Origin of the sequence: Mycobacterium sp. NPDC006124, from assembly GCF_040614235.1 — a bacterium.
GTDB lineage: Bacteria > Actinomycetota > Actinomycetes > Mycobacteriales > Mycobacteriaceae > Mycobacterium.
In genome coordinates this window covers 1-113,292 of the sequence record NZ_JBEXUA010000015.1, presented here as the reverse complement: position 1 = coordinate 113,292, position 113,292 = coordinate 1, and the positions used below count along the sequence as shown (strand labels likewise).

114 protein-coding genes, 2 tRNA genes, 1 other RNA gene and 2 pseudogenes are annotated in these 113,292 nt (G+C 67.8%); 62 read left to right on the top strand and 57 right to left on the bottom strand.

Annotated elements, in window-relative coordinates:
* Positions 1-39: 39 nt before the first annotated feature.
* Together ABZ195_RS24360 and ABZ195_RS24355 are read right to left on the bottom strand one after the other, a co-directional pair.
* Positions 40-714 carry a DUF305 domain-containing protein gene (locus tag ABZ195_RS24360; protein ID WP_355222302.1) on the bottom strand — a complete coding sequence of 225 codons (675 nt, stop codon included), beginning with the start codon at positions 712-714 and terminating at the stop codon, positions 40-42.
* A 99-nt stretch (positions 715-813) separates the two neighbouring features.
* Positions 814-1,146, bottom strand: coding sequence for a DUF6153 family protein (locus tag ABZ195_RS24355; RefSeq protein WP_355222300.1), 333 nt, complete (start codon positions 1,144-1,146; stop codon positions 814-816).
* Here ABZ195_RS24355 and ABZ195_RS24350 point away from each other — a divergent pair.
* On the top strand, positions 1,127-2,212 hold the full coding sequence (locus ABZ195_RS24350) for a F510_1955 family glycosylhydrolase (RefSeq protein WP_355222298.1): 1,086 nt from the start codon (positions 1,127-1,129) through the stop codon (positions 2,210-2,212). The genes ABZ195_RS24355 and ABZ195_RS24350 overlap by 20 nt on opposite strands.
* Positions 2,213-2,322: 110 nt before the next feature.
* On the opposite strand, the gene ABZ195_RS24345 is transcribed toward ABZ195_RS24350, so the two are convergent.
* Positions 2,323-3,006: a thioredoxin domain-containing protein gene (locus ABZ195_RS24345; RefSeq protein WP_355222296.1), complete on the bottom strand. Its 684-nt coding sequence runs from the start codon at positions 3,004-3,006 to the stop codon at positions 2,323-2,325.
* 24 nt (positions 3,007-3,030) lie between these two features.
* Here ABZ195_RS24345 and ABZ195_RS24340 point away from each other — a divergent pair, with 24 nt between their 5' ends.
* From ABZ195_RS24340 to ABZ195_RS24330, 3 genes are all read left to right on the top strand, one after another.
* Positions 3,031-3,414, top strand: coding sequence for a metalloregulator ArsR/SmtB family transcription factor (locus ABZ195_RS24340; RefSeq protein ID WP_355222294.1), 384 nt, complete (start codon positions 3,031-3,033; stop codon positions 3,412-3,414).
* On the top strand, positions 3,407-5,512 hold the full coding sequence (locus ABZ195_RS24335; RefSeq protein WP_355222292.1) for a cation-translocating P-type ATPase: 2,106 nt from the start codon (positions 3,407-3,409) through the stop codon (positions 5,510-5,512). The genes ABZ195_RS24340 and ABZ195_RS24335 overlap by 8 nt, the downstream gene beginning before the upstream one ends.
* A gap of 68 nt (positions 5,513-5,580) precedes the next feature.
* Positions 5,581-5,922 (top strand): DUF3703 domain-containing protein, encoded by a 342-nt coding sequence (locus ABZ195_RS24330; RefSeq protein ID WP_355222291.1) that lies wholly within the window; start codon positions 5,581-5,583, stop codon positions 5,920-5,922.
* Positions 5,923-5,968: 46 nt separating this feature from the next.
* Here the strand turns inward: ABZ195_RS24330 and ABZ195_RS24325 are convergent, their stop codons facing one another.
* Positions 5,969-6,898 carry a M56 family metallopeptidase gene (locus ABZ195_RS24325; RefSeq protein WP_355222289.1) on the bottom strand — a complete coding sequence of 310 codons (930 nt, stop codon included), beginning with the start codon at positions 6,896-6,898 and terminating at the stop codon, positions 5,969-5,971.
* Positions 6,895-7,272 carry a BlaI/MecI/CopY family transcriptional regulator gene (locus ABZ195_RS24320; protein WP_355222287.1) on the bottom strand — a complete coding sequence of 126 codons (378 nt, stop codon included), beginning with the start codon at positions 7,270-7,272 and terminating at the stop codon, positions 6,895-6,897. Before ABZ195_RS24320 ends, ABZ195_RS24325 begins: the two co-directional genes overlap by 4 nt.
* 302 nt (positions 7,273-7,574) lie before the next feature.
* Here ABZ195_RS24320 and ripA point away from each other — a divergent pair, with 302 nt between their 5' ends.
* From ripA to ABZ195_RS24290, 6 genes are all read left to right on the top strand, one after another.
* Complete coding sequence (gene ripA, locus ABZ195_RS24315; protein WP_355222285.1) at positions 7,575-9,023, top strand: NlpC/P60 family peptidoglycan endopeptidase RipA; 1,449 nt, start codon at positions 7,575-7,577, stop codon at positions 9,021-9,023.
* A gap of 82 nt (positions 9,024-9,105) precedes the next feature.
* Positions 9,106-10,617 carry a multicopper oxidase family protein gene (locus tag ABZ195_RS24310; protein ID WP_355222283.1) on the top strand — a complete coding sequence of 504 codons (1,512 nt, stop codon included), beginning with the start codon at positions 9,106-9,108 and terminating at the stop codon, positions 10,615-10,617.
* Between the two features lie 115 nt (positions 10,618-10,732).
* Entirely contained in the window at positions 10,733-11,623 is an 891-nt protein-coding gene (locus ABZ195_RS24305) for a polysaccharide deacetylase family protein (RefSeq protein ID WP_355222281.1), read from the top strand.
* A gap of 40 nt (positions 11,624-11,663) precedes the next feature.
* Positions 11,664-12,446, top strand: coding sequence for a response regulator transcription factor (locus ABZ195_RS24300; RefSeq protein WP_355222279.1), 783 nt, complete (start codon positions 11,664-11,666; stop codon positions 12,444-12,446).
* Between the two features lie 484 nt (positions 12,447-12,930).
* Entirely contained in the window at positions 12,931-14,037 is a 1,107-nt protein-coding gene (gene ripC / locus ABZ195_RS24295; RefSeq protein ID WP_355222277.1) for a peptidoglycan hydrolase RipC, read from the top strand.
* A 9-nt stretch (positions 14,038-14,046) separates the two neighbouring features.
* The gene (locus ABZ195_RS24290; protein ID WP_355222275.1) at positions 14,047-14,796 is read left to right on the top strand and encodes a methyltransferase domain-containing protein; all 750 of its coding nucleotides are present in this window, start codon (positions 14,047-14,049) and stop codon (positions 14,794-14,796) included.
* 3 nt (positions 14,797-14,799) lie between these two features.
* On the opposite strand, the gene ABZ195_RS24285 is transcribed toward ABZ195_RS24290, so the two are convergent.
* Positions 14,800-15,978, bottom strand: coding sequence for an Ig-like domain-containing protein (locus ABZ195_RS24285; protein ID WP_355222273.1), 1,179 nt, complete (start codon positions 15,976-15,978; stop codon positions 14,800-14,802).
* Between the two features lie 572 nt (positions 15,979-16,550).
* On the opposite strand from ABZ195_RS24285, the gene ABZ195_RS24280 reads away from it, so the two are divergent.
* Together ABZ195_RS24280 and ABZ195_RS24275 are read left to right on the top strand one after the other, a co-directional pair.
* Positions 16,551-18,962: a heavy metal translocating P-type ATPase gene (locus ABZ195_RS24280; protein WP_355222271.1), complete on the top strand. Its 2,412-nt coding sequence runs from the start codon at positions 16,551-16,553 to the stop codon at positions 18,960-18,962.
* A 137-nt stretch (positions 18,963-19,099) separates the two neighbouring features.
* Entirely contained in the window at positions 19,100-19,807 is a 708-nt protein-coding gene (locus ABZ195_RS24275; protein ID WP_355222269.1) for a hypothetical protein, read from the top strand.
* Between the two features lie 36 nt (positions 19,808-19,843).
* On the opposite strand, the gene ABZ195_RS24270 is transcribed toward ABZ195_RS24275, so the two are convergent.
* Complete coding sequence (locus ABZ195_RS24270) at positions 19,844-20,923, bottom strand: ATP-dependent DNA ligase (protein ID WP_355222267.1); 1,080 nt, start codon at positions 20,921-20,923, stop codon at positions 19,844-19,846.
* 275 nt (positions 20,924-21,198) lie between these two features.
* Positions 21,199-21,453, bottom strand: a complete 255-nt coding sequence (locus tag ABZ195_RS24265) for a helix-turn-helix transcriptional regulator (protein WP_355222264.1) — start codon at positions 21,451-21,453, stop codon at positions 21,199-21,201.
* A gap of 480 nt (positions 21,454-21,933) precedes the next feature.
* On the opposite strand from ABZ195_RS24265, the gene ABZ195_RS24260 reads away from it, so the two are divergent.
* The 5 genes and pseudogenes from ABZ195_RS24260 to ABZ195_RS24240 form a co-directional block, all read left to right on the top strand.
* On the top strand, positions 21,934-23,331 hold the full coding sequence (locus ABZ195_RS24260) for an ATP-binding protein (protein ID WP_355222262.1): 1,398 nt from the start codon (positions 21,934-21,936) through the stop codon (positions 23,329-23,331).
* Complete coding sequence (locus tag ABZ195_RS24255) at positions 23,331-23,933, top strand: hypothetical protein (RefSeq protein ID WP_355222260.1); 603 nt, start codon at positions 23,331-23,333, stop codon at positions 23,931-23,933. The genes ABZ195_RS24260 and ABZ195_RS24255 overlap by 1 nt, the downstream gene beginning before the upstream one ends.
* A gap of 136 nt (positions 23,934-24,069) precedes the next feature.
* Positions 24,070-24,753 (top strand): hypothetical protein, encoded by a 684-nt coding sequence (locus ABZ195_RS24250; protein ID WP_355222258.1) that lies wholly within the window; start codon positions 24,070-24,072, stop codon positions 24,751-24,753.
* 244 nt (positions 24,754-24,997) lie between these two features.
* The gene (locus ABZ195_RS24245; RefSeq protein ID WP_355222256.1) at positions 24,998-27,754 is read left to right on the top strand and encodes a hypothetical protein; all 2,757 of its coding nucleotides are present in this window, start codon (positions 24,998-25,000) and stop codon (positions 27,752-27,754) included.
* Positions 27,755-28,040: 286 nt separating this feature from the next.
* Positions 28,041-28,148, top strand: a pseudogene (locus ABZ195_RS24240) (ATP-dependent DNA ligase); the annotation flags it as partial.
* Here the strand turns inward: ABZ195_RS24240 and ABZ195_RS24235 are convergent.
* The 5 genes from ABZ195_RS24235 to ABZ195_RS24215 form a co-directional block, all read right to left on the bottom strand.
* Positions 28,145-28,942 carry a dienelactone hydrolase family protein gene (locus ABZ195_RS24235; RefSeq protein WP_355222255.1) on the bottom strand — a complete coding sequence of 266 codons (798 nt, stop codon included), beginning with the start codon at positions 28,940-28,942 and terminating at the stop codon, positions 28,145-28,147. The pseudogene ABZ195_RS24240 and the gene ABZ195_RS24235 overlap by 4 nt on opposite strands.
* Before the next feature lie 89 nt (positions 28,943-29,031).
* Positions 29,032-29,325: a hypothetical protein gene (locus ABZ195_RS24230; RefSeq protein WP_355222254.1), complete on the bottom strand. Its 294-nt coding sequence runs from the start codon at positions 29,323-29,325 to the stop codon at positions 29,032-29,034.
* A 19-nt stretch (positions 29,326-29,344) separates the two neighbouring features.
* Positions 29,345-30,364, bottom strand: a complete 1,020-nt coding sequence (locus ABZ195_RS24225) for a trypsin-like peptidase domain-containing protein (protein WP_355222252.1) — start codon at positions 30,362-30,364, stop codon at positions 29,345-29,347.
* An 89-nt stretch (positions 30,365-30,453) separates the two neighbouring features.
* Complete coding sequence (locus ABZ195_RS24220; RefSeq protein WP_355222250.1) at positions 30,454-31,248, bottom strand: hypothetical protein; 795 nt, start codon at positions 31,246-31,248, stop codon at positions 30,454-30,456.
* Between the two features lie 80 nt (positions 31,249-31,328).
* Positions 31,329-31,414: transfer RNA gene (locus ABZ195_RS24215), tRNA-Ser, on the bottom strand.
* Positions 31,415-31,567: 153 nt separating this feature from the next.
* On the opposite strand from ABZ195_RS24215, the gene ffs reads away from it, so the two are divergent.
* From ffs to ABZ195_RS24200, 3 genes are all read left to right on the top strand, one after another.
* Positions 31,568-31,662: signal recognition particle sRNA small type (gene ffs, locus ABZ195_RS24210), an RNA gene on the top strand.
* 25 nt (positions 31,663-31,687) lie between these two features.
* A complete protein-coding gene (locus ABZ195_RS24205) occupies positions 31,688-32,965 on the top strand; it encodes an aminotransferase class I/II-fold pyridoxal phosphate-dependent enzyme (protein ID WP_355222248.1) in 1,278 nt (425 codons plus the stop codon).
* A gap of 94 nt (positions 32,966-33,059) precedes the next feature.
* Positions 33,060-34,958, top strand: coding sequence for a DNA polymerase III subunits gamma/tau (locus ABZ195_RS24200; RefSeq protein ID WP_355222246.1), 1,899 nt, complete (start codon positions 33,060-33,062; stop codon positions 34,956-34,958).
* 33 nt (positions 34,959-34,991) lie between these two features.
* Here ABZ195_RS24200 and ABZ195_RS24195 read toward each other — a convergent pair whose 3' ends face one another.
* Positions 34,992-36,305 carry a class I SAM-dependent methyltransferase gene (locus ABZ195_RS24195; RefSeq protein ID WP_355222244.1) on the bottom strand — a complete coding sequence of 438 codons (1,314 nt, stop codon included), beginning with the start codon at positions 36,303-36,305 and terminating at the stop codon, positions 34,992-34,994.
* 45 nt (positions 36,306-36,350) lie between these two features.
* Positions 36,351-37,730 carry an FAD-binding oxidoreductase gene (locus ABZ195_RS24190; RefSeq protein WP_355222242.1) on the bottom strand — a complete coding sequence of 460 codons (1,380 nt, stop codon included), beginning with the start codon at positions 37,728-37,730 and terminating at the stop codon, positions 36,351-36,353.
* 89 nt (positions 37,731-37,819) lie between these two features.
* Between ABZ195_RS24190 and ABZ195_RS24185 the strand changes: the two genes are divergently transcribed.
* The gene (locus ABZ195_RS24185; protein WP_355222240.1) at positions 37,820-38,260 is read left to right on the top strand and encodes an SRPBCC family protein; all 441 of its coding nucleotides are present in this window, start codon (positions 37,820-37,822) and stop codon (positions 38,258-38,260) included.
* Positions 38,261-38,266: 6 nt separating this feature from the next.
* Here the strand turns inward: ABZ195_RS24185 and ABZ195_RS24180 are convergent, their stop codons facing one another.
* Positions 38,267-39,028, bottom strand: coding sequence for an Rv3717 family N-acetylmuramoyl-L-alanine amidase (locus ABZ195_RS24180; RefSeq protein ID WP_355222239.1), 762 nt, complete (start codon positions 39,026-39,028; stop codon positions 38,267-38,269).
* 121 nt (positions 39,029-39,149) lie between these two features.
* Here ABZ195_RS24180 and ABZ195_RS24175 point away from each other — a divergent pair, with 121 nt between their 5' ends.
* From ABZ195_RS24175 to ABZ195_RS24160, 4 genes are all read left to right on the top strand, one after another.
* On the top strand, positions 39,150-39,482 hold the full coding sequence (locus ABZ195_RS24175) for a YbaB/EbfC family nucleoid-associated protein (protein ID WP_355222238.1): 333 nt from the start codon (positions 39,150-39,152) through the stop codon (positions 39,480-39,482).
* Positions 39,483-39,493: 11 nt separating this feature from the next.
* Positions 39,494-40,105 (top strand): recombination mediator RecR, encoded by a 612-nt coding sequence (recR, locus tag ABZ195_RS24170; protein ID WP_263997258.1) that lies wholly within the window; start codon positions 39,494-39,496, stop codon positions 40,103-40,105.
* A 10-nt stretch (positions 40,106-40,115) separates the two neighbouring features.
* On the top strand, positions 40,116-40,514 hold the full coding sequence (locus ABZ195_RS24165) for a hypothetical protein (RefSeq protein WP_355222237.1): 399 nt from the start codon (positions 40,116-40,118) through the stop codon (positions 40,512-40,514).
* A 103-nt stretch (positions 40,515-40,617) separates the two neighbouring features.
* Entirely contained in the window at positions 40,618-41,466 is an 849-nt protein-coding gene (locus tag ABZ195_RS24160; RefSeq protein ID WP_355222235.1) for a hypothetical protein, read from the top strand.
* 10 nt (positions 41,467-41,476) lie between these two features.
* Here the strand turns inward: ABZ195_RS24160 and ABZ195_RS24155 are convergent, their stop codons facing one another.
* A complete protein-coding gene (locus ABZ195_RS24155; RefSeq protein ID WP_355222233.1) occupies positions 41,477-42,193 on the bottom strand; it encodes a glutamine amidotransferase in 717 nt (238 codons plus the stop codon).
* Positions 42,190-43,497: a Mur ligase family protein gene (locus ABZ195_RS24150; protein WP_355222231.1), complete on the bottom strand. Its 1,308-nt coding sequence runs from the start codon at positions 43,495-43,497 to the stop codon at positions 42,190-42,192. Before ABZ195_RS24150 ends, ABZ195_RS24155 begins: the two co-directional genes overlap by 4 nt.
* An 87-nt stretch (positions 43,498-43,584) precedes the next feature.
* Here ABZ195_RS24150 and ABZ195_RS24145 point away from each other — a divergent pair, with 87 nt between their 5' ends.
* A complete protein-coding gene (locus ABZ195_RS24145; RefSeq protein ID WP_355222229.1) occupies positions 43,585-44,574 on the top strand; it encodes a DEDDh family exonuclease in 990 nt (329 codons plus the stop codon).
* Positions 44,575-44,579: 5 nt separating this feature from the next.
* On the opposite strand, the gene ABZ195_RS24140 is transcribed toward ABZ195_RS24145, so the two are convergent.
* The 3 genes from ABZ195_RS24140 to ABZ195_RS24130 form a co-directional block, all read right to left on the bottom strand.
* Entirely contained in the window at positions 44,580-44,966 is a 387-nt protein-coding gene (locus ABZ195_RS24140; RefSeq protein ID WP_355222346.1) for an SHOCT domain-containing protein, read from the bottom strand.
* A 46-nt stretch (positions 44,967-45,012) separates the two neighbouring features.
* Positions 45,013-46,824 carry a 2-isopropylmalate synthase gene (gene leuA / locus ABZ195_RS24135; protein WP_355222344.1) on the bottom strand — a complete coding sequence of 604 codons (1,812 nt, stop codon included), beginning with the start codon at positions 46,822-46,824 and terminating at the stop codon, positions 45,013-45,015.
* Positions 46,825-47,099: 275 nt separating this feature from the next.
* Entirely contained in the window at positions 47,100-48,362 is a 1,263-nt protein-coding gene (locus ABZ195_RS24130; RefSeq protein WP_355222227.1) for an ammonium transporter, read from the bottom strand.
* Between the two features lie 213 nt (positions 48,363-48,575).
* Between ABZ195_RS24130 and ABZ195_RS24125 the strand changes: the two genes are divergently transcribed.
* Positions 48,576-49,043, top strand: coding sequence for a hypothetical protein (locus ABZ195_RS24125; RefSeq protein ID WP_355222225.1), 468 nt, complete (start codon positions 48,576-48,578; stop codon positions 49,041-49,043).
* Here ABZ195_RS24125 and ABZ195_RS24120 read toward each other — a convergent pair.
* Positions 49,012-49,623 (bottom strand): nitroreductase family protein, encoded by a 612-nt coding sequence (locus tag ABZ195_RS24120; RefSeq protein WP_355222224.1) that lies wholly within the window; start codon positions 49,621-49,623, stop codon positions 49,012-49,014. The genes ABZ195_RS24125 and ABZ195_RS24120 overlap by 32 nt on opposite strands.
* A 104-nt stretch (positions 49,624-49,727) precedes the next feature.
* On the opposite strand from ABZ195_RS24120, the gene ABZ195_RS24115 reads away from it, so the two are divergent.
* From ABZ195_RS24115 to ABZ195_RS24105, 3 genes are all read left to right on the top strand, one after another.
* Complete coding sequence (locus ABZ195_RS24115) at positions 49,728-50,993, top strand: aspartate kinase (RefSeq protein ID WP_355222222.1); 1,266 nt, start codon at positions 49,728-49,730, stop codon at positions 50,991-50,993.
* The gene (locus ABZ195_RS24110; RefSeq protein WP_355222221.1) at positions 50,994-52,064 is read left to right on the top strand and encodes an aspartate-semialdehyde dehydrogenase; all 1,071 of its coding nucleotides are present in this window, start codon (positions 50,994-50,996) and stop codon (positions 52,062-52,064) included.
* Between the two features lie 72 nt (positions 52,065-52,136).
* Positions 52,137-53,231 carry a DUF4185 domain-containing protein gene (locus ABZ195_RS24105; RefSeq protein WP_355222342.1) on the top strand — a complete coding sequence of 365 codons (1,095 nt, stop codon included), beginning with the start codon at positions 52,137-52,139 and terminating at the stop codon, positions 53,229-53,231.
* Positions 53,232-53,234: 3 nt separating this feature from the next.
* Here ABZ195_RS24105 and ABZ195_RS24100 read toward each other — a convergent pair whose 3' ends face one another.
* Entirely contained in the window at positions 53,235-53,393 is a 159-nt protein-coding gene (locus ABZ195_RS24100) for a hypothetical protein (protein WP_355222219.1), read from the bottom strand.
* A gap of 112 nt (positions 53,394-53,505) precedes the next feature.
* On the opposite strand from ABZ195_RS24100, the gene ABZ195_RS24095 reads away from it, so the two are divergent.
* The 11 genes from ABZ195_RS24095 (at position 53,506) to egtE (ending at position 63,357) form a co-directional block, all read left to right on the top strand.
* The gene (locus ABZ195_RS24095; RefSeq protein ID WP_355222217.1) at positions 53,506-53,961 is read left to right on the top strand and encodes a hypothetical protein; all 456 of its coding nucleotides are present in this window, start codon (positions 53,506-53,508) and stop codon (positions 53,959-53,961) included.
* A gap of 74 nt (positions 53,962-54,035) precedes the next feature.
* Complete coding sequence (locus ABZ195_RS24090; RefSeq protein ID WP_355222216.1) at positions 54,036-54,476, top strand: hypothetical protein; 441 nt, start codon at positions 54,036-54,038, stop codon at positions 54,474-54,476.
* A gap of 120 nt (positions 54,477-54,596) precedes the next feature.
* The gene (locus tag ABZ195_RS24085) at positions 54,597-56,045 is read left to right on the top strand and encodes a catalase (protein ID WP_355222214.1); all 1,449 of its coding nucleotides are present in this window, start codon (positions 54,597-54,599) and stop codon (positions 56,043-56,045) included.
* A gap of 199 nt (positions 56,046-56,244) precedes the next feature.
* The gene (locus tag ABZ195_RS24080; protein WP_355222212.1) at positions 56,245-56,775 is read left to right on the top strand and encodes a hypothetical protein; all 531 of its coding nucleotides are present in this window, start codon (positions 56,245-56,247) and stop codon (positions 56,773-56,775) included.
* Positions 56,776-56,814: 39 nt separating this feature from the next.
* Positions 56,815-57,246, top strand: a complete 432-nt coding sequence (locus ABZ195_RS24075) for an organic hydroperoxide resistance protein (RefSeq protein WP_355222210.1) — start codon at positions 56,815-56,817, stop codon at positions 57,244-57,246.
* Positions 57,247-57,249: 3 nt separating this feature from the next.
* Positions 57,250-57,894 carry a sensor domain-containing protein gene (locus ABZ195_RS24070; protein ID WP_355222208.1) on the top strand — a complete coding sequence of 215 codons (645 nt, stop codon included), beginning with the start codon at positions 57,250-57,252 and terminating at the stop codon, positions 57,892-57,894.
* 149 nt (positions 57,895-58,043) lie between these two features.
* Positions 58,044-59,300 carry an ergothioneine biosynthesis glutamate--cysteine ligase EgtA gene (gene egtA, locus ABZ195_RS24065; RefSeq protein ID WP_355222206.1) on the top strand — a complete coding sequence of 419 codons (1,257 nt, stop codon included), beginning with the start codon at positions 58,044-58,046 and terminating at the stop codon, positions 59,298-59,300.
* A gap of 14 nt (positions 59,301-59,314) precedes the next feature.
* Positions 59,315-60,622 carry an ergothioneine biosynthesis protein EgtB gene (gene egtB / locus ABZ195_RS24060; protein WP_355222340.1) on the top strand — a complete coding sequence of 436 codons (1,308 nt, stop codon included), beginning with the start codon at positions 59,315-59,317 and terminating at the stop codon, positions 60,620-60,622.
* 1 nt (position 60,623) lies between these two features.
* Positions 60,624-61,316: an ergothioneine biosynthesis protein EgtC gene (gene egtC / locus ABZ195_RS24055; protein ID WP_355222204.1), complete on the top strand. Its 693-nt coding sequence runs from the start codon at positions 60,624-60,626 to the stop codon at positions 61,314-61,316.
* Positions 61,313-62,278, top strand: a complete 966-nt coding sequence (gene egtD / locus ABZ195_RS24050) for an L-histidine N(alpha)-methyltransferase (RefSeq protein WP_355222202.1) — start codon at positions 61,313-61,315, stop codon at positions 62,276-62,278. The genes egtC and egtD overlap by 4 nt, the downstream gene beginning before the upstream one ends.
* Positions 62,275-63,357, top strand: a complete 1,083-nt coding sequence (egtE, locus tag ABZ195_RS24045; RefSeq protein WP_355222200.1) for an ergothioneine biosynthesis PLP-dependent enzyme EgtE — start codon at positions 62,275-62,277, stop codon at positions 63,355-63,357. The genes egtD and egtE overlap by 4 nt, the downstream gene beginning before the upstream one ends.
* A gap of 4 nt (positions 63,358-63,361) precedes the next feature.
* Here egtE and ABZ195_RS24040 read toward each other — a convergent pair whose 3' ends face one another.
* From ABZ195_RS24040 to ABZ195_RS23995, 10 genes are all read right to left on the bottom strand, one after another.
* Positions 63,362-64,021: a class I SAM-dependent methyltransferase gene (locus ABZ195_RS24040; protein ID WP_355222338.1), complete on the bottom strand. Its 660-nt coding sequence runs from the start codon at positions 64,019-64,021 to the stop codon at positions 63,362-63,364.
* 69 nt (positions 64,022-64,090) lie between these two features.
* Positions 64,091-65,569, bottom strand: a complete 1,479-nt coding sequence (locus tag ABZ195_RS24035; RefSeq protein ID WP_355222198.1) for a glutamate--cysteine ligase — start codon at positions 65,567-65,569, stop codon at positions 64,091-64,093.
* Positions 65,570-65,604: 35 nt separating this feature from the next.
* Positions 65,605-65,739, bottom strand: a complete 135-nt coding sequence (locus ABZ195_RS24030) for a DUF2256 domain-containing protein (RefSeq protein ID WP_355222196.1) — start codon at positions 65,737-65,739, stop codon at positions 65,605-65,607.
* 4 nt (positions 65,740-65,743) lie between these two features.
* A complete protein-coding gene (locus ABZ195_RS24025) occupies positions 65,744-66,511 on the bottom strand; it encodes a class I SAM-dependent methyltransferase (RefSeq protein WP_355222194.1) in 768 nt (255 codons plus the stop codon).
* A gap of 16 nt (positions 66,512-66,527) precedes the next feature.
* Positions 66,528-66,929 (bottom strand): hypothetical protein, encoded by a 402-nt coding sequence (locus tag ABZ195_RS24020; protein WP_355222192.1) that lies wholly within the window; start codon positions 66,927-66,929, stop codon positions 66,528-66,530.
* A gap of 73 nt (positions 66,930-67,002) precedes the next feature.
* Positions 67,003-67,857 (bottom strand): oxidoreductase, encoded by an 855-nt coding sequence (locus ABZ195_RS24015; RefSeq protein ID WP_355222190.1) that lies wholly within the window; start codon positions 67,855-67,857, stop codon positions 67,003-67,005.
* A 65-nt stretch (positions 67,858-67,922) separates the two neighbouring features.
* Entirely contained in the window at positions 67,923-68,657 is a 735-nt protein-coding gene (locus ABZ195_RS24010; protein ID WP_355222188.1) for a PadR family transcriptional regulator, read from the bottom strand.
* A gap of 107 nt (positions 68,658-68,764) precedes the next feature.
* Positions 68,765-69,295, bottom strand: coding sequence for a PadR family transcriptional regulator (locus ABZ195_RS24005; RefSeq protein ID WP_355222186.1), 531 nt, complete (start codon positions 69,293-69,295; stop codon positions 68,765-68,767).
* Positions 69,296-69,361: 66 nt separating this feature from the next.
* Positions 69,362-70,930: an NCS1 family nucleobase:cation symporter-1 gene (locus ABZ195_RS24000; RefSeq protein WP_355222184.1), complete on the bottom strand. Its 1,569-nt coding sequence runs from the start codon at positions 70,928-70,930 to the stop codon at positions 69,362-69,364.
* A gap of 127 nt (positions 70,931-71,057) precedes the next feature.
* The gene (locus tag ABZ195_RS23995) at positions 71,058-71,768 is read right to left on the bottom strand and encodes a GntR family transcriptional regulator (protein ID WP_355222182.1); all 711 of its coding nucleotides are present in this window, start codon (positions 71,766-71,768) and stop codon (positions 71,058-71,060) included.
* A gap of 120 nt (positions 71,769-71,888) precedes the next feature.
* On the opposite strand from ABZ195_RS23995, the gene ABZ195_RS23990 reads away from it, so the two are divergent.
* Positions 71,889-73,214: a carotenoid oxygenase family protein gene (locus ABZ195_RS23990; protein WP_355222180.1), complete on the top strand. Its 1,326-nt coding sequence runs from the start codon at positions 71,889-71,891 to the stop codon at positions 73,212-73,214.
* On the opposite strand, the gene ABZ195_RS23985 is transcribed toward ABZ195_RS23990, so the two are convergent.
* The gene (locus ABZ195_RS23985) at positions 73,215-73,652 is read right to left on the bottom strand and encodes an SEC-C domain-containing protein (RefSeq protein WP_355222178.1); all 438 of its coding nucleotides are present in this window, start codon (positions 73,650-73,652) and stop codon (positions 73,215-73,217) included. It lies immediately after the preceding gene.
* Between the two features lie 135 nt (positions 73,653-73,787).
* Here ABZ195_RS23985 and ABZ195_RS23980 point away from each other — a divergent pair, with 135 nt between their 5' ends.
* Positions 73,788-74,171 (top strand): hypothetical protein, encoded by a 384-nt coding sequence (locus tag ABZ195_RS23980; RefSeq protein ID WP_355222176.1) that lies wholly within the window; start codon positions 73,788-73,790, stop codon positions 74,169-74,171.
* Position 74,172: 1 nt separating this feature from the next.
* Entirely contained in the window at positions 74,173-75,321 is a 1,149-nt protein-coding gene (locus ABZ195_RS23975; RefSeq protein WP_355222174.1) for a cation:proton antiporter, read from the top strand.
* Here ABZ195_RS23975 and ABZ195_RS23970 read toward each other — a convergent pair.
* On the bottom strand, positions 75,300-76,232 hold the full coding sequence (locus tag ABZ195_RS23970; protein ID WP_355222172.1) for an AraC family transcriptional regulator: 933 nt from the start codon (positions 76,230-76,232) through the stop codon (positions 75,300-75,302). The genes ABZ195_RS23975 and ABZ195_RS23970 overlap by 22 nt on opposite strands.
* A gap of 24 nt (positions 76,233-76,256) precedes the next feature.
* Between ABZ195_RS23970 and ABZ195_RS23965 the strand changes: the two are divergent.
* A pseudogene (locus tag ABZ195_RS23965) lies at positions 76,257-76,721 on the top strand (anthrone oxygenase family protein); the annotation flags it as partial.
* On the opposite strand, the gene lfrA reads toward ABZ195_RS23965, so the two are convergent.
* Genes lfrA through ABZ195_RS23950 form a run of 3 tightly spaced genes read right to left on the bottom strand, consistent with a single transcriptional unit; the run spans position 76,645 to position 79,843 of the window.
* Positions 76,645-78,321, bottom strand: coding sequence for an efflux MFS transporter LfrA (gene lfrA / locus ABZ195_RS23960; RefSeq protein ID WP_355222170.1), 1,677 nt, complete (start codon positions 78,319-78,321; stop codon positions 76,645-76,647). The pseudogene ABZ195_RS23965 and the gene lfrA overlap by 77 nt on opposite strands.
* A gap of 52 nt (positions 78,322-78,373) precedes the next feature.
* A complete protein-coding gene (locus tag ABZ195_RS23955; protein ID WP_355222168.1) occupies positions 78,374-78,946 on the bottom strand; it encodes a helix-turn-helix domain-containing protein in 573 nt (190 codons plus the stop codon).
* A gap of 48 nt (positions 78,947-78,994) precedes the next feature.
* Positions 78,995-79,843 (bottom strand): RDD family protein, encoded by an 849-nt coding sequence (locus ABZ195_RS23950; RefSeq protein WP_355222166.1) that lies wholly within the window; start codon positions 79,841-79,843, stop codon positions 78,995-78,997.
* Positions 79,844-79,871: 28 nt separating this feature from the next.
* Between ABZ195_RS23950 and ABZ195_RS23945 the strand changes: the two genes are divergently transcribed.
* Positions 79,872-80,864, top strand: a complete 993-nt coding sequence (locus ABZ195_RS23945) for a stage II sporulation protein M (RefSeq protein ID WP_355222164.1) — start codon at positions 79,872-79,874, stop codon at positions 80,862-80,864.
* 4 nt (positions 80,865-80,868) lie between these two features.
* On the opposite strand, the gene ABZ195_RS23940 is transcribed toward ABZ195_RS23945, so the two are convergent.
* From ABZ195_RS23940 to ABZ195_RS23920, 5 genes are read right to left on the bottom strand one after another with little or no spacing between them, the layout of a single operon-like run.
* Positions 80,869-82,191, bottom strand: a complete 1,323-nt coding sequence (locus ABZ195_RS23940) for a DUF58 domain-containing protein (protein WP_355222162.1) — start codon at positions 82,189-82,191, stop codon at positions 80,869-80,871.
* Complete coding sequence (locus tag ABZ195_RS23935; RefSeq protein ID WP_355222160.1) at positions 82,191-83,165, bottom strand: MoxR family ATPase; 975 nt, start codon at positions 83,163-83,165, stop codon at positions 82,191-82,193. The genes ABZ195_RS23940 and ABZ195_RS23935 overlap by 1 nt, the downstream gene beginning before the upstream one ends.
* Entirely contained in the window at positions 83,162-84,307 is a 1,146-nt protein-coding gene (locus tag ABZ195_RS23930; protein WP_355222158.1) for a DUF4350 domain-containing protein, read from the bottom strand. The genes ABZ195_RS23935 and ABZ195_RS23930 overlap by 4 nt, the downstream gene beginning before the upstream one ends.
* The gene (locus tag ABZ195_RS23925) at positions 84,304-84,957 is read right to left on the bottom strand and encodes a DUF4129 domain-containing protein (protein WP_355222156.1); all 654 of its coding nucleotides are present in this window, start codon (positions 84,955-84,957) and stop codon (positions 84,304-84,306) included. The genes ABZ195_RS23930 and ABZ195_RS23925 overlap by 4 nt, the downstream gene beginning before the upstream one ends.
* A gap of 1 nt (position 84,958) precedes the next feature.
* On the bottom strand, positions 84,959-86,185 hold the full coding sequence (locus tag ABZ195_RS23920) for a hypothetical protein (protein ID WP_355222154.1): 1,227 nt from the start codon (positions 86,183-86,185) through the stop codon (positions 84,959-84,961).
* Positions 86,186-86,256: 71 nt separating this feature from the next.
* Here ABZ195_RS23920 and ABZ195_RS23915 point away from each other — a divergent pair, with 71 nt between their 5' ends.
* The 4 genes from ABZ195_RS23915 (at position 86,257) to ABZ195_RS23900 (ending at position 88,738) form a co-directional block, all read left to right on the top strand.
* Positions 86,257-86,721 carry a GatB/YqeY domain-containing protein gene (locus ABZ195_RS23915; RefSeq protein WP_355222337.1) on the top strand — a complete coding sequence of 155 codons (465 nt, stop codon included), beginning with the start codon at positions 86,257-86,259 and terminating at the stop codon, positions 86,719-86,721.
* 37 nt (positions 86,722-86,758) lie between these two features.
* The gene (locus ABZ195_RS23910; RefSeq protein WP_355222152.1) at positions 86,759-87,745 is read left to right on the top strand and encodes an LLM class F420-dependent oxidoreductase; all 987 of its coding nucleotides are present in this window, start codon (positions 86,759-86,761) and stop codon (positions 87,743-87,745) included.
* Positions 87,746-87,815: 70 nt separating this feature from the next.
* A complete protein-coding gene (locus tag ABZ195_RS23905; RefSeq protein WP_355222150.1) occupies positions 87,816-88,061 on the top strand; it encodes a hypothetical protein in 246 nt (81 codons plus the stop codon).
* Positions 88,062-88,183: 122 nt separating this feature from the next.
* Entirely contained in the window at positions 88,184-88,738 is a 555-nt protein-coding gene (locus tag ABZ195_RS23900) for a CHAP domain-containing protein (RefSeq protein WP_355222148.1), read from the top strand.
* Positions 88,739-88,804: 66 nt separating this feature from the next.
* Here the strand turns inward: ABZ195_RS23900 and ABZ195_RS23895 are convergent.
* From ABZ195_RS23895 to ponA2, 4 genes are all read right to left on the bottom strand, one after another.
* Positions 88,805-88,878, bottom strand: a tRNA-Pro gene (locus ABZ195_RS23895).
* 284 nt (positions 88,879-89,162) lie between these two features.
* On the bottom strand, positions 89,163-90,266 hold the full coding sequence (locus ABZ195_RS23890; protein ID WP_355222146.1) for a PLP-dependent cysteine synthase family protein: 1,104 nt from the start codon (positions 90,264-90,266) through the stop codon (positions 89,163-89,165).
* Complete coding sequence (locus tag ABZ195_RS23885; protein WP_355222145.1) at positions 90,263-91,234, bottom strand: metallophosphoesterase; 972 nt, start codon at positions 91,232-91,234, stop codon at positions 90,263-90,265. Before ABZ195_RS23885 ends, ABZ195_RS23890 begins: the two co-directional genes overlap by 4 nt.
* A 72-nt stretch (positions 91,235-91,306) precedes the next feature.
* Positions 91,307-93,775, bottom strand: coding sequence for a transglycosylase/D,D-transpeptidase PonA2 (gene ponA2 / locus ABZ195_RS23880; protein WP_355222143.1), 2,469 nt, complete (start codon positions 93,773-93,775; stop codon positions 91,307-91,309).
* A gap of 291 nt (positions 93,776-94,066) precedes the next feature.
* On the opposite strand from ponA2, the gene ABZ195_RS23875 reads away from it, so the two are divergent.
* Positions 94,067-94,426 (top strand): WhiB family transcriptional regulator, encoded by a 360-nt coding sequence (locus ABZ195_RS23875; RefSeq protein WP_355222335.1) that lies wholly within the window; start codon positions 94,067-94,069, stop codon positions 94,424-94,426.
* Positions 94,427-94,436: 10 nt separating this feature from the next.
* Here ABZ195_RS23875 and ABZ195_RS23870 read toward each other — a convergent pair whose 3' ends face one another.
* Both ABZ195_RS23870 and ABZ195_RS23865 read right to left on the bottom strand, forming a co-directional pair.
* Positions 94,437-95,564: an ArsA family ATPase gene (locus tag ABZ195_RS23870; RefSeq protein ID WP_355222141.1), complete on the bottom strand. Its 1,128-nt coding sequence runs from the start codon at positions 95,562-95,564 to the stop codon at positions 94,437-94,439.
* Positions 95,561-96,607, bottom strand: a complete 1,047-nt coding sequence (locus tag ABZ195_RS23865) for an ArsA family ATPase (protein ID WP_355222139.1) — start codon at positions 96,605-96,607, stop codon at positions 95,561-95,563. Before ABZ195_RS23865 ends, ABZ195_RS23870 begins: the two co-directional genes overlap by 4 nt.
* Positions 96,608-96,655: 48 nt before the next feature.
* Here ABZ195_RS23865 and ABZ195_RS23860 point away from each other — a divergent pair, with 48 nt between their 5' ends.
* The 3 genes from ABZ195_RS23860 to ABZ195_RS23850 are packed head-to-tail and all read left to right on the top strand — an operon-like array spanning position 96,656 to position 98,078.
* Positions 96,656-96,817: a DUF4177 domain-containing protein gene (locus tag ABZ195_RS23860; RefSeq protein WP_263997194.1), complete on the top strand. Its 162-nt coding sequence runs from the start codon at positions 96,656-96,658 to the stop codon at positions 96,815-96,817.
* 23 nt (positions 96,818-96,840) lie between these two features.
* Positions 96,841-97,296, top strand: coding sequence for a RidA family protein (locus tag ABZ195_RS23855; protein ID WP_355222333.1), 456 nt, complete (start codon positions 96,841-96,843; stop codon positions 97,294-97,296).
* Positions 97,297-97,328: 32 nt separating this feature from the next.
* Positions 97,329-98,078, top strand: a complete 750-nt coding sequence (locus ABZ195_RS23850) for an MBL fold metallo-hydrolase (RefSeq protein WP_355222331.1) — start codon at positions 97,329-97,331, stop codon at positions 98,076-98,078.
* A gap of 32 nt (positions 98,079-98,110) precedes the next feature.
* Here ABZ195_RS23850 and crp read toward each other — a convergent pair whose 3' ends face one another.
* On the bottom strand, positions 98,111-98,785 hold the full coding sequence (gene crp, locus ABZ195_RS23845; protein ID WP_263997190.1) for a cAMP-activated global transcriptional regulator CRP: 675 nt from the start codon (positions 98,783-98,785) through the stop codon (positions 98,111-98,113).
* A gap of 99 nt (positions 98,786-98,884) precedes the next feature.
* Positions 98,885-99,208 (bottom strand): hypothetical protein, encoded by a 324-nt coding sequence (locus ABZ195_RS23840; protein WP_355222137.1) that lies wholly within the window; start codon positions 99,206-99,208, stop codon positions 98,885-98,887.
* Positions 99,209-99,386: 178 nt separating this feature from the next.
* Here ABZ195_RS23840 and nth point away from each other — a divergent pair, with 178 nt between their 5' ends.
* The 4 genes from nth to marP are packed head-to-tail and all read left to right on the top strand — an operon-like array spanning position 99,387 to position 102,706.
* A complete protein-coding gene (gene nth / locus ABZ195_RS23835; RefSeq protein WP_355222329.1) occupies positions 99,387-100,067 on the top strand; it encodes an endonuclease III in 681 nt (226 codons plus the stop codon).
* 13 nt (positions 100,068-100,080) lie between these two features.
* Positions 100,081-100,734 carry a TlpA disulfide reductase family protein gene (locus ABZ195_RS23830; RefSeq protein ID WP_355222135.1) on the top strand — a complete coding sequence of 218 codons (654 nt, stop codon included), beginning with the start codon at positions 100,081-100,083 and terminating at the stop codon, positions 100,732-100,734.
* Complete coding sequence (locus ABZ195_RS23825) at positions 100,731-101,522, top strand: CoA pyrophosphatase (protein ID WP_355222133.1); 792 nt, start codon at positions 100,731-100,733, stop codon at positions 101,520-101,522. The genes ABZ195_RS23830 and ABZ195_RS23825 overlap by 4 nt, the downstream gene beginning before the upstream one ends.
* Entirely contained in the window at positions 101,519-102,706 is a 1,188-nt protein-coding gene (marP, locus tag ABZ195_RS23820) for an acid resistance serine protease MarP (protein WP_355222131.1), read from the top strand. The genes ABZ195_RS23825 and marP overlap by 4 nt, the downstream gene beginning before the upstream one ends.
* Positions 102,707-102,708: 2 nt before the next feature.
* Here the strand turns inward: marP and ABZ195_RS23815 are convergent, their stop codons facing one another.
* Together ABZ195_RS23815 and ABZ195_RS23810 are read right to left on the bottom strand one after the other, a co-directional pair.
* Complete coding sequence (locus ABZ195_RS23815) at positions 102,709-103,593, bottom strand: alpha/beta hydrolase (RefSeq protein ID WP_355222327.1); 885 nt, start codon at positions 103,591-103,593, stop codon at positions 102,709-102,711.
* Between the two features lie 77 nt (positions 103,594-103,670).
* On the bottom strand, positions 103,671-104,171 hold the full coding sequence (locus tag ABZ195_RS23810; RefSeq protein ID WP_355222129.1) for a phage holin family protein: 501 nt from the start codon (positions 104,169-104,171) through the stop codon (positions 103,671-103,673).
* A gap of 204 nt (positions 104,172-104,375) precedes the next feature.
* On the opposite strand from ABZ195_RS23810, the gene ABZ195_RS23805 reads away from it, so the two are divergent.
* The gene (locus ABZ195_RS23805) at positions 104,376-105,041 is read left to right on the top strand and encodes a S1 family peptidase (RefSeq protein WP_355222325.1); all 666 of its coding nucleotides are present in this window, start codon (positions 104,376-104,378) and stop codon (positions 105,039-105,041) included.
* A 22-nt stretch (positions 105,042-105,063) separates the two neighbouring features.
* Here ABZ195_RS23805 and ABZ195_RS23800 read toward each other — a convergent pair whose 3' ends face one another.
* The gene (locus ABZ195_RS23800; protein WP_355222127.1) at positions 105,064-106,899 is read right to left on the bottom strand and encodes an NAD(P)/FAD-dependent oxidoreductase; all 1,836 of its coding nucleotides are present in this window, start codon (positions 106,897-106,899) and stop codon (positions 105,064-105,066) included.
* A 117-nt stretch (positions 106,900-107,016) separates the two neighbouring features.
* Between ABZ195_RS23800 and ABZ195_RS23795 the strand changes: the two genes are divergently transcribed.
* The 3 genes from ABZ195_RS23795 to ABZ195_RS23785 all read left to right on the top strand — a co-directional run bounded on the left by ABZ195_RS23795 (position 107,017) and on the right by ABZ195_RS23785 (position 110,222).
* Complete coding sequence (locus tag ABZ195_RS23795; RefSeq protein ID WP_355222126.1) at positions 107,017-108,078, top strand: 2,3-butanediol dehydrogenase; 1,062 nt, start codon at positions 107,017-107,019, stop codon at positions 108,076-108,078.
* Positions 108,075-108,860 (top strand): acetoin reductase, encoded by a 786-nt coding sequence (locus ABZ195_RS23790; protein WP_355222124.1) that lies wholly within the window; start codon positions 108,075-108,077, stop codon positions 108,858-108,860. Before ABZ195_RS23795 ends, ABZ195_RS23790 begins: the two co-directional genes overlap by 4 nt.
* Before the next feature lie 69 nt (positions 108,861-108,929).
* Positions 108,930-110,222: a GAF domain-containing protein gene (locus tag ABZ195_RS23785; RefSeq protein WP_355222122.1), complete on the top strand. Its 1,293-nt coding sequence runs from the start codon at positions 108,930-108,932 to the stop codon at positions 110,220-110,222.
* Between the two features lie 54 nt (positions 110,223-110,276).
* On the opposite strand, the gene adh is transcribed toward ABZ195_RS23785, so the two are convergent.
* From adh to ABZ195_RS23770, 3 genes are all read right to left on the bottom strand, one after another.
* Positions 110,277-111,800 (bottom strand): aldehyde dehydrogenase, encoded by a 1,524-nt coding sequence (gene adh, locus ABZ195_RS23780; RefSeq protein ID WP_355222120.1) that lies wholly within the window; start codon positions 111,798-111,800, stop codon positions 110,277-110,279.
* A gap of 54 nt (positions 111,801-111,854) precedes the next feature.
* On the bottom strand, positions 111,855-113,099 hold the full coding sequence (locus ABZ195_RS23775) for a transcriptional regulator (protein ID WP_355222119.1): 1,245 nt from the start codon (positions 113,097-113,099) through the stop codon (positions 111,855-111,857).
* 78 nt (positions 113,100-113,177) lie between these two features.
* The coding region (locus tag ABZ195_RS23770) for a hypothetical protein (protein WP_355222324.1) at positions 113,178-113,292 on the bottom strand (115 nt) is incomplete at its 5' end.

The following is a 113,292-nucleotide window of genomic DNA, read 5'->3' as shown; positions in this document are numbered from 1 at the left end:
ACGGTTGTCCGCCGAGCACCCCTGCTCGGTGGCCGAGCGTTAGCTTCCGAGCATGCCCCGCATTTGGGTGATCTCCGCCTGCTGATTGGCGATGATGGCCTGGGCCAGCTTCTTGGCATCCGGGTTGGTGCCGTCCCGCAGCTCGGTGTTGGACATGTCGATGGCGCCGGTGTGATGGTCGATCATCATCTGCAGCCACACCTGGTCGAACGCCTTGCCCGACAGCCCGGTGAGGTTGTTCATCTGCTCGGCGGACATCATCCCCGGCATGCCTCCCATCCCGGGCATGTCATGTCCGGACATCTCAGCCGACGGCGCGGGCTTGCCGAAACTCGTGAGCAGACCGGTCATCTGCGTCATTTCGGGCCCTTGAGCCTTCTCGATGTTCTGAGCCAGCGTAAGGACCTGCTGGTTCTGGGATCGACTCGGCACGAGCTTGGCCATGTCGACGGCCTGCGCGTGATGCGGGTACATCATCTGCAGGAACATGACGTCGGCGTCGTTGAAGTCGGTACGGGTAGCGGTCGGCGCCGCTGCGGCCGACGAGCCACCGTGATCCATGCCGGGCATCGATCCGCTCATCCCGGTGGAACTGGAGACGGTCGGCGATGCCGCCGTGTCGGATGCGGTGTCGGTACAGCCGCTGACGGTCAGGGCTGCCGCAACGGCGGCGGCGAGCACGGTGGACTTCACGGCAATGGTGGAACTGAACATGACTGGTTTCCTTCATGCGAAGTGTCGATGACTGGGGTGAATCAGGAAAGGGGTCGATGCGTGCGCTGCTCGTCGTGAGCGGCCACGCGTGACGACCTGTCAGACCCGCAGAATCGACAGTTGGTGAAGGGTGAGCACGGTCCAGGGCGGTGCACGCTGACGGCGGCGGGGGCCGCGCCAGATCTTCGGCCCGACGAGCACTGCGTTGCGGGTGCCGATCCAGCACAGCATGGCTAGACCGGCGATAATCGCGATGGCAGTCATGATGAACACGCAGCCGTGCAGCCCTGTGTGTTGCTGGCCGCAGTCGTCGCCGTCGCAGGGCGCGGACGCCGGGGCGGCGTGCCCACCGGTGGTGTGATGCTGGCTCGTCGCTGTCATCGCGGGCTGCGCGTCGTGGTCGTGGCCGAGAGTGAACGTCACCGCGTGCATGGTGACGATTCCACCCAGCAGCACCACCAAGAGGAGAAGTCGCGCAAGGGCGGGCAACGGTGCCACACCACGCGCGTTCATCACGGCAGCCATCATAGTCGGCTTCGGAGCTAATACCCCGCAGGGGTATAGAGTCATGGTTGTGAATCGCCGATTGCAGGCCCGATCAGACGTGCTGAACTCCTCCGCCCCGCGGACGGCCGGCGATGGGCGAGGTGTCAAGCCGAAGGTGCCTGTACGGATCGCCGCGACGCTCGCGGCGTGCGCATTGAGTGCGGTCGTCGCGGCCTGCTCGAATCCGCAATCCCCTTCTGCCGAAACGGGTTTCACCACCTTGGTGTCGGTGCCTCTGGATGGTCCGCTCAGCCATCTCCACGGCTTGCACGTCAACAGGAGTGGAACGTTGCTGGCCGGAACGCACAGCGGATTGTTCTCGATCGACGTTGCGACGGGCGCGACCGTGCGGGTCGGTGATTCCGACGACGACTTCATGGGATTGGGCGGCGCCTCGGGCACTGACGACCTGGTGTCGTCCGGGCACCCCGGTCCGTCCAGTGATGGGCCGAATCCGCTGGGGCTGCGAGCCAGTATGGATGGTGGCCAGACGTGGACGACCCGGTCTCGGTCCGGGTCGACTGACTTCCACGTCCTGGCCACCGACGGCACGTCGTTGGTGGGCTCCGATGGTCGTGGGCTGCAGACGTCGAACGATGGTGGGGTCACGTGGACCCCAGGCGCCGAGGTCGCGGTGGGCGCGCTGACCATTACGCCGTCGGGGGTGTGGGCGGTGACCCCCAATGGTGTGGCACGAAGCACCGATGGCGGGCGGTCGTTCACCGCGGTGCCCGCTGCGCCGCCGCTGGCTCTGATCAGCGGCACTAGTCGTGGGCTGTGGGGCGTCGATGGCGCTGGGTATGTCTGGTCGAGTGCGGACGGCGCCGAGTGGGACAGGGGTGGCCGTGTCGGCGCGGTGCAGGCATTGACCTCGGGGCCGGACGGCACGGGGTACGCCGCGTCGAGTGATGCGGTGTACGTACTGGACCGCTCCGCCTCCTCAGGTGGCTGACGGTTGGCCGGCTTCGCTATGTGTAGTGATCGGTTGTCTGCGTTTTTCGTCGAACGCAGCAGCACTCATGTGAGCCGAAGCAAACCGCTGCATGCTTGCCGCCGGGTCCGTCATTTCTGAAGCGCCGTATCGAGTGCCGTGGCCAAGTCTTCGTAACTGCGCGGCTGAATCCGTTCGCCGTTGAGGAAGAAGGTCGGGGTTCCTTGCACCCCTAGAGCGGTGCCGTCGGCTATGTCGAGTCGGACGCGTTCCAACGTCGCTGGATCCTCGTAGGTGGCATCGAAGGCTTTCATGTCCAGCCCGAGTTGTTGAGCGAACCCGCGGAATACCTGGTCGGCGGGAACCCGTTGCTCCCCCCACTCCGCTTGTGTCTCATACATTTTCCGGTACATGGCTTCGAGCTGGCCTTGCTGCGCTGCGGCCTCTACCGCGCGGGCGGCGCGTTCGGCGTTGAAGTGGGAGCGCAGCGGGAAGTAGCGCAGCACGAAGTTCACCCGGTCGCCGTACTCGACGCGGAGCTGCTCGACGGCCGGATAGACCGCTCGGCAGCCCTCGCATTCGAAGTCGAGGAACTCGACGAAGTAGACGCTGCTGTCGGGTACTGAGTTGAGTCGATGACTGTTCTCTCGCACCGCCTGACCAGCTGGCATCCCGTCGAGTTCGATGTCGGGCGCGGAGCCGGTGTCTCGAACGGAGAGGAACACCGCGGTCGCCACGGTCGCTACTGCGATGACGAAGATCGTGAGAAGCGCGCGAGCGTTGCCCAGGATCGCGCCGATCTCTTTCATGTTCATATCAACGTACATTAGTATATCGATATGACTGAGCCGGTGGATACCTGCGATCTTCTCTGCTTGGACCTGCCCCACGCCGAGTCGATCCGCGCCACGGTGCCCGACAGTGCCACCGTGCAGGCCGCCGCTACCGCGGCGCGCGGCTTGGGGGATGCCACTCGGTTGTCCATTGCTGCTGCGCTGGCCGCTGGTGGGGAGCTGTGTGTGTGCGACATGGCCTGGGTGGTCGGGTTGTCTCAGGGTTTGGTGTCGCACCATTTGCGCCAGCTCAAGAATGCAGCGCTGGTGTCTTCCCGTCGCCAGGGCAAGTTGGTGATGTACCGGCTGACCGAACGCGGGCACCAGTTGACGGCCGCGGTACTGACGGGCGTGAGCGCAGCTGCTGAAAAGGAGACCGACCGTGTCTGATGCATGCTGCGGGTCCCAGGACGTCGAAGAACCCCAAGCGGGGCCCGAGAGGCTGTGGCAGGTCAGGGAATTGCAGCTGGCTCTGCTGGCTGCTGCCCTTTTGGCGGTGGGGTGGATTGTCGGACGACTCGGCCACGAGGGAATCGCGGTCGCCGTCGAGTTGGCTGCCGTGGTTGCGGCGGGGATTACGTTCGCGCCGGATGCGGCGCGTAATCTGCGCCATGGTCGTATCGGTGTGGGCACGTTGATGATGATCGCCGCGATCGGCGCGGTAGCACTGGGTCAGTTCGCCGAGGCGGCCCTGCTGGGCGTCTTGTTCTCGATCGCCGAGGGCTTGGAACACTACGCCGTGAGCCGGACCCGCCGCGGCCTTCGCTCCCTGCTGTCACTGGTGCCGCCGAAGTCCTCGGTGCTACGCGACGGCGCCGAAATCAGCGTTCCGCCAGACGATCTCGTAGTGGGTGACGTCATGGTGATCCGCCCCGGTGAGCGGGCCGCCACCGATGGAACGATCCGGTCCGGTCAGACGAGCCTGGATCTGTCGGCGATCACGGGCGAATCAATGCCGGTTGAAGCCGGCCCGGGCAGCGAGGTGTATGCCGGGGCGATCAACGGTGGCGGGGCCATCGAAGTCGAGGTCACCGCCGTAGCCGCAGATAGCTCGCTGGCGCGGATCGTCCACATCGTCGCGGAAGCCCAGGAACGCAAAGGCGCCGGCCAACGACTGGCCGATCGGATCGCCCGCCCACTGGTGCCGGCGATCATGGCTCTGTCCGCGCTCATCGCTGCGGTGGGCGTGGTGCTCGGCGACCCAATGCTGTGGCTGGAGCGGGCACTAGTGGTGCTCGTGGCCGCCTCGCCGTGCGCGCTCGCGATCGCGGTCCCGCTGACGGTGGTGGCGGCCATCGGCGCCGCCAGCCGCCAAGGCGCCCTCATCAAAGGCGGCGCAGCGGTCGAAGAACTGGGTCGCATCAAGGTCATCGCGCTGGACAAGACCGGCACGCTCACCCGCAATCAACCGCAAGTCGTCGAGGTCGTCACCATCGACGACGTAAGCCAGGCCGACGCCTTGGCACTGGCCGGGGCACTCGAAGCCCGCAGCGAACACCCACTGGCACAAGCGATTCTGGCTGCCGCCGGTGATGCACCGACAGCCACCGACGTGACCGCGGTGCCCGGCCACGGCCTGCACGGCCACCTCGACGGACGCCAGCTGCGCCTCGGTAAACCCTCCTGGGTGGCGCCCGGCGTTCTCGCCCACGACGTGGAGCGGTTGCAAGCTGCAGGTTCAACTGTGGTGGTCCTCGCCCGCGATGACGTGCCGCTCGCCGCCATCGCGGTGCGCGATGAACTTCGGCCCGAGGCCGCCGAGGCAGTCGGCATGCTGAACCGCCTAGGCATCACCGTGGCGATGCTGACCGGCGACAACGCCCGCGCCGCTGACGCGGTGGCCGCCGAAGCCGGCATCAGCGCGGTGCATTCAGAACTGCTGCCCGAGGACAAGGCCGCCCTGCTGCCGACCATCGCGAAGGGCCGCCCCATCGCCATGGTGGGCGACGGCGTCAACGACGCTCCCGCACTGGCCACCGCCGACATTGGCATCGCCATGGGCGCCATGGGCACCGACGTCGCCATCGAAACCGCCGACGTGGCCCTCATGGGAGAAGACCTTCGGCACCTCCCTCAGGTGCTGGCGCACACCCGGCGCGCCCGACGAATAATGGTGCAGAACATCGCATTCTCGCTAGCGATCATCGCCATCCTGATACCGCTGGCCGCGTTCGGCCTACTGGGTCTGGCGACCGTAGTCCTCATTCACGAATCTGCTGAGGTCCTGGTCATCCTCAACGCCATCCGCGCGGCACGCCTACGCAGCCTGGACAGCGAGGCACCTGCATCACTGCGCCCGACGGCGCACTTCGTTGACATCGGCCCGGCCCCCGCCCATCTCGACGACCCATGCTGCGGGCCTATCAGTTCCGCGCCGAGGCCGGCGACCGGGACCGACCTGGCCCTCACCGCGCCCACCGCATCGCCGGGACACCACGGATGTGACTGCTGCGCCCCCACAGAGTCGAACCACACGTCAACGACGTGACCGCTTCCGCGACTCAGCAGACCAACCTTCTCTGACCCGAGTGCCCGGCCAGGACAGGAGTGAATGCGATGACCTCGATCAGTGCGCACGACCGAGGGGTGTATCGAGCCGAGATGGACGCCGCAAGGGAAGCCGAGAATCTGCAGATACGGTGGCGACACCTGGAGCGGGCTCATATCGTGTCGCAGCCGGATCCGTGGCTGCATACGTGTAATCACGCCGCGATGCTGGTGTTGGCGTTGCGCCAGCACGACCGCCGGGAAGCGCTCGGGCAGGTATTGCGCCTGGTCGTTGCCGCTCCCGGCTCGATGACCGGGCGTTATCCCGTCGGCAACACCGGCCGCGTCGCGGCGGGGCTAACGACGCCGATGCCCATCCCCGACGACCTTGCCGCAGCCCTCACCGGCTGACGGGCACCTGCCGACCGCGCCTAAGCGAATGCCTGCGGGGCTTCGGTCAGTGGTGGCAGAGCGCGCCGGTGAAGAGCGGGACCGCGATCGTCAAACTGATGGCCGTCCATAGCGTGACCCGATCGCGCCACCGCACACCGGCAGGCGCGGGCGCAGCCAGGCGGGTCGCGCGGTCGAGCACGGCGGTGTGGGCTGCGCCGAGGGCCGCCGCCGGAACCGTGGGCCGGCCGACGAGCGCTGCCATGCCGCACAGCAGGGGATGTCGGCCATGGCGGCGGGCCGCGTTGTCGTCGGCGTTCATCTCCAGAAGCCGAGAGACCGCGTCGGGCCCGGCGGCCAGCAGCGGCAGCGAGGGTAATCCGGCGGCGGCGGCACGCAACACCATCAACAGTTGGTGGTGGCGACCGGTCAGGTGCGCGTATTCGTGGGCCAGCACTGCGGCCAGTTGGTCGTCTTCGAGGCTTGCCAGCGCCGCGCTGGTGACGACGATGGCGCGCGGACGCCCGGATACGCAGTAGGCGGCGGCCTGATCGGCGGTCACGACGAACACGTCGGGCCATGGGGTGGGTCGACCGACGACGCGGGCTGCCATGGCGTGCTCGTGGCTGGCCGTTCGGAGCGCGCGGAGTGTCCTGACGATGCGCAGGCCGAACAGGATCGACAGCGCCAGGGACGTTGCGATGAGGGTGACGGCGATGGACACGGCGACGGGGCGGGCCATGTCGATCTGGCCGAGGTGGCCGAGGATCTCCAGACACATCGTCCCAACGACGCTGTTGGTGAGGGCGTCCACGGCGTCGAGTGCCAACACGATCATCGCTGCCGCCCAGGCGCCCAGGACGCCGATGATCGCGGTGAGCCAGGCGGTCACGCCGAGAAGCGGGTTGATACCGCTGGTGGTGATCTTGGCCAGCACGCGGGGCCCCCACCAACTCATGACCGCCGCGTACAGCAGGAGGCCCGCCGCGACGCTCACGATCCGGCCCGACGGTTGATGAAGCGGCGAAGCGTCGACTTCACTTGCGCCGATTCGGCGTCGTTCATCTGGTCGAGGAAGTGCGACAGCACCAGGTTGGTGTCCCCGCCGGATTCGAAGGCATTGCGCATCAACTTGGCGGAATGCTCTTCGCGGGTCATCGCGGGACGGTAGTGGTATGCCTTGCCGACCCGCTCGCGTTCCAGCCAACCCTTGCGGTGAAGGTTGTCCATCGTCGAGAGCACGGTGGTGTAGGCGATCACCCGGTCCGTGGCGAGTTCGTCGAAGATGTCGCGGACCGTGCACACGTCGTCGCGGTCCCACACCCGGTCCATCACCACGGCCTCGAGTTCTCCGAAACCCCGAACTCGCACGGCACGCTCCTGCGGTTTGACTGCGACGTCTCGCACTGGCTGCGAGGTCGGACAGATGCAGCTCAACTTAGGCCGCCAACGGCGTCGCGCCAATTCGCGGCGCGCCAATGTCTCGAAACCGTTACAGCTCTGCACATCGCCTGTGACGAGAGTTACTGCCGCGGCCAAAGTGATATACGGTCCAGCAACGTACGGCCCTACTACGTACTACCAACATGCGTAGAACGACGAGTCATACGAAACACACCGGCACATCGCGCAGGACGTGGGCGCGGTCCGAGTCGTAGGGAGACCACAGGCGGATGGCAATCAGTCGGCAACTGGGCCGCACCCTGTCGCTGGTCGCTGCCACCGCGCTCGTGGTGACGTCGATGAGCACGCCCGCCCCTGCGAACGGGGAACCGGGACCCGTCGCCGGGGGTGCCGACACGGTGACGGCCCTGATCGTCCGGGTAGCCGAGGCGGATCAACGGTTGCAGCAACTCGGCGCCCAGATCCAGGATCGCCAGGAAGGCGTGAACAAGGCGATCGCCGAAGTCCAGACCGCGCGCGACGCGGCCGACATGGCCCGCCGCGACTTAGAGACCAGCCAGCTGGCCGTGCGCGAGGCCAACACTGCCATCGCCGCGGCACAGCAGCGGTTCGACACCTTCGCTGTCGCGGCCTACGTCAACGGTCCGTCCGAGTCCTATCTCACAGCGGCCAGTCCCGAGGACGTCATCGGTGCTGCCGGCGCGGGCCAGACGCTGCAGATCAGCTTCGAGAAGACCAGGGCGGGCCTCGCGCGGGCGCGCACCGCGGCGGTGAACGAGGAGTCCTCGGCTCGGGCGGCTCGACAGCGAGCAGACGAGGCTGCGGCCCGGGCCCGCACCAGCATGGACGCCGCGGTCATGACGTTGTCGGAGACGCAGCGGCAGTTCGGCGCCCAGCAGGCCGACGTGGATCGTGTCGCCGAGCAGCGTCGAACGGCGCAGGCCCGGCTAGAGGCCGCCCGAACGCGGTCGACGTCGAGCGGGACGGTGACCTCAAGCGGCACCGGGACGGCGATGGTGGCGCCCACTGTGCCCACTGCCGCCGCCGACTGGGACCGGGCGACCCCACACGATCCCGCGGCTCCGACGCCCTCCGGCACCGGCCAGTGGGACACCACACTGCCCATGGTGCCCAGCGCGAACGTCGCCGGTGATCCCGTGGCCATCATCAACATGGTGCTTCAGATCTCCTCCACATCAGCACAACTCACCGCCGATCTAGGCCGCAAGTTCCTGACGACGATCGGAATCCTGCCCGCGGCCAGCGCGGCCGTCGATCCCGGGATCACCAACGGACGCATCCCGCGGGTGTACGGACGCCAAGCATCCGAATACGTCATCCGTCGCGCGATGTCCCAGCTCGGCGTGCCGTACTCATGGGGCGGCGGGAACGCCAACGGCCCGTCCAACGGCATCGACCAGGGCGCGGGAACGGTGGGCTTCGACTGCTCCGGGCTCTACCTGTACGCCTTCGCAGGAGTCGGCATCAAGCTCGACCACTACTCGGGATCGCAATACGATGCCGGCCGCAAGATCCCGTCCTCCCAGATGCGACGCGGCGACCTCATCTTCTACGGACCCAACGCCAGCCAGCACGAAGCCATGTACCTGGGCAACGGCCAGATGCTGGAGGCGCCCTACACCGGGTCCACGGTCAAGATCTCCCCCGTGCGGACCAGCGGAATGACCCCGTACGTCACCAGGCTCATCGAATACTGATGGCACACAGGAACACGACGCAGAATGGCCCGATGCCCCGCGGCCGACACGTCGCCAGCACACATCCGAAACGGCACCGGCCATGACCCGACGCACCCCGAATCGGCTCCAGCTGAGCCGACGGGAACTCCTCGCCGCCGGCGCCACCATCGCCGGAAACATCGTCCTGTCCGGCTGCGCCAGGACGCCTGATTCCTCGGCCACCGGGCAGGCCGACATCGATTCCGTCGAGGCCGCGCGGCCGCACACTGGACGCATCGTGCCGACGACACTCACCGCGCAGCCCGCGATCCTCGACCTGGGCGGCACCCGCGCCAGCACGCTGGCCTACGGCACCGACCTTCCCGGCCCACTCATCCGCGCCAACGTCGGTGACGAACTCGCCATCACGCTAATCAACCGGCTCACCCACGCCACGTCGCTGCACTGTCATGGCGTCGCTCTGCGCAACGACATGGACGGCGCCACCCCTGCCACCCCCAACGTCGAGCCCGGGCGTGACTTCACCTACCGCTTCTCGGTGCCCCATCCGGGAACCTACTGGGCGCACCCCCACACCGGCCTCGACGCCGACTGCGGCTTGTACCTACCGCTCATCGTCGACGACCCCGCCGAGCCGGGTGACTACGACGTCGAGTGGATCGTCGTGCTCGACGACTGGACCGACGGGATCGGCAAGACACCCGAGCAGATCTGGCGCGATCTGTCCGGCAGCGGATCTGGTGCGCACGACGACATGCCCGGCATGGGTGCCATGCCCGCGATGGAGGGCGTGGGCACCAGCACGTTGCTCGGCGGCGACGCCGGGGACGTGAACTATCCGTACTACTTGGTCAACGGCCGAATCCCCGCTGCGCCGACGGTGTTCACTGCCACACCTGGGCAGCGAATCCGGCTCCGGATCATCAACGCCGGGTCGGACACGGCGTTTCGCGTCGCACTGACAGGTCACTCCATGACGGTCACGCACACCGACGGATATCCGGTCGTCCCGGCCGAGGTCGATGCGGTGCTGCTGGGGATGGGTGAGCGCTACGACGCGATCGTCACCGCCGGCGACGGTGTCTTCGCGCTCGTGGCCATGCCCGAGGGGAAGAACGGGGTCGCGCGGGCCCTGCTGTCCACCGGTGCGGGCGCCGGACCCGACGCCGGATATCAGCCACCGGAGATGGCTGGCCGCGTCGGCACAGCTTCGATGTTCGCCGCCACGGAAGCCGCATCGTTGCCCGCCGGTGCGGCCGACACGTCCCTGACCGCGGAACTGACCGGGTCCATGATGACCTACGACTGGTCGATCAACGGGGTCACCTTCCCAAACGCCCAACCCATGACGGTTCAGCAGGGTCAACGGGTCAGCCTGACCTTCCGCAATTCCACGACGATGTGGCATCCAATGCACCTGCACGGGCACACGTTTCAGATCGTGCGGCCCGACGGCAGCCTGGGTGCCCGCAAGGACACCGCGATCGTGCTGCCGAGGCAAACGGTGAGCACGACGTTCATCGCGGACAACCCTGGCGTCTGGATGATGCACTGCCACAACACGTATCACCAAGAGGCCGGCATGATGACCAGCGTCGACTACGCGACGTGACCACGACGCCAGTAGGTCTCGGTCATGACGAGGCGAGCAGACCCACCCCGGGTGTCACCCCCCACGCCAACACATTCGAATGCCTCGCAGCGATCCACGGACAGGAAGGCATCCGATGACACGGCGTTACGACGGGCTCTGGTACATCGGGTCGCATCGAATTCGGTGGCTCCCATTGGCCGCTGTGGTCGCGGTCGTCGCGCTGACCGGGACGCTGATGGTCGTGGCCTTCAAGAACCGATCCGCAGATCCGGACACGGTCGACTGCACCCGCGCCAAGTGCGTGGCCCTGACCTTCGACGACGGACCCACCCCGTTCACCGACCGGCTCCTTCGGATCCTGACAGCCGACGACGCGAAGGCCACCTTCTTCCTCGTCGGCAACAAGGTCGCCGCCGACCCGGCGAGCGCGCGACGCATCGCCGATGCCGGGATGGAGATCGGCAACCACACCTGGGAACACGCCAACATGTCCACCGTCCCGGTCCAAGACATCCCCGATCAGCTCGCCAAGGGCACCGCAGCCATTGCCGCCGCCACCGGTCGGGCGCCCGTCCTGTTGCGGACCGCAGGCGGTTTGATCAATGACGCGGTGCTCGCCGAGGCGAAACGGCAAGGCCTGGCCGACATCAACTGGGACGTCATCCCCTTCGACTGGATCAACGACGCCAACACCGATGCCACGCGCTATATGCTGATGACTCAGATCACTCCCGGCTCGGTGGTGTTGTTGCACGACACCTACTCGAGCACCGTGGATCTCGTCGAGCAGTTCATCCCGGTGCTCAAGGCCAACGGCTATCACTTGGTCACCGTCGGCCATCTGCTCGGCCCCCGTGAGCCTGGGAGCAGCTACGGCAGCCGGGTCAACGGCCCGCCGGCCCACGACCTGACTGACATCCCCGCCGACCAGATCCCCGCCCTCCCGCCAACGCCGTCACCGGCGCCTGCTCGCAACCTGCCGATCACCGACATTCCGAACCAGAACCCGGGCGGTCCCCAGTGAGCCCGACGGCTGCGCCGCCGTCGTCGCGCTGGCTGCCGAAATGTGTTGGGTCGGAATCGGATTGGCGGGCGGTGTGACTCAGGTGGCGCAGTGTCCATCGGCGGAGCCGATTTCGGAATCGGGTCGTCTTCGGGCCTTGGTCGTCGACGACCGCCGGCCCGTGGTGGGAAGCCTCGCTTACTTCATGCAGCGGGAGCAGTTCGTCGTACACGTGACCAGCAGCGTCGATGACACAGTCCAGTCGGCTCTCGACCACGACCCCGACGTCGTCGTGGTCGATCTGGCGGTCCCTGGACTCGACGCGTTCGAGGTGTGTCGCCAGCTGCGTTCGGTGACCACTGCCCATGTCGTGGTGCTCTCGGCGCGTCAGCGCATCCTCGATGCCATCGGAGAACCGGTTGCGGCGGACGCATTCATCGCCGACTCCATCAGTCCACGGGAACTCGTATCACGTCTGCGCGCCATGATGCGCCCGACGCGTTCGGTGCCGGATACGCCGCCCGAGGCGGTGGTAAGGCGTTCGTCGCGGGCATCGAGCGGTCTGCGCATCGACGTTCCGCGCCGCCGCGCACATTCCGATGGGATTCCGTTGGCGCTCACTAGGATCGAGTTCGACGTGCTGGCGGCACTGGCGGCACGGCCCGGTGTCGTTCTGACCCGGCGGCAGCTGGTGGCGGCGGTGTGGGGCGACTCGCGTCCGATCAGTCGGGCGCTCGTCGAGGCGCATATCGGTGGGCTGCGCCGCAAGCTCGGTGATGACCCGGCGGCCCCGCGCTATGTGTCGACGGTGCGGGGCAGCGGCTACCGACTTGCCATGACGTGAACACCCCCGGGCTAAGGCGGCTTAGCGCAGTTCTCCGCGCGATTTGTTGCCGGATCACATCTACTGTGTTGCAACGTACTGGTTTAGTACGTAGGTTAAACGTCACGGTTCGGCAACGGAGGTCATGACCATGGATCCTGCAATGTGCGCGTGTTGTGACGCGATGGCTGCCGCCGCTGCCACGGGCTGCTGCCCGCCGATGGCGATGCCGATGCCACCACCCCCGCCACCGCCGCCGATGTAGGACGAAGCCTTTCGCAGGCAGTGAGTCTGGGTCGACGGGCCTCGGCGTCGGTCGACGTTGTCAACTGGAGGTCATCAGGATGCCGCGGTTCATGCGCGCGTTGATCGCTGCCGCGACAGAAGTAGCCGCGATCTCGATCGGGCCCTACAACCAGAACGACGTCACCCAGGACTGGCAGATCTGATGCAGAGCAACGCACGACGAGGTACTGGCTGGTGTGCCCTCGCCATGTTCAATGGCGTGACCGCGACATCCCGTCGTCTCATTGCCGCCCTGCTGGCGATACTCATTCTTTCCACCGGTGTCATCGCTGCCGACGTACGAGCCGACCCCGCCTCCGACGCGCTGGCCCAGCTCAACGAACTGTCGCGGGAGGCCGAGCAGACCACCGAGGCCATGCATTCGGCACAACTCAGCCTCGACGCAGCGGCGGCGGCGCAGGACGTCGCCGAACGAAGGAATGTCGACGACCTCGCCGTCGTTACGGTCGCGCGGGCTGAACTCGCCACCTATCAGGGGGCCGTCGACGAGGTTGCGGCGGCCGAGTACATGGGTGGACCCACCGACGGACTTACGGGCATTCTGACCGCGAATTCGCCGCAGCAGCTGATCGACCAACTTGCCGTGAAGAACGCGATGGGCACCGAGATGGCCACGACGATGCGCCGCTTCCGGGAGGCCCGCGCCCGAGCCGACACCGCGGAAAGGGCTTCGGCCACTTCGGCTTCCGAGGCGCGCACCGCTGCCGAGCAGGCCGGCGCCGTCCGTGCCGAACTGCAGGCCAAGCAAAGTCGACTCCGGTCGCAGATCGCGGCGGTCAAGGCCCGATACGACGCCCTGAGCCCCGACCAGCAGGCCGCGCTGGCAGCCCTCCCACCGCCAGTCGATGCACCGGCACCAGGGTCTGACGTCCTGGCCGGCGGCGAGGTCGTGCCCCCCATCGACGGTGGACCGCCGAGTGAGGTCACCGCCCCCGATGCGGTCCCCCCGTTGGGTGGGGGATCTGGGAACGGGGCGGTCGTCCAAGCGGCCCTGACCAGGATCGGCTCCCCCTACTCGTGGGGTGCTTCCGGGCCGAACGCGTTCGACTGCTCGGGTCTGATCATGTGGGCGTTCCAGCAGACCGGCAAATCGCTGCCGCATTCGAGTCAGTCGCTCGCCACCGGTGGTCAGCCCGTTTCACGAGACGACCTGCAACCCGGCGACATCGTGACCTTCTACTCCGATGTGTCGCATGCGGGGATCTACATCGGGGACGGAATGATGGTGCACGCCTCGACTTACGGCACCCCGGTTCGCGTAGCGCCGGTGGATTCGTCGCCGTTCCACAACGCTCGCCGGTACTAGGCGCCAGCCGTGCGCGCAGTGTTGAAGGCCGCCGGTCGAGCCGTGCCCGCGCACGGGATCTCCCGCAGGATCGCCGACGCACGCAACTACTGGTCCGCATCGTCGGGCGAGGCGTGGCCGTCGGACTCCCACTGGCGCAACGGTCTTGGCGACGAGGCGTGGCTGGAGGTTGGACGCGATCACCTAGGCATCTTCGAACGGTTCGCCAAGGGACTCGACCTCCCGACCCGTCCCGGTCGGGTGATTGAATGGGGCTGCGGCGGCGGAGCGAACGCCGTCGCGTTCGCGCCCATCGCCTCGACGTTCCTCGCCGCCGACGTCGCACCCGAGAGTGTCACCGAGTGTGTACTTCAGGCCCGGGAGGTCTGCCAGACCCCCGTCGAACCGGTCCACATCGACATCGAGCACCCCGAACGGGCCGTGGAGGGTCGCGAAGAATCCTGTGACACGTTCCTTTGCCTCTACGTCATCGAACTCACCGCAAGCGCCGAAGAGGCACTCCGAATAGTTCGGATCGCCGAGCAATTGTTGGTCAGCGGCGGAATGGCGATCATTCAGGTGAAGTACCGGACAGCGGATCGGCGTACGCGCGGTCATCGGCGCGACTACCGTCGAAACCTGGCCAACATGAACACATTCGGGATCGATGAGTTCTGGCTACGGGCGATCGACTGCGGGCTGACGCCGAATCTCATCACGCTTGTGCCGCGGAACCGATTGGACGCCCGCTACGCCTATTACGCCCTGATCAAGCCCTGACGTTCAACCCCTACTCGTGGGGGTAACCGCGTTCCCGGTCTTCCACTGGTCCCAGGGGATGTTCCAATCGCCCAGGCCATCGGTGCCCGGCAACGTCGGGCCCACCGTGTTCATGACCTGGACGATGTCGCCGCGCTTGGTGTTGTCGTAGAACCACTGAGCATTGCTGGTGCTGACGTTGAGGCAGCCGTGGCTGACGTTGCTTCGGCCCTGGCTGTTCACCGACCAGGGTGCGGCGTGAACGTAGATGCCGCTGTAGGACATCTGGGTGGCGTACTCGACTTCGAGGCGGTAGCCCTCCGCCGAATTCACCGGGACACCGTAGGTGGAGGAATCCATGACGAGGTCGCGGTAGCGGTCACCGATGAGGTAGGTGCCGTTGTCGGTCGGCGCGCTGTTCTTGCCCATCGAGATGGGCATCGTCTTGACCACTGCACCGTTGACTCGGACGGTCAACGTCTTGGTGGTGTCGTCGGCGGTGGCGATGACCTCGTCGCCGACGGTGAAGCGCGTGGTGACATCGTCCTGGCCGAAGAGGCCGTCTCCGAGATCGACCCCGTAGGTGTTGACCTCGACGGCCACTGTGGTGCCTGGCTTCCAGTAGTCCTTTGGCCGCCACCGGACTTCGCGGTCACTGAGCCAGTAGAACGCGCCGTCGACGGCAGGTTGGCTGGTGACGCTGATGGCCTTCTCGGCTGCTGTTCGGTCGAGAATGTCCTCGTCGAACCGGATCGCCACTGGCTGTCCAACTCCCACCACCTCGCCGTCGTTGGGCAGCACGTAGGGCATCGTCAGGTTCTCCGGCGAGCTGGTCCGAAACGTCATCGTGTCGTGGGTGACGCCGCCCAACCCGAGTGCTTCGGCTTGAAGTGTGTACCGCTTGTTGTAGCCCAGCGGCTCGGCCGTCGCCCAGGTCAGCCCGTCGGGGCTTAGTTGGCCGGCGATCGCCTTGCCGGTGTCGTTGGTCAGGCTCACCGCGCCCAACACCCCGGTGCTGGCACTGACGGTGATCGGAGAGTCCACCTCGACGCCGACGGCTCCGTCTGTCGTCGACGTCGAGAGCATGGGCACCAAGAGGTTCGAGAATGGGTCACCCTTCTCGGAGATGACCTGCGCAGCCGGTGGTGGCGGCGACGGAGCGTTGCCGGTGCACGCAGTGAGCGCCAAGACGAGCCCGGTCATCGCGGCGACTGCCTTGAGCCAGAGGCCACGCCGTCCGCGGGGCAGAGGAACACCGGTCCGTGGAGAGCCGTGGGATTCGTAGGTCGAGCGAGAGGGGGTTCTCGACGACCACTGATTTCCGGTGGGTGTCTCCACGGCCGACGCGCGGACGAAGCTGTCGGCTGATGGCATTGTGGTCCTCCGCGTGCTGGCTGTGCTGTGGTGTTGCAGCCCGTGGACATTCGCAGGCTCGGGCACCTCCATCCTACGGCCTTAGTACGTAGATCGTGATTCGATCTTCCCTGGGTTCCGGTGACGACGGACGGCCCCTGGGGCGTCGTCGTGCGATGTGCCGCCGATGGTCGGTTCGTTACAGCAACCGCGTGCCCGCGGACAGTGTGGAGCTTGTCGGCGGGTGTCGACGGACCGGCCGACGACGATCGCGGGATTCAGCACCTCGCAGCCGACCTTCTACTACGTTGGTACGTAGATCCACAGTCGAGACGCTGCCCCGACGGCTTTGTAGACGTCGAGGTCGGCGGCGTCGATTGAATGAACGACACGGTGGATGGAGGTCTGAGCAGGTGAACGACATGAAGACAGGTGATCCTGTCGCGGGTACGCGCACCGTGGTGCTGGAACTCGACGGCGTGCAATGGGCGACTCAGAAGATCGTGGTGGAGACAGTCCTCGGTCGACGACCGGGAGTCGTTGGCGCAGAGGCCAATCCGGTTGCTCAGACCGTGACGGTGCGATACGACCCGGCAAGCACCACGGTGGAGCACCTCGCCGGCTGGGTTCGAGAATGCCGATATCACTGCCGGGGTGAATCCGTCCCGGATCACCTGTGTGCCGTGCCAGCGCCGGCCACCGACGCGAAGCGGGCATCCGGCACCGCCGATGAACCTGCCGACCACGCGGGCCACCCAGCCCACGACGGCAGCGCCGTGGCGGCTGCGGGAACGGCTCGGACGGGGACGCCGGCCGAGGTGATGGGCCACGGCGGGCACGGTGAGATGTCGATGGCCGCGATGATCCGCGACATGCGGGACCGTTTCCTGGTCGCGGTGGTGTTCGGGGTGGTGATCACGTTGTGGTCCCGAATCGGGCGCGACGTGCTCGGCTTCTCCGTGGCGGCGCCGTTCGGGCTGCGCGACGACGTATTCCAGCTGATCTTGAGCGTGCCGGTGATCTTCTACTCGGCGCAGGTGTTCTTCACCGGGGCAGTCCTGGCGCTCCGCGCCCGCACGTTGGACATGATGGTGCTCGTCGCGGTCGCCGTCGGTGCCGGCTGGGTGTACTCGGTCGGGGTCACGCTGACTGGGGGCGGGGACGTCTTCTACGAGGCGGCAACCATCCTGACCGCCTTCGTGCTGCTCGGGCACTACTTCGAGATGCGGGCGCGGGGCGGCGCCAACGACGCGGTCCGCGCACTTCTCAAGCTGGCGCCCCCCATGGCGACCGTGCTCCGCGACAACGAGCCAGTCGAAATCCCCACCGACCAAGTGGTGGTGGGTGACCTGCTGCTGATTCGGCCCGGTTCCAAGATCGCCGTCGACGGGGTGGTGGAGGACGGAGACGGCGACGTCGACGAGTCCACGGTGACCGGTGAGAGCCTGCCGGTGCACAAGGGCCCTGGCGACGAGGTGGTGGGGGCCACCATCAACACCACCGGGACCTTGCGGGTCCGGGCCACCAAGGTCGGCGCGGACACCGCGTTGGCCCAGATCGTGAAGCTGGTGCAGGAGGCGCAGAACTCCAAGGCCCCCGGTCAGCGACTGGCGGACAGGGCCGCGTTCTGGCTGGTTCTGGTAGCGCTGCTCGGCGGGGTCGGCACCTTCGTGGTGTGGCTCTTGGTGGGCCGCTCGGTCAGCGAGGCACTGTTGTTCGCGATCACGGTGGTGGTGGTGACCTGCCCGGACGCGTTGGGGCTCGCCACACCTACCGCGATCATGGTGGGAACGGGTCTGGGCGCTGCCCGTGGAGTGTTGTTCAAGAACGCGACCGCGATCGAGACGTCGAAGAAGATCGACGTGGTGGTGATGGACAAGACCGGGACTTTGACATTGGGTGCCCCGGAGGTGACCGACCTGCTGGTGGAGGGGCCGCCCGAGACGGAGGCGCTGGCGCTGATCGCCGCGGTCGAACGCGACTCCGAGCATCCGCTGGCGGCCGCGGTGGTCCGGCACGCCGATGCCGCGGGAGCACGCCGCCTCGACGCGCATGACTTCGCCAACGTGGCGGGGCAGGGTGCGATCGCGGTCGTGGATGGTCACCGGGTGGTGGTGGGCAACACCCGACTGATGACGGCCGAGGGCATCGAACTTGGTGTCCTGGGTCCCCGGCAGCAGGAGCTTGCCGCTGGGGGGCGAACGGCAGTTCTCGCCGCGGTCGACGGGCGGGCGGTGGCGGTGATCGGCATTGCCGATGCGGTGCGACCCACGTCGGCTGCTGCCGTCGCGGAGCTGCGATCCATGGGCGTCGAGGTGGTCATGCTCACCGGAGACAACGCGGCCACCGCGCAAAGGATCGCGGCACAGATCGGGGTAACCGAGGTGATCGCCGACGTGTTGCCCGGAGACAAGGCCGCGAAGGTCACCGAACTCATGAACGCTGGGCATCGGGTGGCGATGGTCGGTGACGGTGTGAACGATGCTCCGGCGTTGGCTCAGGCCGACCTCGGGATCGCGATCGGCGCGGGTACCGATGTCGCGGTGGAAACCGCCGATGTGGTCCTGATGCGTTCGGACCCGCTCGACGTGGCGGTGGCGCTGCGGATCGGGCGAGGCACGGTCCGCAAGATGAAGCAGAACCTCGTTTGGGCGATCGGCTACAACTCCGTTGCGCTACCGATTGCCGCAGGCGTCTTCGAACCGGCGTTCGGCCTGGTGTTGCGCCCGGAGATCGCCGCGATCACGATGGCAGGTTCCAGCATCCTCGTTGCGGTAAATGCGTTGACCCTCAAACGTCTTCGATTGCCCACACCGGTCGCGGCCGGAGCGTAGTGATCGTCGGGCGGCCTGCAGAGCGGTGCACCCACTCCGATATCGCGAAGGTGGACAGGTGACGGAGGTATCTCGGTCAGGTTGAGATACGGTGTCGCACAGTTGATGTTCGAGCAAAGGCTGCCATCATCGGACGTGTGGCACCCAGAGCAGCGGCGACGAGGACGGACAGCAGGCTGGCTGTGAAGCTTGCAGCGTTGGCTTCGTTCGGCGCGGCGATCATCCACTTCGCGGTGGTGCCGACGCACTGGCAAGAGTGGATGCCAGCGGGCTTGTTCTTCCTTACGATCGCACTGTTCCAACTGATTTGGGCGCGACTGGTCCTTGCTCGGATGACGACGTCGGTGCTCGCCGCCGGGATCATGCTCAACGTCGGGGCCATCGCGCTATGGGCTCTATCGCGAACGGCGGGCGCACCGTTCGGCCCTCACGCCGGAGAACCTGAACTCGTCAAGGCCGCCGACCTCTGTGCTCTGCTGCTTCAAATCTATGTCGTGATGGCGGCCGGCTGGGTGGTCTATCGAGGCCAGCACGGCGAACCGATACCAGCGTTCGGTAACGCGATCGTGCTCCTCGGTGCATTTGCTGTCGTCGCTCTGGCGTCGACGGTCGGTGTAGCCTCGGGTCTCCAGCACGGCCATCCCGAGCAGGCCGGCGCCGCAACCGATCACCACGGACCTAATGTTGGACCTGCAGAGGCCCATCACGGTCATGCAGAGCCGGCCAGTCCGCCGCCGAGCGTCGAGTCTGTCGACATGCCCGCGGCACCGGCACCTGCCGAACCTCCGACCCCGTCAGGGGAACAGTCGGAGGACACTCACGGGGACCATCCCCATGACGAGTGACATCTGATCGTGAGTGCCCCGACAACTTGACGTATGTCAATCTTCCCAGTTGGCAGCGACTTTCCGGCTCGGTTGCACCCGCGGGGGCTCGCCAGGCATTTTTGGGTAGTCGGGCGGGAAGTTCATTTCGACTGGATTTGAGTTCCACAAATCGAGCAGCTGTTCGAGCGAGTGATGCTCTTCGTCAAGACCCTGCCAGGGATCGCCACCTTCGGTGAGACGTTTCGGCACAGTGGACACGTTGAGTTCACGGGGATCAGAGATGCGCTCAAGCTCGGTCCAAGTCACCGGTGTTGAGACCGGCGCCCCTGGGCGCGCTCGAGGAGACCAAGCCGAGGCGATCGTTCTGTCCCGGCAGTTTTGGTTGTAGTCAACGAAGACCCTGTCGCCGCGCAACTCCTTCCACCACTCGGTGGTTACGCCCTTGTCGCGCCGCGCCAACTCCCTGCCAAAGGCGATGGCAGCGTGACGTACTTCGTCGAATCCCCAGTCAGGCTTTATCCGCAAGAACACGTGCACGCCACGGCCGCCGGATGTCTTGCAGTAGCTAGTCATTCCGAACTCGCTCAGCAGATCCCGAGCTGCAAGCGCCACTCTGGTCACTTCGTGGAAGGCGATTCCCGGCTCGGGATCGAGATCAATCCGCAGCTCATTCGGTCTATCGACAGAACTTGGATCCTCTGTTCGCCGGACTGGCCATGGATGGAAGGTGATGGTCCCCATCTGGGCGCACCAGGCAAGCACCGCCGGTTCGGTCGGGCAGACTTCGGTGGCGGTTCTGCCAGACGGGAATGTGATGTCGACCCCATCGACGTAATCCGGCGCATGTCGGATCATGCGCTTTTGGTAGAAGCCCCCGTCGTCTGCGCCTCGCCCTAAGTGCATCCCGGGATGTACGCCGTTGGGCCACCGCTCCAAAGTGGTTGGACGGTCGTGCAATACGCGGAGTAGGGGCTGGCCTGCTGCAATCATGTACTCGACTAGTTGGAGCTTCGTGATCGCTGGTGTGATGTCGGTCGCAGGGAAGACGATGCGGCTTGCGCTGGAGACGCGCACAGTTCGCGCGGGTGCGTCTGGAGATTCAACCTCCAGCTCGACATCGTCTTTCTTCGCCATCTACCGGTCCTCGCATCCCTCGTAGATAAGTCTGCTGGCGGGGTCGCGCGCAATCTGCGCCCTCAGGACTCTGGGGCTTGCCGATGAGCCGCATGGTGGAGGTACCCGCGCAAACTGTTGATCATCATCGTGATCAGTGTTCCACGCCCACAGGCTGCGACCTGCGGTTCTAGTGCAATCGACTCAGGTGTCAAATGCGGCCGGCCGCGCAGTGTCGCGATCCAGCTCTCGACGCCTGCGACGCGTTATGTCCGGACTCCACTACAGGGGCCGAATTACTCCGCCATGAGCTCACTCGCCTGCACGTCAAGTGCCTCGGCGATGTCGTACAGCCGCTCGAAGAGCAGCCCGCGCTTGCCGTTCTCGACTTCATTGAGGATCGGCCGCGTGACGCCAGATTTCAGGGCCAACTGCTCCTGAGTGAGACCGCGCTTCTGCCGCAACTCGCGGATTCGTCTGCCGACGGCCGCCCGCCGACGTTCCCATGCGGCCACGCGCTCCGGACTGTTCTGACTAGGTCGCGTAGGCACGCCCACCAGTAAGGCTGTGCGCGCCTCGAATGTCTGTACTACTAGTATTACACTGCGCCTGTGGGTGATGCGTCACTTCGTGCATCTGAAAGGTTTGGACAGAACGTTGCTATGAGTCCCCAGGACCCCTGCAAAAACTGGCTGATGACCCCAGGTCTCGTTTGCTGTCATGGATTTGACCACGATGTGACCTCAGGTGCAGCGACCAGACCCATCGCCAAACTCGGTGCAGCCGCGTCGCGCCGGTGGAGGCGATGGATCGACGTCGCCGGGCTGTTCTCAGGCCCCGGGGACCCCTTGGCGGAGAGGGCTGAGTTCACGTACGACGTTCGCGACCCATGGAATCCCTAGTCATGAACCAGGCGGCACCATTCAAGTCAGCCTGCGGCTGCGGACACGCGGGTAAAGGGATCGCCGATTACAGGGCGGAGTGCGGTTCTGCGCGGCTTGCCCATAACCGACCATCACCCTTCTGAAGCGATGACTATCACCGGCAACGAATCGATCACCCCGCCCGCCGACAAAGTCGGCGGTGCTGGTTTGCGTCGCCAGCCTGTCGACGACGTGGAGGCATACCTCGACTCCCTACCCGACCACGCCCGCTTGGGGTTGCGCGCTCTGGGGGAACTGCTGGTCGGGGTGACGCATCGGCCGCTGCGGGCGGAGACTGCCGACCGGTTCACCGCCCGCGCCCTGGGCGTCGCCCACGCCGGGCAGCTGATCGACGAGGAGCGCGAGCTGGATCCGGTATCGCGGTTGACCACCGCGCTCGCCTTGGCGGAGTGGATCACGTCCCACGTAGGCGTCATCGAGGTGGGCGCGGGTGAATACTCGCTTCCCCCCGCGTGGACCCAAACCGAGATCGGCGGACGCACCTACCGTCATCCCCAGTGCTTGCGGGTGCACTTCCCGGCGGGAACAGTTCTCGCCGACACCGGGTGCGTGATCGCCATCGACGCCCGCCGGGCAGCGATGGGATCCCCACAGCTCAGCGCCTACGTCACCCCCGGCCATCAGGACGGCGCCCGCGCCGCCCTGGACCGGCTCGTCGGCCGCGCCAACGACCTCAACCCGTATCGCGGTCGGGCCGTGCGCGCCACCAGCGCCGGCGGCCTGCATCTGTCGGTGATCGACCTTCCCGCCACGCTGACTCGCGACACGGTCATCGTCGATGACGAGGTCTGGCGGGAGATCGACCTCGGCCTGACCGCGGTACGCGATCGCCATGAGTTGCTCAACGCCCACGGTTTGGGCGCCCGGCGTGGGGTGCTGCTCTGCGGGCCTCCGGGTACTGGGAAGTCCGCGGTGTCGGCGGTGATCGCCGCCGAGGTGGTCGGCGCGTTCACGGTCGTCTACGTCGAAGCCAAGGCCGGTGAGCACCTGTTGACCGCGGTCGTGGAGGAAGCTCAACGTCTCGGTGGGCCCGTCCTGCTCGTCCTGGAGGACGTCGATCTGTGGTGCCGGAGCCGCCTCGGTGGATACGGTGGTGGGCTCTCGGAGTTGTTGGCGGCCATGGACATCGCCGCTGAGGCCCGCATCCTCACCCTGGCCTCGACCAACGACGCGGCCACCCTGGACGAGGCGGCGATCCGCACCGGCCGCTTCGACGCCATCGTCGGGGTCGGCTACCCCACCCCCACCGACGCCGCCCGCATCCTGACCGCCCTGATCACCGGGCTCCCTGGCGCAGACACCGTGGACACGCACGCCGTGGCCGCCGCCGTGCCGGAGCACACCAGCGGAAGCGACCTGCGCGAGATCGTCCGTCGAGCAGTCCTGTCCGCCGACGACACCGGGAGACTCACCACCGCGGCGCTGCTCGCCGAGGTGGGCAGCGGACGCTACCGCGCCACCATTCCGAACGGTATGTACCTCTAATGAACGACGGCGACGACGGCATTCCCGAACTGACCGAATCAGAGCGAATCCGCATTCAGGCAACGGAATCAGACTTCACCGCGATGGGAGATGCGCTGCGAAACGGCACCGCCACACCCGAGGACGTCGAAGGCGCGTTCGCCCGATTCATGTCCCTGGACATCGACCCCCAGAAACATCGCAACGCCTTGCACATCCCCGCTGATGCCGGGCCACATGCGGCGGCGATCGAGACAATCCTGCGGCGGATCCCTGACGGCTGGGGACGCTGGATCAGCGTCGACGCCGGCTGGTACCCCCTTGTGATCGCCACCGACGCTCAGCTTGCAGCGCTTGATCCTGCCCACCGGGTTCATCAGATCAAGGAGAAATTTGGCACGCTGCGCTACTACTACTGGCCCAGCAGCGAGGACGCCAGCCCCGAGTTGCTTGACGCCATGGACGCCATCACCGACGACGCCCAACGTGCCTCCGCGATCACCTGCGAACGCTGCGGCGAACCCGGAGTGCTGCAGCGAACCCGGTACTGGGCAAAGACGCTATGCCATTCCTGCGCCCACCCGCTCGGATACGCGCCCGTGCTGCCGCAGGACCTCGCGTAACGGGTCGTCGGCGCACCGACTCGACGACGCCACCGCAGCCGCGATCTGGGCGGCAAGCAGACTCGCGGCGAACTTCGCGAACGGCGCTCCGGCGACTCGTTGAGTGCCCGTGTCTTACTAGTAGTACATTGCTGACGTGGTTCCGACGACGCGCAGTGGGGCATCGGAGAATGTGTCCGGCTTTGCATTAGAGATACTCGACGAGCTACGAATCCGATTGATGGAGAGTCGCTTAGCGCTGCAAGCGTTGGCTGGGGAAGCAGAGCTGAACTTCGATGAGCTGGACGAGGACCTGCAGGCAGTTCAGGATGCCGCCCGTGAGGCGTTTGAGGCCGCCAGCTTGGTGCATCAGGGCGCGCCTCTAGATTCGCCATGGGCCGACGGGCCATCGCGCCCCCGAGCGATCTTTGCGCGCCACAGTGCCGCCGTGCGCCAGGGTGCTCACAGGGTCGATCCGTTGATGACGATGGCGGGCGATCTTGAGCGAACCCTCTGGCAGCTGCGAATGGAGGATGAAGCCGTAGCGGCGGCAAGACGGCCTAGGTGCGCCGGAACAGTCCGCACCACGGGTGAAAAGTGCGTCAGCGCTGTCATACATCTTGGGGGCGGTTTGGTTGGTACGCAATGTTATTCACACGCCACCCCGGCCGAAAGAAACCAGTACAAAGTTAATCAAGAGGTGCTCAACGCTCAGCGCTCACAGGCGCTCGGAGCACTCCTGAACCGGCGTCGCGATGCTGGTGTCACCGTCATGGAGAACTGGATTCAATATCGCGCAGCCAGGCGCCAACGGCTGGCTGATGGCTCCCTGCCCGTTTAGCAGGCAACAGCTACAGGAAACCATCTGAGACACAGTGCGATACGGCGAGGGTCGGTGGGATGGCGCGGCTATCACACGCCAGACCGCCTCGTTCGGGATCAGTGGGCCAAGTCGAGGCCACAAAGGGCACGAACTAACCGCACTTCAACCGATCCGCAACCAAGTAGACCAGCAGAACTGTCCGAACGTGCTGCTAATTTCACACCTGTAGCTCCAGCAGCGCGGCGAAGGATGGACGAGCATTGTGACAACGACCGACGGCGGTACAAACGCCGCTTACGGTTTCAACTTCCAGTTCGTGACCACCGCCGAGTTCTTCTTACGCCATCTTCGCGAGAACCTCGACAGGGTCGGCACGTTGGCCCTCCACATCGAGTCAGCCTCTCTTACGGAGTCCGCGGAGCACGATGACATCGTCGACTTCGCCATCGAAGAGGACCAGGCGATCACCATCAAGGCGCAGGTAAAGGCGTCTAGGACAAAGCGCACGCTTGGCGCACCTGAAGCGGAGCGGGTCTTATCAAATCTCAACGACGGTACGACTCCAGATATTCGGCTGATGACGAATCGCCCTCTCACCCAACCTCTTCAAGACCTGTGCGTGGTCGATGACTCAAGCACGAAGCCCGTCGAGTATGCGCTGAAGAGAGACGAAGGGCATGCAACCAAAGAGATCATTGCGCTGGACTCGAGGACCATCGGTGAACTGACCGAATCGCTGGTTGATTTGATCACCATGTTCCGAGCGGAGAACCGGAAGAGTCAGGGTCGCGTCAGCTGCCGGATCGTGGCGGTAGTTCTTCTTCACGAGATTTTCAGTGCGGCGGCTGGTGAAGCCAAGCGTCGGCTCACTGCTCTTGAGATCATCGCTGCGCTGTCGATGCCGGATCGAGAGGTCGCCGAAGCGGCAGGCGCATTTGACTGGGGTGTCCCTGTGGCAGGGATACCTACGTTCCAGGCGACAGTCCCCCGGCTCACGCTCCTGGAACAACTCGACACGGTTGTTCAGCGGAGGTTGCTTGATCCGGATGGCCGCGCTCCGTCCGTCGCGATCCTGGCGGGACGGACCGGCAACGGAAAATCCGCTCTAGCAGCCGACTTTTGCCACATCGAACACAACGCATTCAGCGAAATCATGTGGATTGATTCGCGGGATCCATCGATCACGGCCGCACGTGTCCGCGCGATTACGCACGACCTCACTGGAAAGGACTTCGGGGAAGGCGTAGATGCCTCAACGGACTTTGTCGGGGCACTCGCGTCACACCCTGGTCCCTGGTTGGTGGTGTTCGACAATGCTCCGTCCATGCTGGCGTTGCAGAAGTACATGCCAACGATGGGTAACGGCGCGGTCGTCATAACTACGACCAACAGCACAGGCAGCTGGTTCCCGCGCGCACAAATGCTCCCTGTCGAGGAGTTTTCCGAAGAAGAAGCGGTCCTCTGCTTCGCGAGCTATGCGGATCTGCGCGAGGGGTACGACGACAGTACTGTCGCAGAAATTGTCTCGCGGCTGGGTCTCGTCCCACTGGCGGTGAGCATGGCTGGGGTGTATTTCAGGAATGCGGAGGGGACTCTAGACGATCTATCGAGCAACTACTTCGAGAGACTTGAAGCACTTGACGATATGCGGGCTATTCCGGCCGGATTCGATCGAACGGCATTTCAAGCCATCAAGTTGGCCGTTGAACACCTCGGGCAGGGGCTGGTCTCGGAGGCGGAGCGACGTCGCGCGACGGCAATCCTCGAACACGCTGCTCTTCTCGCTCCAGAATTGCTACCGCTCAATTTCATTATTTCGGCCTCGCCAGAGGAAGGTAATGTAGATCTCGCCGATCGACCGCGTCCTGCTTTTGTCGACCGAAGCCTCTCGCGTAGCTTGATTTCGACATTTCGCACGCAAAGCATCGCTCAAAGGGTCATGAACGTCGATGACGCCGGGGCGCAAAACGCGGCCAGCGAAACGATCGCAATCCATCCGCTCGTTCAAGAAATACTGCAGATCTCCTACCTCGATCGCTTGCGCCCTGGCGAGCTTCAGGGCCATGCCCTCATGCTCATGCATCAGCTTCACGGCTGGATCGAAGGCATGCGGTCGGATCTTGAGTTCTTTGCTGTCGAACAGTTGTTGCTGCACGCTGAGGCTCTACTCGGCCTCTTGGCGAAACACGAACCTTTGTCGAGTGCGAGCGAGCAGCACAATCGAGTCTTCGGATACTGCAAAGCTATGTTGCAGCTGGAATTGGGAAAGTGTTACTGGGCGCGCGGCGACGCGACAGGGTCTGTTCAGATGTCAAAAGCAGCCTTTGAGACTTTGCAGACGTTGCCAACCAATCCGCTAACCACGATGCTTGCCTTAGAGGCGGTCTCATCTGCAGTAGTCGACCTCTCGAACGCCGGCGAATCGGTCGAATACATAGTTCCATTCGCCACTATGGCACTGGCTCTAATCGTTTCCATTGATGTCGCCGCCGCAACCGACCAACTTCGCTCATTCGTGTTTGAAAGAGCTAAATCAATTCGCGCCTTTCTGAGAAAGCGAACCGAATACATGGCGGTTCAAGCTGTCCAACAACTGGTGGAAGCCTTCGAGAACGTTATAGCGCTCGACACCAGTGGCGCCGTCAGCGACCACGACCTACTAGAAACGGTGAACGATCTGATGGAGGCGGACAACTACGCCGCTGTCATGGAGATGATCCCGGGCCTGTTGGAAAACGCCAACGACTACGACCGCATTCTTGTGCAGTCCGTAGCAGTAATCGCGCAACTTCACACAGGCTCATATGATGCCGCCGATGCAGGCATTAACGATCTCTTAGCCATCCAGATGCACCAGGACTACATGGTGACGCCGATCATGCAGGGGTTGGGCAAGATTCATCAAACCCTGACGGCACTGAGTGCCAGTCTTCCGCCCGCCCTGTCCGCGCAGATCGTGCCAGTTCGGGATCGAGCGACGCAGCTGTACGAGGTGGCGCAGCGTCGGTCCAGCCGCTAATTAGTGCGCCAGTTCGCGTCCCGACACAGGTCAGTCGGCGGGTCGTGTGCATCTGGTCGGTGGAGGACGCGTTGCAGCGAGCCGCCGTTGTTGTGGGACCGCAATGTCTTTGTCGGGTCTGAACGACCACGCCCCTTGACTCACATCTTTGAGCTGGCCGACTAGAGAATGGTTGAGCGCACGCGTACGACTGCGGCCGGGCCTGATGGCAAACGCAGATCGCTCGCAAACGTCAGCGGCGATCACTCGAGGAACCGCGGGTGTAAAGGTCGAACCGCACAGCCCTGAACTACCCGGAGAACCGAGCTATCCCAAGATGCCGGGCGAACCACCGCGCGTGCAGCCGAGCAAGAAGGTCGCCGCGCACTGGGACGACGACGGCAACCCGGTCTAGTCGACGGCCCCGTAAGACCCCGCGGGCCGGTCACCGTCGCCGGCAGGCGGCACCTCGTCGCGGAGGAAGTCGAGCACCGCGTCCCAGGCCCGTCGAGCTTGGACGGGGTGATGACTCACCCCGGGAACGGTGGCCACCGGGCCGGTGGAGTCATGTGCATTCCCAGGTGAGGCCTCCACGGCCCAGAAGGCATGCTCGGCCCCGCCGAAGACGGCCACGCGCCAGTCCACCCCGGCCTCGTGCAGTGTGGTGCCGAAGGTGAGCAGTTGCGCCGGGGTGCACAGGGGATCCTCGGAGCCGGTGCACAGCAAGAAAGCCCCTCCGGCCCTCGACCAGTCCTCGGCGCGGGCATTCGCGGGCAGGGCGGGATGGACCACCGCTACGGCGGTGAAAGACGTTCCCGCACATGCGAGTTCGAGTACGATTTGGCCGCCCGCACCATATCCCAGCGCCGCCAACCGCGCCGTGTCGACACCCGGAACGGCCACGAGGATCTCGAGTGCCGCCCGGCCGATGGCGAGCATGCGTCCGGTGTCGTCCAACAAGGGCATGGTCCGGTCGAGCATCTCCTGCGGTTGCCCGAAGTACGTGCGCCCACCGTGATAGTCCATCGCGAAGGCGACGAACCCGTGGTCGGCGAGGATGTCGGCGCGACGGCGCTGATAGGCGTCCAGCCCCACTCCGTCGTGGCCAATCAGCACGGCCGGCCAGGGACCGGCGCCATCTGGTCGAGCCAGGTGGCCGACCATCGTCATCCCGTCGACGGTGTAGGTGACGTCCTGAGTGACACTCATGGGCTCAACACTAGGAACCGGGTGGCGCGCCGGAGTCGAGTTTCGCGCAGGGCTCAGCGGCCGACGTCCGTGACGGACGGGCCAGGCGGTCAGCCCGCCAGCCACCTGACGACGCCGCCGTTCTCCGAGCACGTCGACCGATAATTCGGTTGCTGGGTGAAGTCCAGCGCTCCGTCCTGGCACTGGGCCACCGTCACACCCGGCGGCGGCGGGACCGGGTCGGGCGTCTTCTCCCACCCGCACCGGTTGATGACGGGGGGATCGGTGACCGGGCAGCCGGGTTCTGGCTGCGAGGGAGCGGCGGTGGCGGTCCACGGGCTCGTCAGCGACATCGTCGTCGCGGCAATGACCAGCGTGCCCGCTGCCAGGATTCGGAGAGTCATCGTCGTCAATGCTACGAGCTCACGACGCAAGCGTCGCCTTGCCGGTGACCTGTTGACCGGCCCGGTCGATCCAGGTCAGGTCGACCACGTCGCCCGGATAGTGGCGGTCCAGCACGTTGGTCAACGCCGTGGCGGAGTCGAGTTGCTCCCCGTCGATGGTGAGCAGCACGTCGCCGTCATGCAGACCGGCCCGCTCGGCGGGGCCACCGCGAAGCACCTCGAAGAGGACGACGCCGGGCAGGTTCTCCGGCTGGTTGCGCGAGTTCACCCCGACGCCGAGCAGCGTCGGCGGTCCGATGTGAACCGTGCCGGACGGCGTTCCCGACCGGATCTGATTCGCCGTCGCCAGGGCGTCGTTGATCGGGATGGCGAAGCCGGAGCCACCGGGATCCATCCGAAAGTTGACAGTCGCGGCGGTGGTCACGCCGACCACCTGGCCGGCCGCGTTGACTACGGGCCCGCCCGAGTCTCCGGCGCGCACCGGAGCGGCGAACTCGATCAAGCCGGTGGCCTGGTTCGAACTGCCCGTCAACTCGTCCTTGGCGTTGATGGTGCGGCCGAAGCCGACGACCTCGCCCGCCTCCTGGGTCAGCGGACTTCCCGACCCCCTGGCGTTGCCGAGCGCGACGACGGGATCACCCGGTGCGAGCTGCGCGGAGTCCCCCAACACGGCGACCGGCAGACCGCCGGCGCCGCGCAACTGCAGCACGGCGATGTCGCGGTTGCGGTCGTAGCCCACCAAATCGGCGGGATAGGACCGGCCCACGACGGTGGCGACGATGCTGTCGGCGCCCTGGACCACGTGATAGTTCGTCAGCAACGTGCCGCCGCCGTCGAGGACGATGCCGGTGCCCGCACCGATGGCGTGCTGGTAGTTGATCGTGGTGTCGATGCGGGCCACCGCGGGCTCGACCTGAGCGGCGACGCTCGACAGGTCGGCGGGGACGGCGGACGCCGGTGACGCCACGACCACCGACGCGGAGGCGACCGTGGCCGCGACTGCGACGACGTAGCGCCACCTGCTGTGGGACCTGCGCATGGGGCACCTTCCGCCGTGTGTAGCCGGTGTTCTACCCACGATTCTGACGTCGTCGACGTGGGCTGTCGACGCAACCTGGCCCGGGAGGGTCAGTCGTCGAGGGCTACTCCGCGGCGCGCGCGCCCGAACAGCCGCGAATTCGACTTGCCGCTCGGGCGTCGGTTGCGCAACTTGCTATCGGACTCATCGGCGGTGGGCTCGTCGGCGTTACCGGCAGGGATGTCCTCGCTGGTCGCGGGAACCGGCTCGTCGACGGGCTCGGCCGTCTCCTCGGGTTCGGATTCCGGGGCGTCCACGGCCTCCGTGACATCCGACGCGGGTTCGTCGACCACGTCGGTGGGTTCGGCGGTGACGTCGTCGGTCGTGTCGGTGACGTCCACGTCGGTGGCGTCTTCGTCCTCGGCGCCCCGGCCGCGACGCCGGGTCTGGGTCTTCGGGCGCAGCGGTTTCGGCGGAGGCGGGGGAAGTTCGGCGGCGTAGGCGAGGTAGAAGCTCGACGCGCCGAGGACGGCGATTGCCGCTGCTGCCCCGTAGAGCGCGAACAGCGTCGTTCCCGCGGAGTCAAGGCTGACCCAGATCTCGCTGAGCGCCGCGCCGACGATGAGCGCGCCCGCGAGAACGTGCAGGACGATCGCCCAAAACCGCAGGTTGAGAGCTAGCTGGGGAGTTCCGAATTCGGGCCGCTTGGTCTTCAGATACGTCAACAGCACGGGCAGGGCGGCGAGGCCGATCAACGCTCCGCAGACCAGGCGCATCGCGAGTCCGAGGCCCGTCGGCCAGGCCCCGGTCAGTTCGAACCACCGAGGGAGGACGAAGAAGAAGTAGAGAGCTCCGGCGATGACGAAGAACGATGCGTGCCACAGGACCGCGATCCAGCGCCGCATACTCCTCCTCGAGTCGGTCGGGCCATTCGATGAGTCGGGGCACGACCAGGCGCGAAAGCCTGGTCGTACCCGGACCAGCGCGGAGGATAGGGGATTTGAACCCCTGAGGGCTATTAACCCAACCCGCGTTCCAGGCGAGCGCCATAGGCCACTAGGCGAATCCTCCGCGGGCCATGGTAGCCGACGGGGACACCCGTTCTTCACGAGCTGTGTGCGCCACCGCCGGGACACCTCCCCAAGTCGCTCCGCTCCCGCCCGCCGGGACACCTCCCCAAGTCGCTCCGCTCCCGCCCGCCGGGACAGGGGTATTACACTCAGCAGCGGACCCCGCGCGGCGTCCATCCTGTGAACTCCCCCAGGGCCGGAAGGCAGCAAGGGTCAATGGGCTCTGGCGGGTGCGCGGGGTCCCCTTTCATTTCGGCCCAGCGGAAGGCCTGCCTTGTCGTTTCTGTCCCTCGGTCGTGACGAGCTGACCACGCAGCACGAACTGCAGCGTGGGAACTACGCCGAGCTGCAGGCCAAGAAGCTCAGCCTCGACCTCACCCGGGGCAAGCCGTCCCCCGAGCAACTCGACCTCGCCAACGCCCTGCTGACCCTTCCAGGTGCCGACTACCGCGACGGCGAGGGCACCGACACCCGCAACTACGGCGGTCTGCACGGGTTGCCGGAACTGCGCGCCATCTTCGGGGAACTGCTGGGCATCCCGGTCCAGAACCTGATCGCGGGCAACAACGCGAGCCTGGAGCTGATGCACGACCTGGTCGTGTTCTCCCTGCTACACGGCGCGGTCGACTCACCGCGGCCGTGGAAGGAGGAACCCGTCGTCAAGTTCCTCTGTCCGTCACCCGGTTACGATCGGCACTTCGCCATCACCGAGGCGTTCGGCATCGAGATGATCCCGGTCCCGATGCTCGAGGACGGCCCCGACGTCGACCTCATCGAGGAACTCGTCGCCGGCGATCCCGCCATCAAGGGCATGTGGTGCGTCCCGGTGTTCTCCAACCCCACCGGCACGACCTACTCCTGGGAGAACGTTCGTCGACTGGTTCAAATGCGCACCGCGGCAAGTGATTTCCGACTCTTCTGGGACAACGCCTACGTCGTGCACACCCTCACCCACGACTTCGTCAAGCAGGTCGACGTCCTCGGGCTCGCCGCCAAGGCGGGCAACCCGAACCGGCCCTATGTCTTCGCCTCCACCTCGAAGATCACGTTCGCCGGAGCTGGCGTCAGCTTCTTCGGCGGGTCGCTGGGCAACATCGCCTGGTACCTGCAGCACGCCGGCAAGAAGTCGATCGGACCCGACAAGGTCAACCAGTTGCGTCATCTGCGGTTCTTCGGCGACGCCGACGGAGTGCGACTGCAGATGCAGAAGCACCAGCAGCTGCTCGCCCCGAAGTTCGCGCTGGTCGGCGAGATCCTCGAGGACCGCCTCGGCGAGTCCAAGATCGCGTCGTGGACCGACCCCAAGGGCGGCTACTTCGTCAGCCTCGACGTGTGGCCCGGAACGGCACGGCGGACCATCGCACTGGCCAAGGATGCGGGTATCGCGGTGACCGAGGCGGGTGCGGCGTTCCCATACCGAAAAGACCCGGAGGACAAGAACGTTCGCATCGCACCGTCCTTCCCGTCGGTGCCCGACCTGGAGGCGGCGGTCGACGGTCTGGCGACCTGTGCGCTGCTGGCCGCGACCGAGTCCCTGCTCGCGGGTGACTAGGGCGTCGCGCGTCGGAGAGTCGGTCTCGATCAACGCCCTCCTCCTCGCCCGCTGGGGCGGTCGCATCGTCGGAGCGAGTGGGTAGCCTGCTTCCGTGGCTCTCTACCGCAAGTACCGTCCAGCGTCCTTCGCCGAGGTGGTCGGGCAAGAGCACGTCACCGAGCCGCTGTCGGTGGCACTGACCTCCGGACGCATCAACCACGCCTATCTGTTCTCCGGTCCGCGCGGCTGCGGCAAGACCTCGTCGGCTCGCATCATGGCCCGATCGCTGAACTGTGAGCAGGGGCCCACGCCGACCCCGTGCGGCGTCTGCGACTCCTGCGTCGCGCTGGCTCCCAACGGGCCCGGCAGCGTCGACGTGGTCGAACTCGACGCGGCAAGCCACGGCGGCGTCGACGACACGCGTGAACTCCGCGACCGCGCCTTCTATGCACCCGCCCAGTCGCGCTACCGCATCTTCATCATCGACGAGGCGCACATGGTCACCACGGCGGGCTTCAACGCCCTGCTGAAGATCGTGGAGGAGCCGCCGGAGCACCTGATCTTCGTCTTCGCCACGACCGAACCGGAGAAGGTGCTGCCCACCATCCGATCGCGCACCCATCACTACCCGTTCCGGCTGCTGGCCCCCAAGACCATGCGTGGCCTGCTGGAACGCATCTGCCGCCAGGAGGACGTCGCCGTCGACGACGCGGTCTACCCGTTGGTGATCCGTGCGGGCGGCGGATCTCCGCGCGACACCCTGTCGGTGCTCGACCAGCTGCTGGCGGGTTCCGACGGCCAGCAGGTGGTCTACTCGCGGGCGCTGGCCCTGCTGGGCGCCACCGACCTGGCGCTCATCGACGCCTCGGTCGACGCGCTCGCCGCCGGGGACGCCGCGGCGTTGTTCGGCGCCGTCGAGGCGCTGGTCGACGCGGGCCACGATCCCCGCCGGTTCGCCACCGATCTGCTGGAGCGGTTCCGGGACCTGATCGTGCTGCAAGCCGTGCCCGACGCCGCGGCGCGTGGCGTCGTCGACGCACCGGACGACGTCGTCGAGCGGATGCGGGAACAGGCCGCGACGCTCGGGACGGCCACTCTAACCCGCTATGCGGAGGTGGTGCACGCCGGACTGGGCGAGATGCGCGGGGCCACCGCGCCGCGGTTGCTGCTCGAGGTCGTCTGCGCCCGACTGCTGCTGCCGTCGGCCAGTGACACCGAAGCTGCTCTGCTGCAACGCATCGAGCGGCTCGAGACCCGGATGAACGTGTCCATCCCGGCGGGCGAGGCCGCCCAGGCTGCCGCCGTCGTCGAGGCGGCACCGGTCAAGCAGTTCGTGCGCAGGAGCAACGCCGCGCCCGAGACGGCGCCACCACCCACGCAGCCCGCCCAGGAGCCACCCGCGCCGCCGCCCGTCGCGCCACCACCCGTCCCGCCACGGACGGTGACGCCGCCGGCCGAGACGCCCGCCCCCGTGACGCCTCCGCCCGCCCCGCCCAAGCCGGCGCCCGTCGAGACCCAGCCGCCCGCCCCGCCGCCGGCCCCGGTTCAGGCGGCGGCCGCCCCGGGTCAGCCGGATGCGGCTGCGGTGCGCAGCATGTGGTCGACGGTTCGGGACAAGGTGCGCGAACGCCGCCGGCCCACCGACGTGATGCTCGACGGTGCCGTCGTGCTCGCCGTCGACGGTGACACCCTGGTGCTGAGCCACGTGTCGGCCCCGCTCGCGGCGCGGCTCAACGAGGCGCGCAACGTCGAGATCATCAGGGATGCCCTCAAGGACGCGCTCGGGGTCAACTGGGCCATCCGGTGCGAGGCCGGCTCGCCGACCGCGCCCGCTCCGGCCGCGCGACCACGTCCGGTGGTGGAGACTCCGCCGCCGGTCGAGGAGGACGACGAGGAGAGCATGCTCGCCCAGGCCGTCCACGAAGAGGCAGGACCGCGCCGCGACCCGGAGGAGGTCGCCTTGGAGCTATTGCAGAGCGAACTGGGCGCCCGGCGGATCGACGGAGCCTGACCACTCCCCGGGTCGCTCCGCTGTAACCTGCCGCTAGGCCGACCACCACGGGCGCAGCGGCAGTCCGCCGTCCCCGCCCTTGTTGTCCAGCTTGACGGCCAGAACCTGGTGTAGCTGAACGACGTTCGTCTCGAACCCGAGACGCGAGCCAGCCATGTACAGACCCCACACCTTGGCGGTCGGCAGACCAACCTCGGCCACTGCCTCGTCCCAATGCTCGACGAGGTTGGCGCACCAGTCGCGCAACGTCAACGCGTAGTGGTGGCGCAGATTCTCCTCGTGCAGCACCTCCAGGCCGACGTCCTGCGCCTCGGTGATGATGCGTCCCGATCCGGTCAGTTCACCGTCGGGGAAGACGTACCGGTCGATGAAGCCGCCTGCGCCCGCCCCGGAGCGATTGTCGGGCCGGGTGATGCAGTGGTTCAGCAGCAGGGCGCCGGTGCGCATCTTCGACTTGAGGAAACGGAAGTACGACGGGTAGTTCTGCACGCCGATGTGCTCGGTCAGTCCGATCGACGACACGGCGTCGAACCCGGACTCGCGCACGTCGCGGTAGTCGCCGTGGCGGACCTCGGCGAGGTCCGCGAGGCCTTCGTCGGCGATCGCCTTCTGCGCCCACGCCGCCTGCTCCTTGGACAGCGTCACGCCGACCGCCTTGACGCCGTGGCGAGCGGCGTAGCGCACCATGCTGCCCCAGCCGCAGCCGACGTCGAGCAACCGGTCGCCGGGCTGCAGGCGCAGCTTCTCGAACACCAGCCGGTACTTGTTGTCCTGGGCCCGTTCGAGGGTCGCGTCGGCGTCTGGGTAGGCCGCGCAGGTGTAGGTCATCGACGGCCCGAGCACCCACTCGTAGAACGTGTTCGATACGTCGTAGTGGTGGTGAATCGCCTCGGCGTCGCGAGTCTTGCTGTGCCGCAATCCCTCTGCGATGCGTCGCCAGCGGGGCAGCGCCTCTTGGGGAGGTGGCGCGATGGGCCGCAAGTGCTCGATGCCGATGGACCGGACGATGTTGGCGAGCAGCCGAGCCGACGGCCGCTTGAAGTCCATCGTGTCGCCCAGAGCGCGCAGCAGATCGTACGGGTCGCCCGGATGCACGCCGGTGGGCACCACGTCGCCGGAGACGTACGCGCGAGCCAGTCCCAGCTCGCCCGGAGCGGTGGCCAAGTACGTGGTGCCGCGGGGGGTGCGCAGGTCGAGCCCGACGCGAGCGTCGGCCGGACCGGCCGAACTGCCGTCGTAGGCGGTGAACTTCATCGCGAGATCGTCACCGGCGGTGAGTGCCTCGAGAACTTCGGCAAGGGTCAGCTTGCCGGTCGCCGAAGCGGAGTCCTCTTTATAGGTCGTCATTGGTGCTCTCCGCTCGTCGTGCCAACGCTCATCGGTGCTCTCTGCTCATCGCCGCTGGACCGCCTTGGCATAGAGGTCGAGCAGACGTGAGTCTGGGTCGTAGGTCTTCTTGACCGTGTCGTAGGTTTCCCCGCCGTAGAGCTCGTCGAACTCCTCGGGTGAGTAATAGGCGTCGGAGTACAGCGACTTGTGGCCGTCCAATTCGCTGACCTTCTTCTCGATGAGCCGATTCGTCTGTCCCTCTGCCGATCCGGCCGGTACCGACGACCAAAAGCCAATGTTCACGTAGGTGCGCTGTCCGGCAATGGGGTACAGCGGCCAGCCCACGTCGTCGCGCAGCCGCAACGGACACAGCCAAATGGGTTCGATCGGAACCTCGTCGAGGAACCATTCGACGAATTCGGCGGTTCGCCCGATCGGCACCTCGACGTCCTGGACGACGCGTTCCAGCGGCGGGCGGCCGTGACGCTTCTCGATGCGATCGGCGATGTCGAACCGTCGGTCGTAGGCGATCAGCTTCCAGTAGAAGCTGCTGCGGCGCAGCCGGCGGGGCCAGAACCGCCGGACGGTCGGATTCTGCGCGCCGAACGCCCGCGAGCACCAGAACCAGTCGGTGTCCCACCGCCACAGGTAGTCGTGAATGGTCAGCCGGTCGTGCTTCTCGCCAGCGGCGTGCTGGATGGACCGGTAGTAGATCTGGCTCCCGGTGTAGTCGCTCACCGGCCCGGGCGTCGCCGTCCGCACCCCGACGCACAGGTAGGACTCCTCGGCGCTGAACACCACGCCGTCGAGGTAGTCGACCGGTGCGCCGTCCAAACCTCGGGTCTCGACGATCCGGTCCATGGTGGCGACCAGGTCGGCCACTGAATCAAAACGCAGATGGCGCAGGGCCACGAACGGTTTGACGGGCTCGAGTTCGATCTTGAGTCGTACCGAATAGCCAAGCGTCCCATAGGAATTTGGGAAGGCGTAGAAGAGATCGGAGTGGGAGTCGCGGCTCGCCGTCACCACCTCCCCGGTGCCCGTCAGGATGTCCATCTCCAGTACCGACTCGTGCGGAAGGCCGTTTCGGAAGGAGGCCGACTCGATTCCGAGTCCCGTGACCGCGCCGCCGAGGGTGATGGTCTTCAACTGCGGCACCACCAGCGGGGACAAGCCGTGGGGGAGCGTCGCCGCGACCAGGTCCTCATAGGTGCACATCCCCGCGACGTCGGCGGTGCGCGCGTCGGGGTCCACGGAGATCACGCCCGTCAGACCGGAGACGTCGAGACCGGCGACGGTGGACTTCTCACGGGCCCGGAACAGATTCGAGGTGGGCTTGGCCAGGCGCACGGTAGCTCGGGGCGGAATCGCGCGGTAGCTCGCCAGCAGTCTCTCCACGCCTGCCGCGTGGGCCGACTGCGCTCCGGTCTCTGCAACAGTCACACACGTACGCTAGACCCCGGTCGCATCCGATGCGACTGGACCGGCCGGGGGCAACCCCCGTTCACCCTCAGATATAGGAGTCTTCACCGATGGGACAGGTCAGCGCCTCCAGCACTGTCTTGATCAACGCCGAACCCGACGCGGTGTTCGCGGCGGTCGCCGACTATCAGACGGTTCGTCCGAAGATCCTCTCCTCGCACTACCGCGACTACCAGGTCCTCGAAGGCGGCCACGGCGCGGGCACCGTCGCGTCGTGGAAGCTCCAGGCCACCGAATCGCGGGTGCGAGACGTCAAGGCCACCGTCGACGTCGCCGGACACGCCGTCATCGAGAAGGACGCCAACTCGACGATGGTGACCAACTACACAGTTGCGCCGGCCGGGCCGGGCGCGTCGGTGACCGTCAAGACGACGTGGCAGGGCGCCGGTGGCGTCAAGGGCTTCTTCGAGAAGACCTTCGCGCCGCTGGGCCTTCGCAAGATTCAGGCCGAGGTGCTCGGCAATCTGAAGAAGCAGGTCGAGGCGAACTAGCCGCGGTCAGGCGACGGCCCGGGCGGGGCGGGTCGCCAGGAAGCCGGCGATCCCCCGGACCACGGCGTCGGCGTACTTCTGCCGGCCCTCGGGGCTTTCGATCAGTGCCGAGTCGGCCGGGTTCTTCATGTTGCCCAACTCGACGAGGACCGACGGGTACTGCGCCAGGTTCAGACCCGTCAGGTCCGACCGGGGGTACAGCCCGCCCTGGCCGATGTAGTTGGCGGGCATGAGTCCGGACGCCTGCAGTTGGTCGCGCATGGTCTGGGCGAACTGCATCGACGGCCCCGCCTGAGCGGCGTTCAGGGGCGGCGACGAGTAGTTGACGTGAAACCCGCGGCCGGTCGCCGGGCCGCCGTCGGCATGGATCGAGACGATCGCGTCGGGCTTGAGCGCGTTGGCCATCGCCGCACGCTCGTCGACGCACGCGGCCACGCTGGTGTCGTCGCCGCGGGACATGGCGGTCCGCACCCCGAGAGCGGTCAACTCTTGGCGGATGCGCAACACGGTCTCCCAGTTGAAGGTGTGCTCGGGATAGCCGTCGTCGGTCGTCGTCCCACTGGTCTGGCAGTCCTTGGTGCCGCCGCGGCCCGTCGGGACCTGCTTGGTCAGTGACGCGTCGTTGGCGCCGTTGTGACCGGGGTCCAGGAAGACGATCATCCCGGCGATGTTGGACGGGGCGGCCGCGGCGGACGGAGACGGGATCACGGCAATGAGGAGGCCGACGGCGAGGGCTGCGCCGACACGCAGGCAGGCAGGTACGTGCACGTCGGCCAAGGTAGTTCGCGACACGACTAGTCTTGGGGGGCGAATCGCCACCCGAGGACGATGGCAATCAAGTCGAGACCCAACCGCTACTCACTCGATTCCAGATACGAAGGGGTCCCACATGCAACCCGGCCAACCGCCCGACATGTCGGCGCTCCTCGCGCAGGCTCAGCAGGTTCAGCAGCAGTTGATGGAGGCGCAGGAAGCGCTCGCCGTCGCCGAGGTGCACGGCCAGGCCGGTGGCGGACTGGTGCAGGTGACGATGAAGGGCAGCGGCGAGGTCACCGGTGTCGCGATCGACCCGAAGGTCGTCGACCCCGAGGACGTGGAGACGCTGCAGGATCTCGTCGTCGGCGCCATCAGGGACGCCGCCCAGCAGGTGTCGATGATGGCGCAGAGCAAGCTGGGCCCGCTGGCCGGTGGCCTCGGCGGGCTCGAACTGCCCGGGTTCTGACTTGTACCGCCATGTTTGAGGGCCCAGTCCAAGACTTGATCGACGAGCTGGGCAAGCTGCCCGGGATCGGGCCGAAGAGTGCGCAGCGCATCGCCTTTCACCTGCTGTCGGTCGAGCCGCCGGACATCGACCGGTTGACCGCCGTGCTGGCCAAGGTGCGTGACGGCGTGCAGTTCTGCTCGGTGTGCGGCAACGTCTCCGACGCCGAGCGCTGTCGCATCTGCGCCGATTCGCGGCGGGACGCCTCGCTGGTGTGCGTGGTGGAGGAGCCCAAGGACGTCGCGGCGGTCGAGCGCACACGCGAGTTCCGCGGCCGCTACCACGTGCTGGGCGGTGCCCTGGACCCGCTGTCGGGGATCGGACCGGAGCAGTTGCGAATCCGCGAACTACTCAACCGAATTGGCGAGCGGGTGGACGGCGTGGACGTCGCCGAGGTGATCATCGCCACCGACCCCAACACCGAGGGCGAGGCCACGGCGACCTACCTGGTGCGCATGCTGCGCGACATTCCCGGGCTCACGGTCACCCGCATCGCCTCCGGGCTGCCGATGGGCGGCGACCTGGAATTCGCCGACGAGCTCACCCTGGGACGCGCCCTGACCGGCCGCCGGGCGATGGCTTAGGTTGGCGACCATGCCTGACGATGAGTTCAAGGTCGAGGTCGAACTCGGCGACGAGGCGCACCACCTGTCGTTCTGGGACCGGCTGCGCTCGCTGGACGTCGATGACGCCGCCCGCCAACGGCTGGGCAGCCGTGTGACGGTGACCCGCGACGGCAACCGGATTCAGCTGTACACGCACAGCTTGCAGGACGCCAAGGAGGCCGAGCGGACGGCCCGTGAACTCGTCCAGGCCGACGACGTCACCGCGGAGTACACCGTGACGCGGTGGGACGCCGACTCGCAGGAGTGGGTGGATCCGGGTGACGGTCACGTGGTCACCGATGACGCGCCGGACGTGCCGGTGCCCGACCCGAGTTATGTGATCCTCGAGGCCTACAAGCCGGAGTTCCTGCGCGACCTGGGGTTGTAGGGGCCCGCGCAGCGAGATTGCAGCCACGCACGTGGCTACTCGAACTTTCGCTGCGTGACGTCAATCTCGCCGACGTGTCGGTGGTCGGCGGCACGCTTCGATCGTGGACGGACCGTTCGTCGGCGCGGAGGCGCTCGCGCAGGGCACGCTCACTCGCCACGAGCTAGCCCGCTGGCATCGTCGGGTACTTCCCGGCGTCTACGTTCCCCGAGGGCACGAGCCGTCGCTGCATGACCGGACCGTCGCGGCATGGCTGTGGTCGGGTCGCCGCGGCGTGATCGCCGGCCGTGCCGCTGCCGCGCTGCACGGGGCGGACTGGGTGGACGCGGCGATCCCGATCGAACTGATTTGGAGGAACGGGCGGCCACCGGCCGGTCTCGTCGTTCGCCACGAAGCCATCGGCGACGACGAGGTCACGACGGTGTGCGGAATCCCGGTGACGACCAAGACGCGCACCGCGTTCGACCTCGGAAGGCACCTCGACCGCGGCGAGGCGGTGGCGCGATTGGATGCGCTCAGGCGGGCCACGGCATTCAAGAACGACGCGGTGTTGCGTTTGGCCGACCGGTATCCCGGGGCCAGGGGACTTGCATTGCTACGAACCGCGCTGCCCCTGGTCGACGGTGGGGCTGCATCCCCTAGGGAGACGTGGTTGCGACTTCTCCTCGTCGACGCCGGGCTACCCCGGCCGACGACGCAGCTGGCCGTGGTGGAGAGCCGGGGGAGACGACTTCGAACGCTGGACCTCGGCTGGGACGACTTCATGGTCGGTGTGGAGTACGACGGCGACCAGCACCGCACCGACCGTCCCCAGTACGCGAAGGACGTCCGCGTCAAGCGCAAGCTCGCAGCATTCGGCTGGCTGGTGACCTTCGTGATCAAGGAGGACCGACCCGACGAGATCGTCCGGAGCGTGCGGCAGGCGCTGATCTCGCGGGGGTGGCGGCCCTAGGCGCTGGACCCTAGGCGCGACGCGGGGCGGCGAGGCGTTCGCGCCGCAACCGATCCACCTCGGCCAGCTGAATCGGCGCCAGCTCCCCGACCACTCGAGACAGCAGGTGGTCGGCCAATTGGGGATTGCGAGCCAGACACGGGCCGTGCAGATAGGTCGCCACGATGCTGCCCTGCACCACCCCGTCGAAGCCGTCGCCGTCCCGGTTGCCGGCCCCGGTGACGACCTTCGCCAGCGGCGCGGCATCGGGACCCAGTACCGTTCCGCCGCGGTGGTTCTCGAATCCCGTCAGCCGTTGGTCGAGACCGGCCACCAGCGGTTGCGAGACCACCTCGCCGATGGTGCGAGCGGGCTGCGGCGACGTGGTCACGTCGAGCACCCCGACGCCCTCGACCCGCTCGCCCGACGACGTCTCATACCAATGCCCGAGGACCTGGATCGCCGCGCAGATCGCCAGCACGGGCGCGCCCCGTTCGACGGCCCGTTGCAGGCCGGGGTATTGGATCAGGTGTTTGGTGGCAAGGCGCTGGGCGTAGTCCTCCGCACCGCCGAGCGTGTAGAGGTCCAGCGACTCGGGGACCGGGTCGGCCAGCGTGATCTCGACGACCTCGGCATCGATTCCCCTGCGCCGCAATCTCTCTCGCAAGACGACGGCATTGCCGCCGTCGCCGTAGGTGCCCATCACGTCGGGCAGCACCAGCCCGATGCGGACGGTCGACTCACTCACGGTTCTCCCCCCGGTCGCTTCGCTCCTGCCCCCGGGGGACGAGGCAGTCGCCGATTCAGTTGCAGGAACGCGGTGTAGTTGGCGATGACTTCGACGTGCCCGGGCGGGCACGATGCGATGGCGGTCACGGTGTCGTGCACCAGGGTGTGGTCGACGCCCGCGTAGCCGAGCCGCACCGCCAGGTCGGTGCCGCGCTCTCCAGCGGCCACCACGGTCGTGACCCGTCCGTCTGCTCTTCGCGCAAGCGGCTCATCGGTGAAGTGTTCGAATCCCACGTCCCACAGCCACGACAGATCCTCCCCGTCGGGCACCTGGCCGTTGACCGCGATCACCACCCCGGCACCGTGCTTGTCGACCATCGACAGCGCTTCCTGCCAGCCCGCCGGGTTCTTGGCGAGCAGCACCCGGACGGTGTGCTGACCTAGTTGGACGGTGCGGTAGCGCCCAGCGACCTCGTCGACCGAGGACACGGCGGCGACCGCCTTGACGGGATCGGCGCCCAGGGCGACGGCCGCCGCGATCGCCTGCGTGGCGTTGCCGCGGTTGACGGCGCCGGGTAGCGCCAGCGTCATCGGCAGTCGGAGGCCGTCGGGGCCGTAGACGTTCTCGTCGTCGTACCACCACTGCGGCGTGGGCCGTGAGAAGTCGCACCCGGTGGAGTACCAATGCGAGTCCTCGCGAACGATGATCTCGCCGCTGCGGGGGCAACTGACCGAGTCGTTGGCCCACGTTCCGCCCGCGGCCACCCACACCACGTGGGGGCTGTCGTAGGCCGCCGAGGACATCAGCACGTCGTCGCAGTTGGCCACGACGACGGCGTCCCCGTGGCGCGCCAGCCCGCCCCGCAGCGTCCGCTCGATGTGGTTGATCTCACCGACCCGGTCGAGCTGATCGCGCGACAGGTTGAGCAGGACGACGACCGCGGCGGGCACCGCGTCCAAGACGTGCGGCACGTGCATCTCGTCGACTTCGAGCGCTGCGAGCGTCGCGGTGCGGTCGGCGGCCAGGGCCGCGATCAGCCCCGCGTCCATGTTGGCGCCCTCGGCGTTGGTGGCGACGGGACCGATCGTGGCGAGGGCCGCGGCGGTCATCCTGGTGGTGGTCGACTTGCCGTTCGTCCCGGTCACGACCACGGCACTGCGGCCGACGCCGAGCTGAGCCAGGATCGACTTGTCCAGGGCCATGGACACCAGGCCGCCGATCATCGCCCCGGCGCCACGCCCACTCACCCGCGACGCCCAGCGGGCGGCCGACCCGGCGCCAAGCGCCGCTCGTCCTCGCAGCGAGATTCCCCGGGTGACCATTCCCGGCAGTCTAAAAGGGCCAAAGTCGGCTGGCGACACGCGGCGTCTCGGTCCGGCCTTGTCGGGGCCGCGTGCCATCCTCGAAACGTGAGCCTCCAGTTCGGCCGACCGGCCTCCGAGCCCGGAGCGGGCTGGGCCGTGGTCGACGTCGAGACGACGGGTTTTCATCCGCGTCAGGCGCGCGTGGTCAGCGTGGCCGCATTGGCGGTCGGCGACGACGGGAACGTCGAGGGCAGTTTCGCGAGCCTGCTCAACCCGGGCGTCGACCCCGGCCCCACGCACGTCCACGGGCTGACCACCGAGATGCTGCAGGGCCAGCCGACCTTCGCCGAGATCGTCGGGGAGCTCAACGCGGTCCTCGCGGGCCGCACACTGGTGGCGCACAACGTCGGTTTCGACTATTCGTTCCTGGCCAACGAGGCCGAGCTGGTGGGGGCGCAGCTGCCGGTCGACACCGTGATGTGCACGGTCGAGCTGGCCCGCCGGCTCGACCTCGGCGTGGAGAACCTGCGGCTCGAGACGCTGGCCGCGCACTGGGGTGTCACCCAGATGCGGCCCCACGACGCGCTCGACGACGCGACCGTGCTGGCCCAGATCCTCAAGCCCTCACTCGCGGGCGCCCGCGACCGCAACGCCTGGCTGCCGATTCGGCCCGTGGCGCGCCGCACCTGGCCCAACGGTCAGATCACCCACGACGAGCTGCTGCCGCTGCGCACCTTGGCTGCGCGCCTGCCGGGCGACTTCCAGAACCCCGGCCGCCACGTCGCGGGTCGACCGCTGGTGCAGGGCATGCGGGTGGCCCTCTCAGCCGAGGTCACCCACACCTACGAGGAGCTCATCGAGCGGATGCTGCACGCCGGGCTGTCGTACGCCGACATCGTGGATCAGCAGACGTCGTTGGTGGTCTGCAACGACGTCGACCCCGACCAGGGCCGCGGCTATCAGGCCCGGGAGATGGGCATCCCGCTGTGCGACGACGCCACGTTCACCGGTCTGCTCGAACGCGTCGTCGGAGGCACCGACGTCGAGCAGTTCACCGACCCCACACTGCGGGGCGACCAGTTCGCCTTGTTCTAGCTCCGCTAGGCCAGCGCCTTCGTCTTGAGCGCGTCGTACTCGGTCTGCGTGATCGTCCCCGCGTCGAGAAGTTCCTTCGCGTGGGCGATCTCCTCGGCGGGAGACCGTCCCGCGGCCTGTCGGATGTAGTCGTCGGTCTGCCGCTTGGCCGCGACGGCGGCCTCGTGGGCCCGCGCGGACATGCCCTGACCGCGGGCGACGAGGTACACGATCGCCGTCAGCCAGGGGAGGACGAACAGGCACACGACCCAGATCGCCTTCACGACGCCCTTGGTCTGGTGGTCACGCCAGAACAGGTCCGTCAGGATCTGAAAGAGCACCAGCAGGTAGGCGATCCACGCGAAGATGACCAGGAAGTGCCACAGGAAGTCCCACGTCGAGCCCCAGTTCACTGCCACTCCTCACATTCGGCACAACATTATTGACGTTGCCGGCAGTTTACGCCCGAGACGCCCGATTCACCGCCGAAACGACCGCGCGCAGCGAAGCCGTGGTGATGGACGTGGCGATCCCGACCCCCCACACCGTCTTTCCGCCGACCGACGCCTCGACGTAGGCCGCCGCCTGGGCCTCCTCGCCGGAGGACATCGCGTGCTCGGAATAGTCGAGTACGGCTACGTCGAAGCCGACGGCCCCGATGGCGTCGACGAATGCGGCGAGTGGGCCGTTGCCCGCCCCGACGATCTCGCGCTCCTCGCCGTGGACCTTCACCGTCGCGGTGATCGCGTCGGTGCCGCCGTCCTCCTCGGCCGCGTCGACCTTCTGCCGGATGCGCTCCAGCGGACTGATCGGCGCCAGGTACTCCTCGGCGAAGACGTCCCACATCTCCTTGGGCGACACCTCGCCGCCCTCGCCGTCGGTGATCTTCTGAATGGCCTGGCTGAACTCGATCTGCAGTCGCCGCGGCAGGGCCAGACCGTGGTCGGCCTTCATGATGTAGGCGACGCCGCCCTTGCCCGACTGGGAGTTCACCCGGATCACGGCCTCGTAGGTGCGGCCGACGTCCTTGGGGTCGATCGGCAGATATGGCACCTGCCACAGGATGTCGCCGATGTCGGATCCGGCCGTGTCGGCGTCGGTCTTCATCGCGTCCAGGCCCTTGTTGATGGCGTCCTGGTGGCTGCCGGAGAACGCCGTGTAGACCAGGTCGCCGCCGTACGGGTGCCGTTCGTGGACGGGCAGTTGGTTGCAGTATTCGACGGTGCGGCGAATCTCGTCGATGTTGGAGAAGTCGATCTGTGGGTCGACGCCGCGGCTGAACATGTTCAGGCCCAGGGTGACCAGGCAGACGTTGCCGGTGCGTTCACCGTTGCCAAAGAGGCAGCCCTCGATGCGATCGGCACCGGCCTGGTAGCCCAATTCGGCTGCGGCGACGGCGGTTCCGCGATCATTGTGCGGGTGCAGACTCAGGATGATCGAGTCTCGGCGAGCCAGGTTGCGGCTCATCCACTCGATCGAGTCGGCGTAGACGTTGGGCGTGGCCATCTCGACGGTGGCGGGCAGGTTCACGATCAGCGGATTCTCGGGGGTCGCACCGACGATCTCCGACACTGCGTCGCACACCTCCTTGGCGTACTCGAGTTCGGTGCCCGTGTAGGACTCGGGGGAGTATTCGAAACGCCATTGCGTGCCAGGGTGTTTGGCGGCTTCGGCGACGCACATCCGGGCCCCGTCGGTGGCGATCTTCTTGACGGCCTCACGGTCGGCGCGGAACACCACGCGCCGCTGCAGGATCGACGTCGAATTGTAGAAGTGCACGATCGCCCGTGGTGCGCCCGCGCAGGCCTCGAACGTCCGCTCGATCAGTTCGGCCCGGCACTGCGTCAGCACCTGGATGGTGACGTCGTCGGGGATCGCGCCAGAGGTGATGATCTCGCGGACGAAGTCGAAGTCGGTCTGGCTGGCCGAGGGGAATCCGACCTCGATCTCCTTGTAGCCCATGCGGACCAGCAGGTCGAACATGCGCCGCTTGCGTTCCGGGCTCATGGGGTCGATCAGGGCTTGGTTGCCGTCACGCAGGTCGACCGCGCACCACATCGGCGCGGTCTCGACGACCCTGTCCGGCCAGGTGCGGTCGAATGGAACCGGCACGGTGCCCGATGCCGGGCTACCGCCCGGGACCTCTTCGGCGAACGGCCGGTACCGGTGGACCGGCATCGAGGTGCCGCGCTGGGTGTTCCAGACCGGCTGGCCGGGGTGGCGGTCGCCGGACGGGGTGTTGATCGTGCGCGCCGAGGTGTACGCGTCGATGGAATGCGGGTTGGGATTGTTCACGGTTCTGGCTCCGGTTCGAGTCTGGAAGAAATTCAGACCGGCGCATCAAGACGACCCGCGACGGGAAGCCAGTCTGGATCAGACCCCGTCGCGGCGTCCGAGGAGGAGCGTCCGCTGCACGTGGGACACCCTACTCCGCGAGGGTGGATCTCCAAAACACTGGCATGGACCTGGGAGGCCGGCTCGGCAGCTCGACCAGGTCGAGAGGTCCCGACCGGCGCGGGGCGAATCGCGCCGGTCAGGACCAGTCCTCACAGGGTTTGCAGCTCGTAGGCCGCGTCGCGGTGCAGCTTCGCGTCGATGCCGCTTTCCTCGTCCTCGGGCGAGATCCGGATGCCCATCGTCTTCTTGATCGCGTACGCGATGGCGAAGGCGACCACGAACGAGTAGGCCATCACCGCACCGGCGGCGATGATCTGCTTCCAAAGCTGACTGAGACCGCCGCCGTAGAAGAGCCCGTTGGTGGCGTTGGGCATGCTGTCGCTGGCGAACAGGCCGATCAGGACGGTGCCGATGACGCCGCCGACGAGGTGTACGCCGACCACGTCGAGCGAGTCGTCGTAGCCGAACCGCTCCTTGAGGCCAACGGCGTACACGCAGACTGCGCCGGCGATCGCGCCGACCGCGATGGCGCCGATCGGGGTGACCGCACCGCATGCGGGGGTGATGGCGACCAGGCCGGTGATGGCCCCGGACGCCGCACCGACGCCGGTGACGTGCCCGTCCTTGAGCTTCTCCACGGCCAGCCACGCGAGGGTGGCGGCACAGGTCGCGACGAACGTGGTGACCATGACGATGGCTGCCGAGTTGCCGGCGGCCAGCGCCGAACCACCGTTGAACGCATACCAGCCGGCCCATAGCAGGCCCGCGCCGAGCAGCGTCAGGGGCACGTTGTGCGGCTTGCGCAGCTGACCGAACATCGCGGACTTGCCGAGCACGATCGCCACCGCGAGCGCGGCGGCGCCGGCGTTGATGTGCACGGCTGTGCCGCCCGCGAAGTCGATTGCCTTGAGGCTGTTGGCGATCCAGCCGCCGACGGAGTTCTCCGTGACCACGCCGTCGAAGGCGAACACCCAGTGTGCGACGGGGAAGTACACCAGCACCGCCCAGAACACCGCGAACACCATCCACGCGCCGAACTTCATCCGGTCGGCGACCGCGCCCGAGATCAGGGCGACGGTGATGGCGGCGAACAGCGCCTGGAACAACGCGAACAGGCTCACCTGCAGCCCGGAGATGGTGGTTTGGGACTCGAGCAGGTCCTTCATGCCGGCGAACTCGGTGAAGCTGCCGACGAAGCCGCCGTAGCTGGTGCCGAACACCATCGAGAAGCCGAACAGCACCCACAGAACGCCGACGACGGCCACGGCACCGAAGGTCATCATCATCATGTTGGTCGAACTCTTGACCGAGACCATGCCGCCGTAGAACAGCGCCAGCCCGGGGATCATCAGCGTGAGGCCGATGATGCAACACAGCATGAACGCCGTGGTGCCGGTGTCAACTACGTCCATTCGGTAACTCTCCGTCGGTGGTGCGGCCCCCTCGGGGCCGATCACCGGCAGTGAACGTCGTTTCTGTTACGTAGACGCGATCGCGGCGTTGCGCGCACGTTAACGTCCACAGGGACATCACAGCGATTGTCCGGAAAGCTGCGGTGACGTCGTTCGACGCACCCCGCACGTCAGCCTGGGTCTGGCGACACGGGCGTTGTCTAGCATCGAAGCGTGAAACGCGTGAGGCCGTTGACGACGGTCGTGGTGCTGGTGGCGATGCTCGTCGGCGGTGGCATCTGGTGGATCTTCTTCCGCGGCCCGTCCTCCTCGGACTGCGCACCGGTGCGAGAGCTGTTGTCGTTCAACAAGACTCAAATCGAGCGACTCAACGCCAAGACCCACGAACCCGAGCCCGGTTCCTACGGTTCGGAGACCTTGCCCACCGAACTGGACTACCGGGACTGGACCGACGGGCTGGCCGACCGTGCGTCCAAGGTCTCCGCGCCCGACCTGGCGGGCCCGGCGCGCGACATCGCGCAGACCGCGGACAGGTTGGTCCGGGCCCGCCTCGACTATGACGCGCAGGCGGCGCGCACCGCTCCGGGCGCGGCCGCACCGGCGTCGGCGATGGTGGTCAAGGCATTCAACGACCAGTACGAGGGGCAGGTCAGGGCGCTGTTGCAGACGTGCCCGCTGTGAAGGCGGTGCTCCACCGGCCCGTGAACGCCACCTGCTCCAACGGCAACCGCTCCCGTGGTTGCGAGTCTCGCTCGACGATCGCCGCATCGACCGTCGAGTAGTCGCCGAGGGTGCCCACCGCCAGCACCGCGACCGGTCTGACCCCGTCGGGGACGTCGAAGGCGGCCCGCGCCGCGTCGGTGTCGAATCCCGCCATCGGATGGGCGACGAGCCCCTGCGAGACGGCCTCGACGCTGGCGTTGGCGATCGCGGCTCCCGCGTCGACCGCGGAGTAGAAGGCCGTGTTCTCATCGGGTCCCTCGTCGGCGCAGACCAGCAGGAGCGCACCCGCGACCGCAGCGTAGGAGTTGCCGCGCTTGAGCGTCCCGACCAGTGCGTCGAACGTCTCGTCACCACGCAACCCCACGACGAACCGCACGGGCTGGCGACGCCCCCAGGTCGCCGCCCAGCGCGCCGCCTCCAGCACCGCCGTCAGCTGATCCGCCGTGAGCGTCGCCTCGGGGTCGAAGGCCCGCGGACTCCAGCGCGCCGCGATCGGCTGGTGGATCGGGACGCGGGTGTCGGCCAGTCTGTCGGTCACGGGTCCGACGCTACCGCCGGAAGCGGGGTCGGGTCCGAGGGGAAAATCGGGTGCGCAGACCCCTTATCCTTTATGGGACTCACGCGTGAAGGGAAAGGCGAACAGTGGCGCTCGTCGTACAGAAGTACGGCGGATCCTCGGTCTCAGACGCCGACCGGATTCGCCGCGTCGCCGAGCGGATCGTCGAAACCAAGAAGGCGGGCAACGACGTCGTCGTCGTGGTCTCGGCCATGGGCGACACCACCGACGACCTCCTCGACCTGGCCCGTCAGGTCAATCCCGCGCCGCCCCCGCGCGAGATGGACATGTTGCTGACCTCCGGCGAGCGCATCTCCAACGCCTTGGTCGCGATGGCCATCTCCTCGCTCGGCGCCGAGGCGCGGTCCTTCACCGGCTCGCAGGCCGGCGTCATCACCACCGGCACCCACGGCAACGCCAAGATCATCGACGTCACGCCGGGCCGGCTGCGGAGCGCGCTCGACGAGGGGCTGATCGTCCTGGTCGCCGGCTTCCAGGGCGTCAGCCAGGACAGCAAGGACGTGACCACGCTCGGCCGTGGCGGGTCCGACACCACCGCGGTCGCACTGGCCGCCGCGCTGGACGCCGACGTGTGCGAGATCTACACCGACGTGGACGGGATCTTCACCGCCGACCCGCGGATCGTGCCCAACGCGCGGCACCTGGCGAGCGTCAGCTTCGAGGAGATGCTCGAGATGGCCGCCTGCGGGGCCAAGGTACTCATGCTGCGATGCGTGGAATACGCCCGGCGCTACGACGTTCCGATACACGTCAGGTCGTCGTACTCAGACAAGGCGGGCACGCTCGTCAAAGGATCGATGGAGGACATCCCGATGGAAGACGCCATCCTCACCGGAGTCGCCCACGACCGTGGCGAGGCCAAGGTGACGGTCGTCGGGCTACCCGACGTACCTGGCTACGCCGCCAAGGTGTTTCGCGCCGTCGCCGACGCCGACGTGAACATCGACATGGTGTTGCAGAACATCAGCAAGATCGAAGACGGCAAGACCGACATCACCTTCACCTGCGCCCGGGACAACGGCCCGGCCGCAGTCGAGAAGCTGACCTCGCTGCAGGGCGAGATCGGCTTCACCTCAGTGCTCTACGACGACCACATCGGCAAGGTGTCCCTCATCGGTGCGGGCATGCGCAGCCACCCCGGCGTCACCGCGACGTTCTGCGAGGCGCTCGCTGCCGTCGGCGTGAACATCGACCTCATCTCGACCTCGGAGATCCGAATCTCGGTGCTGGTCAAGGACACCGAGCTGGACAAGGCCGTGATGGCGTTGCACGAGGCATTCAACCTGGGCGGCGACGAAGAGGCCGTCGTGTACGCGGGAAGTGGGCTGTAGATGGTGAACGTCGGTGGGAAAGAGCGAAGCGACCGGGGAATCAGCATAGGAGTCGTCGGTGCGACCGGGCAGGTCGGCCAGGTGATGCGAAAGCTGTTGGAGGAGCGGGACTTTCCCACCAGTTCGGTGCGGTTCTTTGCCTCGGCCCGCTCGCAGGGCAAGAAGCTGACCTTCCGCGGCCAAGAGATCGAGGTCGAGGACGCCGAGACGGCCGACCCGGCGGGTCTGGACATCGCGTTGTTCTCCGCCGGCGCCACCATGTCCCGGGTCCAGGCGCCCAGGTTCGCCGCCGCAGGCGCCGTCGTCGTCGACAACTCGTCGGCGTGGCGCAAGGATCCCGAGGTTCCGCTGGTGGTCAGCGAGGTCAACTTCGACCGCGACGCCAAGAACAGGCCCAAGGGCATCATCGCCAACCCCAACTGCACCACCATGGCGGCGATGCCGGTGCTCAAGGTGCTGCACGACGAGGCGCAGCTGGTGCGGATGATCGCCTCGACCTATCAGGCGGTCTCGGGCAGCGGGCTGGCCGGCGTCGAGGAACTCTTCGGTCAGGCGAGCGCCGTCGTCGGCGACAGCGAACGGCTGGTTCACGACGGGTCCGCGCTGACGTATCCCGCGCCGAACAAGTACGTCGCCCCCATCGCCTTCAACGTGGTGCCGCTGGCAGGCTCGCTGGTCGACGACGGTTCGGGGGAGACCGACGAGGACCAGAAGCTTCGCTTCGAGAGCCGCAAGATCCTGGGTATCCCCGACCTGCTGGTCAGCGGAACCTGCGTGCGGGTGCCGGTCTACACCGGGCACTCGTTGTCGATCAACGTCGAGTTCGCGCGGCCGCTGTCGCCCGAGCGGGCCACCGAGCTGCTGGCATCCGCACCGGGCGTGAAGCTCGTCGACGTGCCGACGCCGCTGGCCGCGGCCGGGGCCGACGACTCCCTCGTCGGGCGCATTCGGCAGGATCCAGGTGCCCCCGACGGGCGGGGCTTGGCGTTGTTCGTCTCCGGCGACAACCTTCGAAAGGGCGCTGCGCTCAACACTATTCAGATCGCCGAGCTCCTCGCCGCCGAACTCTGACTCGACGGCCGCCGAGTGTGGACTTCCGTCGCGGCGTGGCGCCGATTGGCGTGCGTCAACTCCACGTTCGGCGTGCTGGTGGTGGCGGTCGGTTTGTTCGCCGCTCCGGCGCACGCCGATCCACCCGCACCCGCGCCCCGGCCCGTGCTCCCGCCGCTGGCGCTCGGGCAGGTGGTGCGGATCGGACCGGTGGCCGGAACGGGCACGGCGACGAGGGATTACGGCATCGGGGCCACGGACCTCTGTGAGTTCATGGAGTTTCCCAGCGGGGTGCTTCAAGTTTGCGGGGACAGCTTCGCCGGGCAGGGCGTGGCCTTCGGTCGGCACTACTCGCCGATCGCCCTGCACGTCGACCTCGACTCGGTGGACGATCCGACCGGCGTGCGCTACTACGGCGTCACCGGCACCGACACGCCCCTGCTCGCCGATCCCACCCCACCCGGGTCGTCGCAGCTGCCGGCCGGCATCGTCGCGGTCAACCGCGAGAACTACATGTTGGTGACCACCACGACCAACCTGGTTCCGTCGACCTCCCGGCTGGTGAAGGCCACGCCATACCAGGGCAACTGGGCCACGGTGCCCGGCTCCCGGCGGCCGGCCACCTATGCCGGTGGCAGACAGTCGCAAATCAGCGGCTACTACGACCCGATCCCCACCCCGGATTCGCCGAGCGGGTGGGTCTACGTCGTGGCCAACGACTTCGACCGCAGCGAGCCCGTCGAGCTCTACCGCGCGACACCGCAGTCGTTCCCCGACCGGTCCAGCTGGCAGGCGTGGTCCGGCGGCGCGACGTGGGGCAAGACGCCGGTGCCGCTGTGGGGCGACCGCGTGGGGGAGATGAGCATCCGTCAGGTCGACGGCAAGACGGTGCTGTCCTACTTCAACGCGACCACCGGCAACATGGAGGTGCGCGTCGCCAACGACCCCACCGGACTCGGTACTGCACCGGTCACGACGGTGGTGCTCGCCGGCGAGTGGCCCGACGAGGCGGACGACCTGCCCGCGCCCGAGGACAACCGGCTGGCCCAGCCCTACGGCGGCTATCTCTCGCCCGGGTCGACGCTGGACGAACTGAGGGTGTTCGTCAGCCAATGGAACACCCTGCCGCAAGCCGACAATGCGCCCTATCGAGTGATCCAGTACGCGGTGAACCCGCTCAAGCCGTAGTCATCAGGTCTCGTCGGAGACCTGATGGCGATCCTGGTGACCGGCCGGCGCCTCCGGGTCCCGCGTCTGGTCGTCGAGGAGATCTTGGAGCTCGCGCTGCTCCTCGGTGGCCTCGGTGGCGTCTACGGGGTTCGCCTGTGAGTCGTCGATTCCTGGTTCCATGCACTACGTGGTACCCGGTGGGGATCCCTCGAACCTGCCCCACAGTGGATTCACGAGGGAACACGGCCGGATGTGGTGGCGCAGCCCGGGACCGGACGACGATCATTGAGACATGAGCCAACCACTCGACTATCCCGGTGACGCCCCCACGGGTCCGCCCGACGGGCACTACCAGCAGGCGCCGCCGGGCTCCCCCTATCCGGCCTACCCACCGACCGGGCCGGGTTCACGCCAATTGGCCCCGGCCAAGCCCAGCCGCCTCAACAAGGTGGCGGCCTGGGTGGGCATCGCCGCCGGGTCACTGGTCATCATCGCCGTGCTGTTCGGGTCCGGCTTCTACTTCGGCCGGGAGACGGCGCCCAAGGTGCCCGACACCGCGGCCGGCGGCTTCGAGCAGGGCGGCCCGATGATCATGCCCATGCCCAGAGGCCAGTTCGAGCGACCGGGACCTGGACCGGGCATCGTCATCCCCAACGGGCCGACGTTCCAGCTACCCAACATCTTCCCGCAGTTCCCGATGTCTCCGCAGTCGCCCACGACTCAGGTGCCGGGGCAGCCGCCCCGCTGACCCGTTGGAACGTTCATAGCTTCTTCACACGCGTTTCATGATTGGCGCATCATGATCGTGGTCACCATCGAGGCATGAGCGAATCAGAACGATCCACTGAACCGGCCACGGGTCCCGTCCAGACCACGGCCACCACCACACCCGTCGTCGTCCACGAGCGCGACGTCGAGGAGCGGCCCCGCCGAAGCAGGCTCAACGTCGTCGCCGCCTGGGTCGGCATCGTCGCGGGGACGGTGTTCGTCGTCGCAGTCGTCTTCTTCTCCGGATTCGTCATCGGAGCGAGCGTCGGCGGCGGCCACCACGGTGGTCATCATGGCCATGGCCAGATGGACGACCGCGAGGGAGGCGGGCCGCGACACGGCTGGCAGGTCGGCCCCGGTGGCCCCGGTGGCCCAGGCGGCCCAGGCGGATTCGGTCCTGGGTTCCAGGGCGGTCCCGGATTTCAGGGCGGTCCCGGTGGCGGTGGCCAGGGGCAAGGTCCTGGTTTCGTGACGCCGACGCCGCCAGGTCGATAGCCTCGACGGGGGTGACGAGTGCGCCCGACACTTCGTGGGTATGCCACTGGTGCGGTGCGTTCAGACGAGATGCGGCCCAGCCCCGAGTGGCCGCGACGGCACCTAGAGATGGATGGCTTCATGACTGAAAAGATCGCGACTACGGACGGCGGCGCGCCGATCCCGAGCGTCGAGCACTCACTGACGGTCGGCCCCGACGGACCAATCCTGCTTCAGGACCACTACCTGATCGAGCAGATGGCCAACTTCAACCGGGAGCGCATCCCGGAGCGGCAGCCACATGCCAAGGGTGGCGGCGCTTTTGGTCACTTCGAGGTGACCAACGACATCAGCCAGTACACCAAGGCGGCGTTCCTGCAGCCGGGCGTCAAGACGGAGATGGTCGCCAGGTTCTCGACCGTGGCCGGTGAGCGCGGCAGCCCAGACACGTGGCGTGACCCGCGCGGGTTCTCGCTGAAGTTCTACACGTCCGAGGGCAACTGGGACATGGTCGGCAACAACACCCCGGTGTTCTTCATCCGCGACCCCATGAAGTTCCAGAACTTCATTCGCAGCCAGAAGCGCATGGCCGCCAACAACCTTCGCGATCACCACATGCAATGGGACTTCTGGACCCTGGTGCCCGAGTCGGCTCATCAGGTGACCTATCTGATGGGTGACCGCGGCATCCCCAAGACCTGGCGAAACATGAACGGCTACTCCAGCCATACCTACAGCCTGGTCAACGCCAGCGACGAACTGTCGTGGGTGAAGTACCACTTCATCTCCGACCAGGGAATCGACTACCTCACCCAGGAGGATGCGGACCGCATCGCCGGCGAGGACGGCGACTACCACCAGCGGGATCTGTATGACTCGATCGAGTCGGGCAACCATCCCAGCTGGACGCTGAAGATCCAGGTCATGCCGTTCGAGGACGCCAAGACCTACCGGATCAACCCGTTCGACCTGACCAAGGTATGGCCGCACTCGGACTACCCGTTGATCGACGTCGGGAAGATGACGTTGGACCGCAACGTCGTCGACTACCACGCGCAGATCGAGCAGGCGGCGTTCGAGCCCAACAACCTCGTGCCCGGCACCGGTCTGTCGCCGGACAAGATGCTGCTGGCCCGTGGATTCTCCTACTCCGACGCGCACCGCGCGCGACTTGGCGTGAACTACAAGCAGATCCCGGTCAACGAGCCGAGGTCGGAGGTCAACGCGTACTCCAAGGACGGCGCGATGCGGATCAAGCTCGCGACCGATCCGGTGTACGCGCCGAATTCGATGGGCGGTCCGGTGGCCGACCCGGCCCGCGCCTCCGAGGTGCACTGGATGGCCGACGGTGACATGGTGCGAACGGCGTACGCGCTGCGGCCCGAGGACGACGACTGGGGCCAGGCGGGCGCGCTCGTTCGCGAGGTCATGGATGACGATCAGCGGGAACGGCTGGTGAGCAACATCGTCGGCCACGTGCTCGACGGCGTGAAGGAACCCGTGCTGTCGCGGGTGTTCGAGTACTGGACGAACGTCGACCCGGAGATCGGCAAGAAGGTGGAGGAGGGCGTGCGCGCCGGCGACGGCTAGTTCGTCCCCTCGGTTCGAGACTCTGGCGGCGCACCACCCTCGCGGGTGGGGCGTCGCCAGAGTCGCGTTCGGGCCGGGAAGGCGGCACGACACGCCGGTAAGAATGCCATCCTTGTGATTCTCTTGGGGTCTGTGAGACCATTGAGAACTTTGGGGAAGATGTGGCGATAGCTCCCAATTCGTGACAATGTCGCTACCCATGACACGCGTGCGAGTAGTGCTGGTCGCGGCGGTCGGCGCGATGTTGGTGCTCTTGATGAGCGCGTGCTCGACGCCGCAGGCACCACCGCAACGCGGCTTGGCGAAGGTGTTCTCGGTCGGCGACTGCGTCGCCATCCCGTCGGATTCCCCCGATGCACCCACCACCCTGACGGCGGACAAGGCGTCGTGTGCCGCGGATCCCAGTTACACCGTGGGAGCGCTCGCCGACGAGTCCGGAACGTGCCCGAGCGCTGAATACCAGCACGTGCCAACACAATTCGCCGACCCGTCGACCACGCGCCTGTGTCTGGTGCCCAATCTGGTCGCCAATCACTGCTACGTCATGGACATGCCGATCGGCATGCTGCAACTCGCCAACTGCGCCGAGCGGGGTCAGAAGGGTCTATTGGTTCAGGTCACGCAGCGCCTTGACGTCCGCGACCAGCAGGCCTGTCCCGCGGCGGTGGGCCAATACGCCTGGCCCTACCCGTCGCCGCCCCGCACGTACTGCACACTGACGATCTTCTAGGCATTCTCGCCCGCCGAACGGCCTGGCATGATCGAGCCCATGAGCATCGACGTCGTCTACACCGCAGAGTCCACGTCCACCGGCGGGGGCCGCGACGGCCACGTCTCCTCCGCCGACGGCAAGATCGACCTCGACACCCGTCCCCCGAAGGAGATGGGCGGCAGTGGCGAGGGCGTGAACCCCGAACTCCTCTTCTCCGCCGGGTACTCCGCCTGCTTCCTCGGCGCCCTGCGGTTGGTCGCGCGCAACGAGAAGATCGACGTCGACGACGCCAGCGGCATCACCGCGCAGATCGGCTTCGGCAAGGACTCCGAGGGCGGCTTCGGGCTGACCGCCCACCTCATCGGGTACCTGCCTGGTCTCGAGCAGAGCGTCGCCGACGACCTGATGGAGAAGGCCCACGGCGTCTGCCCCTACTCCAAGGCCACCCGCGGCAACATCGAGGTCAAGCTGACGGCCAAGGTCGTCTAGCCGATGCGCAGGAGCGCCGGCGTGGTGGTCGCCGTCATCGCGGGAGCCGTCGCCGCGGCGCCAGTCGCCGACGCACGCCCGTCCGATCCCGGTGTGGTGTCCTACGCCGTCCTGGGCAAGGGATCGGTGGGCAACGTCGTCGGTGCTCCGATGGGGTGGGAGTCGACCTTCACGGCACCCTTTCAGGGCTATTACGTCGACCTGCCCGTCTGCAACGACTGGGCCGACATCGGTCTGCCCGAGGTCTACGAGGACCCCGACCTGGCGTCGTTCAACGGCGCCGTCGCCCAACGCGCCGAGAACGACGACACCAACCTGGTCAAGCAGGCCGTCGGGGTATTCGCCACCACCGACGCCGCCACTCGGGCGTTTCACCGGGTGACCGACAGGACGGTTGGATGCGCCGGCCAGACGACCGCGATGCACCTCGAGGACTTCTCCACCCAGGTCTGGTCGTTCTCCGGTGGCGGACCGACGGGAAACGACGCGGTGTGGGTCAAGCAGGAGGCGGGTACTGATCGACGGTGCTTCATTCAAACCAGGTTGCGCGAGAACGTTCTGCTACAAGCGAAAGTCTGTCAGCCTGGCAACGGTGGCCCCGCGGTGAACGTGCTGGCTGGCGCGATGCAGAACACTCTGGGCCAGTAACGGGCCCATGGTGTTCGCCCGCGAAGCCGGTCGAGGGCGAATGGATCGGCGGGTTTTGTCGGTTACCTCGCAGAAGATGTTGAAGGCGATCTTTGAGCCCAAGGGGTCGCGTCGTGCTGCCGCGAGCCGATCCGGAGGGAATGGTTGACATGACCACCACCGCAGACACGTGTGGAGTCGAGCTGTCCGACTCTGCGGACGCCGCCCGTCGAATAGGGGCGGACTGCTTGATCGACGGCCCGGTCGGCCGCGTCGGGCTCGAGATCGAGGCGCACTGCTTCGACCTGAGCGATCCGACGCGTCGCCCGGGGTGGGACGAACTGTCCGCGGTCATCGCCCAGGTGCCACCGATGCCGGGCGGCAGCCCGATCACGGTCGAACCGGGGGGTGCGGTCGAGCTCTCGGGGCCGCCGCACGAGTCGGTGATGGGTGCGATCACCGCGATGCAGTCCGACCGGGTCGTCCTCAACAAGGCCTTCTCCGAGCACGGGTTCGGGCTGGTGTTGCTCGGCGCCGATCCGCTGCGGCCGCCGCAGCGGGTCAACCCGGGTGACCGATACCGCGCCATGGAACGATTCTTCGCAGCCAGCGGCACGCTCGATGCCGGGGCCGCCATGATGACCTCGACGGCGTCGGTGCAGGTCAACCTCGACGCCGGCCCCCGCGACGGCTGGGCCGAGCGGGTCCGGCTCGCCCACGCGCTCGGCCCGACGATGATCGCCATCTCCGCGAACTCGCCGCTGCTGGGCGGCGAACCGTCCGGCTGGCGCAGTACCCGCCAGCGGGTGTGGAGCCGACTGGACTCCGCGCGGTGCGGCCCGGTGCTGGGCGCCAGCGGCGGCGACCCGGCCGAGGACTGGGTCAGTTACGCGCTCAAGGCACCGGTGATGCTGGTGCAGGGCCCGGGAACCGTTCCGATGACCGATGTCGTCCCGTTCGCCGACTGGGCCGACGGCGGCGCGCTGCTCGGTGGCCGGCGCCCCACGGCGGCCGACCTCGACTACCACCTCACGACGCTGTTCCCGCCGGTACGACCCCGCGGCTTCCTGGAGATCCGGTACCTCGACAGCACCCCCGACGACGTGTGGCCCGCGGTGGTGTTCACGTTGGCCACCCTCCTCGACGACCCCGCCGCCGCCGAGGTCGCCGCCGAGGCCACCGAGCCCGTCGCCACCGAATGGGACCTCGCCGCCCGGGTCGGGCTTGCCGACGAGCGACTGCGCACGTCGGCGCTGCGGTGCGTGCGAACCGTCGCCGAGCTGGCACCGCCGCAGTTGCGCGCTCCGATGCAAAGGCTGTTGCGTCAGGTGGAGCTGGGCCGCAGTTCGGCCGACGACTTCACCGACCTCGTCGCCGGCGGCGACGTGCCGTCGGCGGTCAGTCGACTGGCGGGCATGACGGCGTGAGCGCCAAGGAGACCGTGAGCGCCAAGGAGACACTGGCCCGGCAGCTCACCTCGGCGAGGGAGCGCACGCTGGCGCTCGTCGAAATCGACGACGCCGAGTTGCTGCGGCAGTACGACCCGCTGATGAGCCCCCTGGTGTGGGATTTGGCGCACATCGGTTGGCAAGAGGAGATGTGGCTGCTGCGCGGCAACGATCCGCGTCGGCCGGGACTGCTCGAACCGGCGGTCGAGCGACTCTACGACGCCTTCGAACACTCCCGCGCCAGTCGCGTCGACCTGCCGCTGCTGCCTCCCACCGACGCGCGGTCGTTCGTGCGCACCGTGCGGGCCAAGTCGCTCGACGCGCTGGAGGCACTGCCGGACCACGACGGCACGGGCGTGGACCCCGCCTTCGTCTTCGGTCTGGTGGTCAGCCACGAGAATCAGCACGACGAGACGATGTTGCAAGCGTTGAGCATTCGCACCGGACCCCCGATTTTGGGTCGCGGAGCACCCCTGCCGCCGGGACGCCCCGGCGTCGCGGGCACCTCGGTGCTGGTTCCCGGTGGGACGTTCGTCCTCGGCGTCACCGCCGCGGAGGAACCCATGTCGCTGGACAACGAACGCGACGCCCACGTCGTCGACGTGGCCCCGTTCCGGATCGGACGGGTACCCGTGACCAACGGCGAGTGGCGCGACTTCGTCGCCGACGGCGGCTATCGCGAGCCGCGCTGGTGGTCCGAGGCCGGGTGGGAGCATCGTCTCAGTGCCGGGCTGAGCGCGCCGAAGTTCTGGAATGCCCAGGCGGGCACGCGAACCCGATTCGGATACGTGGAGGACATTCCCGCCGACGAGCCGGTGCAGCACGTGACGTTCTACGAGGCCGAGGCCTATGCCGCGTGGGCCGGTGCCCGCCTACCCACCGAGATCGAATGGGAGAAGGCCTGCGCCTGGGATCCCCGACGCGGTGCGCGCCGCCGATTCCCCTGGGGCTCAACCGAACCCAGTTCGGCACTGGTCAACATGGGCGGCGAGGCGCTGCGGCCGGCGCCCGTCGGAGCCTATCCCGCCGGCGCGTCGGCCTACGGCGCCGAGCAGATGCTCGGCGACGTGTGGGAGTGGACGACGTCCCCGCTGCGACCGTGGCCGGGCTTTACGCCGATGCTCTACGAGCAGTACTCCAGCCCCTTCTTCGAGGGGTCCGGGGCGGGTGACTACCGGGTGCTCCGCGGCGGCGCATGGTCGGTGGCCGCCAACATCGTGCGACCCAGCTTCCGCAACTGGGACCACCCGATCCGCCGGCAGATCTTCTCGGGCGTGCGACTGGCATGGGACGTGAGCTGACGTGTGTCGCCATCTCGGATGGTTGGGCGAGCCTGCCTCCGTCGCCTCCCTGATCCTCGATCCGCCGCAAGCCCTTCTGGTGCAATCATATTCGCCACGCCGGCAACGGCACGGCACGATGAACGCCGACGGCTGGGGTGTCGGCTTCTTCGACGGCGGCATCGCGCGACGGTGGCGAAGCGCGGCGCCGCTGTGGGGTGATGCGTCCTTCGCCTCGGTGGCTCCGGCGCTGCGCAGCGGATGCGTCGTCGCTGCCGTCCGGTCGGCCACCGTCGGCATGCCGATCGAACCGTCGGCGTCGGCACCGTTCAGCGACGGCCGATGGCTGCTGTCGCACAACGGCGTCGTCGACCGGGCGGTACTGCCCCTGTCCGCGACCGCGGAATCCACGGTCGACAGTGCGCTGCTCGCCGCGCTGATCTTCGAGCGCGGCCTCGACGCCGTCGGTGACACCGTCGCCGAGGTGGGCGCGGCAGACCCCGACGCGCGACTGAACATCATGGCCGGCAACGGGTCCCGACTCATGGCGACGACGTGGGGTGACACCCTGTCGATCCTGCGCCGTGACGACGGCGTCGTGCTGGCCAGCGAACCCTACGACGACGACCCCCGCTGGGAGGACGTTCCCGACCGTCACCTCGTGGACGTCTCCCACGACTCCGTTGAATTGATCGCACTGAAAGGCTCGTCATGACCGTGTCCCTGTCCAACTACCTCGAAGCCGACGCCGGGGCGCGTGCCCTGCGGCGCGACGTCCGCGACGGCCTGACCGCGTCGCCGAAGACGTTGCCGCCCAAGTGGTTCTACGATGCCCGGGGCAGTGACCTCTTCGACCAGATCACGCGTCTGCCGGAGTACTACCCGACGCGCGCGGAAGCGGCGATCCTGCGGGCCCATGCCGCCGACATCGCGGCCGCGTCGGGTGCGGACACGCTGGTGGAACTGGGCAGCGGCACATCGGAGAAGACTCGGATCCTGCTCGCCGCCATGAATCAGGCTGGCTCGCTGCGCCGCTTCGTGCCCTTCGACGTGGACGCGACGATCCTCGAGTCGGCGGGCGCGGCCATCTCGGCCGAGTACCCCGACGTCGAGATCGACGCCGTTTGCGGGGATTTCGAAGAGCACCTCGGCAAGATCCCGCTCGTCGGGCGTCGGCTGGTGGTGTTCCTCGGTTCGACGATCGGCAACCTCACCACCGGCCCACGCGGCGAATTCCTCGCCGCGCTGGCCGACACTCTGCAACCCGGCGACACGCTGCTGCTCGGCACCGACCTCGTCAAGGACGTCGACCGGCTGGTCAGCGCCTACGACGACGCGGCGGGGGTGACCGCGGCGTTCAACAAGAACGTGCTGGCCGTGGTCAACCGGGAGCTCGGAGCCGACTTCGACGTCGACGCCTTCGACCACGTCGCCCGCTGGAACCCGGACGAACTGCGCATCGAGATGCGGCTGCGACCCAGCACGGCGCAGCGGGTCCGGATCGCCGATCTCGACCTGACCGTCGACTTCGCGGCGGGCGAGGAGATGCTCACCGAGGTGTCGTGCAAGTTCCGGCCGGAGGTCGTCGAGAAGGAACTGGCCGCGGCCGGTCTGCGGCGCATCGCCTGGTGGACCGACGCCGCCGGCGACTTCGGGCTGTCGCTCGCGGTCAAGTGACCGACCTCGCCGACCAATGGCGGTCGGCCCGCCCGCCGACCGCCGGGGTGCACCTCGACAGCGCGGCGTGCTCACGGCAGTCGTTCGCCGCGGTCGACGCCGCGACGGTGCACGCCCGCCACGAAGCCGAGGTCGGTGGGTACGTCGCCGCCGAGGCTGCCGCACCCGCGCTGCGGGCCGGCCGGGCGGCCGCCGCGGCGCTCACCGGATTCGGCGCCGACGACGTCGTCTTCACCACCGGCGCCACCCACGCCCTCGGTGTCGTGCTGAGCGACTGGCGGGGCGGCCAAACGATCGCCTGCCTGCCCGGCGAGTACGGGCCGAACCTCGCCGTCATGCAGCGGCACGGCTTCGACCCGATGCCGTTGCCGGTCGACGACGACGGCCGGCTCGATCCCGACGCCGCTGCCCGCGTGCTGACCGACGACCCGCCGGCGCTGGTCCACCTGACGATGCTGGGCAGCCACCGCGGCACGGTGCAGCCGGTGGCCGCGATCGCCACGACCTGCCGCGACCTCGGCGTCCCCCTGATCGTGGATGCCGCCCAGGCGTTCGCGCACGTCGACTGCGCCGGCATTGGCGCCGACGCCGTCTACACGTCCTCACGCAAGTGGGCCGCCGGACCGCGCGGGGTCGGCTTGCTGATCAGCCGGTCCGGGCTGCTGAGCGAGGAGACCAGGGCCGAACTGGCCGACGCCGAGGTGAACGTGGCTGCGCAGCTTGGACTCTCGGTCGCCCTCGGCGAGCACGTCGCGATGGGACCGCGGCGCATCCAGGCCCGGCTCGTCGAGGTGGGCGCGCGGACACGCACCGCGCTGGCGGAGGTGCCCGGGTGGCGGGTCGTGGAATCCGTGGCCGAGCCGAGCGCGATCACGACGCTCGTCCCGCCCGAGGGCGTCGAGCCCCTCGACGTGCGGGCCCGGCTGATCGCCGAGCACCGCATCGTCGCCACCTGCGCCGGAATCGGTCGGGCGCCAAGGGAGATGACGCGGCCTGCGCTGCGGGTGTCACCGCACGTCGACGTGACCGACGAGGAGCTCGGGCTACTGGCCGCGGCGTTGGTCGCCGTATCCGCCTGACCGGTCAGCCCGGCTTGTGTGCGGTGAGCAGGAACGCCGGCATCTTCGTCCGGCCCTTCTCGTCATGGTCGTGCGGCAGCTGGAACGGCGCATCCGGCCCCGACGGCATGTTCGCGTGGATGAAGGCCGGCCTGACGTCGTCGACGACCCAGTACTTGCCCACTGCCGCACGCAGTTCGGCCTCGTCGACCTCGTTCGGCTTCTCCTGAATCTCGGCCGGGAACGCGCCCTTGGCGAAGACCAGGACGTAGTAGACGGCGCCCGGTGCGGCGGCCCGGTACACCGACTGCTGGTATCCGTCACGGCCCTCGACGGGAAGCGAATGGAACAGCGTCGAATCGATGACGGTGTCGAAGCGGTCGTCGAAACCGGTGAACGTGGTGATGTCGTCCTGCACGAAGGTGGCACCGGGCAGGTTGCGCTCCCCGGCGGCCTTGGTGGCCGCGGCGACCGCGGTGGGCGTCAGCTCGATGCCGACGACGGTGTACCCCTGGGCGGCCAGCGCCAGCGACAGTTCGGCGTGGCCGCTGCCCGCGTCGAGCACCTCGCCGCGCACCTTGCCCGCGGCGATGAGGGCCGCCAGCTCGGGCTGCGGTTCACCGATGTTCCACGGCGGTGCGTAGCCGAAGCCACCCTCGCCGCGGTAGGCGCTGTCCCAGTCCATGACGTTCGAGTCGGAGGAATCGGTCACCCAACCCAACGTACTCGCCGAGACCGGACGTTCAACCCTCGCTCAGGACGGTCCGTCCCAGGTGTGCACGGGCTCGTTGCCATGCATCCGTTCGCAGTACAGGTGCAGCATCTCCGCCAGTGCTCGCGGCCGGGCCAGTCCACGATCCTGAAGTGCATGAACCGTCTCGACCTGCCATACCGCACCGTTGCGCCCAGACTTGGCGCGGCCCTCGATCACCCCGAGGTACCGTTCGCGCACGTCGGCGGCGACGCCCCATCGCTCGAGGCCCTCGTGGGCCAGGGGTAGCAGTTCGCGTAGCACCAGTTCGTCGGGCGTCACCTCGCCGAGGCCGGGCCAGTACAGCCGCGCGGCCATGCCGTTGCGGGCGGCGGAGGTGAAGTTGCGTTCTGCCGCAGCAAAACTCAGCTGCGTCCAGATCGGCCGATCGTCGTCGGACAGCGCCCGCAACGCCCCGTAGTAGAAGGCCGCGTTGGCCAGCATGTCGACGACGGTCGGCCCGGCCGGCAGCACCCGGTTCTCGACCCGCAGATGCGGGCGCCCGTCGACGACGTCGTACACCGGACGGTTCCACCGGTAGATGGTGCCGTTGTGCAGACGAAGCTCCGGAAGCGTCGGCGTGCGGCCCGCGGCGAGCTCGGCGACCGGATCCTCGTCGGACACCTCCGGCAGCAGCGACGGAAAGTACCGGACGTTCTCCTCGAACAGATCGAAGATCGACGTGATCCACCGCTCGCCGAACCACACCCGGGGCCGTACCCCCTGGGTCTTGAGTTCCTCGGGTCTGGTGTCGGTGGCTTGGGCGAACAGTTCGATGCGGGTCTCCGACCACAGCTCGTGGCCGAAGAAGTAGGGCGAGTTGGCGCCGAGGGCCAGCTGTGGCGCGGCCAGCACCTGCGCGGCGTTCCAGTTCTGTGCGAACTCCGCTGGCGACACTTGAAGATGCAATTGCGTACTGGTGCAGGCGGATTCAGGCGCAATCGAGGCGGCTTGCAGCGTCAACCGCTCCGCACCGCCGATGTCGATCATGATGTCCTCGCCGCGGGCGGTGAAGATGGAGTCGTTGAGAGCCTGGTAGCGCGTCGACTCGCTCATCCAGTTCGCCGCAAGATGCTCGGGCATCAACGTCGGAAGGATGCCGATCATCACGATGTGCGAACCGTCGGAGTTGGCCTTGGCCTCGGCGGCGTTGAGGCTCGCGCGCACCTCTCCTTCGAGTTCGAGGCTGGAGCTGCCTCCGAGAGGACGCGGCGGGACGTTGAATTCGATGTTGTAGGCGCCCAATTCGGTTTGGAACGCCGGGTCGGCGATGGCGGCGAGCACGTCGCGGTTCGTCATCGCGGGTTGGTAGGCGGCGTCGACGAGGTTGCACTCGATCTCCATGCCGGTCAGCGGGTGTTCGCATTCGAAGCTCGACTGGGAGAGCATCGTCTCGAACACGTCCAGGCTCAGTTGCACCTTCCGCCGGTACTGCAGCCGGTGTTCTCGGCTGTACTCGGTCTGCCTGACGTCCTCACCCACCCGGTGAGCCTATCGACCCGAGGTGGCCGGCCGGTTCACTTCGCGGTTCTACGACAGCGTTCCGAGCAGTAGACGACCTGATCCCACACTCCGCGTTGCCGCCACTTCTTTCGATTGGCGAACGGCCGTCGACACACGGGGCACGTCTTCACCTCATCGTTGCGTGCCATGGTGCTAGGGCCTCGACGCCACGACGACCTGCGGACTGACGAGACCGCCCCGCAGCTCGACGACGATCGCGGGATCTGCGTGCGCGGCAAGCGCACGCAGTGCCGAGGGGCTGTAGCAGCGCAGCGAACTGATCACGCCGTCGTGCACGAACGGTACGAACGGGGCCAGCGGCAGCATGGTCGCAAGCCGGAGCAGATGCAGCGCCGACGGAGGCCGCGGCAGGTCGACGATCAACAGCTTGTCGGCGGCCCGGGTGCCCTCGGCGAAGGCGCGGGCCGCCACGGCGGGCGGCAGGTGGTGGAACGACAGAGCGAACACCGCGAGATCGAACGAACCGTCGGCGGCATCGATGTCGGCGGCGTCCATCGCCCGGACCGTCACCCGGTCGTCACCGTCGAAGTGCTCACCGAGGGCCGCCACCGAGACCGGGTCGACGTCGGTGACGGTGAGGCGCGCCGTCGGATGCAGCTGCAGCAGCTTCGCCGACAGCTTGCCGTGTCCCGCACCGAGTTCGAGGATCTTCGGATCGGGCACGTCGGCGATCAGATCGAGGGCCAGCAGCGCGAATCTCTCGTGGTTGCCGAACAGGTCGCCGGTTCGGTCCAGCGCCGCCACGACGCTGCGCTTGCGGGCGACGACGTCCGGATCGTCGGAATCGCGGTCGAGGTACTCGAGCCGGTCGGTCTCCAAGAGCCGGTCCAGGCAGGACGCGGCCGGCCCGCCGCGGGGCATGGCGGTGACGTCGACGTTCGGTGGGGCCATGCCCTCCATGATGAACGTCGGCGCGTCAGAACTGGCCGGGGAACGGGAAGACCGGCAGGCGTTGGCCGCCGGGGACCTGCCCCAACAGCTCCGGCATCTCCGGACGGTCGGTGGGCACCCTCGCGCCGTCGCGGTAGACCAGCGTGCCCGCGTAGGTGCCGTTGTCGTAGTTGTCGTAGTAGAAGTGCCCCGAGACGATGTACTGGCATTGGGCATGGGTCGTCCCGTCCGGCGACGTGGGACCCGTGACGAACACGCCCCCGTATTCGGGTGCCTCGCAGGCCGCCTGCGGATCGGGCGCAGGGGCGGCGGGGTCGGGTTCGGCGTGGGCGACGGCGCACAGGAGCAACGGGGCGGCCGCGCAGGCAGCGGCCAGCACCGCGACCCGGCGGCCGCGAACGATCACGTTGGCATTGATGACGAGCACCTCTCGGTTTGGTGACGACCCCGATGAGGTGACCTTAGCGGTGAGCCGAGTGGACGTGGTGGCGTTCGCCGGGCTACGGGTTGAAGTCGTCCGGAAGTTCGATGTCGGCCACGGCGAGGTTCTCCTCCAGATGCGCCACCGACGACGTGCCGGGGATCAGCAGCACGTTGGGCGCGGCGGCCAGCGTCCACGCCAGTGCGATCTGGGCTGGGGTGCGGCCGAGGTCGGCGGCCACCTTCTTGACCGCCGGGTTGCCAAGCACGGGGTTGTCGGCGTTGAACCCGGAGCCCAGCGGGAAGAACGGGACGAAGGAGATGCCACGTTCGGTGCACAGGTCCAGGACGGGTTGTGACGTGCGGTCCGCCAGGTTGTACGCGTTCTGAACGGTGACGATCTCGGTGCGGTCCAGGGCGATGCGCAGGTCGTCTGCGGTGACGCTCGACAGGCCGATGCCGCCGATCAGCCCGTCGTCGCGGGCGGCGATCATGGCCGTCAGCTGGCGGTCGAACAGTTCGTGGTCGGCGACGCCGGGGGTGTTGGGATCACCGGAGTGGATGCGGAGGTTGACCGCGGCCAAGTGGTCGACGCCCAGCTCACGCAGATTCAGCTCGATGTCGGCGCGCAGGTCGTCGGGTTCGGCCGCCGGCACCCAGTTGCCCTCCTGGTCGCGGCGGGCGCCGACCTTGCTGACCAGGGCCAGCTCGGCGGAGTAGGGGTGCAGCGCCTCCCGGATCAGCTGGTTGGCGACGTCCGGGCCGTAGAACTGAGCGGTGTCGATGTGGTTGACGCCGAGTTCGACGGCGCGCTTGAGCACGGCGATCGCCTCGTCGTGGTCACGCGGCGGGCCGAAGACACCGGGGCCGGGCAGTTGCATGGCGCCGAAGCCGACGCGGTTGACGGTGAACGAACCGAGCTGAAACGTGTCCATGGTCTGATCCAACCCCGAAAGGGGCGCATTCAATCCGAATGCGCCCCAATTCGACTGGGATGGTCCTACTCGGACTCGCCGAGGATGCCGTAGATCTCCCGACGCGCATTGTTGACGACGTCGACGATGCGCTTCTGCTGTTCGGGATTGGCCGCGAAGAAGGACTGCTTGACGGCGCCCATCAGCTGGCCGACGGCGCTGCGGAGATTCACGGCGCCGGGATCGGCACCCTCGGTGATCTCGTCCCACGGCGCGGTCTCGATCTTCTCGGCTGCCTCACGGCCGGCGTCGGTCAGCTCGAAGAGCTTCTTGCTGCCCTCGCCGGGTGCGCTCTTGATCAGATCCTCGTCGACCAGCAGCTGAAGGGTCGGGTACACCGAGCCGGGGCTGGGCTTCCACAGATCCTGGCTGCGTTCGGCGATCTCCTGAATCATCTCGTAGCCGTGCATGGGCCGTTCGACGAGCAGCGTCAGGATGGCGGCGCGCACGTCGCCGCGCCTGCCGCGACCGCGGCCGCGGCCACCGCCGCGAGGTCCACGACCGAAGCCGGGGCCGCCGCCGAAGCCGGGACCACCGAACCCGCGGCCGAAGCCGGGTCCGAAGCCTGGTCCGAAACCGGGCCCGAAGGCACCGTCGAACGGGCCGTCATCGCCGCCGTCGTGGTTGCGGAACGCTCGCCGCGCGTGACGCCGGTGCTCGTGGATGGCGCGCCGGTCGACGGAGCCGAGGCCGAAGCCGAATCCGGGTGCCTGGGGCTGGCCCGCAAACGGGCCGTTGGGGGGTGTGAATGGGATGTTCATGTGGGTTGTCTCCTTGGCTGGGAAACGCCCGATGCGTTTCCGATACGTTGACGATATATCGGAAACTATCGCGATGCAACCATTAGTTTGTCGGAGGTGCTTCGTCGCTAGGGTGCGTTCCGCTCGTCCATGGCCTTGACCTGGGCGCGCGCCCAGTCACCCTCCATCGACGTCGCGCGCAGTCCGTAGTCCAGTGCCGCCCCACCGAAGAACTCCGCGTCGCTGTCGCCCCACGGCCCCAGCCCGTCACGCAGGGCGCTGAGCCGGGTCAGCTCGGAATCGGCGTGCGCGGCGACGCTCAGCAGATAGTCGCGTGCCTGCTCGCGGGGGATCTCGCCGAGAAGGAATACGCGCAGCAGTGAAGCGCTACGCGACGGTGGATCGTCGCGGGGGTTGGTCACCCACCGGCGGAGTTCGATCCGTCCGGCCTCGGTGACGCGATACTCCTTGCGGCCACGTGGTCCGACGTCGGAGACCTCGATCAGCTCGTCGGCGGCGAGCTTGTTGAGCTCGCCGTAGAGCTGGCTCTGGGTGGCGGGCCACACATTGGCCATCGAGTTCTCGAAGCGGCGAAGCAGGTCGTACCCACTGCCCGGATGCTGGGCCAAGAGGCCAAGTGCGGCGAAGCGAAGGCTCACGGAACGAGCGTACGGCCCGACCTTCCAGTTGTGGAATGTCGGGCCGTACGGTGTGTCGCAGGTGGGTTAGGGCGCGTCCTCCGCATCGACGAGGGTGGCGCCCTGGGGCACGCGCAACGCGACCGATCGCCACGGCCCCCTGGTCGCGAGCAGGTAGTACAGCCCAAAGGCCACGCCGCAGCCGATGAACCAGCTGTACTGGGCGGCCCCGGCCATGCCGAAGACGATGCCGCCCAACAACACCGGCGCCATCGCAAGGACCGCACCGACCACCGTCGCGGTCACCGCGGAGAGGTTGTAACCCTTGGAGTACCAGTAGTTCGCCGTCGTGGACATGGTGAACAGGTCGTCGACGACGATCTTCTGCTTGCGCACCAGATAGAAGTCGGCGATCAGAACGCCGAACAGCGGGCCGATGAACGCCCCGAGGGTCTCGAGGGTGTAGTGGATGACCTCGGGATTGTTGTACAGGTTCCACGGCGTCAGCAGTACCGACCCGACTGCGGCGATCATGCCGCCCATCCGCCAGCTGATCTTCTGCGGGCTGACGTTGGAGAAGTCGAACGCGGGCGAGATGAAGTTGGCCACGATGTTGATGCCGATGGTCGCGATGGTGAACGTCAAGGCGCCCAACACGATTGCGGTCACGCTGTCGATCCGGGCGACGGTGGCGACGGGGTCGGTGATCAGTTCGCCGAACACCGGCACCGTCGCGGCCGCCGTGACGACGACGAGCAGGGAGAACACCAGGAAGTTGACCGGCAGGCCCAGGAAGTTGCCCTTTCGCACCGCCGGGTAGTTCTTGCCGTAGCGGGCGAAGTCACCGAAGTTCAGCATCGGACCGGAGAAGTAGGACACCACCAGTGCGATGGCGCCGAGCATCACGACCAGGGTGTTGCCCTTCTTCTCGCCGCCCAGGCTCAGGCTCACCTGCCAGCCCGACTTCCACAGCAGGTAGCCGCACAGCATGAACATGACGACGTAGACGGCGGGGCCGCAGAAGTCGATGAACTTGCGGATCGACTCCATTCCCCGCCAGAACACCGCCGCCTGCAGGATCCACAGCAGCGTGAAGCTGCACCAACCAAGCAGGGACAGACCCGTGAAGCCGTACTGCTCGACGTCGGCGTACGGCGCCAAGCCGGGGAACAGCTTGAGCAGCACGACGTCGAGTGCCGCCGATGCCAGGTAGGTCTGAATTCCGTACCACGCCACTGCGATCAGGCCGCGGATGATGGCCGGGATGTTGGCCCCGAGCACGCCGAACGAGCTGCGGCACACCACCGGATAGGGCACGCCGGCCTGCTGGCTGGGCTTGGCGACCAGATTGCACAGGAAGTAGACGATGACGATGCCGACGAGCAACGCGATCAGCACCTGCCAGCTGGCCAGGCCGAGGGCGAACAGGCTGCCGGCGGTGACGTATCCGCCGACGCTGTGCACGTCCGACATCCAGAACGCGAAGATGTTGTACGACGACCAGGTCTGCTTGGCCAGCGGCGCCAGATCCTCGTTGGTCAACCGAGGGTCGTAGCCGTCCTTGATCAGTCCGCTGCCGACCGGATGGCCGGCGGCCTCGACCATGTCGCCGACGGCGATCACCGCACTGGGCGGTGGTTCCTTGACGTTCGTCATTGTTAGCTCCTGATCGTGTGCGCGTGTCGCGATGCGATTCGGAGAAAAGCTAGCGGTGAGTTGTTGCGACGCCGTTGCGCCGAAGATATATTCTCGTCGCGCTCTGGTGCGCAGATCCGCTGCGACGTCAGGATTCGTCGGTGACGAGTCCGGTGTCGACCGGCAGGGTCGCGACCACCTCGTTGAGTCTGCGGTGATGTGCGGCGCTGGTCGACAGCAGCCGGTCGACGTCACGTGCGAGGAACGCGTCGAGCATCTCGCCGTGGTCCTCGTGCAGCCGGGCGCGCTGCGCGTGCTCGACGTGCACCATCACCTGCACGGGTTCGGTGATGTTCCAAGCGGATTCGAGCATGTGAATCAAGCGAAGCATGCCCGAGGGTCGGGTGAGGCCCATGTGGAAGTGGCGGCTCTGACGGTGATAGGCCTGCGGGTCGTCGTGTGTCACGGCGTCTTCCAGTAGCTGATTGGCCCGGGCAACGTACGCGCGCTCGGCCTCGGTGGCCCGGACCACGGCGGCGGCCAGCGCGGCGGACTCCAGGGTCTCCCGCACGATGTACATCTCGGTCAACTCACTGCTGGTCAACCGGGCGACCGAGTACCCCACGTTGGTCTGATGGTCGACGAGGCCCTCGCCGGTCAAGGTCTTGAGGCTCTCGCGCACCGGGATGGCACTGACGCCGAACAGCTCGGCGACCTCGCCAACCGGGATGGGCGTGCCGGGCGGTACTGCCCCGTCGAGGATGACGCGACGCAGCTCGTCGACGATGCCCTGCTGGGAGACGCCGGCCCGGTTCACCGCGAGGGGCCGGGCCCAGACGGAGTGGCGGCGGGCCGACATCCGACCATCCTGCACCGCATCGCGGGAGACGGCGACGCCACCAACATTCCACTATTGACATGTCAATCATGGAGTGTCATGGTGGATGCACTCCAACCCACAGCCCAGGGAGCACTCGACATGACCGACACCCAACAGGCCGAGATGTTCGGCACCGGATCGTTCTTCCAGCGCGGCAACTACGCCCCGGTGGCCGACGAACTCACCGATTTCGACCTGGTGGTCGAAGGCTCGATTCCCCCGGAACTGGACGGCTGGTACTTGCGCAACGGTCCCAACCCGCGCACGCCGACGGGCCACTGGTTCAGCGGTGACGGGATGATCCACGGCGTGCGGGTGGAGAACGGCCGCGCCGCCTGGTACCGCAACCGCTGGGTGCGCACGGACAGCTTCGTCGAGGACTTCCCGCTCTACAACGAGGACGGCACCCGCAACCTGCGTTCGGCGGTGTCCAACACCCACGTGGTCAACCACGCGGGCAAGACGCTCGCGTTGGTGGAGTCCTCGTTGCCGTACGAGGTGACCAACGACCTCGAGACGGTCGGCGCCTACGACTTCGGCGGCCAGCTGGTCGACTCCATGACCGCGCATCCCAAGATCTGCCCGACCACCGGCGAGATGCACTTCTTCGGCTACGGCAACCTCTTCGAGCCCTACGTCACCTACCACCGCGTCGACGCCAACGGGACCCTGACCGTCAACCGGCCCGTCGACGTGCCGGCTCTGACGATGATGCACGACTTCGCGCTCACCGCCGCGCACGTCATCTTCATGGACCTCCCCATCGTGTTCAACGCCGAGGCGGCCGTCGCAGGCGACATGCCGTTCCGCTGGGACGACGGGTACGGGGCGCGCCTCGGCGTGATGCGTCGCGACGACCCGTTCGGTCCGATCCGGTGGTTCGAGATCGACCCGTGCTACGTGTTTCACGTCGCGAACTCCTACGACGTAGGCAATTCCATTGTGCTGCAAGCCGTTCGATACCCCGAGTTGTGGCGGGGCCACGCCGGCTTCGACCAGGACGCGATGATGTGCACCTGGACGATCGACTTGACCACGGGCACCGTCAGCGAGCAGCAGCTCGACGACCGGCCGGTGGAGTTCCCCCGAATCGACGATCGGCTCGCCACCCGCGAGGCGCGCTACGCCGTATCCGTCGGCAAGGACAAGCTCGTCCGCCACGATCTGACCATGGGCAGCGCCGTCGAGCACCCCTTCGGCACGGCGGCCTCACCGGGCGCTCCCGGCGAAGCGGTCTTCGTGCCCGGTGCCGGGCCGGCCGACGAATCCAACGGCTACTACCTCGGGTACGTCTACGACTCCGCGCGCAACGGCAGCGACCTGGTGATCCTCGACGCGTCGAACTTCGCGGGCGACCCGGTCGCCACGATCAAGCTGCCTACGCGGGTGCCGTTCGGCTTCCACGGCAACTGGATTGGCACCTAGTCAGACGGCGGGGGCGGCCAGCGGAGGCCTGCCGTGGCACGACCGGAAGCGGCTGCCGCTCCCGCAGAAGCACGGGTCGCTGCGGGGGATGGGCAGCATGTAGACGTGGTCCTCGCGGACACGCGCCATGGCGTCCTGCAGTCGGTGATCCGGCGCGGGCACGTGACGGTGGGTCATCCAGGCGATCGCGACGGCCAGTGCTCCGAGCAGCATGACGATCTTGACGGCCTCGCCGGTGGACTGGCGGAACCGAAACCAGGCGGCGACCTCGGCGCTGTGATCGTCGAGCGCCCGTGCGATCTGCTCGGTGGACGGCATGCCGGTGCGGAGCTGCTCGAGTAGCGCGTCCTGCAGGTGGCTCAGCTCGTCGAGCGTCATACCGACGAGTGCGGTCTCGACGTAGGCGTCTGCCGACGACCTGTGTGCAATCGTGTACATGAATCCCCCCGGATCACGTCGTCTCCCCAGACGAACTCATCATCACGCTATCCGTCGGCGGCGTCCGAGGAATCGGGGAAAACCCTCGTGACATGCTCTCGTGTCGTTCACGGCAACGCGGTTTAAGGTGTGCCGATGGCGGTCAAATGGCTCGACGAACCGGAAGATCACGACTACGACGCCGCCGCGGACTACCTCAGTCTGATCAGCGAAGCCGACGCGGTCACCGCCACCGTCGCCGCCCTCAAGTCCGCGCAGACCTGTCAGCGCAAGGCCAAGGACCTGCTGCGAGCCGCCCGCCTGGACCTGCTGCCCGCCAGCAACCCCCGCGTCAAGACCGACCTCGCCAAGATCGACGCGGGCAAGAAGCTCTCACCGGTGCTGCTGGTGCGGGGCAGGGTGCTCGACGACGTGGCCCTGCAGATCGCCGACGGGTATCACCGGGTCTGCGCGAGCTATCTGACCGACGAGAACACCCCCATCCCGTGCCGGCTGGTCTCGTGGCAGTCCCCGGGCTGACGTGACGCACATCGGGTTCGGCACGCTCGCACTGCTCGTCGTCGCCGGGCTGGCCGGTCCGCTGCTGGCCTCCGTCCCCGGGCTGCGGCTGCCCGTCGTGGTCGGCGAGCTGCTGGTGGGAATTCTGTTGGGCAAGACGGGTTTCGGACTCCTGGATCACACCGATCCGACCTTCGAACTGCTGGCCAACATCGGTTTCGCCCTGGTGATGTTCGTGGTGGGGACGCACGTGCCCATCCGCGATCGCGCGCAACGCTCGGCCGCGCCGGCGGCCGTGGTCCGCGCGGTGCTGGTGGGTGCGGTCGCGGCCTGTCTTGGCGTCGGCATCGCCACGTACTTCGACACCGGACACGCCGCCCTGTACGGAGTGCTGATGGCGTCCTCGTCGGCCGCTCTGGCGCTCCCCATCATCGACGACCTGAAGCTCGGCGGCCCGTCAGTGCTGTCGCTCACAGCGCAGATCGCCGTGGCCGACACGGCCTGCATCGTGTTGTTGCCGTTGGTGATCGACCCCGCACGCGCGCCCCGGGCGGCGCTCGGCGCCCTGGCGATCGCCGTGTGTGCGGCGATCCTCTTCGTCGCGCTGCGATGGGCCAACGCCCGGGGCCTGCGCAAGCGGCTGCACCGGTACTCGGAGAGGCAGAAGTTCGCCCTCGAACTCCGGTTGAGCCTCGCGATGCTGTTCGGACTGGCGGCGCTGGCCGTCGCCACTCACGTATCGATCATGCTGGCGGGCTTCGCGCTTGGACTGGTGATCGCGTCCATTGGCCAACCACGGCGGTTGGCGCGCCAGCTGTTCGGCATCACCGATGGGTTCTTCGGACCGGTGTTCTTCGTCTGGCTGGGGGCCTCGCTGCAGGTGCGCGAGCTCGGCCAGCGACCCGAATTCATCGCACTGGGTGTGGTCTTGGGTCTCGGGGCGGTGCTCGCGCACTGTGCGGGGCGGTTGCTCGGGCAGCCGCTGGCCCTGGGTGCGATGGCCGCGGCGCAACTGGGCGTCCCCGTCGCCGCGGCCACCCTGGGCACGGAACTGAAGCTGCTGGCTCCCGGTGAACCCTCGGCGTTGATCCTCGGTGCGTTGATCACCATCGCGGTGACGACCGTGGCCGGCGTCTTCCTCGAGCGGCGTCAGCCCGCGGCCGCCCGGTAGGCGTTGGGGCTCGTGCCGTATGCGCGCTTGAACGCACCGCTCAAGGCGAAAGGCGTACCGTAGCCGACCTGCCTGGCGACCGAGGCGATGGTCGCCCCGCTGGCCCGCAGCAGGTCCGCGGCCAGCGCCAGCCGCCAGCCGGTGAGGAAGGCAATCGGTGGCTCGCCGACGAGGTCGGCGAACCTACGGGCGAACAGCGCGCGCGAACAGCCCACGGCGGCAGCCAGATTGGCGACGGTCCACGGATGCTCCGGGTTGTCGTACATGAGCCGCAGGGCGGGACCGACGACGGAGTCGTGCTCGGCGTGCCACCACGTCGGGGCGTGGTCGTCGCGGTCGAACCACGTCCGCACCACGTCCATCAGCAGCAGGTCGAGCAGGCGGTCCAGATACGCCGCCTGGCCGGCCCCGTCTCGACCGGCCTCATCGGCCAGCAACGGCACGAGCGGGGTGTGCCACTCGTCGCCGCGGAGCACCAGCACCGTCGGAAGCGCTTGCAGCAGGCGAGAACTCACCTCGCTGCGACCCTCATAGGCGCACACGACTGCGCGGTCGGCGCCCAGGGAGGCGTTGCCCCAGGTGCGGACGCCGACCGACATCTCGAAGCGCAGATCCTCCCCGCGCAGCGTCGTGCATCGGTTGCCGGGGTGGACGACCACCTGCGGTTCGGTGCCCTGCCGGTCGGCGAACAGGTAGTGCTCCACGCCGCGCGCAAGGGCGACGTCACCGGGCCCGAGTTCGAACGTGTGGCCCGAGTCGGTCTCGAGGACCGCGCTGCCGTGCGTCAGGCAAATCAGCGTCAACGGCGCGTCGTCCTGGATGCGCATGGACCACGGCGGGTCCAGTGACAAGCGCAGGACGAACGCGCCCCGGGCGCGCACCCCGTCGAGCAGTCCGCCAAGCGCATCCACGACGTCGACTGTAGACGCTGGAATATGGAATGGGGACTCTTGTCGATGGATCGTCTCGCCGTCTCGGGCTTGACTGGGCTCATGTCAACCAGTCCCTACCTGATCGCCACCACCGCGGCGGCCGTGACCGGCACCGTCGTCGGCGGCGTCTTCTACGCCTTCTCCACCTTCGTGATGACGGGCCTGGACCGCGCCCAGCCAGCGGAGGCGATCGCGGCCATGCGCGGCATCAACGCCGAAGCCCAGGCCAACGCACCGTTCCTGCTGGTGTTCGTCGGCTCGGCGGTCCTCGCGCTCGGCGTCGGCGTCACCGCGGCGTCGAGGCTCTCCCGGCCGGGCAGCGGTTACGTGCTGGCGGGCGCGGTGCTGATACTCGTGGCGTTCGTCGTGACGGTCGCGTTCAACGTACCGCTCAACGATCACCTGGCCGCGGTGGATCCGACGGGGCTGACCGCAGCGGACGCGACGCGGGAATGGCACGGGTATCGCAGTCCGTGGACCGCGTGGAATCACGTCCGGACGGGGGCTCCGTTGCTGGGGTCGGTCCTGATGCTGGTCGGGCTACGCGGCCGCTGACGCCGCGGAAGGCCATGGCGACGACACCCGCCGCGATCAGCACGAGGGTCGCGGCGATCGTCGCCGTCGGCGCGATGCCGGCGTCGAACGCGACGCGGGCCGAGTCCATCAGCCGGGTGCTCAGCGCCGGCGGCAGCGTCTGCGCGACCGAGGCGGCCCCGCCGATGCTCTCGCGGGCATCGGCGGTCTGCAGCTCAGTGAGCCCGCCTGGCAGCTCGACGCTGGCCCGGTAGTAGGCCGTGAAGATCGTGCCAAGCGTTGCGGTGCCCACGACGGCGCCGAGCTCGTAGGCCGTCTCCGAGACCGCCGAGGCGGCACCGGACTTGGCGGGTTCGACCGACGCCACGATCGTGTCGTTGGAGATGGTCTGGGACGATCCGACGCCGATTTCGAGGATCACGAACGAGACGACGACCGCCATCACGGTGAGGTCGTGCCGGAACAGCAGGATTGCGACGAACCCGGCGGCGACGAGCACCAGACCGACGATCATCAAGGCATGCGGCGCAATGCGTTTGGCGATTGGCACCACCGCGATGCCCGCGATCATCGACACCACGGCGCCGGGCAGCGTGACCAGGCCTGCGGCCAACGGGCTCAGGCCCAACACCAGCTGAAGGTGCTGGGAGATGAAGAAGATGAAACCGATGAGGCCGACGATCGACAGGAAGTTCGCCAGGATCGACGACGTGAACGCCCGGTTGGCGAAGAGTTCGACGTCGAGCATCGGGGTGGTGGTGCGCCGCTGACGACGGACGAAGACCATGCCGGAGCCGACGCCGATCACGACCGCGGCGACGACGAGCCCGGACAAGCCGTCGTGCGCCGCGGACTTCACTGCCCAGACGATCGGCAGCATCGTCGTCAACGTGAGCGCCACGCTCACCGGATCCACGGGGCCCGGATTCGGATCGCGCGACTCCGGCACCAGCCGAGGAGCCAGCACCAGCAGCGGCAAGAGGATCGGCACGGCGATCAGGAACACCGCGCCCCAGTGGAAGTGCTGCAGGAGAGCGCCGCCGACGATGGGGCCCAGCGCGGAACCGGCGGTGAAGCACGACGCCCACAGCGCGATGGCCAACCGGCGCGCGGAGGCGTCCAGGAAGATGTTGCGGATCAACGACAGCGTCGACGGCATCAACATGGCGCCGAAGACGCCGAGCAAGGCGCGCGCCCCGACGAGGTACTCGGCGCTGGGAGCGAAGGCCGCGGCGGCGGACACGACCGCGAAGCCGCCGGCGCCGATCATCAGCAGCCGGCGGCGGCCGATGCGGTCACCGAGGCTGCCCATCGTCACCAGTAGCGCGGCGAGCACCAACGAGTAGACGTCCACGATCCACAGCTGCGTGGTGGCCGGCGGGCGGAAGTCCTGCGCGATGCTGGGCAGGGCGAAGGCCAGCACGGTGTTGTCGACGGCGATGAGCAGCACCGGCAGCATGAGCACCGCGAGCGCGAACCAGGCGCGCCGGGGGGTGGGGATGGACGTCGGGGTGGCGTCCATTCGAATGGACATCTCTCTGTTCTCCTGAGGACTACTGAGCTACCACGGGTGAGAACCCTTGGCGTCAAGACTGGTTGGGGTTGATGGTGCCCTGGGTGAGGCTGGCCATGATGGCGTCGACCACCTGGACGCGAGGCGTGCCCTGTCGGGTGGCGTCGTGGCCGGCGTCCAGCAGCGCCCAGAAGACCAGCCGGGGCCACCCCGGCGGTCCGGCGGTGCCCTGGGTGGCCACGCGGTCGAGCACTTCGACGATCGCCTCGTCACCGGTGTCGAGTTCGGCGGTCAGATCCGCGTCGCGGACGATCGAGGAGTCGCAGTAGACGAACGACGCGATCGGGCCCAGGTCCAGCTGGCCCTCCACCACTCGACGCAGTGCCTCGACCGGCGGCCCACAGTGGGGTTCCGCCCGCTCGATGGCCGACGTGCTGAGTTCGTGGACGTGCAGGGCCAGCGCACGCATCAGGTCGGTGCGCTCGGCGAAGTACCTGTGCAAGGTGCTGCGTCCCACCTCGGCCGCCGCGGCGACGTCGCCGAGGGAGGCGTTCGGATTGGCGCCCAGGACGTCCATGGCGGCGTCGAGAATCGCCTTGCGGGTCCTCGAACGGGGGCCGCCAATGGCCGACAAAGACGCAGTCATGTGCATCAATTTAGCACAAGTAACCCATAGTGGGACAGTGGTGTCCCACTATGACGGAGTGGTGAATCCCCCCGGTGGGCCGCTCTGGTCGACGGGTGGCGTTGCGTATCCGGTGGAGACGGGCGACCACGCGGTAGGTGGTGTCACCGGGCGCAGCCGGTCGAGTTCCCGGCGGTGACGTTCGGCCAGCACGGCCGCCAGCACCAGGGGCGGGGGTGCCGTCGCCGGCGGTGGAGGCGAGATCTGTGCGACGACGTCGACGTAGATGCGGTACGCCATCTGATCGCGCAGCGCGGGCTCGAGTTGACTGGCCCGCACCAGGAACTGCCGGGCCAGCTCGGCCTGCTCGGCCCGCAGCCCCGACAGCTGCAGCGACGACGCCCACCAGGCAAGCTCGGGCGGCATCGGCACCGGCGGTGGCATCTTCGGTCCGCGCTCGCTGATCACCATGGTGCCGGCGAACATGTCGCCGACCCGCTTGCCCTTGGCCGACAGCATGCTGCAGATCACCGCGGGCGCCCCGGCGAACATCCAGATCTCGATGAAGCCCGAGAGCCCCCGAAACAGCGCCTGGCGGAAGCGTTCCGGGCCACCGTCGTCGGAGACGACACGCAGGCCGAGCGCCATCTTGCCCAGTGACCGTCCCCTGGTCGCCATCTCGAAGATCACCGGATAGCCCACGATGCTGAGCACCGTGAAGACGATCAGAACTGCCGCCGACAGCGCGTCGTCGAGATCGGAGATGGTGACGGCCCACAGAATGACGCCGAGCACGTAGGTGATGAAGACCACCGTCAGGTCGATCAAGGCGGCCACCGCGCGGACCGGTAGCTGGGCGATCTGGACGTCGAGGACGACGGCGTCACCCGTGACCATCGGCTCGGGCTTGGCCACCATGGCACCCAACGCTACTAGGCTCGGCCGCGTGGACGTCGATGCATTCGTCCTGGCCCACCGACCCGCGTGGGACAGGCTGGACCACTTGGTGAAGCGTCGCCGCAAACTCACCGGCGCCGAGGTCGACGAACTGGTGGACCTCTACCAGCGCGTCTCGACCCACCTGTCGATGGTGCGCACCGCCTCGGGTGACTCGGTGCTCGTCGGCCGGCTCTCGGGCCTGGTGGCCTCGGCGCGGTCGGCGGTCACCGGCGCCCACGCCCCGTTGTGGAGTGAGTTCGCCCGGTTCTGGACCGTGTCCTTCCCCGTCGTGGCCTACCGCGCCTGGCGATGGTGGCTCGGTGCGGCGGTCGCGTCCCTCGTGGTAGCCGTCCTGATGGGCAGCTGGGTGGCCGGCAGCCCCGAGGTGCAGGCCGCGGTCGGAACTCCCTCGGACATCGCGGAATTGGTCAACCACGACTTCGCGTCCTACTACAGCGAGAATCCGGCCGGCTCGTTCGCGCTGCGGGTGTGGATCAACAACTCGTGGGTCGCGGCGCAGTGCATCGGCTACGCCGTGCTGCTGGGTCTGCCCATTCCGTACGTGCTCTTTCAGAACGCGGCCAACGTCGGGGTCATCGGCGGCCTGATGTTCGACGCGGGCAAGGGCGACGTGTTCTTCGGCCTGCTGACCCCACACGGCCTGCTCGAGCTGACCGCGGTCTTCCTGGCTGCGGCCGTGGGGATGCGGCTCGGGTGGTCGGTGGTCTCGCCCGGTGACCGGCCGCGGGGCCAGGTGCTGGCCGAGCAGGGGCGGGCGGTGGTGTCGGTCGCCGTCGGGCTGGTCGTCGTGCTGCTGGTGTCCGGTCTGATCGAGGCGCTGGTGACGCCGTCCCCGCTGCCGACGTTCGTGCGCATCGCGATCGGGGTCGCCGCCGAGGCCGCGTTCCTGACCTACGTGGTGCACTTCGGGCGCAAGGCCGCCCGGGCCGGCGAGACGGGCGACGTCGACGACGCCCCCGATCTGCTGCCGACGTCCTGACCGGCTACAGCTTGCCGCTGGCCTTCATCGCCAGATATCGGTCAGCCAGTGCGGGCGCCAATTCCTCGGGCAACGCGTCCACGACGTCGACCCCGTGTCGGCGCAGCCGTGACGCGACGGCACCGCGGTCGTTGCGGGAGCGTTCGGCCGAGGCCGCGTCGTACACCTCGGCGGCATCGGCCCGCCCCGTGGCAAGACGGTCCACCCGCGGATCGCTGACCGCGGCGAGCACCACCTGGTGTCGGGCGGACAGTTGCGGCAGCACCGACATCAGCCCTTCGTCGAGCGCCGAGGAGTTCAGATCGGTCAGCAACACCACCAGCGCCCGCCGACGAATGCGGCGCTGCACCGTCGCGACCATTGCCGAGGCGTCGGATTCGACCAGCGCGGGCTGCAGCGGAGCCATCGCCGTGACGAGCGCAGGCAACAGTTCGGTGCGCGCCGCGTTGAAGACCCCGGCACGAGGCAGCCGGTCGTGGGCGACGAAGTCGACGTGGTCACCGGCCCGAGAGGCCAACGCCGCCAACAGCAATGCGGCGTCCATCGACCAGTCCAGTCGCGGCCAGCCGCTGGGGTCCCCCGAGGCGGGGTCGACGCCGACCCGGCCCGCCGACGTCCGGCCGGTGTCCAACACGATGACCACCCGGCGGTCGCGCTCGGGCCGCCACGTGCGCACGACGACGTCGGCCCGCCGAGCCGTCGCGCGCCAGTCGATGGACCGGACGTCGTCGCCGACGACGTACTCACGCAGCGAGTCGAACTCCGTGCCCTGGCCGCGAATCAGCACGGGCACCGCGCCGTCGAGTTCGCGGAGCTTCGCCAACCGCGACGGCAAGTGCTTGCGGGACAGGAACGGCGGCAGAATACGCACCTGCGCAGGCACTCGGTGCGCGGCCTGCCGGCCTGCCAGACCGAGGGGCCCGACGGAGCGCACGGTCACCGCCGCCGACTGCTGGTCGCCCCGGCGAATCGGACGCAACGTGGTGACGACCCGGAACCGTTGCCCGCCAGCGATGGTCACGCGATGCGTGCGCGGCTCCGCGCGCGCCGACGGCGCCCAGGCGTCGCGAACCCAGCCGCGGAGTTCGCGGCGGCCGGGATTCTCCACGACCAGCGCCGCCTCGACCGGCTCGCCCAGGCGAGCGGAACCGTCTCCGGTGCGGGTGAAGCGCAGCCGACGGGTGTTAACGGCCAGCGCCGCGTCGGCCACCGTCGCCGCCGCCAGGAAGATCAGCAGCACCACGAAGGTCTGAGCGGGCCACGGCGACACCCCGACGGGTAGGACGCACGCCAGGGCGACCAGCCCGACCCGGCCGGTGAGGACCACTAGCGGGGCACCGGCACCGCGGCCAGGATGCCGTCGAGGACCCCGTCGGGGGTGGCCCCTTCGAGTTCGGCCTCCGGTCGCAGCGCGATCCGGTGCCGCAGCGTCGGCCGCGCCATGGCCTTCACGTCGTCGGGGGCGACGTAGTTGCGTCCCGACAGCCACGCCCACGACCGCGCAGTCGCGAGCAGCGCCGTCGCGCCGCGGGGTGAGACGCCCAGTTGCAGTGACGGGGATGCCCGCGTCGCGCCCGCGACGTCGACGATGTAGCCCATCACCTCGTCGGCCACCAGCACCCGACTCACCGCCTCGCGTCCCGCAGCGAGTTCGGCGGGGCCCGCCACGGGGCGGATGTCGGAGAGGTTCCGCGGATCGAAACCCCGTGCGTGCCTTGACAGGATCGCAATCTCCTGGTCCCGTGGCGGCAGCGGCACGTTCAGCTTGAGCAGGAACCGGTCGAGCTGCGCCTCCGGCAACTGATAGGTGCCCTCGTACTCGATGGGATTCTGCGTCGCGGCCACGATGAAGGGGTCGGGCAGGGCGCGGGCCTCGCCGTCGACGGTGACCTGACGCTCCTCCATGGCCTCCAGAAGGGCGGCCTGGGTCTTCGGGGGCGTGCGGTTGATCTCGTCGGCCAGCAGGAGATTGGTGAACACCGGACCGGCGCGAAACTCGAACTCGGCCGTCCGAGCGTCGTACACGAGCGATCCCGTGACGTCGCCGGGCATCAGGTCCGGGGTGAACTGGACGCGTTTGAAGTCCAGCTGCAGCGCCGCGGCCAACGTGCGCACCAACAGCGTCTTGGCGACTCCGGGGACGCCCTCCAGCAGGACGTGACCACGGCACAGCAAGGCGATCACCAGGCCGCTGATCACGGCGTCCTGTCCCACGACCGCCTTCGCGATCTCGGAACGCAACGCCAGCAACGCGTTTCGAGCGCCGTCGGCGTCCGTGGTGGAAGTCGATGGGTGGTTCACGAGGTGGCGACCTGCCTTTCGATGTCGTCGAGTAGCCGCGAGAGGGTGACCAGTTGCGCGTCGTCGGAGGGGTCCGGACCGAAGAGTGCGTACTCGACGGTGGCCGGGTCGTATCCGATGCGGCGGGCGACCGTCTCGACGACGGACGCGGGATCGGACCGGGCGCCGAGGCCGATTCTCGGGAGGGTGCGCAGCAGGACCGAGGTGCGAAGTGCCGACGCGGCGCGATCGCGGGCGCGCCGCGACCGGTACAGCCGGCCGCGACCCTCGACGGTCTCGGAGGCGCGCACCACGACCGGAAGGTCCTCGGCCACCAGCGGACCGATGCGGCGCCCCTTCCACAGCGCGACGAATGCCACGGCGAGGCACAGCTGCAGCACGATCCAGCCGACCCGGCCGGGAATCAGATCCATGATCGAGGTGGCGCCGTCCGATTCACCCGCGATCCGCGTGGGGGTGTACCAGATGACCCGGGGTCGGGCGCCCGCCAAGTTCATCGCCAGCGCGGCGTTGCCCTCCTGCAGCAGTCCCGAGTTGGTCATGAAGTCGGCCGTGCCGACGACGGTGACCGTGCGGCCGCGATCGGTCTGGCGCACCAGGGCGCCGCGGTAACAACGGGTCAACGGCGTGCCGCCGTCCACGGATTCGTAGGTCTCGCTGAGGTTGAGCTGCACGCGGCCCGCCCGGGTGGCCTCGGGGAGGTCGCAGTCGGGGTCGCCACCGAAGCTGGTGTCGGCGGCCTGCTTGACGCCCGGCGCCAACGCCTCCCGGGTCCACGACGACGGCTCGACGAGCAGCAGGTCGGCCGGGAGGTCCTCGAGTCGGCGCAGCCCGTCCTCGTCGACCAGAAGGGGAGTGGGCGCCACCAAGACGAGGGAGTCCGGCCGCGCGGCACGCTCGACCCCGGCGAGGTCCTTGGTCGCCACCACGTCGACGCCGCGATCGCGCAGCAGCGTGACCAGCGCGTGGGCGCCGTCGGGGGAGGTGGCGTCGGGGTCCATGCGGCCGCCCTGCCGCGGCGCGGTCAGATACGCGGACACGGTCGCGACGCCGACGATGAGCGCCAGTGCCAGCAGCACCCACCGCAGGGTTCGCCACCGCTGCACGACGGTGGCGCCGACCGCCGAGGAGGTGTCGCTCATCGCACCTCGACCCAGCCGTCGACCGAGCCGGAGGCCTCAGGGCTGGTCGCGGCGCCGACGCCGTGGCGCACGAGATGGTCGTCGAGGTCGGCGATCATCCGGTAGGCCGACTCGGTGCCGGGCAACTCGCCGTAGGTGACGTCGTTGAAGGCCGTTGCCGCGCTTGTTAGTTCGTCGGCCAGGTTCGGCAGGGCCTGGCCGGCGTCGCGGGCGAGCTCGGTCGCGGTACGCCCCGGCACGGGCAGCACGACGGCAGTCTCCTCGAGGTGGCGGGCCACCCCGCGCACCCGCTGTCTGATCGCCGTCGCCCAATCACCCTGCGAGGCAGCCAATTCGGCGGCGGCCCGGTGCTGCGCCGAGCTCATCTCCGCCGAGCCGAACAAGGTCGCGTGCCGCCCGCGCTTGGTGCGCATGGTGCGTCGCGCCACTCGAGCCGCGATCACCACCGCCACTGTCACCAAGACCAGCAGCACGGTGATGGTGATCCAGCCGCCGGGCACCGACGCGCCGCCGGCCATGATGCGGAACAGCAGATCCTCCAGCAGAGCCCCCACCTGGTCGGTCAGGGAACCGCGCGGATAGATCGGCTTGCTCAACTCGCGCTGGGCGGCGTCGTGCGCGGCGTCGCGATCGATGTCGATGATGGGCACGTCAGCGAGGCTGGGTGAGCCAGAGGTCGTCGGTGGTGGCGACCGAACCGGTCGCGCCGGTCCGCAACACCAGATCGAAGGCCTCGGCCCTGATGCGCCGGTCGGTGTAGAGCAGCACGACGACGCCCGCGTCGAAGGGTGCGGTGATGATCTGCCCGATCGCGCTGCCGACGGTGATCAGCACCAGCGCGGCGACAATCATGGTGGTCGACTCGCCGAAGGCCAGCATGACTTGGCCGACCAGGCTGAACGGAACCGAGACCGCGCTGGCGATCACGCCGGCGATGACCACCGCCAGAAGGCGGATGCCGAACAGCCGCCAGAAGTCGTTCTTGACCAGCCGGAAGGACCGCGTAATGGCGGCCGTGATCCCGAGGCGCTCCAGCACGATGAGCGTCGGGGCGAAGCTCAGCATCGTGTACAGATAGACCAGCACTGCGACCAGCGCCAGGCCCAGTATCGTGCCGACCACGAATGCCGCTGGGCCGCCGGCGATCTCGGCGACTGCCACCACGACTCCGACGATCACGGCGATCAGTACCAGGGCGCCGACTGCCTCCAGAGCGGTGATGCCGAGCAACGGGAGCAGCCGTCCGCGCACCCGTCGCCACGCCTCGCCGACGCCGATCGTCGAACCGAACACGGCCCTGCCCACCACCACCGTCAGCAGGCCGCTGAGCACGATGCCGGCCAGCACGGTGGTCAATGCGCCGCCGGCGCTGGACAGCACCAAGGCGACGATCGACGAACCGGAGAGCTCCGTCGGGTCGGAGCCGTCGACCTGATCGAAGGACGTCGGCGACAACATGCCGCTGGAGGCCAGCGGCCCGACCTGGAGCAGCAAGGCGACGATTTGTGCCACCACGACGACCATGGCGGTCAGGCCCAGCGTGGCCTTGGGATTGGCCCGGATGTAGGACACCGCGGCGTTGAGGATGTCGGACAAGCCGAGCGGACGCAGCGCGATGATGCCCGGCTTCAGCGCGGGCGGCGGGCCCATCGGCGGGTAGCCCAGGGGCGGGTAGCCCTGATGGCCGGGTGGTGGGTAGTAGTAGCCGGATTGCGGCGGATAGCCCGGGGGTGGGTACTGACCCGGTTGCGGCGGGTAGTAACCCGGGGGCGGATACCCCGGCGGCGGTTGCTGGTGCGGCGGGAACTGCCCGTAGCCGGACGGCGGCGGATAGGCGGGCGGCGGTGGGACGGCGGGATCGCCGGCTTCGCTGCTCATGTCTTCCCATCCTGTCGATACCGGCGGTCATTCTCAACGTGTGCAGGGTGCCCGAGCGTAGCGTCTACGCCATGGCGGAACTCAAGGATCGGTTGCGCGCCGACCTCGTGGTGGCGATGAAGGCACGCGACAAGCTGACCACCGGAACGCTCCGGATGCTCCTCGCGGCGATCCAGGCCGAGGAGGTCTCGGGAGCGAAGGTGCGCGAGTTGTCCGACGACGAGGTGCTCAAGGTGCTGGCCCGTGAGTCGCGCAAGCGCGGCGAGGCCGCCCAGATCTACGTGTCGAACGGTCGCGGCGAGTTGGCGGCCAACGAGCGGGCCGAGGCGCAGGTCATCGACGACTATCTGCCCACCCAGTTCAACGACGACGAGCTCGCCAACGTGGTCAACACCGCCATGGCCCAAGTGGCCGAGGAGCTCGGACACCGGCCGGGCGCCAAGCAGATGGGCCAGGTGATGAAGGCGGCGATGGCCATCGCCGAGGGCAAGGCGGACTCGGCGCGCCTCTCGGCCGCGGTGAAGGACCGGCTCTAGCGGGTTTTCCGGCGCCGTACGGGGGTAGCCGTCATCCATGACGCGATTCGGCTACACCCTGATGACTGAGCAGAGCGGCCCCAAACAGCTTGTGGAATACGCAGTTTCGGCGGAACGCCTGGGCTTCGACTTCGAGGTCTCCAGCGACCACTACTCGCCGTGGCTGTCGGCGCAAGGCCACGCCCCGAACGCCTGGACGATGCTTGGCGCGGTCGCACACGCCACCGAGCGGGTCGAACTCTTCACCTACGTGACGTGCCCGACGATGCGATACCACCCAGCGATCGTCGCGCAGCAGGCCGCCACGCTGCAGATCCTCGCCGACGGCAGATTCACCCTGGGGGTCGGCAGCGGAGAGAACCTCAACGAACACGTCGTCGGGCAGGGGTGGCCGACGGTCAAGCGGCGCCAGGACATGCTGCGCGAGGCCGTCCAGATCATCCGGGAGTTGTTCTCCGGTGACATGGTGGACTGGAAGGGCGATTACTTCGAGGTCGACTCCGCGCGCCTGTGGGACGTGCCCGACGTACCCGTCGCCATCGCCGCCGCAGTGTCTGGCGAGCGCTCCATCGAGACGTTCTCGCCGTTGGTCGACCATCTGATCGCCGTCGAACCGGACAAGGAACTCGTCGACGGGTGGCACTCTGCCCGCAAGGGCACCGGGCTGCCCGGTGACTCGAGGATCGTCGGCCAGATTCCCATTTGCTGGGACACCGACGAGGCCGCCGCCGTCGCGCGGGCGCACGAGCAGTTCCGCTGGTTCGCCGGTGGCTGGTCGGTCAACGCCGACCTTCCGACGACCGCGGGCTTCGCCGGGGCGACCCAGTTCGTCCGGGAGGAGGACGTCGCATCGTCCATCCCGTGCGGACCGGATCTCGACGCCATCGTCGAGGCGGTCCGCAAGTACTGGGAGGCGGGCTTCACCGACATCGCCCTGGTTCAGGTCGGCGACGAGGGGCAGGACCGCTTTCTCGAGCAGGCAGCCGCGCCACTGCTGGACAAACTGCGCAACGCCGCTGGTTAGAGGCCTGCGGTTTGGCTTTCGCTATCGTGGGAAGTCATTTGCCGATAGCAAACCTACGAGGGGAGACTTCGTGCTCACGTCGTTGCTCGTTGGATATGCCGCCCTGGCGGTCGTCGCGGCCGTGGTCGCCTTCGTCGCCAGCGCCCGTCTGGGAGACGGACGTCGGCCGGTGCCGCAGCGTCTCGGATTGAGCGTGGCGGCAGGCGCGGTCTGGCCCGTCATCCTGCTTGGCGTGGTCGAGGTCAGCTCGTTCGCGATGTATGCCAAGGCTCATCAACACGACGGCGAGACCGATCGGGTGCTCGTCAAGGTCTGACATTCACGGCCCGACATCGCGTCGGATGGTGGCGGTCGTCACGATTCGGTACGAAATCGTGACCAAGTTGAGATAAGCTCGCGTGGCGGGTCGGGGAGGGCCATCGCGCGAGAGGTTTTACCATGTCCGATCTTGAATCGCATGAACACCGCACCACCACGCCACGGCCGAGGGACTTTCGCGTTACCGTCCGTCGCAGTCTCGCCGCATTGGCCGTCGCCCTCTTCGCCTCCGCGTTGGGCGCCCAGGCGGTCGACGTCGCCCCACCGTCATCGGCCGACACCGTCGACCAATTCACGGTCCGCACCGTCGGTCTCACCCAGTCGGTCAATCCCGGCACGCCCGGCCAATGCACCTGGGGTGCTGCCCAGAAGTGGTTCGAGGCCACCGGGTCCTACCCGGCAATGCGCGGTGACGCGTGGAATTGGGTCAACGCCGCCCGCGCCGCCGGCTACACCGTCGTCGACGCGCCCACCGAACGTTCCATCGTCGTCTTCCAACCGGGTGCGGCGGGTGCGGGTGGCTACGGCCACGTCGCCTGGGTCGACTCCGTGACGTCGCAGGCCGGCGGTCAGTGGATTCACGTGACGGAGATGAACGGTCTCGCCGGCGAGGGCCTGTGGAACGACCGCGACGTCCAGAACGTCCCGGGCATGGCCTACGTGCTGCTGCCCTGAGGGCCCGAAACATCAGAAGGCCCCGACCGGTGTTCCGGTGGGGGCCTCTGATGTGCACGTACGCGGTCGGGGTAGCGGGATTCGAACCCACGACCTCTTCGTCCCGAACGAAGCGCGCTACCAAGCTGCGCCATACCCCGCGTAGAGCCTCGTCAGCTTAACGCACCGGGCCAGCCGGACGCGAAACGCCTGGACCGGCGGGGTGACGCGATTGATCGACGCCTGAATGGGTAGACAAGTCGTGCACGGAATGGAATTCCAGGCCGGCGGCGTTATAGACGCTGAGTCCGACGATCTGCTCGAGGAGAGGCAATCACATGACCGGGTTGGGAGCCACGATTTACTTCGGGTTGTTCGCCATCGCCGCATTGTGGCTGTTCGCGACGTCCGAGCGCTTCGGCCGCAACGTGTTTCAGAGCGGCGATCACACCCAGCGTCCCGAGCGCTCGAACTCGTGGAGCACCGAGGCCGACGCCGAGGGATCCAATCCCTGGCTGCTCAGCCAGCCCGGGTCGAAGTAGCTGTCGCCGTAGCGTTCGCCCGCGTCACAGAGCAGCGTCACCACGGATCCGCTCCGGCCCGCCGAGATCATCTCGGCCAGCAACCTGAACGCGCCCCAGACGTTCGTTCCGGTGGACGGTCCCACTTTTCGGCCCAACACCGCGCTGACGTGGTGCGCTGCAGCCACCGACGCCGCGTCCGGAACGACCAACATGCGGTCGATCACGCTGGGCAGAAACGACGGCTCGACCCGCGGTCGTCCGATGCCCTCGATGCGCGATGACGAACCCGTGACGTCGCGTCGGCCCTGCGCGTAGGACGGAAAGAACGCGGAATTCTCCGGGTCCACGACGCAGAGTTGGGTGGCGTGCCGCCGGTAGCGCAGGTAGCGGCCGATGGTCGCACTGGTGCCACCCGTGCCCGCGCCGACGACGATCCACTCCGGCGTCGGAAACCGTTCGTCGCGCATCTGGTCGAAGATCGACTCGGCGATGTTGTTGTTGCCGCGCCAGTCCGTGGCGCGTTCGGCGTTGGTGAACTGATCCAGGTAGTGCCCACCGGTCTCGCGTGCCAGCCGTTCGGCCTCGGCGTAGACCTGGCCGGACTGGGCGACGAAATGGCAACGGCCGCCCTGCGATTCGATCAGCCGGATCTTGGTGGTGCTGGTCGAGGACGGCATGACGGCGATGAAGGGCAGGCCGAGCATTGCCGCGAAGTAGGCCTCCGAGACCGCCGTCGACCCGGACGAGGCCTCGATGATCGTGGTGTTCTCGCCGACCCAGCCGTTGCAGAGCGCGTAGAGGAACAGCGACCGCGCCAGCCGGTGCTTGAGGCTGCCGGTGAGGTGGGTCGTCTCGTCCTTCAGGTACAGCTCGACCTGCACGCCGTCACACCACGCCGACGGCAGCGGATACCGCAGCAGATGGGTGTCGGCGCTGCGCCGGGCGTCGGCCTCGATCAACCGGATCGCGTTGTCCACCCACTCCCGTGGGTGACGGCGGACGGCGACGGAGTCGCGACCGGTCAACGCGCCGATACAGTCGGGTGCGACATGCTCACCCGGCTGCCAAGGCTGCCCCCGCCAGTCGGAGCCGCCACCAGCGTCAGCAGCGTGGCCTCGGGACGGCAGCAGAACCGGTACGGCGCGTACGGCGAGGTGCCGAGCCCCGCGGAGACGTGCAGTTGCATGTGGGCACCCCACCGCGACGGCCCCTTGGCCCGCGACGGGTCCAGGTCGCAATTGGTCACCAGCGCACCCTTGAACGGCAGGCACATCTGGCCGCCGTGGGTGTGCCCGGCCAGCACCAGCTGATACCCGTCGTCGGCGAACCGGTCGAGCACCCGCGTGTAGGGCGCGTGGGTCAGGCCAAGCGTCAGGTTGGCCGCCGGGCTCGCGGGACCGGCGACCGTGTCGTAGCGGTCGCGGGACAGGTGCGGGTCATCGACGCCTGCGGCGGCGACGAGCTGCCCCCTGACCTCGACCTCGCGACGGGTGTGCGTCATGTCCAACCAGCCACGCTCGGTGAACGCAGCACGGAGGTCTTGCCACGGCAGCGGCTCGCCGCTGACCCGATGCGACGGCCGGAACAGGTAGTTCGTTGGGTTCTTCGGCGTCGGACCGAAGTAGTCGTTGCTTCCGAAGACGAACAGTCCGGGCACCGACAGCAGGTCGCCGAGCGCCTGCACCACCGACGGCACGGCCTTCGGGTGCGCCAGGTTGTCACCGGTGTTGATGACGAGGTCGGGTTCCCACCCGGCGAGCTCGCGGATCCACTCCTGCTTACGGCGCTGCCGCGGCGTCATGTGGAGGTCGCTGAGGTGCAACACGCGCAGCGGGGCGGACCCGGGCGTGAGCACCGGCATCGTCGTCTCCCGCACCACGAACGCGTTGCGTTCGATCAGCGTGGCGTAGGCGATGCCCGCGGCCAGGGAGCCGACGGCCAGCGAGCCGGCCAACGAGGCGGGGTTCTTCAATACCGTCGAACGGGCGAGCATGGGTGCAGCCTACTGCCCACAGCTGGTGACCACCTGGTCTCCGGGTGGCGAGATCGTCGACCCCGCAGACCGCTACGGAGGCGGCGGTGGCGGGGGCGGACCCAGCACCGGAACCGTGATGGGCGGCAGACCGGGGATCATCACGACCGTGGACCCCACGGGTGCGGGGATCGCGTTCGGATCGTTGGGGTCGAACGGCAATCCCGGCGGCGGTGGTGGTGGCGCCGGGGCGATGCCGTTGCTGATCTGGATCGTGATGATCGAGCCCGGCACGGTCTGGCCGTTGGGGGAGGTCCCGACGACCGCGCCCGCGGGTGACGAGCTGTTGACGGGGGTGGCCTGATCGGCGACCTGGAATCCGGCGTCCTTGAGGCGTTGCCGAGCCAGGTCTTGGGTCATGCCCGCCACGCTGGGCACCTTCGAGCCCGGCGCCCCGTCGACGTAGCGCGGATCGGTCGGCGGCAGCGCCACGTCGTCGGGGGTGAACTGCTTCATCGCGGTGAACCAGGTGCGCGCCGGTTCGTTGCCGCCGTAGAGGTTGCCCGAACCGCACTGCCGCAACGGGAACGAGCACAGGTCCGACGGTGAGGATGAGTCGTCGTAGATGTAGTTGGCCGCGGCGTAGGCGTTGGTGAACCCCAGGAAGCCCGAGGACCGGTGTGCCTCGGTGGTCCCCGTCTTGCCGGACACCGGCAGGGACCAGCCGGCCGAACTGGCCGCACTCGCGGCGGTGCCGCTCTGGTCGTCCTTGCTCATGGCGTTGGCCAGGGTGTTGGCCAGCCCCTCGGGCACGACCTGCTCGCAGGTCTCGGTGGTGACCGAGACGTCCTTGCCGTTGCGGTCGTAGATCTTGTCGATCGGGTTGGGCGGGCACCACGTGCCCCCCGAGGCCAGGGTGGCGGCGACGTTCGACAGCTCGAGCGGGTTGACCTCGATGGGGCCCAGGGTGAACGAGCCGAGATTCTGCCGCTTCACGAAGTCGGCCAGGCTCTCGTTGCTGTCCGGGTCGTAGGCGCGGGCCGTGCCGGGCAGCGCATAGGACCGAAGCCCCAGCTTGACCGCCATGTCGACGGTGCGTTGCACCCCGACCTGGGAGATGAGCTTCGCGAAGGCGGTGTTGGGCGAGGTCGCCAAGGCGTCGGTGACGCTGATGGCGCCGCGGTAGCTGCCGTCGTTGAGCACGCACCACGTGGCCGGCGGGCACCCCTTGGCGCCACCGCTGCCGAGGCCCTTGGCCTCGAAGCGCGCCGGAGCGTCCAGCTGGGCGTTGATGCCCATGCCCATCTCCAGCGCCGCCGAGGTGGTGAACAACTTGAAGATCGAGCCCGCGCCGTCACCGACCAGGGAGAAGGGCTGCGGTTGCATGGTCTCGCCGGTGTCGCCGTTGAGCCCGTAGGTGCGATTGGACGCCATGGCCACGATCGGGTGGGAGTCCTTGCCCGGCTTGATGACGTTCATGACGCTGGCGACGCCGTCGAGGTCTGGCGCGGCGAAGTTGGTGATCGCCGACTTCACCGAGTTCTGGATGTCGGGGTCCAACGTGGTCTTGATCAGATAGCCGCCCTTGGCGACCTGCTCCTTGCTGATCCCGGCGCGGGCCAGGTAGTCGAGCACGTAGTCGCAGAAGAACGCGCGGTCGCCGGCGGCGATGCAACCGCGCGGTAGTTCGTTGGGCTGCGGGAGCACGCCGAGTGGCTCCTGCTTCGCGGCGCGCAGTGCGTCGGCCTCCTGTGGAACATTGTCGATCATGGTGTCCAGCACCACGTTTCGACGTTCCAGGGCGCCCTCGGGGTTGGTGTACGGATTCAGCGCACTCGTCGACTGCACCATGCCCGCCAGCAGAGCGGCCTGCTGCCAGTTCAGCTGAGAGGCGTCGACGCCGAAGTAGGTCTGCGCGGCGTCCTGCACACCGAACGCGCCGTTGCCGAACGACACCAGGTTGAGGTAGCGCGTCAGGATCTCCGACTTGGTGAAGGTCTTGTCCAGCGTCAGCGCCATGCGGATCTCGCGCAGCTTGCGGGCGGGCGTGGTCTCGATCGCCGCGCGCTTCTCGGCGTCGGTCTGCGCGATCACCAAGAGTTGGTAGTTCTTGACGTACTGCTGTTCGAGGGTGGAGCCGCCGCGGGTGTCGGCCGCGCCGGTGACGTAGCCGGACAGGCCGGTGAGCGTGCCCTTCCAGTCGACGCCGTTGTGCTCGGCGAAACGCTTGTCCTCGATGGAGACGATCGCCAGCTTCATCGAGTTGGCGATCTGGTCGCTCTTGACCTCGAATCGGCGCTGGGTGTAGAGCCAGGCGAGCGGGTTGCCCTTGGCGTCGACCATCGTCGACACCGCCGGAACCTCACCCTCGACCAGTTGGGCGGAACCGTTGGCGACGACGTCGGAGGCGCGGTTGGACATCAAGCCGAAGCCGCCGACCAACGGGAACATCAGGCCCGCGGCGACGACGCTGGCCAGCAGAACGCACCAGGCGAGCTTGATCAGCGTGACCGCGGCGGGCACGCGCCGCGGCGGCGGCGTCGCCTGCGATCGGTCGGACATGGCTACAGAGTAGCGAGAGAGGCGGACCGATCCTTACCAGCACCGCAGCGGTGGCACCGACCCCCCCGGGGCTGCGCTGCGCAACCGCAAATCGTAGGCAAGGATGTATCACGGCACGGTCGTCCCAAAAATTCGTGATTTAGCTGTTGCGCAAAACCCCCCTGACCACCTAGCTTTGACTGACAGTGCGATCTAGGTAACACTCCCAATCGCAATGTGGCGTAGATCGCAATGGCGAACTACACCGAAGACTGCGCCGTCGCAGGGGGCGGCTGGACGAAGGGATCGCTGGTGTCAGGAATACGGCCCGCGGCGCGCAGGACAGTCACGAGTTCCCCAGTCAACGGTGTGGTGGTTCAAAGCGCCGAAGCAGAAGCCCGCATCGCCTGGGTGTCGCAGGCCCGTTGCCGCCAGGCCGACCCCGACGAGCTGTTCGTTCGCGGTGCCGCTCAGCGCAAGGCCGCCGTCATCTGCCGGCACTGCCCGGTGATCTCCGAATGCGGAGCCGACGCACTGGACAACCGCGTCGAGTTCGGCGTGTGGGGCGGCATGACCGAGCGTCAGCGCCGGGCCCTGCTCAAGCAGCATCCCGAGGTCGTGTCCTGGGCCGAATTCTTCGCCGCCCAGCGCAAGCACCGCAGCGCCGTCTAATCCGCCCGGCTCAGTCCAGGCTGCCGGTGATCTGATCGGCGATCGCCCGCAGCGCTTCGAGGTCGGAGACGTCGAACGGCAACGAGGGCACACCGACGATCGCCACCTGCGGGTTGGCTCCGGTGAACCGAGACAGCAGGCGCACCTCCCGCTTCGCCGTCTGGGCGCGGTCGGCGTGCACCCGCAGCACCGCCGCGGCCAAGCCGTCGTCGGCGCCGTCGCCCGACAACTGATCCGCGGACTCCCGGGCCTTGTCGATTTGCAGGTCGCACAGCGTGGGGTGCGTGCGGTTGAGGATCAGGCCGGCGAGCGGCATCTTCTCGGTGGAGAGCCGGTCGACGAAGAACGACGCCTCCCGCAGGGCGTCGGGCTCGGCAGCCGAGACGACGACGAACTGGGTGCCGCGGCGCTTCAACAATTCGTAGGTGCGGTCCGCCTTCTCCCGGAACCCGCTGAACGTCGAGTCCAGGGCTTGAACGAAACCGGCGGCGTCGGAGAGCATCTGAGAGCCCAGCACCGTCGAGAGCGCCTTCATCGCCAGCCCGACCGCGCCGGTCACCAGCTTGCCGATGCCCCGGCCCGGCGCCAACAGCAGACGCCACAACCGACTGTCCATGAAGCTGCCGAGCCGCTTCGGGGCGTCGAGGAAGTCCAGCGCGTTGCGCGACGGGGGAGTGTCCACCACGACCAGGTCCCACTTGTCCTCGCCGAGCAACTGGCCGAGCTTCTCCATGGCCATGTACTCCTGCGTGCCCGCCAGAGACGTTGCGACGGTTTGGTAGAACTGGTTCTCCAAGATCGCCTCCGCGCGGTCGCCGCCGGAGTACTGGATGACCATCTCGTCGAACGTGCGACGCATGTCGAGCATCATCGCGTGCAGTTCGCCGGTCACCTCGGGGGCCAGCGGCACGCGCTGCGGCGTGTTGCCAAGGTCCTTGATGCCCAGCGCCTGGGCGAGGCGCTTGGCCGGGTCGATGGTCAACACGACCACGGTGCGGCCGTACTCCGCCGCCCGCAGCGCCATCGCCGCAGCGGTCGTGGTCTTACCGACACCGCCTGCGCCGCAACACACCACGACGCGATTGGATCGGTCGACGAGGATCGATTGCAGATCGAGCGGGGTGGGTGCGGGGCTCATCTCACTCCTTGCTGGCCAAGCGCTTCGGCGAGTTCGTACAGGCTGCCCAGGTCGACACCGTCGGAGATGGCGGGCAGTTCCAGCCGCGGCACGTCGACCTCGTCGAGTTGGGCCGCACTCTCGGCACGCGCGCTGATCCGCGTCGCGTGCTGAATGGTCTCGGTGAGCAGACCGGCGAAGTCGTCGTCGCCCAACGTGATTCCCACCTTGGCGAGGCCCGCGCGCACCGCGTCCGCGTCGACGTCCCCCTCGGCGGCCTTCGCGAGGTCGTCCGCGTCGAGGTAGGCGGGGATGTTGCGGTTGACGATGACGCTGCCGATCGGCAACCCGAGTTCCTTGAGCTCGTCGACGGCCTCCAGGGTCTCCTGGATGGGCAGGGCCTCCAGCAGCGTGACGAGGTGGATGGCCGTCAGCTCGGAGTGCAGCAGCTTGACCACGCCCTCGGCCTGCGAGTGCACCGGCCCGCCCTTGGCCAGATCGGAGACGGCCTTGGTGACGTCGAGGAAGCGCGCGATGCGGCCGGTCGGCGGGGAGTCGACCACGACGGCGTCGTATGCCGTGGGCTTGCCCTTCGCATTCTTGGTGCCCTGCTTCTGAGACCGCACCACGATCTCCTTGACCTTGCCGGTGAGCAGCACGTCGCGCAGCCCGGGTGCGATCGTCGTCGCGAACTCGACGGCGCCGATGCGGCGCATCGCCCGGCCGGCGATGCCCAGGTTGTAGAACATGTCGAGGTATTCGAGGAACGCGGCCTCGGTGTCGATGGCCAGTGCGTTGACCTGGCCGCCTCGCTCGGCGGTCGCGATCTTGACCTCTTCATACGGCAGCGGTGGAACGTCGAAGAGTTGCGCGATGCCTTGGCGGCCCTCGACTTCGACGAGCAGCACCTTGCGACCGCCCGCGGCCAGCGCCAGCGCCAGCGCCGCGGCGATCGTCGACTTGCCCGTGCCGCCCTTGCCGGTCACGAAGTGAAGTCGCGCTTCGTTGAGCCGGGACGGCCAGCCTACGGAACGGCTGCTGGGATCGGGAACATCGTTGCTCACTCCTGCATGCTAGCCATCTGATGCACGGGCACCGATAAGCTCGGGCCCATGAGCGAACCGACCCGGTGGGAATACGTGACCGTGGCACTACTGACCCATGCGACCAAGCAGATCCTCGACCAGTGGGGTGAGGACGGGTGGGAGTTGGTCTCGGTCGTTCCCGGGCCGACGGGCGAGCAGTTGGTGGCGTACATGAAGCGACCAAAGTGACGTCCGCCGAGCGCAGCGACTCGGTGACGCCGTCGAAACGGTTGGCGGAGCTGGGCATCGAACTCCCCGCGGTGGTCGCCCCGTTGGCCGCCTACGTGCCCGCCGTTCGGACGGGCAGCCTGGTCTACACCTCCGGGCAGTTGCCGATGGTCGGCGGCGAACTGCCGCAGACGGGCAAGGTGGGCGCCGAGGTCACCGCGGAGGAGGCCAAGGATCTGGCGCGTACGTGTGCGCTGAACGCGCTGGCCGCCGTGCACGCCCTCGTCGGCATCGACGCGGTGGTCCGGGTGGTCAAGGTGGTCGGATTCGTCGCCTCCGCACCAGGTTTCAACGGCCAGCCCGGCGTGGTCAACGGTGCGTCGCAATTGCTCGGTGACGTCTTCGGTGACGCCGGGGTGCATGCGCGCTCGGCGGTCGGGGTGTCGGAGTTGCCTCTGAATGCGCCGGTGGAAGTGGAGCTGATCGTAGAGGTCGCGTGACGTCGGAGGGCATCGTGCATCCGGCGTACGGAATGCTGCGCCGCGTCACCGACACGGCGTCGGTGCTGTTGTGCGACAACCCGGGCCTGATGACCCTGGAGGGCACCAACACCTGGGTTCTTCGGGGGCCGGGCAGCGACGAGATGGTGATCGTCGACCCGGGGCCCGACGACATTGCCCACGTCGACCGGATCGCCGCCCTCGGCAAGATCCCGCTGGTGCTGATCAGTCACAAGCACGGCGACCACACCGACGGGATCGACGCACTCGTCGAGCGCACGGGTGCGACGGTGCGCTCGGTGGGCAGCGGATTCCTGCGCGGGATGGGCGGTCCGCTGGTCGACGGCGAGGTGATCGACGCCGCCGGTGTGCGCATCACGGTCGTGGCCACCCCGGGACACACGGCCGACTCGCTGTCGTTCGCGTTGGACGATGCCGTGCTGACCGCGGACACGGTGCTGGGCCGCGGGACGACGGTCATCGACAACGAGGACGGCAGCCTGCGCGACTACCTGGAGTCGCTGCGGCGGTTACGGGGTCTGGGCCGCCGCGCCGTACTGCCCGGGCACGGACCGGATCTCGCCGATCTGGAGGCGGTGACGGGGACGTACCTGGCGCATCGCGAGGATCGGCTGAACCAGGTGCGCGGGGCGTTGCGGGTGCTGGGCGAGGAGGCGACCGCCCGCCAGATCGTCGAGCACGTCTACACCGACGTCGACGAGAAGCTGTGGGAGCACGCCGAGTGGAGCGTGCAGGCGCAGCTGGACTACCTCCGAAACTAGCGGAAGCGCGCGCTGGGCCCGATGCTCGCTCGCTACCTCGCTCGGCGGGCCAGCCGCTCGGAGTCGCTGATCAACACGCTCTTGCCCTCCAGGCGAATCCAACCGCGGTGGGCGAAGTCGGCGAGGGCCTTGTTGACCGTCTCGCGGGAGGCGCCGACCAACTGGGCGATCTCCTCCTGCGTGAGGTCGTGGGTGACGCGCAGGGCGCCGCCCTCCTGCGTGCCGAAGCGCTGTGCGAGCTGCAGCAGCTGCTTGGCGACGCGGCCGGGCACGTCGGTGAAGATGAGGTCGGCCAAGTTGTTGTTGGTGCGACGCAGGCGACGGGCCAGCACGCGCAGGAGTTGCTCGGCGATCTCGGGGCGGTCGGCGATCCAGGCGCGCAGCGCTTCACGGTCCATCGACACGGCGCGGACTTCGGTGATGGTGGTGGCGCTCGACGTGCGGGGGCCCGGGTCGAAGATCGACAGCTCGCCGAACATGTCCGACGGACCCATGATGGTGAGCAGGTTCTCGCGGCCGTCCGGGGAGCGTCGGCCGATCTTCACCTTGCCCGAGATGATGATGTAGAGCCGGTCGCCCGGCTCGCCCTCGGCGAACACGGTGTGCCCACGCGGGAAGTCGACGGGCTGCAATTGCTTGGTCAGCGCGGAGACCGCAGTCGGTTCCACTCCCTGGAAGATTCCGGCCCTCGCCAGGATCTCGTCCACGTTGCCCCTTAACACCGTCGGAAATATGACACACGAAGGCCACCCCGGCCGGGATGGCGAATTCAGTCTAAGCGCTGAGGTCTTCGCGACGTGCCAACGCTACACACGAAAGGCGTGGCGAGTCGGCCGAAATTCCGTATTCGATTCGTGCGGAATGATCACGCGCGTCGGCAAATCCCGCGCCGATCGCGTGAATACGCTTTCGCGGCAGACGTCGTCATATCCGTCGTCGAGCAACTCGTAGGAGTCCACGGCACGGGTGCGGGCGGCGGGTTTGGCGCAGACCGCCTTGGCGCGTTCCAGGGATGCGGTGACGTCCGCCGGAGACACGGTGTCGTCGTCGAGGCCGGCCTCCAACCGGTCGAGCCCGAACGTCGCCAACATCAGCAACGCCGGGATGAACACCACGAGCAACCAGGACACATGGCGAAGTAAACACGCCGGAGGTCTCAGGGGCATCACGAAATGCCACCGGTCCGCGCTTACACTCGACGGTTGCCTCAGTAGGCTGGCGGACGTGGCAACGCGCGCAGTGGTGGCCCCCAAATCCGCCAAGTACGACGACGAGACTCGCACCGGGCTGGTTCGACGGGCTCGGCGGATGAATCGCACGCTCTCCCAAGCTTTTCCGCACGTCTACTGCGAGCTGGACTTCACCAATCCGCTGGAGCTCGCCGTCGCGACCATCCTGTCGGCTCAAAGCACCGACAAGGGCGTCAACCTGGCCACCCCGGCGTTGTTCGCGAAGTACCGGACGGCCGCGGATTACGCGGGCGCCGATCGCGAGGAACTGGAGGCCTTGGTCCGCACCACGGGCTTCTATCGGAACAAGGCCAATTCGTTGATCCGGTTGGGCCAGGAGTTGGTCGAGCGATTCGACGGGGAGGTGCCCGCGACGCTCGACGAGTTGGTGACGTTGCCCGGCATCGGTCGCAAGACGGCCAACGTCGTCCTCGGCAACGCGTTCGACATCCCGGGCATCACCGTCGACACCCACTTCGGCAGATTGGTGCGCCGCTGGCGGTGGACCGAACTCGAGGATCCGGTGAAGGTCGAGTTCGCGATCGGCGAGCTGATCCCACGCAAGGAGTGGACGCTGCTGAGCCACCGGGTGATCTTTCACGGCCGCCGGGTGTGTCACGCCAAGAAGCCGGCCTGCGGCGTATGCGTGCTTGCCAAGGATTGCCCGTCGTTCGGCCTTGGCCCGACGGATCCGCTCGCCGCCGCCAAGTTGGTGAAGGGCCCGGAGACCGAACACCTGCTCGCCATGGCCGGTCTGTAGAGACCCGGCCTTCGTGCGCGCATCCACCCGGTGGACCCTGGCGGGTCTCGTGGTCGTCGTCGCGCTGGTCGTCGCCCTGTGGCGGGAGATCGGCGCGGAGGATCCGGTCGCCGGGACCGGCGGTCCGAGCGTCGGGGTGGCCCGGGAGCATCGTGACGCCGACACCGCGGAGGCATTGGCCGGCCCGCGCGCCAAGGCGGCCCTGCCGCCGTGCCCCGCCCCGTCGGCAGGGCCGAGTCCCGTGGCCCTGAACGGCGTCACGGTCGAGTGCGCCGCGGATGGTGCTCGCGCCGACGTGGGAGCGATCGTCGCCGGCCACAACGTGGTGCTCAACCTGTGGGCCTACTGGTGTGGACCCTGCGCCGACGAATTACCGGCCATGGCGGAGTACCAGCGCCGGATGGGACCGGCCGTGACGGTGCTGACCGTGCACCAGGACGAGAACGAGACCGCGGCACTGCTGCGGCTGGCCGAACTCGGCGTCGAGCTGCCCACCCTGCAGGACGGTCGGCGGCTGGTCGCCGCCGCGCTGAAGGTGCCCAACGTCATGCCCGCCACCGTGGTGCTGCGCTCGGACGGTACGGTGGCCAAAATCCTGCCGCGTGCGTTCACCAGCGCCGATGAGATCGCCGCGGCGGTGAATCCAGCGATGGGAGTGCGCGGTTGACCTCGAACGGTGACGGGGGGCCCACTGCTGCCCTCGATACCGCAGCGGCCCCGTCCTGGCTCGAGCCGCTGCTCGACAACGTCGCCGACGTGCCGCGCGCCTACCGCGAGCGGGTGCCCGCCGACGTGCTCGCCGCCATCACGGTCGCCAACGCCGCAGCCACGATGACCGGGGCCAAGCGCGATGCCGCGGTCCTGGTGCTGTTCTCCGGGCCGTTCGACTCACCCACGGGCGGCCTGCCCCCCGACGCCGACCTGCTGCTCACCGTCCGAGCGTCCACGTTGCGCCAGCACGCCGGCCAGGCCGCCTTCCCCGGCGGCGCGGCCGATCCCGGCGACGGCGGTCCCGTCGGCACTGCGCTGCGCGAGGCCAACGAGGAGACCGGCGTCGACGTGACGCGGTTGCAGCCCCTGGCCACACTCGACCGGATGTTCATCCCGCCGTCGGGCTTCCACGTCGTGCCGGTGCTGGCCTACTCGCCCGACCCGGGCCCGGTTGGCGTGGTGGACGAGAGCGAGACGGCCATCGTCGCCCGCGTTCCCGTCCGCGCCTTCGTCAATCCCGAGAATCGGCTGATGGTGTACCGCAAGGAGAACACCACCCGGTTCGCCGGGCCCGCGTTCATGCTGAACCAGATGCTGGTCTGGGGTTTCACCGGCCAGGTGATCTCGGCGATTCTCGACGTCGCCGGTTGGGCGCAGCCGTGGGACACCGACGACGTGCGCGAACTCGACGCGGCAATGGCGCTCGTCGGCGGCGGCACCGATTACCGTGAGGGCCCACAATGACTTCGTCGCAGTGGCTCGATCTGGCCGTCCTCGCCATCGCCTTCGTCGCCGCCGTCTCCGGATGGCGGTCGGGCGCGCTTGGCTCGCTGCTGTCCTTCGTCGGCGTGATCCTCGGCGCGGTGGCCGGCGTGCTGCTGGCGCCGCACGTCGTCGGCCACGTCGACGGCCCCCGCACCAAGCTGTTCGTGGCGCTGTTCCTGATCCTCGGGCTCGTCGTGATCGGCGAGATCGCCGGCGTGGTGCTGGGGCGGGCGGTGCGCGGTGCGATCCGCAACGGCGGTCTGCGGACCGTGGACTCGTTCGTCGGGGTCGCGCTGCAACTGGTCGCGGTGTTGGTGGCGGCCTGGCTGCTGGCCACCCCGCTGACGTCGTCGGACCAGCCGAATCTCGCGGCGGCCGTGCGCGGTTCGCGCGTCCTGTCGGCGGTCGACGAGGCGGCCCCCGCGTGGCTCAAGAAGGTGCCGACGCGGTTGTCCTCGCTGCTGGACACCTCCGGGCTGCCCGACGTGCTGCAACCATTCGGCCGCACCCCGATCGTCAACGTGGACGCTCCCGACGCCGCCCTGGCGTCCGACCCGGTGGTCGCGGCGACTCGGCCGAGCGTGCTGAAGATCCGCGGGGTGGCCACCAGCTGCCAGAAGGTGCTCGAGGGCAGCGGATTCGTCGTCGCCCCCAACCGGGTGATGTCCAACGCCCACGTCGTCGCCGGGTCCGAGAGCGTGACCGTGGAGTCCGACGGCAAGACCTACGACGCGACGGTGGTCTCCTACGACCCGAACGCCGACATCTCCATCCTCGACGTTCCCGACCTGCCGGCCAAGCCGCTGCAGTTCGACATGCAGGAGGCGACCAGCGGTACCGATGCGTTGGTGATGGGGTATCCCGGCGGCGGCGAGTTCACCGCCACCCCCGGCCGCATCCGCGAGATCATCCAGCTCAACGGTCCGGACATCTACCACACGACGACGGTCACCCGCGAGGTGTACACCATCAGAGGCACTGTGCGCCAAGGTAATTCGGGCGGACCGTTGATCGACAAGGACGGCAAGGTGCTCGGTGTGGTCTTCGGTGCGGCCGTGGACGACGCGGACACCGGCTTCGTGCTGACCTCCACCGAGGTGGAGAAGCAGATGGCCAAGGCCGGCAATACGCAGCGGGTGTCGACCGACACCTGCATCTCCTGACCTCAGCCGCCCGCGAGGAACCTCGTCAGCTGCTCGTTGACCAGTTCGGGATTCTCCTCGTGTGCGAAGTGCCCCGACCCGGCGATCGACACGTACCGGCCGTGCGGCACCAGTTTCTGGGTGCGTCGCACCGGATCGGCGAGCACGTACGGGTCGGCGTCCCCGCGTACGTGGAGCACGGGTACCGACAACGGCCGCTTCATCGACCGCATGAAGCGGCGCCCCTCACTGCGAAGCTGGCTGCGAACCGCCCAGCGCTGGTACTCCAGCGCCGAGTGCGCCGCCGACGGGATCTGGACGGCCCGGCGCAGGTGTGGCATCGATTCGGCGAAGTCTTGCGAGGCAAGCCAATTGGCACCGGCCCGGCTGCGGACGACGGCCTCGAGTTCGGCTGCGTCGTCACGTACGAGCGATCGTTCCGGCCACACGGGCAGTTGGTAGCGCAGCATCCACGGCAGCAGGGCCATCCCCTGATCACGGCGCGTCAACGCCGAGGCGCGCAGCGCGACGGGATGCGGCGAGCTGATGACCGCAATGGATCTCACCACGCGGGGGTGCAGCACCGAGGTGGCCCAGCAGACCAATCCGCCGTCGGCGTGGCCCACCAAGGTGGCGGTCTCGTGTCCGAGCGCGCGCACCAAGCCGGCGGTGTCACCGGCGAGTGTCCAGCCGTCGTAGCCGCGGGGCGGTTTGTCGCTGCCGCCGTACCCCCGCAGGTCCACCGCCACCACCCGCGCGCCGTGCAACCCGCGGAGCTGGTGGCGCCAGGACCACCAGAACGACCCGAAGCCGTGCAACAAGATCACCAACGGCTGGTCGTCGGAGAACTCGCCGGGGGGGTTCGCCTCGACGACGTGGAAGCGGATTCCGTTGGCGTGCACGTCCATGTGTCGCCACGGCCCAGCGATGCGCGTGACCGACGGATCGGGTGGCGGCTGGGTGATGCGCCCCCGGGAGCGTGCCACTACCAGCCGGAGGGGTCTGCCGTCGGCACGGCCGGCTTCGCCGGGGACTTGTCGCCGCCGGGCACCAACGCCACCCGCGCCTCCTTGACCGACTCGATCGTCTTCTGCGGGCCTCGGATCTTGCGCACCTTGCGCCAGCCCAGGAATGCCAGCGCACCGGTGCTCAGCAGCATCAGGCCGAACACGATCAGGTCGGCGGCCCACTTCTGCAGCCACAGGTCCAGCAAGTCGGCGACGAAGAAGAAGAAGAAGAACGTGGAGTAGAACAGGACGACCAGCGCCATGACGAAGTAGACGCTGCCCGTCAGGCCCTTCTTGACGTCGCGGGTGATCTCGGCGCGCGCGAGTTCGACTTCGGCACGCACCAGCGTGGACATCTGCGCCGTCGCGTCCTTGACCAGATCGCCCACCGACGGGTCGGGCTTCGGCGCGTGCGGATCCACCAGTGGAATCGAGGTCACCGTCGTCGGAACGCCGCTCTTGCGGTCGCCATTGCTCACGGACACGTCCTCCCCGTTCGAATTACTCTCCCGCATGTCATGGGGGTCGGCGCCCATGTTGCCATGTCGCGGGCCGCGCAACGATTCCGGCCGACGTTAGACTGGCCGTGCTTGGCCGTCGGGCGGGGCAGCGGCCGAGGAGGTTTCTTGCAGTTCGTACGAAGTCGTCGCAGCCCGTTCGTCCTGTCCGCGCTCTTCGTCGTCCTGATCGCCGCCCTGACCTCACCGCTGCTGGCCGTCTCCCACGCCGAGGACAAGGTCGTACTCGGAGGCGGGTCGGGGATCGTGATCAACGGTGACACGTTCTGCACCCTCACGACCATCGGCAACGACTCCAAGGGCAACCTGATCGGGTTCACCTCCGCGCATTGCGGCGGGCCCGGCGCGCAGGTGGCCTCCGAACGTGCTCCCTCCAGCGGCGTGGTCGGCACGATGGTCGCCGGCAACGACGGCCTCGACTACGCGGTGATCCAGTTCGACCCCGCCAAGGTCCAACCCGTCAACTCGATCGACGGCTTCGAGATCGACGGCCTCGGCCCCGATCCGGCATTCGGCGAGAACGCCTGCAAGCTCGGCCGCACCACGGGCCAGTCGTGCGGCGTCACCTGGGGACCGGGTGACAAACCCGGCACCATCCTCAACCAGGTGTGCGGCCAACCCGGCGACTCCGGCGCCCCGGTGACGGTCGACGACAAGCTGGTCGGGATGATCCACGGCGCCTTCAGCGAGGACCTGCCCACCTGCGTGGTGAAGTTCATCCCGCTGCACACCCCGGCGGTCACCATGTCGATGACGTCGATCCTGGCCGACATCGACGCGAAGAACCGACCGGGCTCCGGCTTCGTCCCGGTCGGCGCTCCTGCCGCTTAGTTCTCGGCTCCGCCGAGGATTCCTAACTCAGGTGGTGCACTTCCTGTAGCCCGTAGACCGGGGTCGGCAGACCCTCGTATCGCGCCTTGAGCTGCAGGGCCAGATACAGCGAATAGTGCCGGGACTGGTGCAGATTCCCGCCGTGGAACCACAGGTTCTCCTGCTGCGTCGGCTTCCACATGTTGCGCTGCTCGCCCTCCCACGGGCCCGGATCCTTGGTCGTCCCGCTGCCTAGGCCCCAGACCTTGCCGACCTTGTCGGCGACGTCCTGGCCGATCAGATCGGCCGCCCAGCCGTTCATCGAGCCGTACCCGGTGGCGTAGACCACGACGTCGGCCGGCAGCACCGTGCCGTCGGCGAGCACCACCGCGTCCTCGGTCAGCTTCTCGACCTGGCCGTGGGCGAGCTTGATGGTGCCGTCGGCGACCAGGTCGCACGCGCCGACGTCGATGTAATAGCCCGACCCTCGGCGCAGGTACTTCATGAAGAGGCCGGAATCGTCGTCACCCCAATCCAATTCGAAGCCCGCGGCGGTCAGCCGGTCGTAGAACTCCTTGTCGCGTTCGCGGATGGCGTCGTAGATCGGGATCTGGAACTCGTGCATGATCTTGTAGGGCAACGAGGCGAACGTCAGGTCGGCCTTCTCGGTGGTCATGCCCGACGCCACGGCCCGCTCCGAATAGAGGTCGCCGAGGCCGATCTCCATCAGGGAGTCCGACTTCACGATGTGGGTCGACGAGCGTTGCACCATCGTGGTGTCCACGCCGTTCTCGACGAGCGCCTTGCAGATGTCGTGGGCCGAGTTGTTGGACCCGATCACCACGGCGCGCTTGCCGACGTAGCGGTCGGGGCCGGGGTGGGAGCTGGAGTGGTGTTGCTCGCCGCGGAAGACATCTTGGCCGGGGAGCGTCGGAATGCTCGGCTTGCCGGACATGCCGGTGGCCAGCACCAAGTGCGTGGGGTGCAGCGTCAGCCGCTCCCCGTCGCGGTCGATCTCGACGGTCCACTGCTTCTTCGTCTCGTCGAAGGAAGCGGACAGGCAGCTGGTCTTGGACCAGTACGGCACCTCCATGACGCGGGTGTAGAACTCCAGCCAGTCGCCGATCTTGTCCTTGGGAGCGAACACCGGCCAGTTCTGCGGGAAGGGCATGTACGGCAGGTGGTCGTACCAGACCGGATCGTGAAGGCACAGCGACTTGTAGCGCTTGCGCCACTGGTCGCCGGGACGTTCGTGACGGTCGACCACGATCGCCGGCACGCCCATTTGGCGTAACCGCGCGCCGAGTGCGATGCCGCCCTGACCACCGCCGACGACCAGTGTGTAGGGCTGCTCGCTGCGGCCAAGGGCTCGCTCTTCGTCCGCCCGCTTCTCCGCCCACGATCTGGTGTCGGGGTCGGAACCGTGCACGGCGCCCAGCACGCGGGTGACGCCCTTGCACTCCTCGTAGCCCTTGAGCTCCTGCATGGCCGTCAGCAAGGTCCAGGCCACGTCGTCGCCGTTGGCGTCGGGCTTGATGCGCAGGTGCCCGGTGCCGCGTCCAACCGCGGTCTCGAACTCGATGAACGCGCTGGCGACGTCGCCGTCGGCGGTGGCTTCTTCACGGGTGCGGAAACCCGACGGGCTGGTCTCGGCCAATCGCGCATACAGCATTCGTGTCACGCCCCCCTGACCTTCCATGGTCTTGAGGTTCCAGGTGAAGGACACCAGGTCGCGCCAGAAGCAGTCGACGGCGAACATCGACACCACCCGCTCGACGTCACGGACGGCCAACGCCGCCTCGAAGTCGGCGAGCCAGGCGTCGACGCGCGCCTGTGGGGTGAGGGCCGCGGAGGCCGTCTTTTCGATCGTTTCGGTCATGTGACTCAGAGCACACCACCGTGGCAGCGGATGCAAGGGTTGCAGCGGGTTGCACCGGTGGCATGCAACGGGGTGCAACTCTTTCCGAACGTGGCCGGCGTCACATAGACATGGCTCATGAGAGCAGCTGTGTACTACGGACCCCACAAACTCGAGGTCGCCGACGTCCCCGAACCCAATCCCACGCCGGGCACCGTGAAGGTCAAGGTCGGGTTCAACGGCATCTGCGGCACCGATCTGCACGAGTACTACGCGGGCCCCATCTTCATCCCAACCTCACCGCACCCGCTGACCGGGCAGCAGCTGCCGCTGACCATGGGCCACGAGTTCTCCGGCGTCATCACCGAGGTGGGCGACGACGTCACCGATTACGCCGCAGGCGACCGGGTGGCCGTCATGCCGCTCTACCGGTGCGGGCACTGCGGACCGTGCAAGGCGGGCACCTACAACATCTGCCAGCAGATCGGCTTCCACGGGCTGATGTCCGACGGTGGCATGGCCGAGTACACCGTGGTGCCGACCGACATGCTGCACCGCCTGCCCGACGACGTGTCGATGGAACTCGGCGCGCTCGTCGAACCCATGTCGGTGGCCTACCACGCGGCCACCCTTGGCGACCCGAGCGCCGACGGCACCTCGATGGTGTTCGGTGCCGGCCCCATCGGGATTGGCCTGTGGTTTGCGTTGCGCGGCAAAGGAGTAGAGGACGTCTTCGTCGTGGAACCGTCGGCCACCCGACGGGCGTCGATCGAGGCGCTCGGCGCCCGCACGCTCGATCCGACCGCGGTCGACGTCCCCGCCTTCATCGCCGACCACACCAACGGCGCGGGGGCCGATTCGGTGTTCGACGCCGCCGGGGTGGCGCCCGCGGTCGAGACGGCACTGGCCTGCGTGGGTGCGCGCCGTCCGATGGTCAGTGTTGCGATCTACGAGAAGCCCTTGACCACACCGCTTCTCAACCTGGTGATGAACGAGTCCCGCATTCAGGGCTCGCTCTGCTACACCGCCGAGGACTTCGCCGCCGTCATCGACCTGATGGACCGGGGCACCTACGACACCACCGGCTGGGTGACCTCGATCCCGCTGGACGACGTCGTCGACGAAGGGTTCGAAGCCCTGCACGCGGGCACGAAGATGAAGGTCCTCGTCGACCCGTCGACCACGGGTGGGGCGTCGTGAGTGGCGCGCTGACCGGCAAGGTCGCCCTGGTCACCGGTGCCGGACGCGGCATCGGCCGGGGCATCGCGCTGCGGCTGGCGCGCGACGGTGCCGACGTGGCGCTGGTCGACATCGGACCGGACGGGATCTCCGCGGTCGCCGAGGAGATCACCGGACTCGGTTCGAAGGCAACCACTTTCGTGGCCGACGTGAGCGAGCGCGATCAGGTCTTCGCCGCCGTCGACCACGCGGCGACGACCCTCGGCGGCTTCGACGTCATGGTGAACAACGCCGGCATCGCCCTGGTCGCCCCCCTGCTCGACACGACGCCGGAGGACGTCGCGAAGATCTGGGCGGTCAACGTCGACGGGGTGCTGTGGGGCATCCAGGCCGCGGTGACCACGTTCAAGGAACGGGGGACCAGGGGCAAGGTGATCAATGCGTCCTCGATCGCCGGCCACGAGGGCTTCGGCATGCTCGGCGTCTACAGCGCCACCAAGTTCGCCGTGCGGGCGCTCACCCAGGCCGCGGCCAAGGAGCACGCCGCCGACGGCATCACCGTCAACGCCTACTGCCCCGGTGTCGTCGGCACCGACATGTGGGTGGAGATCGACAAGCGGTTCGCCGCGCTGACCGGAGCCGCCGAGGGCGAGACGTACGAGAAGTTCGTCGGCGGTATCGCACTCGGCCGCGCCGAGACCCCCGACGACGTCGCCGGCTTCGTGTCCTATCTCGCCGGGCCCGATTCCGACTACATGACGGGACAGGCCGGACTGATCGACGGCGGAATGGTGTATCGATGAGCGCTTGCGCGACCAGCAGGGTGTTCGGCTAGTGGCGCCGCACTGTGATGCGGAGCACAATCGGGGGTGATGCAAGACCCTTCCAGTCCCGAACCGGCCGTCGCGGTCGGCGAAGACCCGCGGCACTACGCCCGGCTGATGTCGGCGGTCTACGACGCCACGATGTCGGGTGAGCGCGCCCCTGCCCGCCCGCGGTCGGTGATCGAGGACTCCTGGCATCGGATGATGGCCAACGGCCTTGCGCCCGATCGGTTGTCGGCGCCGGTCGTCGAGCTCGCCGGTCTCGAGTTGCTGCGGAAGTCCTCGGGTCTGCTCGGCGTGCTCGACGAGGTATCGCGCAACCTGGAGTCGCTGATCGTCGACGGGGACAACATCCTGGTCGTGGCCGACGCACTGGGCCGGGTGCTGTGGCGCAGCGGGTCGGCGTCGGTGCTCAACCACGCCGACCGGCTGGGGTTCATCGAGGGCGCCCACTGGGGTGAGAACGCGGTCGGCACCAACGCCATCGGCACCGCCCTGGCGTCCAACCGGGCGGTTCAGGTGTTCTCCGCCGAGCACTACCAGCGCAGCCATCACCCGTGGACGTGCGCGGGCGCGCCCATCAAGGATCCGCGCACCGGCCAGGTCATCGGAGTCGTCGACGTGTCGGGTCCGGCCGCAACCGTGCACCCGACCACCGTGGCACTCGTCGACGTCGTCGCCCGCCTCGCGGAATCGCGGCTGCGCGAACAACACGACCAGACCCTGAACCGACTGCGGGCGGTGGCCGCACCGATCCTGGCGCGCATCGGCGCGCCCGCCCTCGCCGTCGACCCCGACGGGTGGGTGGCCGCCGTGGACTCGGTGCCGATGCACAACCGCATCCTGCTGCCGGCGGAGATCGCGCCCGGCCGGGCGTGGGTGCCGCCGCTGGGCATGTGCGAGGTCGAACTGCTCCCTGGCGGTTGGCTGGTGCGCCCCACCGACGACGACGCGGCCCCCGGCATCTCGCGGGTCACCCTCGACGTGCGGGACTCGGGGGCGCCCACCCTGGAGATGGTCGGGCAGTTCGGCTGCTGGCGCCACGACATCTCACCCCGGCACGCCGAGATCCTGCTCGTCCTCGCCACTCACCGCGATGGGCGGTCGGCCCCCGACCTCGCCGAGGATCTCTACGGCGATCGCTCCCGGGTGGTCACGGTTCGGGCCGAGATGTCAAGGCTGCGAAGACAACTCGCCGGCTTGGTGCACGGGCGTCCGTATCGCTTTCCGCCGTCGGCGGTCGTCGACGTCTGCTACCCGGCGGACCGGGCGACGCTGCTGGCAGCCTCGACGGCACCGGCCATCCGGGCAATGCGCTCGGTCACCCTGCCGCGAACGTGAAGAAGTGCGCGAGAATTCGAGGAACTCTCGCGCACTTCATAACACTCGGTGGATCTAGAAGAAGCCTTGGGCCTTGTTGCCGTAGGACACCAGCAGGTTCTTGGTCTGCTGGTAGTGGTCGAGCATCATCTTGTGGTTCTCGCGCCCGATGCCGGACTGCTTGTAGCCGCCGAACGCGGCGTGCGCCGGGTACGCGTGATAGCAGTTGGTCCACACGCGGCCGGCCTTGATGTCGCGACCGGCGCGATAGGCGGTGTTGCCGTCACGGCTCCACACGCCGGCGCCGAGACCGTAGAGGGTGTCGTTGGCGATGGAGATGGCGTCGTCGTAGTCGGTGAACGAGGTGACCGCGACGACGGGTCCGAAGATCTCCTCCTGGAACACCCGCATCTTGTTGTTGCCCTCGAATATCGTGGGCTGCACGTAGTAGCCGCCGTTCAGCTCACCACCCAGTTCGGCGCGCTCGCCGCCGGTGATGACCTTGGCGCCCTCGTCCTTGCCAATCTCGATGTAGGACAGGATCTTCTCGAGCTGGTCGTTGGAGGCCTGGGCGCCGATCATCGTCTCGGTGTCCAGCGGGTCGCCCTGACGGACCGCCTTGGTGCGGATCGCGGCCTGGGTCATGAACTCGTCGTAGATGTCGGCCTGCACCAGGGAACGTGACGGGCAGGTGCACACCTCGCCCTGGTTGAGGGCGAACATCGTGAAGCCCTCCAGCGCCTTGTCCTGAAAGTCGTCGACCTGCGACATCACGTCGGAGAAGAAGATGTTGGGGCTCTTGCCGCCCAGTTCCAGGGTGACCGGAATCAGATTCTGCGACGCGTACTGCATGATCAGGCGCCCGGTGGTGGTCTCGCCGGTGAAGGCGATCTTGGCGATCCGGTTGCTCGAGGCCAGCGGCTTGCCCGTCTCGACGCCAAATCCGTTGACCACGTTGACCACACCGGCGGGCAGCAGATCCCCGATGATCGACATCAGGTAGAGGATCGACGCCGGGGTCTGCTCGGCGGGCTTGAGCACCACCGCGTTGCCGGCGGCCAGCGCGGGGGCCAGCTTCCACACCGCCATCAAGATGGGGAAGTTCCACGGGATGATCTGTCCGACGACGCCGAGCGGCTCGTGGAAGTGGTAGGCGACGGTGTCCTCGTCGATCTGCGACAGCGAACCCTCTTGCGCCCGAAGCGCTCCCGCGAAGTAGCGGAAGTGGTCCACCGCCAGCGGAATGTCGGCGTTGAGGGTCTCGCGCACGGGCTTACCGTTGTCCCACGCCTCGGCGACGGCGATGGACTCCAGGTTCTCCTCGATGCGGTCGGCGATCTTGTTGAGGATGTTGGCCCGTTCGGCGGGCGAGGTCTTGCCCCAGGCGGGGGCGGCGGCGTGGGCGGCGTCGAGGGCCTTCTCGACGTCGGACTCGTCGGAGCGGGCCACCTCGCAGAAGGTCTTGCCGTTGATCGGTGACGGGTTCTCGAAGTACCGGCCCGCGGTGGGGGCCACCCACTCGCCGCCGATCCAGTTGTCGTACCGGGACTCGAAGCTCATCAGGGAGCCTTCGGTGCCGGGCCGCGCGTAAACAGTCATGGGTTCCTCTCCAACGAACGGGACGACGTCTTGAAAGAATGTGTCGGTCGTCACTCAAGATAGGTGACGAGGGGTTGCAGCACGGTTGCACGACCGCACCTCGTCCTGCAGCAGAGCCCACCCGTCGCGGTCGCCGGAGCCCTCCGGTAGCTGCAGCCAGCGGCGCAGCAACCCCAGGTCACGGGTCGCCAGGACGGCGCCGCGCAGGCTCGTGCTGATCTCGGTGCGCAACCGTCCGACGGCGGGGGACGCCGACTTGGCCAGCAGTGGTCCGCCGTACGCGTCGAGGGCCGCCGCCACGTCCCCGCCCGCCAGGGCGGCGAAGACCTCCGCGACATCGCTCGAGACGGGGGCCGTCAGCCGATAGGGACGCGACGCCAGAAGATCGGGTCCGACGACGCGGCGCAGTCGTGACATCTCGGCCCGCACGGTCACGACGTCGAGGTGTCCGTCGTCCAGCAGTGTCGCCAGGTGGTCGGCGCTGAGGCCCTCGGGGTGCCTGCTCAGCAACACCAGGATGTCGGCGTGTCTGCCGGTGAGCGCGGTGCGCGTGCGCCGGCCGCCTTCGTCGACGCTCTCCCATCGCGGCCGTTCGGTACCCAGGACCCGCAAATGCCTCATGCGACAACGCTCGTCGCGACCTGGTTCGGTCAGCCGCAGCAAGGCCAGGTGATTCTCCACGGCGACCACCGTGGCGCGCACCAGGGCCAGGGTCTGGGCCGAGGACACCTCGTCGCCGCCAGTGAGGTCGATGGCCCCGATCAACGTGCCCGTGACGGGGTCGTGCACGGGAACCGCCGTGCAACTCCACGGCTGAACGACGCGGGAGAAGTGTTCGGTGCCGCGAATCTGCACCTCGGCGTCCAGTGCCAGGGCCGTCCCCGGGGCGTTGGTGCCGGCGCCCCGCTCGCTCCAGTCCGCACCCGGGACGAAGTTCATCGCCTCGGCCCGACGGCACGCCGCGGGGTCACCCTCGACCCACAGCAGGGTGCCGTCCGCCGCGCTGATCGCGACCATGACCCCCGAGGATCGGGCGTCCTCGACCAGCAGTCGGCGGATGACCGGCAACGCCGACGCCAGCGGATGTTGCGCTCGCATCCGAGCCACGCCGAGCGCCACCTCCGACGATTGCGCGCCCCCGCGGTCGGGGTCGACGCCGCGGGCCAGGCTGCGCTGCCAGCTGTCGACGACGACGCGTCGTAGGGGGGTCGTCGCCAGGTAGGAGCCGTCGACTTCGCCCGCGACGAAGAGTTCGTGGACGGCCCGCACGCTGGCGTCGGACACCCTCGCTGAGCTCACCGGTGACCACGCTCCTGGCGGGGGGCACGTCGGCCCCGCGTGGGAGCCACGATAGTCCGGTCGACCCCTCCTGCGGTGCTACTTCCCGGCGCGGATGGCTTCGAAGACGCTGGGGTCGACGAGGGTGGAGGTGTCGCCGAGTTCGCGGCCTTCGGCGACGTCTCGGAGCAGGCGTCGCATGATCTTGCCGCTG

Coding starts and splice junctions, on each gene's coding strand:
- ABZ195_RS24030 (WP_355222196.1), bottom strand. CDS start 65,739: ATGGCACGCAACGATGAGGTGAAGACGTGCCCCGTGTGTCGACGGCCG.
- ABZ195_RS24070 (WP_355222208.1), top strand. CDS start 57,250: ATGCGCAGGAGCGCCGGCGTGGTGGTCGCCGTCATCGCGGGAGCCGTC.
- ripA (WP_355222285.1), top strand. CDS start 7,575: ATGGCAATCAGTCGGCAACTGGGCCGCACCCTGTCGCTGGTCGCTGCC.
- ABZ195_RS24300 (WP_355222279.1), top strand. CDS start 11,664: ATGTGTTGGGTCGGAATCGGATTGGCGGGCGGTGTGACTCAGGTGGCG.
- adh (WP_355222120.1), bottom strand. CDS start 111,800: ATGACTGTTTACGCGCGGCCCGGCACCGAAGGCTCCCTGATGAGCTTC.
- ABZ195_RS24150 (WP_355222231.1), bottom strand. CDS start 43,497: ATGGTCACCCGGGGAATCTCGCTGCGAGGACGAGCGGCGCTTGGCGCC.
- egtA (WP_355222206.1), top strand. CDS start 58,044: ATGACCACCACCGCAGACACGTGTGGAGTCGAGCTGTCCGACTCTGCG.
- ABZ195_RS23900 (WP_355222148.1), top strand. CDS start 88,184: ATGTCCGATCTTGAATCGCATGAACACCGCACCACCACGCCACGGCCG.
- ABZ195_RS24285 (WP_355222273.1), bottom strand. CDS start 15,978: ATGACCGGGCTCGTCTTGGCGCTCACTGCGTGCACCGGCAACGCTCCG.
- ABZ195_RS24100 (WP_355222219.1), bottom strand. CDS start 53,393: ATGGAACCAGGAATCGACGACTCACAGGCGAACCCCGTAGACGCCACC.
- ABZ195_RS24185 (WP_355222240.1), top strand. CDS start 37,820: ATGGGACAGGTCAGCGCCTCCAGCACTGTCTTGATCAACGCCGAACCC.
- ABZ195_RS24025 (WP_355222194.1), bottom strand. CDS start 66,511: ATGGAGGGCATGGCCCCACCGAACGTCGACGTCACCGCCATGCCCCGC.
- ABZ195_RS23980 (WP_355222176.1), top strand. CDS start 73,788: ATGGCGGTCAAATGGCTCGACGAACCGGAAGATCACGACTACGACGCC.
- ABZ195_RS23915 (WP_355222337.1), top strand. CDS start 86,257: ATGGCGGAACTCAAGGATCGGTTGCGCGCCGACCTCGTGGTGGCGATG.
- ABZ195_RS23870 (WP_355222141.1), bottom strand. CDS start 95,564: ATGAGCCCCGCACCCACCCCGCTCGATCTGCAATCGATCCTCGTCGAC.
- nth (WP_355222329.1), top strand. CDS start 99,387: ATGAATCGCACGCTCTCCCAAGCTTTTCCGCACGTCTACTGCGAGCTG.
- ABZ195_RS23850 (WP_355222331.1), top strand. CDS start 97,329: ATGCTGCGCCGCGTCACCGACACGGCGTCGGTGCTGTTGTGCGACAAC.
- ABZ195_RS24000 (WP_355222184.1), bottom strand. CDS start 70,930: ATGACGAACGTCAAGGAACCACCGCCCAGTGCGGTGATCGCCGTCGGC.
- ABZ195_RS24010 (WP_355222188.1), bottom strand. CDS start 68,657: ATGAACATCCCATTCACACCCCCCAACGGCCCGTTTGCGGGCCAGCCC.
- ABZ195_RS23885 (WP_355222145.1), bottom strand. CDS start 91,234: ATGCTCGCCCGTTCGACGGTATTGAAGAACCCCGCCTCGTTGGCCGGC.
- ABZ195_RS24075 (WP_355222210.1), top strand. CDS start 56,815: ATGAGCATCGACGTCGTCTACACCGCAGAGTCCACGTCCACCGGCGGG.
- ABZ195_RS24340 (WP_355222294.1), top strand. CDS start 3,031: ATGACTGAGCCGGTGGATACCTGCGATCTTCTCTGCTTGGACCTGCCC.
- ABZ195_RS24230 (WP_355222254.1), bottom strand. CDS start 29,325: ATGACTCTCCGAATCCTGGCAGCGGGCACGCTGGTCATTGCCGCGACG.
- ABZ195_RS24260 (WP_355222262.1), top strand. CDS start 21,934: ATGACTATCACCGGCAACGAATCGATCACCCCGCCCGCCGACAAAGTC.
- ABZ195_RS24345 (WP_355222296.1), bottom strand. CDS start 3,006: ATGAACATGAAAGAGATCGGCGCGATCCTGGGCAACGCTCGCGCGCTT.
- ABZ195_RS24080 (WP_355222212.1), top strand. CDS start 56,245: ATGACACGCGTGCGAGTAGTGCTGGTCGCGGCGGTCGGCGCGATGTTG.
- ABZ195_RS24235 (WP_355222255.1), bottom strand. CDS start 28,942: ATGAGTGTCACTCAGGACGTCACCTACACCGTCGACGGGATGACGATG.
- ABZ195_RS24305 (WP_355222281.1), top strand. CDS start 10,733: ATGACACGGCGTTACGACGGGCTCTGGTACATCGGGTCGCATCGAATT.
- ABZ195_RS23930 (WP_355222158.1), bottom strand. CDS start 84,307: ATGAGCGACACCTCCTCGGCGGTCGGCGCCACCGTCGTGCAGCGGTGG.
- ABZ195_RS24165 (WP_355222237.1), top strand. CDS start 40,116: ATGCCTGACGATGAGTTCAAGGTCGAGGTCGAACTCGGCGACGAGGCG.
- ABZ195_RS24175 (WP_355222238.1), top strand. CDS start 39,150: ATGCAACCCGGCCAACCGCCCGACATGTCGGCGCTCCTCGCGCAGGCT.
- ABZ195_RS23920 (WP_355222154.1), bottom strand. CDS start 86,185: ATGAGCAGCGAAGCCGGCGATCCCGCCGTCCCACCGCCGCCCGCCTAT.
- ABZ195_RS23860 (WP_263997194.1), top strand. CDS start 96,656: ATGAGCGAACCGACCCGGTGGGAATACGTGACCGTGGCACTACTGACC.
- ABZ195_RS24095 (WP_355222217.1), top strand. CDS start 53,506: ATGAGCCAACCACTCGACTATCCCGGTGACGCCCCCACGGGTCCGCCC.
- ABZ195_RS23910 (WP_355222152.1), top strand. CDS start 86,759: ATGACGCGATTCGGCTACACCCTGATGACTGAGCAGAGCGGCCCCAAA.
- egtD (WP_355222202.1), top strand. CDS start 61,313: ATGACCGTGTCCCTGTCCAACTACCTCGAAGCCGACGCCGGGGCGCGT.
- ponA2 (WP_355222143.1), bottom strand. CDS start 93,775: ATGTCCGACCGATCGCAGGCGACGCCGCCGCCGCGGCGCGTGCCCGCC.
- ABZ195_RS23990 (WP_355222180.1), top strand. CDS start 71,889: ATGACCGACACCCAACAGGCCGAGATGTTCGGCACCGGATCGTTCTTC.
- ABZ195_RS23995 (WP_355222182.1), bottom strand. CDS start 71,768: ATGTCGGCCCGCCGCCACTCCGTCTGGGCCCGGCCCCTCGCGGTGAAC.
- ABZ195_RS24280 (WP_355222271.1), top strand. CDS start 16,551: ATGAAGACAGGTGATCCTGTCGCGGGTACGCGCACCGTGGTGCTGGAA.
- ABZ195_RS24220 (WP_355222250.1), bottom strand. CDS start 31,248: ATGCGGCGCTGGATCGCGGTCCTGTGGCACGCATCGTTCTTCGTCATC.
- lfrA (WP_355222170.1), bottom strand. CDS start 78,321: ATGTCCATTCGAATGGACGCCACCCCGACGTCCATCCCCACCCCCCGG.
- ABZ195_RS24040 (WP_355222338.1), bottom strand. CDS start 64,021: ATGGACTGGGACAGCGCCTACCGCGGCGAGGGTGGCTTCGGCTACGCA.
- ABZ195_RS24225 (WP_355222252.1), bottom strand. CDS start 30,364: ATGCGCAGGTCCCACAGCAGGTGGCGCTACGTCGTCGCAGTCGCGGCC.
- ABZ195_RS23785 (WP_355222122.1), top strand. CDS start 108,930: ATGCAAGACCCTTCCAGTCCCGAACCGGCCGTCGCGGTCGGCGAAGAC.
- ABZ195_RS24130 (WP_355222227.1), bottom strand. CDS start 48,362: ATGGACGTAGTTGACACCGGCACCACGGCGTTCATGCTGTGTTGCATC.
- ABZ195_RS24355 (WP_355222300.1), bottom strand. CDS start 1,146: ATGCACGCGGTGACGTTCACTCTCGGCCACGACCACGACGCGCAGCCC.
- ABZ195_RS23955 (WP_355222168.1), bottom strand. CDS start 78,946: ATGACTGCGTCTTTGTCGGCCATTGGCGGCCCCCGTTCGAGGACCCGC.
- ABZ195_RS24270 (WP_355222267.1), bottom strand. CDS start 20,923: ATGGCGAAGAAAGACGATGTCGAGCTGGAGGTTGAATCTCCAGACGCA.
- marP (WP_355222131.1), top strand. CDS start 101,519: ATGACTTCGTCGCAGTGGCTCGATCTGGCCGTCCTCGCCATCGCCTTC.
- ABZ195_RS24015 (WP_355222190.1), bottom strand. CDS start 67,857: ATGGACACGTTTCAGCTCGGTTCGTTCACCGTCAACCGCGTCGGCTTC.
- ABZ195_RS24110 (WP_355222221.1), top strand. CDS start 50,994: ATGGTGAACGTCGGTGGGAAAGAGCGAAGCGACCGGGGAATCAGCATA.
- recR (WP_263997258.1), top strand. CDS start 39,494: ATGTTTGAGGGCCCAGTCCAAGACTTGATCGACGAGCTGGGCAAGCTG.
- ABZ195_RS24195 (WP_355222244.1), bottom strand. CDS start 36,305: ATGACGACCTATAAAGAGGACTCCGCTTCGGCGACCGGCAAGCTGACC.
- ABZ195_RS24090 (WP_355222216.1), top strand. CDS start 54,036: ATGAGCGAATCAGAACGATCCACTGAACCGGCCACGGGTCCCGTCCAG.
- ABZ195_RS24360 (WP_355222302.1), bottom strand. CDS start 714: ATGTTCAGTTCCACCATTGCCGTGAAGTCCACCGTGCTCGCCGCCGCC.
- ABZ195_RS24255 (WP_355222260.1), top strand. CDS start 23,331: ATGAACGACGGCGACGACGGCATTCCCGAACTGACCGAATCAGAGCGA.
- ABZ195_RS24310 (WP_355222283.1), top strand. CDS start 9,106: ATGACCCGACGCACCCCGAATCGGCTCCAGCTGAGCCGACGGGAACTC.
- ABZ195_RS23950 (WP_355222166.1), bottom strand. CDS start 79,843: ATGGTGGCCAAGCCCGAGCCGATGGTCACGGGTGACGCCGTCGTCCTC.
- ABZ195_RS23800 (WP_355222127.1), bottom strand. CDS start 106,899: ATGACCGAAACGATCGAAAAGACGGCCTCCGCGGCCCTCACCCCACAG.
- ABZ195_RS24330 (WP_355222291.1), top strand. CDS start 5,581: ATGACCTCGATCAGTGCGCACGACCGAGGGGTGTATCGAGCCGAGATG.
- ABZ195_RS23985 (WP_355222178.1), bottom strand. CDS start 73,652: ATGTACACGATTGCACACAGGTCGTCGGCAGACGCCTACGTCGAGACC.
- ABZ195_RS23795 (WP_355222126.1), top strand. CDS start 107,017: ATGAGAGCAGCTGTGTACTACGGACCCCACAAACTCGAGGTCGCCGAC.
- ABZ195_RS24085 (WP_355222214.1), top strand. CDS start 54,597: ATGACTGAAAAGATCGCGACTACGGACGGCGGCGCGCCGATCCCGAGC.
- ABZ195_RS23815 (WP_355222327.1), bottom strand. CDS start 103,593: ATGGACGTGCACGCCAACGGAATCCGCTTCCACGTCGTCGAGGCGAAC.